A 112,171-nucleotide genomic window follows, 5' to 3' on the forward strand; every position below is an offset into this window, starting at 1 on the left:
GGGGTGATCTCTCCACACGGACAGTGCCCGTGGGGAGAGATCACCCCACCCCGTCTCACATTTCGCTGCGCTCCATGTGAGCCGACCCACGGGCGAGCTTCGCTCGTCCCGGACCCCTCCAGGGGAGGGTAAGAAAGCGCGCAGCGGAAGCCGCACTCTCGTCGCACTGGCGATTCGTCAGTACAGTTGTTACATTGCCTGCGCGAGGCTGCGACGTGCGTCAGGAGCCATATATCCCCGGGGCCTTATCGATCCTTTAGGGAACTGTCCCTGGCCGGGCCCGTGGGCTCGGACATATGGTGCCCACCTACTTTCGTAGGGAACTCCGGGATCGAGTGCTTCAACGGCGTTCGCGGCTTCGCACTTTCGTTTGCTTCGTTTGTGCTTGTTGAAACGACTGCGGCCAATTCAACAGGTGTCATTCCCCCCGAGTGCGCAATTGCGCACGGGGCGGGGAATCCAGTACGCCGCGGCCCTTGTGTGAATCACCACCGCCTCTGGAATACTGGATCACCCGCATTCGCGGGTGATGACGTGGGGACCAAAGCACATGTCCAACTCCAAAGCCGAGCTCCGTGCCAAAGCCCTCGCCAAGCGCGATGCGCTGAGCGAGAAGAAACGCATCGCGGCCGCCGCAAAGCTCGCCAAGCGCGGGCTACCGTTCAAGCTGCTGCCCGACAGCATCGTCTCCGGCTATTCGCCGATCCGCAGCGAGATCGATCCGATGCCGCTGCTCGCAAAGCTCGCGGAAGAGGGCGCCAGGCTGGCGCTGCCTTGCGTTACCGCGCGCGGCCAGTCGCTGATCTTCCGCATCTTCCATCCGAACGACCGCCTGATGCTCGGCCCGCTCGGCACTCCCGAACCTTCACCTGCTGCGGCCGAAGTCATTCCCGACATCATGCTGACGCCGCTCGCCGCCTTCGACCGCCTCGGCCATCGCATCGGCTATGGCGCCGGGCATTACGATTTCACCTTTGCGCATTTGCGCAAAGCCAAGCACATCGTCGGCATCGGCCTTGCGTTTGCAGTGCAGGAGATCGAGGCGGTTCCGGCACTATCCCACGACGTGGCGCTGGATTATGTGCTAACGGAATCGGACGTGTTCGATTTCCGGAGTTCTGAAGTTGCGCATTCTCTTCGTGGGTGACGTCGTCGGCCGTAGCGGGCGCGAGGCCGTCTCAGAATATCTCCCCGGCATGGTCAAGGATTGGTCGCTCGATCTCGTCGTCGTCAACGGCGAGAATTCGGCCGGCGGCTTCGGCATCACGGAAGCGATCTACCAGGAGTTTCTCGAGGCCGGCGCCGACGCGGTGACGCTCGGCAATCACTCCTGGGACCAGCGCGAGGCGCTGGTGTTCATCGAGCGCGCCGACCGCCTGGTGCGCCCCGCCAACTATCCGCGCGGCACGCCCGGCCGCGGCGCCGCCTTGGTCGAGACCAAGAACGGCAAGCACGCCCTCGTCGTCAACGCGCTCGGCCGCGTCTTCATGACCCCGTTCGACGATCCCTTCGCCGCGCTCGAGCGCGAGCTTGGCGCCTGTCCGCTCGGCGTCGCCGCCGACGCCATCGTCGTCGATTTCCATTGCGAGGCTTCAAGCGAGAAGCAGGGCATCGGCTTCTTCTGCGACGGCCGCGCCAGCCTCGTCGTCGGCACGCACACGCATGTGCCGACCGCCGACCACCAGATCCTGTCAGGCGGCACCGCCTACATGACCGACGCCGGCATGACCGGCGATTACGATTCCATCATCGGCATGCAGAAGGAAGAGCCGCTGCGGAGGTTCACATCAGGAATTCCGTCCGGCCGCTTCGAGCCGGCCGCAGGCGCCGCGACGCTCAGCGGCGTTGCCGTGGAAACGGACGATGCGACAGGGCTCGCGCTCAAGATCGCGCCGGTGCGCGTGGGTGGAAGGCTGGAGCCGACGACGCCGAAATTCTGGTTGAGCTGAAGCGCGAGCGAAATCACCCGGTGTCGTCCCCGGACGATTATATCAACTTTGCCCTCAGCAGCGGACATCGACGGGCAACAAGGGAACTCCGCTTTGGGCCACAAGCGGAAGTCAACAGTCATTGGCGGCTGCGAGCCCTTCTCTTCGACAGATTGGATTCCGTTCAAGAAGCTGTCCGCAACATTGGTGTCATCGTCGGCGAAGAACCATGTTGTATCTCGCCGATGATCTTGAAGCCGTGGCGTTCATAAAGGGAGATGTTTCGCGGATTCGAACTTTCGAGGTAGGCGGCGATGCCCTCCTCGTCGCATCGCCGAAGAGCGTGCTTCATCAACAATGTGCCGAGACCTTGGCCGATCCAGTTCGGATCGGAGGCAATGAGAGGCAGATACCAATGGGGCTCGTGGGGATGATGTTCGGCCATTCCCTGGAGCATGTGTCCAATATCATCGGCGATCTCCGGACGCAGGGATTGCGCCATGAGTGCGTCCATGGCCGTTTCATCGGGCTCGACGCCGGGCGGCAGCCACAGGGCGGCCGCGCGAGCCCCTTCTGTGATGTAAGCTGTGCCATGCTCGAATGCCCGTCCGCCAAATGCCTTGACGAATTGAGGCATAATCCTGAGATATTCGGATGAATCGGGCCAAACCCAACGCGCCATCGGATCGGCTGCAAAGCCAAGTACAATGGTGCTGATAGTGCTTGCCTGAATGTTGGCGCCCGCAGATTTGATTTCCGAGTCTGCGCTCATGATATCGTCTCCAAGTCGTCGATGGCGTCGGCCACATTCATTCTAAGATGCAGCACAGGATAGTGGCCGGGCGCTACGGCGTCGCGCGCAATCACGCGTCAATCTCAGGTGACCGCGCCCCGCGCCGCGACTGGCCAAAGTGCCTCCACGCGGGAATCCGGCGTGTTGAAGCCGCGCACGCCGACATACCAGTCGTAGAGATTGACGGTCGGGTCGCAATGGCCGGGGATCAGCGTCACCTTGTCGCCGATCGCCAGTCGCGACGAAGCGCTGTCGAAATCGAGCAAGCCATGCTCGTCAGAGGGCCGATGATAGCGCAGATCGGGCCGGCCGAGCACGACCGGAAATCCGCTGTCGTTCGACAGAGCCTTGTGGCCGGCATCGATGACCGCGTGTTCGCCGGCGCCTGTGCTCATCACCGTCGCGATCACGAACAGCGCATGCTCGAACGGATTGGCGTTGCGCGCCCCGTCGGCGAGGTTCTTGGCGTAGTCGGCGTCCATGAAGATATAGGAGCCCGCCTGCAATTCGTTCCAGATGCCGCTCGCGCCTTCGAGCTCGAATGTGCCGGTTCCCGCACCTCCAATCGTCCGGCACTGAAAGCCCGCGTCCTTGAGGACGCGCAGTGTCTCCGCGGTCGCGTTCGCGGCACCGGCGATGGCAGCGCGCCGCTCCTCCGGCGTGCGCAAATGCTGGGCAGAGCCGTGATAGGCCTGCAAGCCGCCGAACGATAGGAAGCGTGAAGCCGCCATCTGCCGCGCCAGGGTGGCCGCCGCCGGCCCCGGCCTGACGCCGCAGCGACCGGCGCCGACGTCGATTTCGACCAGGACTTCGATTTGCGATCCTGCCCGCTCCGCGGCGTGCGACAGTTGCTCGACCATGATCGCATCGTCCACGCAAACGCTGATGCGTGCGTGGCGAGCGAGGCCTGCGAGCCGTTCCAGCTTCCGCAGGCCCACCACCTCATTGCTGACGAGCACGTCACTCACCCCGCCCGCAACCAGGATCTCGGCCTCGGCGACCTTCTGGCAGCAGATGCCGATTGCGCCGCGCGCTATCTGCTTGGCCGCAATGATCGGTGATTTGTGGGTCTTCGCATGCGGACGCAAGCGAACGCCGAGCTTGCTCACCGCCGCCGCCATCGTGTCGAGATTGCGCTCGAAAGCGTCGAGGTCGATGATCAGCGCCGGTGTATCGATCTCGGAAAACGGCGCGCCGATTTGGGCGGGTGGACAGGCCATCGAAAAACCAGCTTGTTGTGTTCGGGTTCGCGCTCCGAATGCGCGGCGGCATTTCTACGGCAACGTCGGCCGCCGCGCCAGTGCAGGCGGCTTTTGGTGCTCGGCAGGCGGCGGTGAGAACCGCCCACAATTTCGGAATAATAGCATTCTACCCCTGTTTTGCCCGACGGGTCAACGCGCGCCACGGCCTGCCGGCGCAAGCCATTGATTCCACACGCCCCGGCTACTGTGCATGGGGTTGTTTTCGAGCTTTTGTTTTGAAGATGCCGGAGCGTCCTCGTCAGCCCTGGCGAAAGCCCATCCGGAAGGCGCCCCAGTGCTTGCCGCGGATCATGATTGGTGAGGACAGGTCCTTCATCAGCACGAACTGCCCGCCGCCCATGTCGCGGCGATAGGTCTGCAGCAGGAAGGGTTTTGTGTTGGCCGCGACCTTCTTCACCGCGCGGTCGGTGAACAGGCGGCGGTTGCGGCAATTGGCGTTGTTCCAGACCGGGTCCTTGCCCTGCGGCAGGCGGTAGTTCGGATTGTGGGTCGGAAGGTAGCCGCCCCGCGCCCAGGCGACGCAGAACACGATGCGCGGATCGGTCTTCTGGATCGGGTCCTGGATCGCGGGCAGCACGCGGTCGGTGAACTCGACGTAATTGGTGAGGTACTGCTTCGGATCGGTGCCTGATATCTCGCGGTAGGTCTCGTCCATGAGCTGGTCGAGCGTGATCTCGCCGCGGTCGATCGCAGCTTCGAACTCGGCCGAGATCCGCTTCGCGGTGTCGACGACGATGCGGATCAGCGGCGCGTCCGACGTCTCCACGCCGCTGTCGGCGATCAGCGCGATCAGGCCTTCGGAGGCGTCGAGCAGCTTTGCTACCCGCTCGTCGGCGCTTCGGAGGTCGCGCGAGGAGAGGTCGACGCCCTTGGCGAGCTCGTTGAGCTCGCTGATCACGGTGTCGCAGTGGCCGAGATTGGAGGTCGCCGCGCGCGCGACGCCGTCGATCTCGGCTTCGACCGAGGCGAAGCCCTGCTGGACCCGCGAGATGATGCCGGAGATCGCTTGCGCGCCTTCGCCGGCGGTCTTGGCGCGCTGCGAGGCGTCGCTGCTCTCGCCGATCAGGCCTTCGATCTGGCCGTCGAGATCGCGCACGGTGTCGGAGATCTCATGCGTGGCCTGGCGCGTGGCCTCCGCGAGGCTCTTGACCTCGCTTGCGACCACCGCGAAGCCGCGGCCGGCAGTGCCGGCGCGCGCCGCCTCGATGGTGGCGTTGAGCGCGAGCAGATTGGTCTGCTTGGCGATCGCCTCGATCGAGCCGGAGACCTTCGCCACCTGCGCCAGCGCCGCGCCGACCGCGGACAGGCGTGCCTCGATCCGCTCCACCGCGGCGACGAGCTCGGAGATGTGGCTGACCGCGGTGTCGACGGCGCCGCGAGACTGCGCGATCTCGCCGACCGCGGCCGACGTCGTGGTTTGCACCGCCTGCGAGGCGTTGGCGATGTCGTGGTTGGCAGAGACCATCCTCTCGGCCGTCTTCTGCAGATGGTGAAACCGTTCCGACTGGCTCGCGACGCGGTTGGCGACGTCCTGGACGTTGCCGGCGATGTCGGCGAGCTCGACGCCGAGACCGCCGATGCGGTCGGCGAGCTGGTCGATCAGGCGTTCGGCCAGCGTCCGGTTGGAGGCAGTGTCCAATACGGCAAGTTGTGCAGAGGACATGTACGGGTTCTCTCCAGTCGGAGCCGTTGATCGGCTCCTTGGCGGCATTCCGATTCCAGATCCGACCTTAGAGGATGATTCGCGCCCGGCGTCTTGCCCAGGAGTGCAGGTGCGTGCAGGTGCGTGCACGCGCGGGAGCGCTACAGCTTGTAGGCCGTGCGGAAGCCGCCCCAGTGCCGGCCCTGCACGCGGATCGGGACGTCGATCTCCCGCATCATCACCGTGTTCCCGTTGCCCATGTCGCGCGCATAGCTCTGGACCAGGTACGATCGCAGGTTGCGCGCGGCAGCTAACCCCGCCGGATCGTTGAAGATGCGCCGGTTGCGGCTGTTGGCCGTGTTCCAGGCGACGTCGCCCGGCCGCTGCGGATGCGAATAGATCTTATTGTGCACCGGCAAAAAGCCGTTGCGATCGACCATGGCGCAGAACGCCATCCGCGGCTCCCGCGCCAGGAAGGACTCCTGGAACGGCGGCAGGGCGCGGTCGGCCCAGTCGAGATATTTGGTGCGGTATTGCTGCGGATTGGTGCCGGCGATTTCCAAATAGTCCGTGTCGAAGAGGTCGTCGAGCTTGACCTCGCCGCGCGCAACCGCCTGCTCGAATATCTGCGTCAGCGCATTGCCGGCTTCCATGGCACGGGTGACGAACTCGGTGTTCTCCTCATGGATCGACCAGAGCTTGTCCTCGATCTTCTCGTTGAGAGCGGCGGTGGCGCCGACGAATTGCGCGCGGGCGCCGGCCTTGGATTGCTCGATCACGCGCAGGCGGCAGGCGCCGATGTCCTCTAAGCTGCCTTCGATCGTCGCTTGCGTTGCCAGCCGGCTTGCGTCCGCGCCGCCGATCAGCACGCCTTCCATCGCGATTTCATAGACCGGCATCACGGCGCGCGCGGTTTCGAATTTGAGGTGGCAGGGCAGCCGCTCGGTCTTGCGGCGGTCGTCGTGCTCGCTCTGGCGCAGCAGCACCGCGCAGCGCGATTTCAGCTTCTGGGCGAAGGTGGTGACGGCCTTGCCGGCGCTGGCGACGCTCTCGCCATGGGTCTCGGCCGCCTTGGTCGCCGCGTCGATCTCGGCCGCGCTCTCGCCGACCGAGATGATGAACTCCGAGGCGCTGGCGGCATTGCCGGAGACTTCGCTGGTCGTGGCATTCTGCTCGGCGACCGCGCCGTTGACGGTGTCGAACACCGGACGGATCGCCTCGATCGCCTGAGAGATGCGGTGCACGGCGTCCGCCGAACCGGCGGCATCGCGCTGCAATGCGTCGATCTTCTTCGTGATCTCCTCGGTCGCACTCTGGGTCTGCACCGCGAGCGCCTTGACCTCGGTGGCAACGACGGCAAAGCCTTTTCCGGCTGCGCCCGCGCGCGCGGCCTCGATCGTCGAGTTGAGCGCGAGCAGCGTGGTCTGCCGCGCGATCTGCGCGATCAAATTGACGACGTTGCCGATGGCGGCGGAGGATTCGCGCAGGCGGTCGACATTGGCGCGGGCTTCCTGCGCGGCGGCGCTGGCCTCGTCGGCGAGCTTGCCGGCTTCCCGGACCTGCGCGCCAATCCCTTGCGCGGACTGGGTGAACTTGTCGGCGGCATGGGCGAAGGTGGAGGCGGTGGATTGCGCCGCGTTGGTCCGGCCGGTCAGGGCGTCGGTGCGGTCGCGAATGGCAGCGAGGGTCGCCGCGGTCGCCTCGGCGCCGCCAGCCACCGAATTGGCGGCGCGCTCAAGCTGGCGGATCATGGCGCCGAGCTCGAGTTCCAGCAATTCCAGGATTTCCCGGGCCGAATCACTTTCGGCGGTCGGGGCGGGTGCGGCAGGGGCCGCCGGCTGCGCAGCCTCCGGGCCTGCCGCGGGCGCGGCCGTGTCCGGCAGACGCTTCCGAAATAATCCGAACGCCATCGGGTCTCTCTTGTCGGGGGACGGTCGGGCGCTATTTTCGCAGTCCGGAATGAAATCAGGGTTAACGGTGCCCATCTAGGCAGGCGCCGTTACGGCGGCTACCTTTACAGTGCTACCTCAGGCGCAGCCGAGCCCTTTGATTCCGGTGGGTTGGCGGCCTATAAGGCCGCGCTTCCCACGCTCATCTTTGGCTGACGATTTCTCAAGAGACCACGCATGGCCGGACATTCCCAATTCAAGAACATCATGCACCGCAAGGGGCGGCAGGATGCCCAGAAGTCGAAACTGTTCGGCAAGCTGGCGCGGGAAATCACCGTCGCTGCCAAGCTGGGCACCCCCGACCCCGCCATGAACCCGCGCCTGCGCGCCGCCGTGATCGCTGCGCGCCAGGAGAACATGCCGAAGGACAATATCGAGCGCGCCATCAAGAAGGCGCTCGGCAGCGACGGCGAGAACTATGACGAGATCCGCTACGAGGGCTACGGCCCCGGCGGCGTCGCCGTCATCGTCGAGGCGCTGACCGACAATCGCAACCGCGCCGCCTCCGACATCCGCTCCTTCTTCACCAAGTCCGGCGGCAATCTCGGCGAAACCGGCTCGGTCTCCTTCATGTTCGACCGCACCGGCATCATCGAATATGACCGCAGCGTCGCCTCCGACGATGCGGTGCTGGACGCCGCGATCGAGGCCGGCGCCGACGACGTCGTTTCCGGCGAGGGCGGCCACGAGATCTACGCCTCGACCGAAGGCTATCGCGACGTCGCCAAGGCGCTGGAAGCCAAGTTCGGCGAGCCGCGCAAGGCCGCACTGATCTGGAAGCCGCAGAACACGGTTGCGGTCGACGACGAGACCGGCGAGAAGCTCCTGAAGCTGATGGACCTGCTCAACGAGCACGACGACGTCCAGAACGTCTACGCCAATTTCGAGGTGTCGGACGCGCTTGTTGCGAAGATGGGCGGATAGGCTCGTGTCCCGGACGCGCTGCAGCGTGAAACGCTGCGGCGCTGGGCCGGGACCCATTCCCCTGTTACTTCCGTTCTGTTTCTGTTTCGCATCCCGCGGCCAGCCGCTATCACTGGCCCATGACTGCGCTCCCGATTCGTGGCCCCGTTCGCATCATCGGCATCGACCCCGGCCTGCGCCGCACCGGCTGGGGCGTGATCGAGGCCGAGGGCAACCGCCTGATCTATGTGGCCTGCGGCTCGGTGGAACCGCCGGACGATCTACCGCTGGCGAGCCGGCTGCTCGCGATCCATGAAGGGCTCGCTTCCGTCTTGTCCAATCACCAGCCGCTGGAAGCCGCGGTCGAGCAGACCTTCGTCAACAAGGACGGCGTTGCAACGCTGAAGCTTGGCCAGGCCCGCGGCGTTGCCATGCTGGCGCCCGCAATGTTCGGCATCTCTGTCGCAGAATACGCGCCGAACCAGGTCAAGAAGACGGTGGTCGGCGCCGGCCACGCCGACAAGCAACAGATCGCGATGATGCTGAAGATCCTGCTGCCGAAGGCCGAGCCGCCGTCCGCGGACGCCGCCGACGCGCTCGCCATCGCCATCACCCACGCCCATCACCGCCAGAGCACGGCGCTCCGGCTGAAGGTGGTGGGGATATGATCGGCAAGCTCAAGGGCTTGATCGATTCCTACGGCGAGGATTTCGTCATCCTCGACGTCGGCGGCGTCGGCTATCAGGTGCACTGCTCCTCGCGCACCTTGCAGCATCTGCCCTCGCCGGGTGAGGCCGCTGTGCTGTCGATCGAGACCTATGTCCGCGAGGACCAGATCAAGCTGTTCGGCTTCCGCACCGACCAGGAGCGCGAATGGTTTCGCCTGCTCCAGACCGTGCAGGGCGTCGGCGCCAAGGTCGCGCTGGCCGTGCTCGGCACGCTGTCGCCGGCCGATCTCGCCAATGCCATTGCGCTTCGCGACAAGGCCGCGGTGGCGCGCACGCCCGGCGTCGGCCCGAAGGTCGCCGAGCGGATCGTCACCGAATTGAAGGACAAGGCGCCGGCCTTTGCCAATGTCGATCCCGCCGTCGTGCATCTCGCCGGCGCCGTCGACGACCAGCGCGCGCCGCGCCCCGTCGCGGATGCGATCTCTGCGCTGGTCAATCTCGGCTACGGCCAGCCGCAGGCCGCCGCGGCGATTGCATCGGCCTCGCGCAGCGCGGGTGAGGGCGCCGAGACGGCGCAGCTGATTCGATTGGGTTTGAAGGAACTGGCCAAGTGAACAACGGCCAGCGCCTCTCCGAGTGGGGTCAAGGTGCGGCACGCCAGCATTTGCGGCGCCTCGGCCGTATGTTCGTCGTCGTCTTCTGCGGAACACTTTTTGCCGGGTATCTTGCAATGCTGGCGTTCTCGGCATCAGGTTGTTTTCTTAGTCGTGTCATTCGATGCTTTTCGGTCTCGCGCGACCTGATCGGGTTCAGCTGGTTTGCCGTGAAAGGCTTGTTCTTGCCTGCGGCCGTTGTGGCCTTGATGGTTGCAATCTTCCTGCAAATCCGAGGCTCCGTTGTCTGGTGGGACGTTCTCGTTGCAAGCTTGCTTTCGGCGCTGGTGATTGGCTCTGTTGGAAGAGCACTGAGTGAACCGGCTGAGGCATTTGTCTTGCTTGTGGTAAGTTTGATCTTCTTTGCAGGTGCTCAAGCTGCCCTTCTTATCGACAAGCGACTGTGCAGGACTTCCGCATGACCACTCCCCCCCGCATGGTCTCGCCGGAGCGCCGCAGCGACGATGTCGGCGACACCGCGCTGCGGCCGCAATCGCTGTCCGACTTCGTCGGTCAGGCGCAGGCGCGCAAGAATCTCTCGATCTTCATCGAAGCGGCGCGCAAGCGCGGCGAGGCGCTGGATCACGTGCTGTTCGTCGGTCCCCCCGGCCTCGGCAAGACCACGCTGGCGCAGATCGTGGCGAAGGAGCTCGGCGTCGGTTTCCGCGCCACCTCGGGGCCCGTGATCGCCAAGGCCGGCGATCTTGCCGCCCTCTTGACCAATCTCGAAGAGCGCGACGTGCTCTTCATCGACGAGATCCATCGCCTCAGCCCCGCGGTGGAAGAGGTGCTCTATCCCGCGATGGAGGACTTTCAGCTCGACCTCATCATCGGCGAGGGCCCGGCGGCGCGCTCGGTCAAGATCGAGCTGTCGAAATTCACGCTGGTCGGCGCCACCACGCGCGCCGGCCTTCTCACCAATCCCTTGCGCGACCGCTTTGGCATTCCGGTCCGGCTCAACTTCTACACGATCGAGGAGTTGGAGAGCATCGTCAGCCGCGGCGCGCGCGTGCTCAACGTCGGCATGAGCGCCGATGGCGCCAACGAGATCGCGCGCCGCGCCCGCGGCACGCCGCGCATCGCCGGCCGCCTGCTCCGCCGCGTGCGCGATTTCGCCTCGGCGGCCGATGCCGACAAGATTGACCGTAAGATTGCCGACCATGCGCTGAGCGCGCTCGAGGTCGATGCCGCAGGGCTGGACGCGATGGATCGGCGCTATCTCTCGACCATCGCGCTCAACTATGGCGGCGGACCGGTCGGCGTCGAGACCATGGCTGCGGCCTTGTCGGAGCCGCGCGACGCCATCGAGGACATCATCGAGCCCTATCTGATCCAGTGCGGCTATCTGCAGCGCACCCCGCGCGGCCGCCTGCTGACCTCGCACGCCTTCCGTCATCTCGGCATCGCCGAACCCTCGCGCGATGCGGCGGCGCAGTTCGGCCTGTTCGGCACGGATGATAGCGACGAGTGAGCTGCTGAACCTCGCGCCGTTCCGCCTATGATGAATTTCCGTTAACCTCGTGCAGACGATCTGCACGAACGCACCCCAATTCCGCTCCAATCGGATATCATCAAGGCGCCGCATCATCATCGGGCTTCCATGATCACGCGCCGTCATCTTATCCGTTCCATTGGCGGTCTGTCCGCCCTCGGCGTCTCGACCGCAGCCTACGGCGTCGGTGTCGAGCCGGTGCTGCGCCTTCGCGTCACGCGCTATCATCCGATGCCGCGGCAGTGGCCGGCGGATTTTCCGCTGAAGATTGCCGCCATCGCTGACATCCATGCCTGCGATCCCTGGATGTCGCTGGAGCGCATCGAGGGCATCGTCGACCGGACCAACGCGCTCAACGCCGATCTCATCGTGCTGCTCGGCGACTATGTCGCCGGCCTTCACCACGTCACGCGCTTCATTCCGTCGAGCGAATGGGCAAGGGTATTGGGGCGCCTGAAGGCGCCCCTCGGCGTTCATGCCGTTATGGGCAACCACGACTATTGGGATGACAGAACCGTGCAGCGGGCCGGGCACGGGACGACCATCGCACATCGGGCGCTGGAGACGGCCGGCATCCCCGTCTACGAGAACGATGCTGTGCGTCTTACCAAGGACGGCCGTCCGTTCTGGCTTGCCGGCCTCGGCGATCAACTGGCCTTCCTGCCGGCGCGGCGCTTCCGGAGCATGGCGCACTTCGGTGCCGACGATCTCAACGCCACGCTGGCCAAGATCACCGACGATGCGCCGGTCATCCTGCTCGCGCACGAGCCCAATATCGCGCCGCTCGTGCCCGCGCGCGTCGCGCTGCAATTGTCCGGCCATACCCATGGCGGCCAGGTCCGCCTGCTCGGCTGGTCGCCGGCCGTCGCGCCCAGGAACGGCCTGCGGCTCGCCTATGGCCATTTTCGCCTGAAATGCGATCTCATCGTCTCCGGCGGCCTCGGTTGCAGCATCATGCCGCTCCGCTTCGGCGTGCCGCCTGAGATCGTCGAGGTGACGCTGGGAAGGTCAGGACCGGTCGTGTCCTAACACGCTTGCGCGTCCGGCTGTTTTTGCGCAAAACGTGCCGGTTACCGACCAGCGAAGAGGCTCCGGACGTGACAGCTCATCTCGACGGCGAGATCCGCGACGGCCGCCACCACATGCAGGTCCGGGTCTATTACGAGGACACGGATTTTTCCGGCATCGTCTATCATGCCAATTACCTGCGCTACATGGAGCGCGGACGCACCAATCATCTCAGGCTGATGGGTGCCGAGCAGCAGGTGCTGTTCGAGCAGACCGAGACGGACGGCGCGGGCTTCGCCTTCGTGGTGCGCTCGATGCATCTGGACTTCCTGAAGCCCGCGCGAATGGACGACGTGCTCGACGTCGTGACCTGGCCGGTCGCGGTGAAAGGGGCGTCAATCATGCTGGCGCAGGAGGTGCGGCGCGGTGACGACGTGCTGGTGAAAGCCGAGGTCCGCGTCGCCTTCATCAGCGGCGGCCGGGCCCAGCCGATTCCGAAGTCGATCCGCCAGCTGATGAAGGCCGATCTGGTTACGTGATCGCTCGATAGCGGATCGCCTATCGACTCTGCCAATTGCGACGATACATTCGCGGTCCCGATCAACCGATGAGGCCACCATGTCGCGCCCGCCGCTTCCACCCTTCACCCGCGAGACCGCCGCGCAAAAGGCCCGCATGGCCGAGGACGCCTGGAATTCACGCGATCCGGTGCGGGTCTCGCTCGCCTATACCGAGGACAGCCGCTGGCGCAACCGTTCGGAAGTTTTTCAGGGCCGCGAAGCCATCGTCGCCTTCCTCACCCGCAAATGGGAGAAGGAGCAGGATTACCGCCTGATCAAGGACCTCTGGGCCTTCGACGGCAGCCGCATCGCGGTGCGCTTCCAGTACGAATGGCACGATGCAAGCGGCCAGTGGTACCGCTCCTACGGCAACGAGCAATGGGAGTTCGACGAGCACGGCCTGATGAAGCGGCGCGAGGCCTCGATCAACGACATCGCCATTGCGGAGAAGGATCGCCGGTTTCACTGGGCGGCGCCGGGCCCGCGGCCGGCCGATGTGCCGGGGCTGGGAAGCGAGCCGTTCTGAAATTAACAAAGCGACCGCTGCTTCACCCTCTCTCCTTGCGGGAGAGGGTGGCTCGCCGCATAGCGGCGAGACGGGTGAGGGGTCTCTCTCCTCACGAGCAGTCCGGCGAATGGATAGAACCCCTCATCCGGCGCTTCGCGCCACCATCTCCCGCAAGGGGAGAAGGGAAGACGAGTGCGTCTCGAGCTTCGTAGTCAGGTGCGCTTAGCCAGAAACCGCGTAATCGCCCCGCCGAGCTTCGCATTATCCATCGGCTCCGCCAGCGACGCCCTCGCCGTGGCAACGACATCCTCAGGTGCCTTGCCATCGCGCAGATCGCAGCACACTTGCGCGAACCCGACATCGAATTCCGGATGCGGCTGCACTGTCAGCGTCGCGCCATTGGCATAGAGCAGGCCGGCATGCGGGGTGAATTCGGAGGAGAGGATCGTCAGCGCATCGCTTGGCGGCTCGATCACCTGGTCCTGATGCGAGGCGGCGACCGCGACCGCTTCACCGTCGATGACGCCGTTCTCCGGCAGCACCTGATAGACATGCCGGCCGATGCCCCAGCCCTGTTCTGATTTGCGCACGGTGCCGCCGAGCGCCTGCGCGATCAGCTGGTGGCCAAAGCAGACACCGACCATCGGTGTCTTGTTGGCGTAAGCCGTTCGCACGAAATCTTCCAGCGGCGCGATCCAGTCGAGCCCGTCATAGACCCCGGCCGCCGCGCCGGTAATGAGGATGGCCTCGAGCTTGCTCGGATCGGGCAGCGCATCGCCGCTGGGGATGCTGACGACCTCGATCGTCGCGGCCGGCTCCTCGGCGCGGATCATGCGCGCGAACATGTCCGGAAATGAACCGTGGCGCTCGCGGTATTTTTGCGGCACCTCTCCGGTCTCGATGATGGTGATGCGTGCCATGGGCCTCCCGGTCAAAAGGTTGCGAAGCTCAGCCGCTTTCTGCCCCATGTTGCTGGTGCGGCGCTGCCCGCTCGAGCAGAGCGCTCTCCTTGCGGATCTCGTTGAGAAAGGCCTTGGCCAGACGCGACAGCGGCTCGGCTTCAGACCATAGCATATAGGCGATCGCCTGCGTCGTCGGCGAGAACGGACGGACGACGAGGCCGCTGCCGCCGTTCTGCCGCGGCGAGAAAGGATCGACCACCGCCGCGCCGACGCCGGCGGCGGCCAGCACGCAGGCCGTGTTGCAGTAGCGCACCTCGATCGTCGGCCGGAACGGCGCGCCGGCGCGGGCAAAGCTGTCGCGCACGGCTTCGCCGAGCCGCGTGCCGCGTTCGAGCCCGATGAAGGGTAGGCCGGAGAGATCGGAAGCGGAGATCATCGGCCGGTCGGCGAGTGGATGCTGTGGCGGCAGCACGCAGACCATCTCGCCGGTGTGCACCACCTCATGCGCGATGCCGGGATGATGCGTGAGGCCGAGCGCGAAGCCGAGCTCGGCGACGCGGCTCAGCACACCCTCGATGATGCCCTCGTAGCGCCGTACGTCGAAGAACACCCGCGTCTCCGGGCGGCGTCGCAGGAAGCCCGACAACGCGGACGGAATGATGCTGTAGGCGAGCGGCGGCGTCGCCACGATGGCGAGATGCCCGGACCGGTTCTCGCGCAAATCGCGCACGCGGTTCTCGAGCTTGGCGTGCAGCGCAAAGATCGCCTCGCTCTCCTTGTAGAGCGCCATCGCTTCGGCGGTTGGAAACAGCCGGTTGTTGACGCGCTCGAACAGCGCAAAGCCCGCCTGCGCCTCCATCGTCTTCAGCGCGTTGCTGACCGCCGGCTGCGACAGCGCCAGCTCGTCCGCCGCCGCCACCGTGGTGCGGTGGCGGATCACGGCGCGAAGGATCTCGAGCTGACGCAGGTTCATATCACTGCCGATTATAGTCAGGGCCAAAACATCATAGCAACGCGAATTGATTTTGCAGCACCGCTCGCCCGTAATGGCAGCGGATTTGCACGTCGCATCAAAGGGTTCGTTCGCCCATTGAGGCAGCACTGCGCACAGATTGGAGGCAATCTTGGTTCGTGTCCTTCGCGCCGCCGCCGCTCAGATGGGGCCGACGCAAAAAGCCGATACGCGCGAGCATACGTTGTCGCGGATGCTCGACATGCTCGATGAGGCGGCCGGTCGGGGTGCGAGCCTTGTGGTGTTTCCGGAGCTCGCCTTCACCACCTTCTTCCCGCGCTGGCTGCTCGAAGGCGAGGCGCTCGACCGGTATTTCGAGCGCGGCATGCCGAACCCCGCGGTGGCAAAGCTGTTCGACCGCGCACGTGCGCTCCGCGTCGGCTTTTATGTCGGCTATGCCGAGCTGACGCCGGAGGGCCGGCGCTACAATTGCTCCATCCTGCTCGACCGCGACGGCGAGGTTCTCGGCCGCTATCGCAAGGTGCACCTGCCGGGCTCGGTCGAGCCGCGTCCGGGCGCGCGCTACCAGCAACTCGAGAAGCGCTACTTCGAATATGGCGACCTCGGCTTTCCCGCCTTCCGCGCCGGCTCATCCTGGGCCCACGCCATCATGGGCATGATGATCTGCAACGATCGGCGCTGGCCGGAATCCTGGCGCGTGCTTGGTCTGCAAGGCGTCGAGCTCGTCTGCATCGGCTACAATTCGGCGGCCTACGATCCCAACGGCGGCACGACCGAAGACGGAGCCTTGCGCACCTTCCACTCGACGCTGGTGACCCAGGCCAACGCCTACATGAACGCGACCTGGGCGATTTCGGTGGCGAAGGCGGGCGAGGAGGACGGCTCCGGCCTGATCGGCGGCTCCTGCATCGTCGATCCCAATGGCCGCATCGTCGCGCAGGCGCAAACGCTGGCCGACGAGGTGATCGTCGCCGACATCGATCTCGACCTCTGCCGCCAGGGCAAGGACAAGATGTTCAACTTCGCCGCCCACCGGCGGCCCGAGCAATACAGGGTGATCACCGAGCGTGCCGGCATCATCGAGCCGGCCGTTCTCGACGCAGATTGACCAACGGCCGGTCGCGGCGTTGGCAAAAGGAGCTGACATGACACGCCTCTCGTATTTGCTTGCCTGCGCAGCGCTGGCTGCGGTGACGTCGGCGCGAGCCGCCGAGCTGCCGGCGGAGATCAAGCAGGCCGGCACGCTGAAGCTCACGGTCAATTCCACCTACGCGCCGATGGAATATCGCGACCCCGCAACCAACGAGCTGGTCGGGCTCGACATCGATCTGGCGAAGGAGCTCGCCAAGCGGCTCGGCGGGCTGAAGATCGTCTGGAGCGAGACGCCGTTCGCCGAGCTGATCCCTTCGCTCACGACCAAGCGGGCCGACTTCATCATTTCCGGCATCTCCGATCGTGCCTCGCGGCGCGAGACGGCGGATTTCGTCGATTACCTCGCAACCGGGCCGCAGTTCTTCGTGATGGCGGAGAGCGCGGCCAAGGACGCCACCGATCTCTGCGGCAAGAAGGTCGGCACGACCCGCAGCACCAGCTTCCCGGTCGAGATCGAGAAGTGGAGCAAGCAGAATTGCGAGCCGGCCGGCAAGCTCGCGATCCAGTACGTTCCGGGCGAGAATTCCATCGACGTCCGCAACCAGCTCAAGCAGGGCCGCATCGACGCCGCCGTGCAGGGTAGCGAGACGTTGCCTTATGCGCAGCAACAGGAGCCCGGCAAGTATCGCATCGTCGGCGAGCCCTTTGCCAGGGGCTATCAGGGCATCATGTTCCGCAAGGACGATGCCGCCTTGCGCGAAGTCGTGACCGAGAAACTCGCGGCGATGATCGCTGACGGCTCGTACAAGGCCATTCTCGACAAATGGGGCCTAGGGACAAATGCAGTCGCCCAGCCCATGCTGAACGCGGCGCCGCAATGAAGCAGGCGCCGGCACTCGCGCAAGGATTTCCCGATCTGTCGGGCATGCGGATCGCGCGCGAGCCGCACTGGTTTCGCTGGATCAGCGCGGCCCTGATCGTCCTCGTGCTGGCGGCGATCGCGCGCGCCTTTGCGAACGGCCAGATCGAATGGTCCTATGTCAGCCGCTTCCTGACCGCAAAGGTCATCCTCGAAGGCATCGTCAACACCATGGTGATGGCGGTGCTGGCGATGATGCTCGGCATCTTCCTCGGCATCGTCGTCGCGATCATGCGGCTGTCGCCCAATCCGGTGCTGAAGTCGGTCGCCGCCGGCTACACATGGCTGTTTCGCGGCACGCCACTGATCCTGCAGCTGCTGCTGTGGTTCAACCTCGCGCTGGTGTTTCCGACCATCGGTATCCCCGGCCTGTGGTCTGCACGCGCCGTCGATGTCATGACGCCGTTCCTTGCCGCGCTGCTCGGGCTCGGCATCAACCAGGGCGCCTACACCTCCGAAGTCATGCGCGCCGGCATGCTGTCGGTCGATATCGGGCAATATGAGGCGGCGCAGGCGATCGGCATGGGACGGCTGCGCGCGTTGCGCCGGATCGTGCTGCCGCAGGCGATGCGCGTGGTGATCCCGCCGCTCGGCAACGAGTTCATCGGCATGGTGAAGGCGACCTCGCTCGCCAGCGTGATCCAGTATCCGGAGCTGCTGCACAATGCCGAGAACATTTACTACGCCAACTCCCGCGTCATCGAGCTCCTGATCGTCGCCGGGCTCTGGTACCTGCTCGCGGTCTCGATCCTGACACCGCTCCAGATGTTGCTCGAACGCCGCTTTGCACGCGGCACATTGCGGCTGGCGCGATGACAAAGCCGCTCGTCGCGATCCGCTCCGTAGCCAAGAACTTTGGAGAGTTTCAGGCTCTCAAGAACGTCTCGCTCGACGTCTGGCCCGGCGAGGTGATGTGCCTGATCGGCGCCTCCGGCTCCGGCAAGACCACGCTGCTCCGCTGCATCAATCAGCTCGCCACGATCGATGCCGGCGGCATCTGGCTCGACGGCGAACTGCTCGGAGTGCGCGAGCAAGGCGGGAAACTCCATCGCCTGAGCGAGCGCGAAATCGGGCGGCAGCGGCTCAAGACCGGCATGGTATTCCAGCGCTTCAACCTGTTTCCGCACAAGACCGCGCTGGAGAACATCACGGAAGGCCCGACCCAGGTGCAGGGGCGCAAGCCGGATGAGGTGCGCGCCGAGGCGACCGAGCTGCTTCGGCGCGTCGGATTGTCGGCCAAGGCCGACTGGTATCCGGCGCAGCTCTCCGGCGGCCAGCAGCAGCGCGTCGCGATCGCGCGGGCGCTCGCCATGAAGCCGATGCTGATGTTGTTAGACGAGCCCACCAGCGCACTCGATCCCGAGCTGGTCGGCGAGGTGCTCGCGGTCATGAAGGAGCTGGCGCGAAGCGGCATGACCATGATGGTGGTGACGCACGAGCTCGGCTTCGCCCGCGAGGTCGCCGACCGCGTCGTCTACATGGATCAGGGCGCGATCGTCGAGCAAGGCCGCGCCTCCGACGTGTTGGGCGCGCCGCGCGAGGAGCGCACCAAGGCATTTCTTTCGGCAGTGATCTGACATTGGGGGTATGGTGATGAAGAGATTCTTGCTTGCGGCGGCGTTCCTGGGCGCCATGAGCGTGTCGGCAATGGCGGCCGAACTGCCGCCTGAGATCGTAAAGCGCGGCAGCATCAAGGTCGCGGTGGTGCCGAACTATCCGCCGATGGAGTTCCGCGATCCCGCCACCAACGCGCTCTCCGGCTTCGACGTCGATCTTGGCGAGGCGATCGGCCGCAAGCTCGGCGTCAAGATCGAATGGACCGAGACCAGCTTTGCCGAGTTCATGCCCTCGATCTCGACGGGGCGGGTGGATGCGATCCTGTCCGGTTTCACCGACTATGCGAGCCGGCACGAGGTCGCGACCTTCGTCGATTATTTGCGCAGCGGCCCGCAGTTCTTCGTGCAGGCGTCGCGCAAGGCGGAATTCAAGGATGCGACGTCGCTGTGCGGCAAGAAGGTCGGCGCCAGCCGCCGCACCATGTTCCCGGCCCAGATCGCGGCGTGGAGCGAGAAGAATTGCGGCGGCAATCCGATCCAGTTCGTCGGCACCGACGGCTCGGCCGATGCTCGCACCCAGCTGCGGCAGGGCCGCATCGATGCCGCCGCCCAGGGCAACGAGACGCTGCCCTACATCATGGACCTCGAGCCCAACACCTATGCGACCGTGGGCGCGCCCATCGCACAGCAATTCACCGGCATTGCTCTGCCGGTGAAGGAGAAGGCATTGCAGCAGGCAATGCTGGAGGCGGTCGACGCGCTGATCGCGGACGGCACCTACAAGACGCTGTTGGCGAAGTGGAAATTGAGCGACAACGCAATCGAGAAGGCGACCATCAATGCTGGACAGTAAGGCACTCCAGAGCATTCCGCTCGTTCCGGCCAACACCGCGGATCCCGCGCCCGAATATCCGTGGCCGAAGCCGTACACATCCGCGATGTTCCTGTCGTTCGACGTGGACGCCGAGAGTGCCTGGACCAGCAAGGACGCAGGTCATGCGCAGCGGCTCATCACCATGAGCTATGGCGGCTATGAGGCGCGCGTCGGCACGCCGAAACTCCTGGAGCTGCTCGACCAGCTCGATCTCAAGGCGACGTTCTTCGTCACGGGGTGGTCGGTCGATGCGCATCCGGCGATGGCGGAGTCCATCCTCAAGGCCGGTCACGAGATCGGCCATCACGGCTATCACCATCTGCTGCCAGATCCCGGCGATCCCTGGATCGAGGAGGAGCTGGAGCGCGGCTTCGAGGCGCTGAAGCGCCGGCTCGGCGTCAAGCCGACCGGCTATCGCGCGCCCTATGGCGAGTTCACCGAGGAGCTGCGCGTCGCGCTGGTGCGCCACGGCATCGTCTATACGTCATCGTTCCGCGACGACGTCAGGCCCTATCGTCATCGCCTCGCCGACGGCAAGCCCGGCACGATCGAGCTGCCGGTGACCGCGAGCTATGACGACTGGATGCACGGCCTGTCCGCGCGCTTCAGTCCGCGCTCGATCTTTCCGAAGGAGCACGTGCTCTCGATGTGGAAGGACGAGCTGGATGAGGTCCGCGACTGGGGCGCGATGGTGACAACCGTGCTGCATCCGCAATGCAGCGGCCGCCCGATGCGGCTGCGGCTGCTGCGCGAATTCCTGACCTACGCAAAATCGTGCCCGGATGTCTGGATCACCACCGGCGATAACATCGCGAAAAACTTCCTGCGTCACGAAGCGGGTCACCGATAATGTCGATCTCCCGCCGCTCGCTCCTCAAGGCTGGCGCAGCGCTGCCGGCGCTGTCCCTGCCGGGCATCGTCCGCGCTGAATCCCAGTCCACGCTGCGCTTCATCCCCGTCATCGATCTCGCCTTCGTCGATCCCATCTATTCGACCGCGCAGGTGTCGCGAAACCACGGCTTCATGGTTTACGATACGCTCTACGGCATGAGCTCCTCGCTCCAGGTCTCGCCGCAGATGCTGTCGGGCCACGCCATCTCCGCCGACCAGCTGCAGTGGGACCTCACGCTTCGCGACGGCCTGTTCTGGCACGACGGCGAGCGGGTGCTGGCGCGCGATTGCGTCGCCAGCATCCGTCGCTGGGCCGCGCGCGACGGCTTTGGCGGCGAGCTGATGGAGGCGACCGCCGAGCTCTCGGCTGCCGACGACCGCACCATCCGCTTCCGTCTGAAGCGTCCTTTTCCGCTGCTGCCGCAGGCGCTCGGCAAGGCAGCGATCAATGCCTGCTTCATGATGCCGGAGCGGCTGGCGAGCCAGGATCCGTTCAAGCCGCTCACCGAGGTGATCGGCAGCGGTCCGTTCCGCTATCTCGCCGACGAGCGCGTGCAGGGCGCGCGCAATGCCTATGCCAAGTTCGAGCGCTATCAGCCGCGCACCGACGGCAAGCCGGATTGGACTGCGGGGCCGAAGATCGTGCACTACGATCGCGTGGTCTGGACCACTACGCCCGATGCCGGCACCGGCGTCGCCGCGCTCCAGACCGGCGAGCAGGATTGGCAGGAGACTACGCCGCACGATCTGCTTCCGGTGATCAAGGCGGCCGGCGATATCGAGACGCGCATCCTCGATCCCCGAGGCTACGCCTGCATGCTGCGCCTCAACCACCTGCAGCCGCCGTTCGACAATCCCGCCATCCGCCGCGCGCTCCTGGGTGCGATCGACCAGTCCGCATTCATGACCGCCGTCGCCGGCACCGATCCGGCGTTCCAGGTCTCACCGGTCGGCTATTTCGCACCCGGCACCCCGATGGCAAATGAGGTCGGCCTCGACGTGTTCCGCGGCCCGCGCGACTACGCCAAGGTGAAGGCCGACCTGAAAGCCGCCGGCTATAACGGCGAGAAGATCGTGCTGCTCGTTCCGACCAACTCGCTGGCGCAGAAGCCGCTCGGCGAGATCGCGGTGGATTCGTTGCGCAAGGCCGGCATGAACGTCGAATATGCCGGCCTCGATTTCGCCGTGGTGCTGCAGCGCCAGCTGAAGAAGGATCCGCTGCCGCAGGGCGGCTGGAGCGCCGCGGTCGGCAACTGGCAGGGTATCGACTGGCTCAACCCGGCCGGCAACACCAACATTCGCGGCGAAGGCAAGGTTGCCGGCTGGTATGCGAGCGAGAAGATGGGACCCTTGCGCAGCCAATGGCTGGCGGCCTCCGAACTCGCCGAACAGCAGCGCATCTGCCGCGAAGTCCAGAGGGTGGCGTTCGAGGAAATCCCCTATATTCCGATCGGCCTGTACAAGCAGCCGACGGCCTACCGCAAGGCCATTACCGGCATTCTCGACGGCACCGCCGTGTTCTGGAACGTGCGCCCCGCATGAGCACCACAGCAATCTTCGGCAGCTATGTGCTGTCACGCAAAGACGGCGCGCAGGATGTCTTGCGCGACCACTGGGTTCTGGTCGAAGGCAAGAAGATTGCAGCGATCACACGCGACAAGCCGCGCGCCGATCGGGTCTATGATCGTCCGGGCCGCTTCGTCCTGCCGGGCCTGCTCAACCTGCACAATCATTGCTTCTCGGAAGCGGTGGCGCGCAGCCACACCGAGGACGGCAACGGCCGCAAGAACAACCAGAGCATCGTCTACACGGTGCTGCTGCCGCTGACCAAGCGCGGCGCCGATATCCTGTCGGCGGAAGAGCGCCTTGCGGTGGCGCGGCTCGGCATCCTCCAGCTGCTCAAGGGCGGCGCCACCACGGTGATGGAGCCGTTCCGCAACTCGATCCCCGAGATGTTCGACGCGGCGGAAGAGATGGGCATCCGCTTCTATGGTGCCCCCTATCTGTTCTCGACGTCCGACGCCAAGGCCGGGCCTGACGGTGTGGTCCAATATTCCGGCGATGACGGCGCTGCGGACATGGCGGCGTGGGACGCGCTCTATCAGCGCTGGAATAATCGCGGCGACGGCCGCATCAGTCTTGCGATGAGCCCGCACGCCACCGACACCTGCGGCCCCGATCTCTTGAAAGCCTGCGCCACGCGGGCGCGCGAGCTCGGCGTTCCCATCACCACGCACATGGCGCAGAGCCGCGCCGAGGTCAAGACCATCGGCAAGCGCTATGGCGGCCGCACGCCGGCAGAATATCTGGACTGGCTCGGCCTGCTCGCGCCGGATCTGATGGCGGCGCACTGCATGTTCAGCAGCGATGACGATCTCAAGCTGATGGCCGCGCGCGGCATGACCGTCTTGAACTGCCCGCGCGTGTTCGCGCGTGCCGGCATCACCGCGGCGTTCAGCCGCTTCGCCGCGCACGGCGTGCGCACCGTGGTCGGCACCGACGGCTACAACATGGATCTGCTCGGCGAGCTCAATGCGGCGTCGCTGATCTCCAAGATCATTTCGGCGCGCCCTGACGTCGCGAACTCACCCGAGCTGATCGAGGCGAACACGACGGTCGCCGCCGACGTCATCAAGCGGCCCGATCTCGGCCGCATCGAGCCGGGCGCGACCGCAGATCTCACCGTCGTCGATCTCACCCATCCGCATCTGCAGCCGCTGTTCGACCCGCGCCGCGCGCTGATCGCACTCGCCAACCGCGCCAATATCGATCAGGTCATGGTCGATGGCCGCGTGCTGGTCGATGAGGGGCGCTATCTCGGCGCGGATGAAGCTGCGATCATTGCGGCGGGCACCGCCGCGATCGGCAAGATCTGGGATCTGCCGGAGGCGCAGGCCGCGTTCAGTGGTTGAGTGCCGCTGGTGCCACGAAGACGGTGCGCTCCCTCTCCCCGCTTGCGGGAGAGGGCAGGGGAGAGGGCTCTCTCCAATCGGGGACACTCCCCGTGTTGAGAGAACCCTCTCCCGGCGCTACGCGCCGACCTCTCCCGCAAGCGGGAGAGGTTGAAGCGAGCCTGTAGCTGCACTGTTCGAACCGAAGCCCTAATCCTCGAACTCCACCAGCGCCTTGCGCATGGTCTCGACCAGGTCTAGTGCCACCGGCGACGGGCTGCGCTGCGCCGGAAACACCGCGGAGAATTCGAAGTCGATCCGCGGCAGGAAGCGGCGTACGACGACGCCGCGCGTTGCAAATTCCTGCGCCGTGAAGGGATCGCAGATCGCGACGCCGAGGCCCGACGACACCATGCCGCACATGATTTCCGACAGCGTGGTCTCGACGCGCAGCACGCGGCGGACATCGTGGCGGTGGAAGACCTGATCGACGAGATGCCGGCTCGAGGATCCCGCCGACAGCGAGATGAAGGTCTCACCCTCGAAATCGCGCGGCTCCAGCACGTCCTTCTCCGCGAGGTGATGACCGGTCGGCAGCACTGCGACGCGCGCCGGCGCCGGCAGTCTCTGGCTCGGCAGACCGGAATGCGCGATCGGCACCTCGGCAAAGCCGACGTCACATTGATTGTTCAGCACCCAGTCGACCACGATCGGCGAGATGACACCGAAGAAGGCGAGGTTGAGGTTTGGCCGCTCCTTCAGAAAGTGACCGGTGAGCCGCGGCAGATAGCCGTTCGACAGCGCCGGCAGTGCCGCGATGCGTAGCGAGCCGGTGCGGCGTCCCCGGATTTCTTCCGCTGCCGCAGTGATGCGTTCGAGGCCGACGAAGGAGCGCTCGACCTCGGTGTAGAGCGCCATCGCCGCGGCGGTCGGCACCAGGCCGGTGCCGCGCCGTTCGAACAGCTCCATCTTCAGCAGCGCCTGGAGGTCGCGCAGCAACCGGCTGACGGCCGGCTGCGTCACCTTCATCAGCGCCGCCGCCTCGGTCACGCTGCCGGTCAGCATCATCGCGCGGAAGGCCTCCACCTGCCGCGAATTGATACGCGCCATTCCAACCCCATCCATAACATTTCGGCATGCAGAGGGTGCCATTATTCATTGGACGATGGAAGTATAGGTCTGCGATCTTTTTCATCAGGACTGGAGACAGCCCGCTTTTTCGGCAGATTGGAGGGGTTCAAACCTCCAGATCGCGCCAAAACCCGCCGAATGGGGGCCGGAGCCCTGATCGGAAGCGGATTGGCGCGGAAGGGAATGCGGCAACGCGCTTCAGCCAGCGAGACTCGTCGGCACGTCACCTCATTCCGGTATTGGAGATCGGTCCACATGAAGACTTTTCGCCTTCTGACCGCGGTCAGCATCGCAGCGCTCATTGCCGTCCCCTCGGTCGCCTCGGCCCAGCAGAAAACGCTCTACGTCGCCGGCTATGGCGGCTCGTTCGAGAAGACCATCCGCGACGAGGTGATCCCGGCCTTCGAGAAGGAGAACGGCGTCAAGGTCGAATACGTCGCCGGCAATTCCACCGACACGCTGGCCAAGCTCCAGGCGCAGAAAGGCAACCAGCAGATCGACGTCGCCATCGTCGATGATGGCCCGATGTACCAGGCCATCCAGCTCGGCTTCTGCGGCAAGCTCGACGGCCTGCCCGCCGATCTCTACGACACTGCGCGCTTCAAGGACGATCGCGCGGTCGCGATCGGCATCGTCGCCACCGGGCTGATGTACAACACGAAGGTGTTCAAGGAGAAAGGCTGGGCGCCGCCGACCTCGTGGAACGACCTGAAGGACACGAAATACGCAAAACAGCTCGTGATTCCACCGATCAACAACACCTACGGTCTCGAAGCGCTGGTGATGCTGTCGAAGATGAACGGCGGCGGCGAGACCAACGTCGAGTCCGGCTTCAAGATCTTCAAGGAGCAGATCAATCCGAACGTGCTGGCCTATGAGCCGTCGCCGGGCAAGATGACCGAGCTGTTCCAGTCCGGCCAGGCCGTGATCGCGGTATGGGGCACCGGCCGCGTGCAGAGCTTCGCCAATACCGGCTTCCCCGTCGACTTCGTCTACCCGAAGGAAGGCGCAGCGACGCTGCTGACCACGGCGTGCCCGATCAATAAGCCCAATGCTTCGCCGCTGGCTGCGAGCTTCGTCAAGATGCTGCTCGATCCGAAAACCCAGCTCGTGATGCTGAAGGATTACGGCTACGGCCCGGTGCTGAAATCGCTGGTGATCCCGCCCGAGCTCGGCAAGATGGCGCCGATCGGCGAGCGCGCGGCCAAGCTCTACAATCCGGACTGGACCGTGATCAACGAGAAGCGCGAGGAGTGGACCAAGCGCTGGAATCGCGAGGTCGAACGCTGATCGGTCGCCGCGGAGACAGCGTCATGGCCTATCTCGAGCTCGATCGGGTCGCAAAGCAGTTCGGCACGCAGACTGTGGTCGATGACTTCAGCCTGTCGGTGGGGAAGGGGGAGTTCATCTCCTTCCTCGGCCCGTCCGGCTGCGGCAAGACCACGACGCTGCAGATGATCGCGGGCTTCCTCGATCCGACGCGCGGCGCGATCCGCCTTGAGGGCAAGGACCTGACCGTGATCCATCCGGCCAAGCGCGGCCTCGGCATCGTGTTCCAGAGCTACGCGCTGTTTCCGCACATGACCGCGGCGGAGAACGTTGCCTTTGGCCTGGAGATGCGTGGCGTGCCGCGCGCTGAAAGGTCCGAACGCGTCCGCGCCGCACTCGCGATGGTGGGCCTCGCCGGATACGAGGATCGCCATCCGCGTCGCATGTCCGGCGGCCAGCAGCAGCGCGTGGCACTGGCGCGTGCGCTGGTGATCAAGCCGAGCGTGCTGCTGCTCGACGAGCCGCTGTCGAACCTCGACGCCAAGCTGCGCGAGGAGATGCAGATCGAGCTGCGCCAGATCCAGCGCACCGTCGGCACCACCACGATCCTGGTCACGCATGACCAGAACGAGGCGATGTCGCTGTCGGATCGCATCGTGGTGATGAGTCAGGGCAAGATCGAGCAGATCGGCACGCCACAAGAGACCTATGAAAGGCCGGCCTCGGCCTTCGTCTCGCAATTCCTTGGCAAGACCAACGATTTTGCCGGAACGATCGACCGGACCGTCGCGCCGACGCAGTTGGTGGCCGGCTCCTGGCGCGCACCGGCGCCGGCTGGGCTCGGCGGTCCCGTCACCGTCAGCGTTCGCCCCGAAAGAATCGGCTTTGGCGATACAGGGCTCAGCGCAAAAATCATCACGCGCATCTTCCAGGGCAATCACTGGCTGTTCCAGTGCGACAGTGAATGCGGCCCGGCGATCGTGATCCGCCAGAACGACGGCAAAGCGCAGCCGGCCGAAGGGGACGCGGTTCGCCTCACCTGGCGGCCCGAAGACATGAGCGTTCGCGTGAGGGCCGGCGCATGAGCATGGCGGCCGAGGAGCGCAGCCTGCGCGCGCCGTGGGTGCTGACCGCACCCGCCTTGATGCTGTTCGTCGGCGTGCTGCTGATTCCGCTGGCAATGACGGTGATGCTGTCGTTCCACGATTGGGGCCAGTACAAGGGCATCGAGCCGGTCTTCATCCTCAAGAACTGGCACGAGATCGCGACCGATCCGTATTACGCCGAGATGTTCTGGCGGACGTTCCGCATCGCCATCCTGACCACACTGCTCACGGCGCTACTCGGGGCACCGGAAGCCTATATCCTCAACCGCATGAGCGGCCGCTGGAAGAGTTTTTTCCTCCTGGTCATTCCGGGGCCGCTTCTCATCTCCGTGGTGGCGCGCACGCTGGGCTGGGCCCTGCTGTTCGGTGGCAACAACGGCCTCGTCAACAAGCTGCTGATGTCGCTCGGGCTGATCGGCTCCCCCATTCCCTTCATGTTCACCGAAACAGGCGTGGTGATCGCGCTCGCGCATGTGATGATGCCGTTCATGGTGCTCTCGGTGTGGGCGGCGCTGCAGCGGCTCGATCCGCAGATCGAGAATGCTGCGATGTCGCTCGGCGCGGGCCCTGCGACCATCATCCGCCGCATCATCATGCCCCAGATCATGCCGGGCGTGCTGTCGGGCGCCATCATCGTGTTCTCGCTCTCGGCCAGCGCCTTCGCGACGCCGGCGATCATCGGCGGCCGCCGCCTCAAGGTCGCCGCGACGCTCGCCTATGACGAATTCCTCAACACGCTGAACTGGCCACTCGGTGCCGCCGTCGCAACGCTGCTGCTAGCCGCATTGGTGCTGATCGTCGTCGGCAGCAACGCACTGATCGAACGCCGCTATGCGGAGGTGTTCCGATGAGCCGGAACGGTCCGCTCGCGCTGATCTTCCACACCGTCTTCGTCATCATCATGGTGGCGCCGATCCTGGTGGTCTGCCTCGTCGCCTTCACGCCCGAAGGTTTTCTGTCGCTGCCGACCAACGGGTTTTCGCTGCGCTGGTTCAAGACGATCCTGAATTACCCCGAATTCATTCACGCCTTCTGGGTCAGCCTCGGCCTTGGCGCGTTGTCCTCCCTCGTGGCGCTGCTGTTCGCGGTGCCGGCGGCGCTGGCGATCGCGCGCTATCGCTTCCGTGGTCGTGATGTGCTGGCGGCGCTGTTCCTGTCGCCGCTGATGATCCCGCATGTGGTGCTCGGCATCGCCTTCCTGCGCTTCTTCACTTCGGCCGGTCTCGGCGGTAGCTTCGCGGCGCTGATCGTCGCGCATGTCATCATCGTGTTCCCGTTCGCGCTGCGGCTGACGCTGGCGGCGGCGACCGGCATGGACCGCACGGTCGAGATGGCGGCGGTCTCGCTCGGCGCCGGCGGCTGGACGCTGTTCCGCCGCGTGACCTTGCCGCTGATCCTGCCCGGCGTGATTAGCGGTTGGGCGCTCGCCTTCATCCAGTCCTTCGACGATCTCACCATGACCGTCTTCCTTGCTGCGCCCGGGACCGAGACGTTGCCGGTCCGCATGTTCCTTTACATCCAGGACAACATCGATCCGCTCGTGACGTCGGTCTCGGCCTGCGTGATCGCAATCACCATGGCCGCCCTCATTTTGCTCGACCGCTTCTACGGGCTCGACCGTGTGCTCGCTGGCAAGGGCGATACGGGACGATAGGAGAACTCATGTCAGGAGATTACGACGTCGCCGTCGTCGGCGGCGGACTGCTCGGCTCCGCCATTGCCTGGGGCCTCGGCCGGCTCGGCAAGAAGGTCGCCGTGCTCGACGAAGGCGACATCACCAAGCGCGCCTCGCGCGCGAACTTCGCATTGGTGTGGGTGCAGAGCAAAGGGCTCGGCATGCCGGCCTATACGCGGTGGACCGTGCAGGCCTCGCAGGCGTGGGGCCGGCTGGCCTCCGAGCTGAAGCAGCAGACCGGCCTCGACGTCGCCCTGCAGCAGAACGGCGGTTTTCATCTCACGCTCGGCGAGGACGAATTCGGCCAGCGCACCGAGCTCGTCAAGCGCATGCACAACCAGGTCGGCGCGGCCGACTACAAGATGGAGATGCTGCGGCCGTCCGAGGTGAAGGAGGCGCTGCCTCTGATCGGCCCCGAGGTCTCCGGCGGCAGCTATTGTCCGCTCGACGGCCACGTCAATTCGCTGCGCACCTTCCGCGCCTTCCACACCGGCTTCATTGCGTTCGGCATCGACTATTTTCCGGAGCGCCCGGTCTCGACGATCAGCAAGAGCGGCGGCGAATTTCGCCTGACCACGCCGCAGGGCGAGCTGCGTGCCGGCAAGATCGTGCTTGCCGCCGGCAATGCCAACCAGGCGTTAGCGCCGATGGTCGGCCTCTTTGCGCCGATGGGCCCGACGCGCGGCCAGGTCGTCGTGACCGAGCGCACCATGCCGTTCCTGCCGCATCCGCTGACCACGATCCGCCAGACCGACGAGGGCACGGTGATGATCGGCGACAGCAAGGAGGACGAGCTCGATGATCGCACGCTGAAGCCGTCGATCAGCGGCGTCATGGCCGATCGCGCGCAGCGCATGTTTCCGCATCTGGCGCGGCTCAACGTGGTCAGGAGCTGGTCCGGAATCCGCGTCATGCCGCAGGACGGCTTTCCGATCTACGATCAGTCGGAGACGCATCCCGGTGCCTTCGTCGCCTGCTGCCATTCCGGCGTGACGCTCGCCTCCAACCACGCCTTCGAGATCGCGCGCATGGTGGCGCAGGGCGCGCTCGAGCCGGAGCTGGTCGGCGCGTTCTCGGCCAGCCGTTTTGGTGGCGCAGGTGCTGCGAATAGCAGCGGCTACTAGAGATTCTGAGAAGGAGCCAAGAGGCATCCCCATGTTCAAGCGATCCGAACAGGACAAGCGGCCACAGGTGCAGATCTTCGTCGACGGCGTCGCGGTCGCAGCGCGCCAGGGCGACACCGTCTCCGCCGCACTGCTGGCCTCCGGCGTTGACGCACGGCGTTCCACCGCGGTGAGCGGCGCGCCGCGTCTGCCTTATTGCATGATGGGCGTCTGCTTCGACTGCCTCGTCACCATCGACGGCGTCGGCAACCGGCAAGGGTGCCTCGTGCCCGTCGCCGAGGGCATGCAGATCGAAATCCAGAAGGGCAAGCGGGAGATCGGAAAATGAGCGTGGCTCCCAAGCGCGAAAACTATGACGTCGTGGTGATCGGCGCCGGGCCCGCGGGCCTTGCTGCTGCCGCAACATCCGCCGAGGCCGGCCTCTCGACGCTGCTGCTCGACGAGAACATCGGCCCCGGTGGCCAGGTGTTTCGCGCCATCGCCTCGACGCCGGTTACCGAGCGCAATCAGCTCGGCGCCGATTATTGGGTCGGGGCCGATCTCGTGCAGTCGCTGCGCGCGAGCAATGCGGAGGTCATTCACCGCGCCACCGTCTGGAGCCTCGACCGCAATCTCGATATCGCCGTCTCGATCGGCGGCGCCTCGGCCTTCGTCAAGGCGAAACGCGTGATTCTCGCGACCGGTGCGCTGGAGCGGCCGTTCCCAATTCCCGGCTGGACGCTGCCGGGCGTGATGACCGCGGGCGCGGCGCAGACCATGCTGAAGTCCTCGGCGCTGGTGCCCGACGGACGCACCGTGATCGCAGGGCAGGGGCCGCTGCTCTGGCTGCTCGCCGCGCAGATACTGCGGCTTGGCGGCCGCATCGATCGCATCCTCGACACCACCCAGCGCGGTAATTATTTCGCTGCGCTCCCGCACGCTTTCGCCTTCCTCACCTCGCCCTATTTCGCCAAGGGCCTGTCGATGATGCGCGAGGTGAGGGCGAAGGTGCAGGTCGTCTCCGGCGTCACCGAGCTTGCGGCTTCCGGTGATGGCCAGCTTGCCAGCGTGAGCTACGTCGCCGGCGGCAAGCGCGAGACCATCGCTGCGGACCTGTTGCTGCTGCATCAGGGCGTCATGCCCAACGTCAATCTGGCGATGTCAGCCGGCATCGAGCATCGCTGGGATGATCTGCAATTGTGCTGGTCGCCAGTGCTCGACGCGAGCGGCAATTCGTCGGTCGCCGGCATCGCGATCGCCGGTGACGGGGCCGGCATCGGCGGCGCGAGTGCAGCCGTGGTGCGCGGTCGCATTGCCGCGCGCGCCGCCGTCGAAGCACTGGCGCCCGCTTCTGCCGCAAAACTTCCCGCAATGGCGACGCTCCGTTCCGACCTCGCCAAGGCTGAGCGTGGTCGCCTGTTCCTCGACACGCTGTTCCGCCCCGCGCCGCAGTTCCGGATTCCTTCAGGCGATACCATCGTCTGTCGTTGCGAAGAGGTCACGGCAAAGGACGTTCTCGATTCTGTCGCGATCGGCGCGACCGGGCCGAATCAGCTCAAGGCCTATCGCCGCACCGGCATGGGCCCGTGCCAGGGCCGGCTCTGCGGCCTCACCGTCACCGAGCTGATGGCGCGGGCGCGCGGCAAGACCCCGCAGGAGATCGGTTACTACCGGCTGCGCGCGCCGGTGAAGCCGATCACGCTGGCCGAACTCGCCGCCGTTCCCAAGAGCGAGGCCGACGTCAAGGCTGTGGTGCGCGGATGAGCACAAATGTGGATGCGATCGTCATTGGCGGCGGCATCCACGGGTGCTCGACCACGCTGCATCTGTGTCTCGCCGGCCTGAAGCCGGTGCTGATCGAGAAGGACTATGCCGGCCGTCACGCCTCGGGCGTCAATGCCGGCGGCGTCCGGCAGCTCGCGCGGCACATTCCCGAGATTCCGCTGTCGATCCGCTCGATGGACATCTGGGAGAAGATCACGGATCTCGTCGACGACGATTGCAGCTTCGAGAGCTACGGCCAGGTGCTGGTCGCCGAGAACGAGGAAGAACTCGCCCTCTGCCGCGCGCGCGTCGCCGAGCTCAATGCGCTGGGCTTCACCCACGAGGAGCTGATCGACGCCGCCGAACTGCGCCGGCTGGTGCCGGCGGTGGCCGAGACCTGTCCCGGCGGTGTGGTTTCTCGGCGTGACGGTGCGGCCAATCCGGCGCAGACGACGACGGCGTTCCGCCGCAAGGCCGAGCAATTGGGCGCAACTGTGCGCGAAGGCGTAGCTGCCGGCAGCATCCGGCACCGTGACGGCCTCTGGCACGTCGATGCCGGGTCGGAGAGCTTTGCCGCGCCGGTGCTGGTGAATGCTGCCGGCGCCTGGGCCGGCAGGATCGCGGCTCATCTCGGCGAGCCCGTCCCGGTCGAAACCGTGGCGCCGATGCTGATGATCACCTCGCGCGTGCCGCACTTCATCGACCCCGTCGTGATCCTGCGTGGTCGAAAGCTGTCCTTCAAGCAGTTCAAGAACGGCACCGTGCTGATCGGCGGCGGCCATCTGGCGACGCCCTATCAGGATCGCAACGAGACGGTGCTGGACTGGAAGAGCCTTGCGACCAGTGCGCAGACCGTGTTCGAGCTGTTTCCGGTGATGCGCAGCGCCAACATCGTCCGTGCCTGGGCCGGCATTGAAGCCAAGATGAAGGACGACATTCCCGTGTTCGGGCCGAGCTCGCGTCACAAGGGCCTCTATCACCAGTTCGGCTTCTCGCTGCACGGTTTCCAGCTCGGCCCTGGCGCCGGCGCCGTGATGGCGGAACTGATCGTCAACGGCGGCACCCAGACCCGTATCGGCGAACTCGGCATCGACCGCTTCCACCCTTCCACGCTCTAAACAAGAGGATATCATGAGCATCACCCGCAGCATCCGCACGCCCATCATGCACCGCGCCGTCGAAGCCAATGGCTTCGTCTTCCTCGGCGGCACGATCGCCGACGACACCTCGGTCTCGATGGGCGAGCAGACCCGCAGCATCCTCGGCAAGATCGCCGGCTATCTGAAAGAGGCGGGAACCGACAAGAGCCGCGTGGTCAGCGCCTCGATCTTCGTCACCGATCTCTCCAAGAAGAAAGAGATGGACGCGGCCTGGACCGAATTCTTCGGCGACAACCTGCCGACCCGCGCCACCGTCGGCGTCGCCGATCTCGGCGGCGGTGCGCTAATTGAGGTGGTGGTGACCGCGCTCAAGGGCTGATGGTGCACGGCGAGGAAGGACGACAGCGCCCATCACGCCTGTTGTCTCCTCGTGCCGCGCCTTGATCTCGCCCTTTGATGGGACTAGTTAGAGAGTTCCTCAATCAGGATCTTCGCAGCCATGGATTTCACCCCGACCGCAACGCCCATCCGCCTTGCTCACGGGGAATTCCATGCCTGCTTCAATCATCCTGTCGAACCTGTCGCTGTCCACGCCTGACGGGCGCTCTCTCTTCTCAAACCTCGATCTGACATTCGGCGCCGAGCGAACTGGTCTCGTCGGCCGTAACGGCGTTGGCAAGACGACGCTGCTTGCGTCGATGCTCGGCGAACATATTCCTCAGTCGGGACGCGTTCTGATCAACGGCACTATCGGCTTGTTACGCCAGGACGTGCAGGTTCTTGCCGGCGGGACCGTGGCGGATCTGTTCGGCGTGCGGCCGGCGCTCGAGTTGATGCGCCGTGCCGAGCGGGGCGACGCCTCCGCCGACGAGGTCGCTGCGGTCGACTGGACGCTCGAGACGCGGCTTGAGGCCGCGTTGGCGCGCCTCGGGTTCGATCCGTCTCCCGATACGGCGCTGTCGTGCCTGTCCGGTGGCCAGATCACGCGGGTTCGTCTCGCCGCGCTGGTGTTCGCTGCGCCTGACTTCCTGCTGCTGGACGAGCCCACCAACAATCTCGACCAGGACGGACGCAAGGCCGTCACCGATCTGCTGGCTGCCTGGCGCGGCGGCGCGATTATCGTCAGCCACGACCGGACACTGCTCGACACCATGGATGCGATCGTCGAGCTGACGTCGCTCGGCGCGACGCGATATGGTGGCAATTGGAGCAGCTTTCGAACGCAGAAGGCCATCGAGCTCGCGGCTGTGAGGCACGATCTCGCGCTTGCCGAGAACCGGCTGTCCGAGATCGACGGGAGGGCGCGGGAGGCCGCGGAGAAGAAAGCGCGCAAGGACAGCGGCGGCAGAAAGAAGCGCGCCAAGGGCGACATGCCGCGCATCCTGGCCGGCGCCCGCAAGGATCGCAGCGAGGACACCGGCGGCAAGAATGCGCAAATCGCCGAGCGGCAGCGCGCGGAAGCGCTTCAAGCCATCGACACGGCGCGCCGGCGCGTCGAGGTTCTTCAGCCGCTCTCGGTCAAATTGCCCGCAACCGACCTGCCGGCGGGGAGGGAGGTGCTTTGGCTTGACGGTGTCAGCGCTGGCTTTTGGCCGGAGCAGCCAGTCGTGCGCGACCTCTCATTTGCGGTGGTCGGGCCGGAGCGCGTCGCGCTGGTCGGGCCCAATGGCTCCGGCAAGACGACGCTGCTGAAGCTCATCGTGGGCGAGCTGCGTCCGCTTGCGGGCATCGTGCGGCTCAGGCCGGATTTCGCGTTGTTCGACCAGAAGGTCAGCCTGCTCGACCCGGCGCGCTCCATCCTGGACAATTTTCGGCGTCTCAATCCGAAGGCCGGTGCGAACGAGTGCCATGCCGCGCTGGCCCGGTTCATGTTTCGCGCCGATGCCGCCTTGCAAATCGCCGGGAGCCTGAGCGGCGGGCAAATCTTCCGCGCGGGCCTCGCTTGCGTTCTGGGCGGGCAGCCGCCGCCGTCGCTGCTGATCCTGGACGAGCCGACCAATCATCTCGACTTCGAGTCCATCGAAGCCGTCGAGGCCGGCTTGCGGGCCTATGACGGCGCACTGCTGGTCGTCAGCCATGACGAGGCGTTCCTGCAGGCGATCGGGATCACGCGGCGGATCGAACTTGCCGCCAATTTGCCGCGCATCGATGGCGGGATCGTCTGATCCCGCTTGGCGCTCTGGATCTGGCTGTGATTTTCAAAAGCCCGACGCCCTGCCCCCAGCGCGTCGGGCGGAAAAAAATGAGTATAAATCCGTGATCCCAACGCCATTGTTGTGACGCGGGCCGCATCGATTTTCTACTCCGGGAAACTACCGCATCGGAACCAGGCTTCGTCTGCCCACCGATTGCGCGGCCTAGGATGCCGCGCCTCCACCCGGCTCCAGCGCCTCGCCGATCTCCAGCGGATGCGCCATGGTCTCGTGCAGCGCGTCGCGGTCGAGCTCGCCTTCGGAGATGCTGATGACCACGCAGGCAACGCCATTGCCGATCAGGTTGGTGAGCGCGCGGCATTCACTCATGAACTTGTCGATGCCGACCAGGATCGCGATCGACTGGATCGGGATATCAGGCACGATCGACAGGGTCGCAGCGAGCGTGATGAAGCCGGCGCCGGTCACGCCCGAGGCCCCCTTGGAGGTGATCATGGCGATGCCCAAAATGCCGAGCTCCTGCCAGATGGTCAGATGGGTGTTGGTCGCCTGCGCCAGGAACAGCGTCGCCAGCGTCATGTAGATGTTGGTCCCGTCGAGGTTGAAGCTGTAGCCGGTCGGGATGACGAGGCCGACCACGGAGCGTGAGGCGCCGAGATGCTCCATCTTCTGGATCATCTGCGGCAGCACGGTCTCGGAGGACGAGGTGCCGAGCACGATCAAGAGTTCGTCCTTGATATAGGCGATGAAGCGCAGGATCGAGAAGCCGGCGAGCCGGGCGATCGAACCCAGCACGATCAGCACGAACAGGATACTGGTCAGATAGAACGTGCCGATCAGCGCGGCGAGATTGAGCAGCGAGCCGAGGCCGTAGGCGCCGACGGTGAACGCCATGGCGCCGAAGGCGCCGATCGGCGCGACGCGCACGATGATGCGGATGATGCCGAAGAACATCTTCGCCGCCTTGTCGATTGCGTCCGCGATGGGCTCGCCGGCCTTGCCGAGAAAGGCGATGGCGAAGCCGGAGAGAATCGAGATCAGCAGCACCTGCAAGAGGTCGCCGCGCGCGATGGCGCCGAGATAGCTGTCGGGAATGATCGCCATCAGGTGGGCGACGATTCCCTCTTCCTTGGCCTTGGTGACGTAGGTCGCCACCGAATTCGGGTCGATCGTGGCTGGATCGATGTTGAAGCCGTGCCCGGGCTGGAGAATCTCCCCGACCAGAAGGCCGACCGCGAGGGCCACGGTCGAGACCGTCTCGAAATAGATCAGCGATTTCAGCCCGACCCGGCCGACCCGCTTCAGATCGCCCATCGAGGAGATGCCGTGCACCACGGTGCAGAAGATCACGGGCGCGATCATCATCTTGATCAGCGCGATGAAGCCGTCGCCGAGCGGCTTCAAGGCCTTGCCGAGATCGGGATAGACATAGCCGATGAGCACGCCGAGTGCGATCGCGATCAGCACCTGGACGTAGAGGATCTTGTGCCGGCGCTGGATGGCTGACGGGATCGCAATCTGTGTCATAATGTAGGCTCGGGAACGGATTGATCGTGGATGATTTGCATCATGTGATGGGCGCCGCAGAAGCGACAATCACATTTTTGTCTGTTGGCACGACCATCGGTCGTTGCGTCGAACTTGGGTGGGAACATGACGATCGCAACAGGCTCGGACGAGCAGAGTTATTTTCCACGTTGGAAGCTCAAGACCTCGGGCGTGATTATGCCGGAGGAGCGGCTGTCCTGGGGCCAGACCATCGTCTCGGGTCTTCAACATTGCGTCGCGATGTCCGGTGCGACGATCATCGCGCCGCTGTTGATGGGGTTCGATCCCAACGTTGCAGTTCTGTTCTCCGGCGTCGGCACGCTGATCTTCTTCGTCATCGTCGCCGGGCGCGTGCCGAGCTATCTCGGCTCGAGCTTCGCCTTCATCGCCGTCGTCATCGCCGCCACCGGCTATGCCGGGCAGGGGCCGAACCCGAACCTGTCGGTTGCGCTCGGCGGCATCGTCGGCGCCGGAGTGCTGTATGGCCTGATTTCGCTGGTCGTGATGTGGTCCGGTGTCGGCTGGATCGAGCGGCTGCTGCCGCCGGCCGTTACCGGCGCCGTCGTCGCCGCGATCGGCCTCAATCTCGCGCCGGTGGCGGTCAAGGCAGTGAGCGCCAACGCATTCGACACCTGGATCGGCCTCGCCACCGTCTTGATCATCGGCGTGGTCGCCGTTGCAGCACCAGGCCTGTGGCGCCGCCTACCGATCATTCTCGGGGCGGTCGGCGGCTATTTCTTGTACCTGCTGTTCGCGAACGGCCTCGGCTTCGGCAGGCCGATCGACTTCACGCAATTGTCGGCCGCGCCGTGGCTCGGGCTGCCGAACTTCACTGCGCCGAGCTTCCATGCCGATGCGATCTTCCTCATCGCGCCGGTTGCCGTCATTCTCGTTGCCGAGAACCTCGGGCACATCAAGGCCGTTGGCGCCATGACCGGCCGAAGCCTCGATTCTTATCTTGGCCGCGCCCTGTTCGCCGACAGCTTAGCTACCATCGTGGCGGCGTGCGGCGGTGGTACCGGCGTCACCACCTACGCCGAGAACATCGGCGTGATGGCGGCGACCAAGGTCTATTCGACCCTGCTGTTTGCGTTCGCAGCCTTGGTGTCGATCCTGCTCGGCTTCTCGCCGAAATTCGGCGCGCTCATCCTGTCCATCCCGGGTCCCGTCATCGGGGGGCTTTCGATCGTGCTGTTCGGATTGATCGCGGCGATGGCCGGACGAATCTGGGTCGAGAACAAGGTCGACTTCGCTAATCCTGCGAACCTCATCACGGTCGCGGTGGCGCTGATCGCAGGGGCCGGCGATCTCACGCTCAAATTCGGTGCATTCACGATCGGCGGCATCGGCACCGCGACCTTCGGCGCGATCATCCTCTATCAGATCTTGACCTCGCCGCGCGCGCAGCGAGCTGACTAGATCCCGGCATCTGCGAGGGATGGAACAAAACGCCGGTTCCATCCATGATGATGCATCCCGGAGAAAACACATGCCGCAAACCGAACGCTCGACCCCGTTTCCCTCGCGCCTCGTCGGCCAGTACGCGCTGGTGACCGGCGCCTCACAAGGCATCGGCCGTGCCGTCGCCATCCGGCTCGCCCAGGAAGGCGCGACCGTCGCCATCAATTATTTCGGCAGTCCCGAGGGGGCGGACGAGACGCTCGCGCTCGCACGAACCGCATCGAGCGATCGCGGCCACGGCAGGCTCGACCATATCGTCGTCAAGGCCGATATCGGCAATGAGCAGGACATCGCCGCGATGTTCGAGACGGTCCTGGCGCGTTTCAAGCGCCTCGACTGTCTCGTCAACAATGCCGGCTTCCAGCGGGAATCGCCGAGCGAGGCGCTCGACGTCGAAACCTATCGCCGCATCATCGACGTCAACCTGAACGGCGCCGTGCTGTGTGCGCAGAAGGCGCTGGCGCATTTCGTCGCGCGCGGGGCAGGCGGCAGCATCATCAACTGCTCCAGCGTCCACCAGATCATCCCCAAACCCGGCTATCTCGCTTACTCGATCAGCAAGGGCGGCATGGCCAATCTGACGCGCACGCTGGCGCTGGAATTCGCCGGCCAGCGCATCCGCGTCAATGCGGTTGGTCCCGGCGCGATCGACACGCCGATCAATGCGGCGTGGACCGGCGATCCGGAGAAGCGCGGCGTCGTCACCTCCCACATTCCGATGGGGCGCGTCGGCACGCCGGAAGAGATCGCCGCGGTGTTCGCCTTCCTCGCCTCGGACGACGCCAGCTACATCACCGGCCAGACCATCTATGCCTGCGGGGGCCTGACGCTGTTTCCAGAGTTTCGGGAGAACTGGGCAAGCTGAAAACCGGCTTGGGGTTGCGCGCGCCTCGCGTGGGATAGAGGGGCGCGACCGGTTGGGGATCTGCGGCGCCGTGTGCTATCGACCGTGGATGGCGCTGCCGCTATTGGCGGGCGCCGACACGTGAAGGGCCCGTGACCACAACCATCAACATCAATGCCTATAGTGACGCGCTGGTGGTGCTCGGGACTGCCGGCGTGGTGGTGCCAATGGTCCGGCATTGGGGCATCAATCCCGTGCTGGGCTATCTCGGGGCCGGCGCCATTCTCGGTCCGCTCGGGCTCGGCTCGCTCGTCAAGGACGTCCCGGTCCTGTACTGGTTCACCGTGACGGACGCCCAGAACGTCGAGGGTATCGCCAATCTCGGCATCGTGTTCCTGCTATTCCTGATCGGGCTCGAGCTGTCTTTCAGACGGCTCATGACGATGCGGCGTCTGGTGTTCGGGCTCGGCGGCCTGCAAGTCCTCGCGACGTCGGCCATGATTTTCGGCGTGGCGCTTCTCTTCGGGCAGAGCTCCGATACGGCCGTGATCCTCGGCGCGAGCCTTGCGCTGTCCTCGACGGCGATCGTGCTCGAGCTCCTGTCCGCCGAGAGGCGGCTTTCCACCTCGGCCGGGCGCGCCAGCTTCTCGGTGCTGCTGGCTCAAGACCTCGCAGTCGTCCCCATTCTGGTTTTCGTCTCGGTGCTCGGCGCGGGAAGCGGTGGCTCGGTCGTGGCGCACATCTCCAGTGCGGTCCTGAAGGCTGTGCTGGCGGTAGCCTTCCTCACTCTGGTCGGACGGCTGCTGATCCGTCCGCTCTTCCAGATGGTCGCAGGCACCCATTCGACGGAGTTGTTCGTTGCCGCGACCTTGTTCGTCATCGTCGGCGCAGGCCTTGCCGCCCACCAGGCTGGCCTGTCGATGGCGCTCGGAGCCTTCGTTGCAGGACTGATGCTGGCGGAAACCGAATATGGCAAGGCCATCGAGGCCACCGTCGAGCCGTTCAAGGGCCTGCTGCTGGGCATCTTCTTCTTCACAGTCGGGATGGCGATCGACGTCCGTGTGTTCCTGCGCGAGCCCGGCTGGCTGCTGGCCGCCGTCGTCGGCATTCTCGTCGGCAAGGCGATCGTGCTGATCATCCTGGGGCGCCTCTTCAGGCTGTCATGGCCCGCGGCGATCGAGATCGGCTTCCTGCTGGGCCCCGTCGGCGAATTCGCCTTCGTCAGCATCGGAATGGCGGCGGCCGGAGGCATGATCGAGCCCCGCGTGTCGAGCTTTGCCGTCGCCGTCACCGCCGTGACGATGGCCCTGACGCCGCTTCTGGGCATGCTCGGGCGACGATTGGCCGCGAAGCTGAGCAGCGAACGCACGCCCGATCCCGAGCTCGCGGTCCGGCCGCCCGGCGACCGGGCGCAAGCCATCGTGGTCGGCTATGGCCGTGTTGGAAAGGTCGTCTGCTCCCTGCTGACCAGCCATGGCCTGAACTACATCGCGGTCGATCACGCGGCCGTCGACGTGGCGCGCGACCGCCGCGACGGTCACAAGGTCTATTTTGGCGATGCGACAGAGCCGGGTTTCCTCGAAGCCTGCGGCTTGATGCAGACGACCGGCGTGATCATCACCATCCAGTCGCGGCCGGCGATCGATGCCGTCGTCGAGCGGATCCGGGCGGTGCGGCCGGACGTGCTGATCGTCTCGCGTGCGCGGGACGCCGATCATGCCCGGCACCTTTACGCGATCGGCGCAACCGATGCGGTGCCGGAAACCATCGAGGCGAGCCTGCAGCTCTCCGAAGCCGCACTGGTCGGCCTCGGCGTTGCAGTCGGGCATGCGATCGCCTCGGTGCACGAGAAGCGGGACGAGTTCAGGCTGACGCTGCAGCAGGCCGCGCGGATCGCGGGACAAGAGAAAGCTCGTCCGCTCGATCTCACGGGACGGCGGTCGCCGCGATAGCGGCTATGCGGCCGCCATGCGCCGGGATTGTCGTCATCTGGCAAAACGGGCCGGCGCGAACTACATCATGCGCCATGACGAATGCCCCTCCGGCAAAACCTCCGCTCCAGGATTTCATCGGCCGGCACGAACGCCTGTTCGTGCTGACGGGCGCCGGCTGCAGCACCAATTCCGGGATTCCCGACTATCGCGACAGCCAGGGCAATTGGAAGCGGACCCAGCCCGTCAACTTCCAGGCCTTCATGTCGGACGAGCAGACCCGCCGGCGCTATTGGGCGCGCAGCCTGATCGGCTGGCGGCGGTTCGGCCGGGCGAGGCCCAACGATGCGCATCGCGCGCTGGCCCGGCTCGAGGCGAACGGCCGGTGCGGGATGCTGCTGACCCAGAACGTCGACCGGCTGCATCAGTCGGCCGGCCATCGGCAGGTGATCGACCTGCACGGCCGGCTCGATCTGGTCCGCTGCATGGGCTGCGGGGCGAAGACGCCGCGCGAGGAGTTTCAGCATGCGCTCGGCCGCGCCAATGCGGCATGGCTGACGCTCGATGCCGCCGATGCACCCGACGGCGACGCCGATCTGGAGCACGAGGATTTTTCCTCCTTCGAGGTGCCACCTTGCGAAGCCTGCGGCGGCATCCTCAAGCCCGACGTGGTGTTCTTCGGTGAGAACGTGCCGCGCGAGGTGGTGGCCACGGCGCAGGATCATCTGGCAGAAGCCGATGCCATGCTGATCGTCGGCTCGTCACTGATGGTCTATTCCGGCTTCCGCTTCGTCCAAGCCGCCGCGCGGCGCAATATCCCCATCGCCGCGGTCAATCTCGGCCGCACCCGCGCCGACGATCTCCTGACGCTGAAGGTCGAGGAGCGCTGTGAAGCGGCGCTTGCATTCCTGCTCTGATCGCTCAGGCGCGAACACGCCTTGCCTATTGCATAGGTGCCGCGCAAAATAGCCGGGCACAGCGTTGCAGGCATGCCTCATGGCACGGGAATTGCTGTGCTTTTGGACCCGAACTTGACGATCAGCACGGAGAAATTGGAATGCTCGAGGGAGCCGAGGTGCGGCTTGCCGTTGATATCGGTGGCACGTTCACCGACATCGTGCTGGACGTGGGACAAGACCGCAAAACCCGCAAGGTGCTGACGACGCCGCAGCGGCCCGAGCAGGCGGTGCTGGACGGCATGCGGCTCATTCTTGCCGATGCGCGCGCGCATATCAGCGATATCGACGTCTTCATCCACGGCACGACGCTTGCGACCAACGCTATCATCGAGCGGCGCGGCGCCAAGACGGCGCTGATCGCAACCGAAGGCTTTCGCGACGTGCTCGATATCGGCACCGAGAGCCGCTACGACCAGTACGATCTCAGCATCGACAAGCCGAAGCCGCTGGCGCCGCGCGGCCTCCGCTTCACCGTGCCCGAGCGCATCGACGCCCACGGCGCCGTCCGCCTCCCGCTCGACGAGACGGCTGTGCGCGCGCTCGCGCCGAAATTGCGTGAACTCGGCGTCGAGAGCGTCGCGGTCGCCTTCCTACACTCCTACGCCAATCCCGAGCACGAGCAACGCGCAGCGGCGATCATGGCCGAGGAGATGCCCGGCATCTCCGTCACATTGTCTTCCGCCGTCTGTCCCGAAATTCGCGAGTATGAGCGCACATCGACTGCGGTCGCGAACGCCTATGTGCAACCCCTGATCGACGGTTATCTCGCCCGCATGGCCGACGCCCTGCAGGTCGAGCAGTTCCGCGGCGCGATCTACCTCGTCACCTCAGGCGGCGGCGTCACCTCGATCGAGACCGCGCGGCGCTTTCCGGTGCGTCTCGTCGAATCCGGGCCGGCCGGCGGCGCGATCTTCGCGGCGCAGATCGCGGCGCGACTCGGGGAGAGCAAGGTGCTGTCCTTCGACATGGGCGGCACCACCGCGAAAATCTGCCTGATCGAGAAATACCAGCCCGAGACCTCGCGCGTGTTCGAGGTCGATCGCGCCGCGCGCTTCCTCAAGGGCTCCGGCCTGCCGGTGCGCATCCCCGTGATCGAGATGGTCGAGATCGGCGCCGGCGGCGGTTCGATCGCCCATGTCGACGCGATGAAGCGCGTCACCGTCGGCCCGGAGAGCGCCTCGTCGGAGCCGGGACCGGCCTGCTATGGCCGCGGCGGTCAGCGCCCCGCGGTGACGGATGCCGACGTTGCGCTCGGCATGATCGATCCTGACGCCTTTGCGGCCGGCACGATCAAGCTCGATCCGGAGCTGTCGAAACAGGCGCTGCTGCGCGATGTCGGTGCGCCGCTCGGCCTGTCGGCGGAAACAGCGGCTTATGCCGTGCACGAGGTGGTCTGCGAGAACATGGCGAGCGCCGCGCGCGTGCACGCTGTCGAGCGCGGCGCGGTGGTCGGCCAGCACACGCTGATCGCCTTCGGCGGCGCCGCGCCGCTGCATGCGGCGCGCGTTGCCGAGAAGATCGGCGTCTCCCGCGTGATCGTGCCCTCGAACGCCGGCGTCGGCTCGGCGGTCGGATTTCTGGCGGCTCCCATCGCGTATGAATTGGTGCGCAGCCGTCACGTCCGGCTCGATGATTTCGATACCGAGGCGGTCTCTGACTTGCTTCAGGACATGGTGACCGAAGCGCGCGCGCTGGTCGAGCCGGGCGCGGCCGGCGCGCCGGTGCGCGAGCGCCGCGCGGCTTTCATGCGCTATGTCGGCCAGGGCCACGAGATCACCGTCGAGCTGCCGAACCGTCCGCTGACGACGGCCGATCTCGCCGGTCTGCGGCAAAAGTTCGAGGCCGACTATTCGGCGATGTTCGAGCGACCGATCCCGGGCGCGGCGATCGAGGTGTTGAGCTGGTCGGTGCTCGCGACCACCGAGGCGCGCAATCCGTCCGCCGTCGCTTCCGTGGCGCGCCAGCCCGCGGCCAAGGCGTCCGGCAGCCGAAAATTCTTCGACGGCCGGGCCGGCGAAGTGATCGAGATCCCGCTCTATCGGCGCGAGGACATGGCGCCAGGGGCGACCATCGCAGGCCCCGCCGTGATCGCGGAAGACGAAACCTCGACCTTCGTCTCCACCAGTTTCGACGCCCATATCGACGGTGCCGGCAGCATCGTCATGGAACGAAAGGCGGCCTGATCATGAGCAAGGCAAATGGCGCGAGCCTGATCGACCTTCAGATCATGTGGCACCGGCTGATCGCCGTGGTCGAGGAGCAGGCGCAGGTGCTCTTGCGCACCGCCTTCAGCCCGATCGTGCGCGAATGCGGCGACCTCTCGGCCGGCGTGTTCGACCTCAGGGGGCGGATGCTGGCGCAGGCGGTGACCGGCACACCCGGCCACGTCAACTCGATGGCGGAATCGGTCAAGCACTTCATCGCTCACTTCCCGATCGAGACGATGAAGCAGGGCGATGCCTACATCACCAACGATCCCTGGATGGGGACCGGTCATCTCAACGATTTCGTCGTCACCACGCCCTGCTTCAAGGACGGCAAGGTCGTCGCACTGTTCTCCTGCACCAGCCATCTCATGGACATCGGCGGCATCGGCTTCGGGCCCGATGCCACCGACGTGTTCATGGAGGGGCTCTACATCCCCATGCTGAAGCTGATCGACCAGGGCGTCGTCAACGAGACGCTGATGGCGATGATCCGCACCAACACGCGGCTTCCGATCGACACCGAGGGCGACACCTATTCGCTCGCCGGCTGCAACGACGTTGGCTGCGAGCGCCTGGTCGAGATGATGAGCGAGTTCGGCATCGAGACGCTCGACGAGCTCGGCGACTACATCTGCGACCGCTCGCGCGAGGCCGTGCTGGCCGAGATTGCAAAGCTGCCGAAGGGCAGCTGGCGCAACACCATGGTGGTCGACGGATATGATGCCCCGGTGACGCTGGCGGCGACGCTGACCATCTCGGATACCGGCATCCACGTCGATTTCGACGGCACGTCCGCCGCGTCAAAATTCGGCATCAACGTGCCGCTGTCCTACACCACCGCCTACACCGTGTTCGGCCTCGGCTGCGTCGTCGCCTCGCAGATCCCGAATAATGCCGGCTCGCTCTCGCCGCTGACGGTGTCGGCGCCGGCTGGTGCCATCCTCAATGCGCCAAAGCCGGCGCCCGTGGCGTCGCGCCACGTGATCGGCCAGATGCTGCCGGACGTCGTGTTCGGCTGCCTGCGCCAGATCATACCCCAGCGCGTGCCCGCCGAAGGCACCTCCTGCCTGTGGAATCTCAACGTGCGCGGCCAGACCCGCTCCGGCGCCGGCGGCAATTACGGGTTCTCGATGGCAGTCACCTCCAACGGCGGCACCGGTGCGCGCTTCGGCAAGGACGGGCTGTCGGCGACCGCTTACCCAAGCGGCGTGCGCGGCACGCCGGTCGAGATCGCGGAGACGCAGACGCCGCTGATCTTCTGGCGCAAGGAGCTGCGCCCGGATTCCGGCGGGGCAGGGCGCACCCGCGGCGGCCTCGGCCAGATAATCGAAGTCGGCAGCGGGGTCGATGCGCCGTTCGACATCCTCGCCGCGTTCGACCGCATCGACCACCCGCCGCGCGGGCGGGACGGCGGCCAGAACGGCGAGGCCGGCTATGTCGGTCTCAAATCCGGCAAGAAGCTGCGCGGCAAGGGCTTTCAGCAGGTGCCGCCGGACGACCGGCTGGTCGTGCTGACGCCCGGCGGTGCCGGCATCGGCGATCCCAGGGAGCGCGATCGCGCGGCCGTCAACGACGACGTCGCAAGCGGTCTCGTGTCTTCGGAGAACGCAGTCAAGGTCTATGGGTACGCGCGTTGATGCATCAACACGCTCGGTAAACGGAGGGGAGCAATGATTACGCGACGGAACTTCACTGTGGGCGCAGCGACGCTGCTCGCCGCCGGCCACATCTCGACTCGCGCACGGGCGGCAACGAGCTGGGATATGTCGACGGTCTGGCCCGACGGCAATTTCCACACCCAGAACGCGATGGCGTTTGCGGAGGAGGTGAAGAAGCAGAGCAATGGTGCGGTCGCCATCACCGTGAAGGCCGGCGGCCAGCTCGGCTTCAAGGGGCCCGAGCACTTGCGGGCCGTGCGCGACGGCCTGGTGCCGCTCGCCGACGTCCTCAACATCCAGCAGGTCGGCGACGAGCCCTTCATGGGCGTCGAGAGCATCCCCTTCCTCTGCGGCTCCGTGGAGGAGCTCAAGGTGCTGCACAAATATGTGCGGCCTGAATACGAGAAGATCGCTGCGCGCAACAACCAGAAAATACTCTACATCGTGCCGTGGCCGACGCAATATCTGCATCTGAAGGCGAAGGTCGCCGACGTCGAGGGCCTCAAGAACATCAAGATCCGCGTGCCCGACAAGAATGCGGTCGAGATGCTCAATGCCATCGGTATGGCGGCGGTGATGATCCCTTGGGGCGAAACGATCCCCGCACTCGCCTCCGGCGCGGTGGCCGGGGTCTCCACCTCGTCGGTGTCCGGCGTCGACGGCAAGTTCTGGGAGTTCCTGAAATACGTCTACCCGACCAACCATGTCTGGTCGTCGCAGATGCTCACCGTCAATCTCGATGCCTGGAAGGCGCTCGGCGCCGATCAACAGAAGCTGGTCGCTGACATCGCGGCGAAGATGGAGCCCGGCTTCTGGGCCAATTCGCTCAAGGCCGATGTCGACAGCCTCAACCGCCTCAAGGAGGGCGGCATGGAGGTGGTGCCGGTCTCGGACGCCATGATGAAGGACATCCGGGCCAAGACCGCGCCGCAGTTGGATGCCTTCCTCAAGCGCGTGACGGCGGCCGACAAGCCGGTGCGGGCCTATCTCGCCGAAATTAAGCGCGGCTGAGGGCGAGGCGTGGTGAGCCTTTCGCCTGAAGCATCGCAAAGCCTCAACGCGGCGGCGCCTGCGCCGCTGCGCATCGTCCTCGACGGCATCGATCGCCTCGGCCGGCTCGATGGCTGGATCGGCGGCTTCTGTCTCCTGATGCTGACGCTGTTGATGCTGTGCGAGGTCGCGACCCGCTTCCTCTCGAACTTCCTACCGTTCTTCCCGCCGACCATCTCGATCGCGTGGGAATATTCCTCCTATCTGATGGCGGCGGCCTTCACTTTCGGTGCCGCCATGACGCTGCGCGTCGGCGGCCACATCCGCGTCGTGCTGCTCCTGAAGAACGCACCCGTGCCGGTGCAGCGCGCGCTCGAGATCCTCTCGGCGGCGGCCGGCTTCGCCTTCATGGCGTTCCTGACCATGGCCATGGTGAAATTCGCCTGGAGCGCCTTCGTGCGCGGCCAGGTCTCGACCTCGAGCGACACGCCGCTGTGGTTTCCGCAAGCGATCGTCACCTTCGGCATGTTGCTGCTGACGCTGCAGTTCCTCGCGCGTGCGATCCAGGCCGCGCTCGGCCTGCCGCTGGAGGACCATCGCATGAAGGCCTCGCCCGTCGAATGACCGCCTTGCCCGCATCCGGATCCAAGATCGCATGACCATCGAAGTCGTCGCCCTGTTCGCGATCCTGTTTGTGCTGCTAGCTTGCGGCGTCTGGATCGGCCTCACGCTTGCGCTGACCGCGACGCTGCTGCTCGCGATGTTCCGTTCGGTCCCGCTCGACAAGCTGCTGCCGCAATACGCCTGGAACATCCTGACCACGCAGGAGCTGCTGGCGCTGCCGTTGTTCATCCTGATGGGCGAGTTGCTATTCCGCACCCGTCTGTCACGCTCCCTGTTTCAGGGATTGGCGCCCTGGGCCGGGCTGCTGCCCGGGCGCCTGCTGCATGTGAACGTGATCGGCTGCACCATCTTCGCGGCGATCTCGGGCTCGTCGGCTGCGACAACGCAGGTGATCGGCCGCATGTCGCTCAGCGAGCTCACGCGCCGAGGTTATTCCCGTGACATCGCGATCGGCTCGCTCGCCGGCGCCGGCACGCTGGGCTTCCTGATCCCGCCCTCCAACATCATGATCATCTACGGCGTGCTTGGCGACGTCTCGATCCTGAAGCTGTTCACCGCCGGCGTGTTGCCGGGCTTCCTGCTGGCCGCGACGTTCATGGCCTGGGTGATGCTGCACACCACCCTCAAACCCGCGATGGTGCCCGAGACCGAAGCCAAGCTCTCGCAGGTGCAGTGGAGCGAGCGCTTTGCAGCACTGAAGGATCTCGCGCCGGCGCTGTTCCTGATCGCATGCGTGCTCGGCTCGATGTATGGCGGGCTCGCAACGCCCTCGGAAGCTGCCGCGGTCGGCGTGCTCGGCGCGGCCCTGGTTGCCTGGGCGCAAGGCGCAATGTCGCAGCAGGTGATCCGCGACGTCTTGATCGGCTCGGTCGTCACTTGCTCGATGATCGCGCTGATCGTGCTGGGGGCTTCGATCCTCGGCAATGCCGCGGCCTTCCTCGGCATCCCGCAGGCGGTGGCCGCGTTCGTCAAGAGCCTCGGCCTGTCGCCCTTCATGCTGATCGTGGCGCTGATCGTCTTCTATCTCGTGCTCGGCTGTTTCCTCGACGGCTTCTCGATGATCGTGATGACGCTGCCGATCGTGCTGCCGATCGTGAAGGGTGCCGGCTTCGACGAGGTCTGGTTCGGCGTCTTCCTTGTGCTCGCCGTGGAGATGGCGCAGATCACGCCGCCCGTCGGCTTCAACCTGTTCGTGATCCAGGGGCTGACCGATGACGGTCTCGGCTATATCGCCCGCGTCACGATGCCGTACCTCATGATCATGATCGGATTCGTGCTGCTGCTGACGCTGTGGCCGAGCATCGTCACGATTCTGCCGAAGGTGCTTTACGGATAAGACGACTTGTTCCGGGATCGGCGGATCGAAAGCAAAAACGGTCAGCGTCGCTGCCGTTTCAAGTCGCGCTGCATCGAATTGACTTCGGCGCGCATTCCATATTTGCACGCCCTGTGATCCGTCGTACAGTGTAACGGCAAGCAGAAGTACAACAGCAACCACTCCGGTGAACGTGGCTCCTCGGCGCGATGCGCCGAGAGAGGGGACGTCTGTTGACGATTCGGTCCGATGGAGGACGATCGACGCACACTGAACTGCAAATACCCCTCGCAAGCCGCATTCACGAGACGCAATCAACAAACACAAGAGCGGGAGGAAGTGCAAATGAGGAAACAGTGGCTCAGCTCGGCCTTGGCTGTCGTTGTCGTTGCGACACTTGCAGCGACGGCGGCATTGGCTCAGTCCGTGGATACGGCCCGGATCGAGGCCGCCGGCCAGAACGATTGGCTCACCTATCACGGTTCGTACAAATCCCATCACTACAGCCCGCTTACACAGATCAATACGAGCAATGTCGGCAATCTGGGCGTGGCATGGATGCACATTCCCGGGCGATCGACGCGCGGCCTGCAGTCGATGCCGCTCGTCGCCGACGGCGTGCTGTACTATTCGGGCTCTTACAGCCGGGTCTTCGCGCTGAACGGCGCCAGCGGCGAGGTGATCTGGTCGTTCTTTCCGGAGCTGGATGAAGCGCTGATCAGCCGCCAGACCCACTCGCCCTATAACCGCGGCGTCGCTCTCGGCGAAGGCAAGGTCTTCGTCGGCACCATGGACGGTCGTGTCTTCGGGCTGGACGCCAAGACCGGAAAGGTTCTCTGGGAGACCAGGCTGATCGACTCGCAGAAGCTGACGGTCGGCTTCACCGGCGCGCCGCTCTACGCCAAGGGCAGCGTGATCATCGGCGCGCAAGGCGGCGAATGGCCGGGCCGCGGCCCGATCTTCGCGCTCGATGCCGCAACCGGAAAGAAGAAGTGGGAGTTCCTCACGGTCGCAGGCACCGAAGAGGCGATGAAGACCTGGGGCAACGAGTCCTGGCGCACCGGCGGTGGTGGCGGCTGGATGCCGGGCACCTACGATTCCGAGACCAACACTGTCCTGTGGGGCACTGCGAATCCGGCGCCGCTCTACGATTGGTCGGGTCCAGACTACAAGACCCAGGGCGCGCGTCCCGGCGATAACCTCTATACGAGCTCGGTGATCGGCCTCGACATCGATACCGGCAAGCTGAAATTCTACCATCAGGAACTGCCGCACGATGCCTGGGACTTCGACAGCTCGGTCGGCGAATTCGTGATGCTCGAGCGTGATGGCCAGAAATACGTCGTCCATCCGAACAAGGGCGGCTTTGTCTTCGTCTACGACCGCAATCTCAAAGTGAAGAACGTCTGGCGGCTGGTCGAGAACATCAACTTCGTCAAGGATATCGATCCCAAGACCGGCGCGCTGATCGGCCGTCGCGATTTCCCGGTCGGCAAGGTCACCGAACCACCGCTGTGTCCGTTCATCGGCGGCGGCATCAGCTGGAACGCCGGCTCCTACAGCCCCAAGACCGGTCTCTATTACAAGATCGGACAGGAATGGTGCATGACGCTGGATATCCAGAAGACGACACCGGTCACCACGCCGCAGGTCCAGCTCAACATCGGTGCCGATTTCAAGATGGTGCCTCCTCCGGGTGGCGAGATCTACGGACATCTCGACGCGCGCGATCCCATCACGGGCGCGAAGAAATGGGAGGTTCGCTATCCCGAGCCTCCGCTCGGAAGCGTGCTGTCGACCGCAGGCAACCTCGTCTTCGTGCCTGATTCGCGTGGCGTGCTGCACGCCTATGATGCCGAAACCGGCGCCGAGCTATGGAGGCACAACAACGGCACCGGCCATCAGGGCGGCATCGTCAGCTACTCCGTCGGCGGCAAGCAATATATCGCGGTGACGGCGGGCTTCGGCGGGATGCTGGCGGACGAATATGCGCCGAACTTCGGCGGCGTCTACAAGAGCATGCCGCGTGACGACGGCGCCCTGGTCGTCTTCAGCCTGAAATAGTCTGCCGCAGATGTTCCGATCCTGGAGCGGGCGCAAGCCCGCTCCTCGATCGATGTCGCGGCGGTGCGCGGATCAGGAATGGAGCGTAGCTGTTGAGACTGTCTTGCAAGACGATTTTGGCGGGGCTGGGCGCCTCGTTGCTGTGGGCTGCGATGGCCCAGGCCCAATCCGCCACACCCGCGCCGGAGAACGCGGCGTTCGAGGTCGAGCAGGTGTTTGCGGGGACTTGCGGCTTCTGTCACTCCGACGGTGGCCGGGCCGCTGGGAAGGGGCCGCAACTGATGAATTCGCCGCGCGACGACGACTATATCCGCAGTCGCATCAAGCTCGGCAAGCAAGGAGCGATGCCAGCCTTTGACGGCGCCTTCACCGACGCCCAGATCGACCAGATGGTCAAGTACATCCGCGCCCTGAAACCGCGCGACGGCTGACTAGCATAGAGTGTGGAATGAAGACATTTGCCCCGGTCATCGTCGCTGCCGCCATCGTCCTGTCGGGGCAGGCGGCGGCGCGCCCCCTGGAGGCGATCCGCTCCAGCGGCGTGATCGGGCTCTGCGCACATCCCAATTCGCTTCCCTTCGCGCACAAGACCGGCGATCCGCCCGGCTTCCAGGTCGAACTCGGTCGGGTGCTGGCACGCGAGCTCGGTGTCTCGCTGCGGCTCGACTGGATCATCACGCAGTACCAGATGCGCAGCGCCGGCTGCGACATTCTCCTGGACGTCATCGCCGATCGCGAAGCGCAAGGCGAAACCCGTCTGAGAATCTCCAAGCCTTATTATCGCACAGGCGTCGCGCTCGCCGTGCCGTCATCCAGCACGCTCACGTCCTTCGCCAGCCTCAACGAATCGACCAAGGTGGGCGTGCAGGTTGGATCGATCGCAGCCATGATCATCGGTCAGCGGCGCGTGCCGATATCGACCTTCGGCTTCGAGAGCGACAGCCTGGAGGCCGTGTCGAACCGCGAGATCGACGCCGCCGCGGTCACGCCCACCGCCGCCAGCTATTTCAATCTGACCCACCCGGACAAACCGCTCCGGATCCTCGATCGCGACGAGAGCACGGCCGATCTGAACTGGAACGTCGGCGTCGGCATGGTCCGCCCGGACGATGCGTTGCGCGAAGCCATCGACGCAGCCGTGGAGCGGCTGCGCAGCGACGGCACGATAGACCGGATCTACCGCCGCTACGGCATCGCGCTGCAGGCGCCGAGATAGCGCGCTGCCGCGCGAATAAGGAGCTCGCGTGCGGCCTCAGGCCGCCGCCTTCTTCCGCGCGAGCTCGGCCTTGTACAGCTCGAACTCCTCCGCGATCGCCTTGGCAATCGAAGGTCGCTGACGCAGCCGCTCGTGATACGCCTTCAGGTTCGGCCATTTCGCAAGCTCGATCGGCGGCGTCGCCATGGTCCAGTTGATGACCGTGACGAGATAGGCATCGGCCACGCTGAAATGGTCGAGCAGGAACTCGCGTCCCTTCAGGTAATTGTCGAGATAGTCGAGCCGCGACAGGTTCTTTTCCAGGGCATAGGCCTTGACTTCCTGCGGCGCCTTGCGGTCGAGCATGGGGATGAAGAGACCCTTGTGCAGCTCGGCGCCGATGAAGCAGAGCCATTGATGCAGCCGCGTGCGCTCGATGCCGGCGCTCGCGCCGAGGCCGGCTTGCGGGTAACGGTCCGCGACATATTGCAGGATCGCAGCGTTCTCGGTCAGCACCATGCCTTCATCGGTGCGCAGCGTCGGCACGAGGCCGATCGGATTCACGGTGCGGAAGTCGGAGCCGTCGCTCAAGACCTTCTTGGTCGGCGGATCGACTTCGAGGTAGTTCGCCTCGGCGCCGGCTTCATACAGCGCGACGCGTGTCGCCATCGAGCAGGCAAGCGGCGAGAAATAGAGATCCATCTGTAGCCTCCTTGGGCAATTCCTCTTTGGGTGTCGCTCAACCTGGCCAGATTGATTTTTGTACCATCTTGCATAATATGGGTGAGGTCAAGGAATAACTTGCGGAATGGTACAAAAATCGAAGCCGCCAGCTGCTGCCAATCAGCCCGAGCGTCGCGGCGAGTCCGAGCGTCGCGGTGGGCCTAAGCGCCGCGGCCGTCCGCGCGCCTACGAGCCCGATATCGCGCTCGGCAAGGCGCTCGACCTGTTCCGCAAGCAGGGTTTCGCGGCCACCTCGCTCGACGATCTCAGCGCAGCCACCGGCATGAACCGGCCGAGCCTCTACGGCGCCTTCGGCGACAAGCGCGAGCTCTACATCAAGAGCTATCAGCGCTACCGCGACGAGGCGGGCGCGGCGATGGTCGCGATCTTCCGCGAGGAGATGCCGCTGCGCCAGCGGCTGGAGCGCATCTACGCAGCCGCGCTGGACATCTATCTGTCCGGCGACACCGGACCGCGCGGTTGCTTCACGGTCGTGACCGCGGCCTCCGAGGCGGTCGGCGATCCCGAGATCCGCGCCATGGTGCTGGACGGCCTCACCGGGCTCGACAAGGCCTTTGCCAGTTGCTTCCGCCGCGCCAAGGAGAAAGGCGAGCTGCCGGAGAGCGCCGATCCGTTCGCGCTGGCACAGATCGCATCGGCCACCATCCACACCATCGCCATCCGCTCCCGCGCCCGCGTGCCGCGCAAGGAGCTGGAGGCGATCGTCAAGTGCGCGATCGACGTGATGATCGGCGCCAAAGGATAAGCTGGAAGCGAAGCTTCAATATCCCCGCGTTCGGTCCACCACGTTCTCCAGCGCGCCGCCCGCCTCAAACCGGGCGATCTGCTCGGCGACATAGGCCGAGATCGCATCCGCGTCGGTGTCGGCGGCATTGTGCGGCGTCAACACCACCTTGGGGTGGGTCCAGAACCGGCTGTCCTTCGGCTGCGGCTCCTGCACGAAGACGTCGAGCGAGGCGGCGCCGAGCGTGCCGTCGTCGAGGCAGGCGAGAATATCGGCCTCGTTCTGCAGGCCGCCGCGGCCGGCATTGATCAGCACCGGCGCGCCGAGCGGGCTGGTGCGATTGAGCTTGGCGAAGACCTCGCGGTTGAGGATGCCGTGCGTGTCTGATGTCAGCGGCAGCAGGCAGACCAGGATATCGGTCTTGCGCAGGAACGCGTCCATTCCGGCGGCGCCATGGAAGCATTCGACGCCCTCGATCGTGCGCGGGCTGCGGCTCCAGCCGGCGACGCGGAAGCCGAGCCGCCGCAGCACGTCGGCCGCATCGGCGCCGAGCGTGCCCAGCCCCATGACGCCGACCGTGATCGCGCTCGCCGGCCACTGATATCTGGGCTCCCAGCGCTTCTCGCGCTGCGATTGCCGCAGGTAAAGCTCCTGGCGGTGATGCATCAGAACGTGCAGCACGACATATTCGGTCATGCGATTGGTGAGATCGGGCACGGCGACGCGCACCAGCGGCACCTCGGGCAGGCTCTTGTCCGCCATTAGCGCGTCAACGCCGGCGCCAAGGTTGAAGATCGCCCGCAGATTGGGGAACGCACCGAGATCGCCGGGCACCGGCTTCCACACCGCCGCATAATGCACCTCCGTCGGATCGAGCCCGGCGTCCGGCAGCAGCACCACGCGGCGTCCCCCGCAGACCGCGTCGAAGCGGGCCTTCCAGCGCTCCGGCAGCCAGTTCTGCTGCGTGCTGTTGATCAGGACGGCCAGTGTGCCCATGGTCATTCGAAGTGCCTCTTCAGGTTCCGCGCAAGAAGGCCCTCCTTGGCACGATCTGCCGGATTTTTCTTGCAAATTTTTTCCGCAGCGCTGTCGGGGCGGGGCATATTGGCGCGTCTTCAGAACAGACGAGGGAAGTGCTGCCCATGCTTTACGCCATTCTTTGCTATCACGATGAGGATTTCGTCGGCTCCTGGAGCAAGGAACAGGACGAGGCCGTGATGAAGAAGCTCACCGTGGTGCAGGAGAAGCTCACCAGGCAGGGTCGACTCGGGCCGGTGGCGCGGCTGTTGCCGACGACCGCGGCGGCGACGCTGCGCAAGGAGGATCCGCCGCTGGTGCTCGACGGTCCCTATGCCGAGACCAAGGAGCAGCTCCTCGGCTTCTACATCGTCGACTGCAAGAATCTCGACGACGCGCTCGACGTCGCACGCGAGCTGGGTGCCGTCAATCCCGGCGGCGCCTATGAGGTGCGTCCCGTCGGTGTGTTCCGGCCCGGAGGAAACCTGACGTGAGCGAGGCCGATACCGCCTGGATCGAGACTGCGCTGACTTCGGCGCGACCCCAGGCGGTCGGCGCGCTGCTGCGCTATTTCCGCGATCTCGACACCGCCGAGGAGGCGTTTCAGAACGCCTGCCTGCGCGCGCTCAAGACCTGGCCGCAGAATGGGCCGCCGCGCGATCCCGCGGCCTGGCTGATCATGGTCGGCCGCAACGTCGCGATCGACGAAGTGCGACGCGCGCGCAGGCAGCAGCCGCTGCCTGAGGACGACCAGGCGATCTCCGATCTCGACGACGCCGAGGGCGAACTCGCCGAGCGGCTCGACGGCTCGCACTATCGCGACGACATCTTGCGGCTGATGTTCATCTGCTGCCATCCGGGACTGCCGGCGACGCAGCAGATCGCGCTGGCGCTGCGCATCGTCTCGGGCCTCACGGTGAAGCAGATCGCCCGCGCGTTCCTGGTCTCGGAAGCGGCGATGGAGCAGCGCATCACGCGCGCCAAGGCAAAGGTGGCCGAGGCCGGGACGCCGTTCGAGGCGCCGGGCGCGGTCGAGCGCTCTGAGCGGCTCGCCGGCGTCGCGGCGATGATCTACCTGATCTTCAATGAAGGCTATTCGGCGAGCGGTGACACCGCGGAGATCAGGAAGCCGCTGTGCGAGGAGGCGATCCGGCTGGCGCGGCTGCTGCTGCGGCTGTTTCCGAGCGAGCCGGAGATCATGGGCCTGACCGCGCTGATCCTGTTGCAGCACGCGCGCAGCGCGGCGCGCTTTGCCGCGGACGGGTCGCTGATCCTGCTGGACGATCAGGATCGTTCGTTGTGGAACGGCACCATGATCGCGGAGGGCCTCGCGCTGATCGACAAGGCGATGCGCCACCGCCGCAGCGGGCCCTACCAGATCCAGGCCGCGATCGCCGCCCTGCATGCGCGCGCGGCGACGCCGGAGGAGACCGACTGGACGGAGATCGACCTGCTCTACGGCGCGCTCGAAGTGGTGCAGCCCTCGCCGGTGGTGACGCTCAATCGGGCGGTCGCGGTCTCCAAGGTGCGCGGGCCGCAGGCCGCGCTCGAGCTGATCGAGCCGCTGGCGCCGAAGCTCGCCAATTATTTCCATTTCTACGGCGTGCGCGGCGCCTTCCTGATGCAGCTCGGCCGCAACGACGAAGCCCGAATCGCCTTCGACCGCGCCATCGCGCTCGCCAACACCTCGGCCGAAGCCGCCCACATCCGCATGCATCTCGATCGCCTGATCCGGGACAGCCAGCCGAAGCGCAGCGATGGCAGCGTGAAGTTGGGTACGAAGGCAAAGTAGGCCCGTCTGCCTCCACATCGTCATGCCCGGGCTTGTCCCGAGCATCCACGGTCTTTCCATCTACGCCAAGAACGTGGATGGCCGGGATAAGCCCGGCCATGACGAGCGGTGGGCAGTGCGCCAAAGAAATTCTCTCCCATTGTCGGCCCCCGCCGTTCCCCTTCGTCTTAATCCCGTACCAGGGGAGCCATCCATGCTGAAAGCCATTGCCGTCATCGCCATCGTTCTCGCCGCCGGCCTTGCCGCGGTCCTCGTCTTCGCCCTGACGAAACCCGACACGTTCCGTGTGGAACGCTCGCTCGCCGTCAAGGCACCGGCCGCTGTGATCTATCCGCTGGTTGCCGATTTCCATCGCTGGACCGCCTGGTCGCCGTATGAGACCCGCGATCCCGCCATGAAGCGGACGTTCGGCGGAACCGCGGCAGGGAAGGGTGCGACCTATGCCTGGGAAGGCAACAACAAGGTCGGCGCCGGCCATATGGAGATCCTGGAGGCGAACGGCCCCTCCAAGCTCCGCATCAAGCTTGATTTCGAGCGGCCGTTCGAAGGCCACAACACCGCCGAGTTCACCTTTGTGCCGCAAGGCGATGCCACACTCGTCACATGGGTAATGTACGGTCCGGCCCCGTTCCTGTCCAAGCTGATGCAGGTGTTCTTCAACATGGACAGCATGATCGGCAAGGATTTCGAGACCGGCCTCGCCGGCCTGAAGAAGCTCACCGAGAAGCAATAAGCCTCACTGCAAACGAAGAGGAGAGAAACGATGCTCAATCCCTATCTGTTCTACCAGGACAATTGCGAAGCAGCGTTCAACTATTACGCCAAGGTTCTCGGCGGCAAGATCGACGCGATGATGCGCGCATCGGATGCTCCGCCGGAGGTGCCGGCTACGCCCGGCCGCGAGAAGATGATCATGCATGCGCGGATGTCACTGCCGGACGGCACGGTATTGATGGCCTCCGACTCGCCGGCCGAGCATTTCCAGAAGCCGCAGGGCTTTGCAATCTCGATTACAGTCAAGGACCCCGCGGATGGTGAGCGCAAGTTCAACGCGCTTGCCGACGGCGGCAGCGTCACCATGCCCTTCAGCAAGACGTTCTGGGCCAAGGGCTTCGGCATGTGTGTCGACAAGTTCGGCATTCCCTGGATGGTGAATTGCCCGGCCGAGGGCATGTGATAGGAGCATGATCCGGAAAAGTGTGAAGCGGTTTTCCGAAAAGATCATGCTCAAACAACAACCTAAAGCGCGATGACGATTTATCCTATCGCATCGCGCTTTGGGCGCGACCGTCACGTTGCGATCCCCTCTCTCCAATGCTGCGGGAGAGGGGACGTACGTTTCGTTACGTCAGGCGCCGATCAGCCGTTGTCCTTTCACCGGATTGATCCGGTGACGTCCTCGGGCGGCGGCGACGATTCCACGCAGCGAGGACAGATCACGAGCTTGGCGCCCAGCTTCCTGTCGTTCTCCGCCTGTATCTCGTCCTGGACCGCCCACCACGCCTCGGAATAGGGGCGCAATGTGCCGAGCACTTTTTCGCGCTCCTGATTGGGATCACTTGCAGCCGGCGCGCCGGTCGTGACGCGCCGCTTGGCCACATGCGGACGGTTCGGATCCTTGCCGAGGCCATCCCATGCAATGGCGCGGCGTTCCTGCGCTGGCGCCTCTGCGCATCCGATCAGCGCTGTGCAAAAAGTGAGCACGATCAAGCCGTGTCGAATCATGCCGGGCTTTTGCCTCCACAATCGGCGCGCAGAATCTGCGTGAGACACGCGCATCGTCGGTTCAATGGAACTCAAGGCAAAACAAACTTGCCGGCATGGCCGAATATGAGTCGTGCTTTCGCATCACTTTGCGGACGCAGTGAGGCCGCTTCGTGAAGCGAGCTGCATCGCACAACAATTGGCGCAAGATTGGGCTGTGCTCTGCACGTCAGAATCGTTATTGGTGAGTCATAAAAGCTACAAACTGGGATGGACGTCACTTGCAAGGGGAGCGACCGATGGCGGCGGCGCTACAGATCAACTTTGCTCTTTGGGGAATGCTCATTTGCGCCAGCGCGAAGCTGGCGCCAGTGATCCAGACGCTGTTTTGAAAGCGGTGGCGGCTGCCGGCTGTATCAGCGGCAACGCGGATAGATCGCGGCGAGATCGCGCCCCTTCAACAGCAGCAACCGCGAGGTCAGACCGCCACGTCGGCTGATCCAGTCGCGCACCGGACCGGGATAGGCGGCAAGCACCGCGACCGATGCTTCCGGCTCGGCATAGAAGCGGCCGCGCCGGTCAACCGAGCGTGCGGCATGGAAGCCGAGCACGGCGCGCTTGGTGACGCAGATGCGCTCGCCCGGCACGATGCTCAGCACCAGCGTGCAGGCGGACAGGCAGGGGCCGTCGATCACCACGCGCTCGCCACTGTCGCGGACCTTTTCGAACAGATCGAGGAACGGCCCGACCTGTCCGCCCGGGGACTGGATGATGCGGATCTCGGCCGCCGCAGGCGCGGCGGCGAGCAGCGCGGATGCAAGCATCAGAGCTTTGAGAAAGGTGATGCGTTGCATGAACTCTCCACCAACTCGCTTTCGTAGGGTGGGCAAAGCGTAGCGTGCCCACCATCCGCACCGCAAATTTGGGATCGGCGCGTTGCGCCTTTGCCCACCCTACAAATCCTGCGCCTACCCGTTGCGCCTTTGCCCGCGCAGCGTCGGCAGGCCGATGCCCGCCGCATCGAAGCCGCCGTCCACGGCCAAAATTTGGCCGGTGATGTAGCTCGCGCGGTCCGAGCACAGGAAATAGATCGCTTCCGCGAGTTCCTCTTCCAGGCCGTAGCGGTTGAGCGGAATGGCGTCGTGATAGTCGGCGCGGATCTCCTTGGTGTGCACCTGCTTCGCCATCGCGGTGTCGACCGGCCCCGGTGCGACCGCGTTGACGCGGATGTTGAGGGAGGCGAGCTCGACCGCGAGCTGCTTGGTAAGGTGTGCAAGGCCTGCTTTGCTGGTGCCGTAGGCCGAGCGCAGTGTCGAAGCGCGCACGGCTGAGATCGAGGTGATGTTGACGATGGCGCCGCCACCACCGTCGCGCATCAGGGGCACCGCGGCCTTGGTGCAGAGGAACGGTCCGGTGAGGTTGACCTCGAGCACGCGGCGCCAGTCGGCATCCGACGTCTCCATCAGCGGCGCGAACACCGCGATGCCGGCATTGTTGACCAGCGCGTCCAGCCGGCCGAACCGCCGCTCGTTCGTCGTCATTGCGGTGCTGACTGCGGCCGCGTCGGCGACATCGCAGGTCAGCGCCAGCGTCGCCTCGCTCTGGCCGATGTCCGCGACCGCGCGGCCGAGCAGTTCGTGCTCGATGTCGAGCAGGGCCACGCGCCAGCCCTCGGCCAAGAATTTCTTCGCGGTCGCAAGCCCGATGCCGCGGGCGGCACCGGTGACGAGGGCGACTTTTTGCGGGGCCTGCGGCATTGGCTGATCTGTCCTGTGTCCGGGAGCAGCGCGCGAAGCGCCGGTTCCTTTTACTGCGCTTTCGTTCCGGCATGAAAGGCCTCGCCGAGCCGATCGAGCCCGATCCGGTCCCAGAATGCGCCAGCCGGCTGCACTCCGGCCTCTAAATAATTTCTGTCCCGCTGTCGGCCCGGCAGAAGGCCGTTCGTCTTGGAGGGGAGCGCGGGCCAGCCGTTTCCGCCCGCAGGACATATCGGAGTGACTGAGAGCAGCGAGGAAATCCCATGCGATTCATGATGCTGATGATCCCGCTCGGCTACGAGAACGCGCCGCCGGAGCTGCAGCTCGATCCCGAGCGCGTCGCCGCGATGATGCGCTACAACGAGGCGCTGAAGGACGCAGGCGTGCTGATCACGCTCGATGGGCTGCACCCGCCGTCGACCGGGGCACGCGTCTCGTTTGCGACCGGCCAGCCCATCGTCACCGACGGGCCCTTCGCGGAAGCCAAGGAAGTCCTGGGTGGCTATTGGATGATCGAGGTCGCCTCGCGCGCCGAGGCGATCGCATGGGCCAAGAAATGTCCCGCTTCAGCCAACGAGATCATCGAGGTCCGCCAGGTGCAGGAGATGGCCGACTACTCGCCCGAAGTGCAGGAGATCGTCGCCGGGTTTGGCGACCTGAAGACGTAGACGAGACGGCGGCTGCGCGATTCCCAATCAACCCTGAGGAGAAAACCCATGAGCACCGAACACAAATTTCTCGCCGTCTATCTCGGCAGCACGAGCGGATCGAAAATGGCGGCGTGGCGCGCGATGCCCGAGGCCGAGCGGAAGGCGAAGGAGCAGGAGGGCATGGCCGCCTGGCACGGCTGGGTCGAGAAGCACAAGTCCGTGATCGTCGAGATGGGCGGCCCGCTCGGCAAGACCCGCAGGATCGACGGGAGCGGAATCACCGAGGTCAGCAACGCGCTGACCGGTTTCACGGTGGTGCGTGCCGCCTCGCAGGAGGACGCTGCAAAGCTGTTCGAGAACCATCCGCATTTTGCGGTCTTCCCGGGCGAGGCGATCGAAGTCATGCCCGTGCTGCCGATTCCGGAGATGTAGCCCTGAGCGAATAGGTATCCGGGCGGCCAAGTGGGCGTCATTCCGGGGCGGTCCGCAGGACCGAACCCGGAATCTCGACATTCTCAGGTGCGCAAGCGCGCACCATAGTTCGGCTCTATGAGCCGCCCGGAATGACTGCGGAGAATACGGGTTAATCACGAGCGATTCCCGCTAGTGACCTTCACGCCCGGCTCATGTAAAGCTCGTTCACATGAGCTGGCGCAAGGAGCAGCGCCGCGCCGAGCGCGGCTATCACCACGGCAATCTGAAGGAAGCCCTGTTGCAGGCGGCCCTCGGGCTGATCGCCGAGAAGGGGGCGGCCGGCTTCACCTTCGCCGACGCCGCGCGCATGGCCGGAGTCAGTGCGGCGGCGCCCTACCGGCATTTCCGCGACCGTGACGAGCTGCTGTCCTCTATCGCCCAGCGCGGTTTCGAGCAGTTCGAGGCGCGCCTGTCGGCGGCCTGGGACGACGGGCGGCCCGACACCGTCACCGCCTTCGAGCGCGTCGGCAAGGCCTATCTCGCCTTTGCCCGCGCGGAGCCGGCCTTCTACAACGCGATGTTCGAATCGGGCGTGCCGGTCGATGCCAATCCCGCACTTCAGGCGGCCAGCGAACGCGCCTTCAACATCATTCGAGCCGCAGCCGAGCGGCTCGCCGCACTGACGCCGCCCGGCACACCCCGCCCGCCGGCGATGATGATGGCGCTGCACATCTGGTCGATGTCGCATGGCGTGGCCTCGCTGTTTTCCCGCGGCGATGCTGCGCGACGCAAGCTGCCGATGTCGCCGGACGAGCTGCTGGAGGCCGAGGTGCTGATCTATCTGCGCGGCCTCGGCTTCCCGATCGACCGCCGTCCTCCGGCCAGGGGCGCCGAGCCGCCGCCGGTGCCGCCGGAGGCTCCCTCCGGTTCGAGCCTGCCGCCCGGCAGCCCCTGGGGCAAGCCGAAATAAGATTGCGATAGTAATCACGCGGCCGTGTCTTGCTGCCAGCTTGACAAAATCGCGGGATGGTCTAGCTATGTAAATGTTATTTACATTCACAACGGCGCTGGTGCCGTGATGGAGAAGGGAAATGGCCTACACCGCTGATGTCAATCGCTGGCGCGGCCCGTCGAACCAACAGCAATATTACGAGCGCCCCCGCATGCTGGACACGCCCTGGCATCCCGGCTGGATCGCCGTGACCATTCTCGGCTTCATCATCTGGTGGCCGATCGGACTTGCCCTTCTCTTTTTCACACTCGGGAGCAGAAGAATGTCGTGCTGGAGCAATCAGGATCGCTGGCAGAACAAGATGGAAAAGATGCAGTACAAGATGGATCGCATGCGCGACCGCATGGAGCGCCGCGGCTTCGGTTTTGGCTTCGGCCCGCAGTCCTCCGGCAACCGCGCCTTCGACGAGTATCGCAGTGAGACGCTGCGCCGGCTCGAGGAAGAGCAGGTCGAGTTCAAGAACTTCCTCGACCGCCTGCGTCACGCCAAGGACAAGGAAGAGTTCGACCAGTTCATGGCGCAGCACAAGACGCGTCCGACCCCGCCGCCGACCGATCAGCAGCAGGGCTGATCCGAAGAATTGCACCTCTCAAAGCCTTCAGGCGCATGCCCCCAAAGTCCTGATGGCCCCGAGCCGCCCGTCTGCGCAACCCGCAGGCGGGCGGTTTGGCTTATGTCACACTTCGATGGTCGTCCTGGCGATGCGAAGCGCCTGCGAGGGCTTTGCGAGGCCCATCACGCAGATGTGCAGGATCGATAGAACCCGGACCGCGCGAGCACCGACCAAGCCTTGACTGCGCCTCCGCGGCGCCGACGGGCACGATCATGACCTACATTGAACGCAAACAAATCAGCCAGCGCCTCGCATTGTTCGAGCGCGCGGCCGTGTTGTTCGAGCGCTTCGGCCCTGTGGTGCCGGTGGCGATCGCGTTCCTCAATGGGTGGCCCACGGAAGTTCAGCTCTACCCGGAATGGCAGCTCGGCGAGTCCTGGCGGTTGTTTCTCAGCGCCAATCTATATTGGGGCGCATCGTACGCACTCAGCCGCGCTGTGTCGTTCGCGCAGGGAAGTATCGTCCCATGATCCTGCTCCGCGATTTCGCGCTTTTCGTCCTGCCGGTGCTGATCGCCGCAGGCGGCTGGCTCTATGCGCTCAGCCTCCGCAAGCAAGCTGACCCCGGCCGCGCCCGCGATGGACGCGCCCCGGCAGCATGACCGCTGCCGGCCGGTGTCGCATGGCGTGAAGCTTCAGCGCGCCGTGGCGAGTTGCGCGTGAACCGAGGCCAGGAAGTATTCGTAGGCGTGGTCGACGATCTCGTTGAGCGATCGCGTGCGCGCGAACATCGCCTTGGCTTCCGCGAGAAACTCCTCGCGGGTCGGAATCTTCGGCAGATGCAGATGCGTCAGCGCGTCGACACCTTCGTGCGCGCGATTGAGAATGTCGTGCAGCGACGGCAGCTGCAACTGGGCGAGATCGGCCCGGCGGCGTGCCGACGAGATCGCATGCGCCAGGGTTTGCGCATCGAACCGTCCGGCGAGCTCGCGGGCCGCCCGCTGGATGACCCGCGCGCCGAGCGGCTGCTCGTTGCGCAGCACCTGTTCGGGCGGCGCCTTCATGTTCCAGACGACGCCGATCCACGACAGCAGCGTCAGGATGTAATAGGTCACGTCGACCTCCCACCAGCGAAAGCCCTGTCGCACGCTGCTCTGATAGGCGTGGTGATTGTTGTGCCAGCCTTCACCGAGCGTGACCAATGCCAGCAGCCAGTTGTTACGGGAATCATCGCCGGTCACGTAGCGCTTGCGCCCGTGCACATGGGCAAGCGAATTGATGCAGAAGGTCGCGTGATAGACCAGCACCGTGCTCCAGAGGAAGCCGACCACCAGACCCGACCATCCTGCGACCAGGAAGCAGAGCCCTGCCAGCACGAAGGCCGGCAGCAGCTCCAGCCGATGCAGCCACATCAGCTCGGGATAGGCGGCGAGATCGCCGACCTTCACGAGGTCGGTTGCGTCGTGCTGCCGGTAAAAGATCCAGCCGAGATGGCTATAGAGGAAGCCGCGGTGACGCGGTGAATGCACGTCGTTTTCAGTGTCGGAATGCAGGTGATGGTGGCGATGCTTGGCGGCCCACCACAACACGCTCTTCTGGGCGCTGCTTTGCGCAAGGCAGGCCAGGATGAACTGAAACACCCGGCTGGTCGCAAACGCCCGATGCGAGAAATAGCGATGGTAGCCGGCTCCGATCGCGAACATCCGCAAGCAATAGAGTGAGACGCAGATCGCGACCGCCTCCCAGGTGACGCCCGACCAGATTGCCGCAAGGCAGCCGAGATGGACCAGCAGGAACGGCAGGGCGGATGGATACATGATGTCGTCGTGCTGGTCGTCGGCGGGGGCGTTGAGCGGCATATTTGAGCGTGACCTCGGATGACGTGGATTCGGAACTGGCCGGCAGCTTGGCGTCCGGCGGGTACCAAAACCCGCGGATGCCACCGCGGGCTTCGGCCGAAGGCTGGCCGCAGCTCTCTGGCAAGCAAGCCCGTAGCCTTACGGGGAGCATGGCGCACAGGTGGCCGCGCGTGTTGCCGACGCCAATTGGCGCGCAGGCGGCCTGCGTCCTATATTCGACAGCGAGAAGCAAGCGTCAAAACACCGCAGGCGGCAATGCGGACGGAGACTGCGATCGTGGCGAGCGACATCCTCTGGCAGGAGATACGCGGCGAGGCGCGGCGCGCCGCAGCGGCGGATCCCGTCTTCGGCAAGGCTGTCGCCGATGCCATCCTTGCCCATGACGATTTTACCGCTGCCTTGGCCGATCTGATCGGGCGTCGGCTGGGCGGCAGCGCCGCCGATCGCGAGCGCTTCACGACGTTTTCCCGCGATGCCTTTCGCGGCCAACCGGATCTGGTCGAAGCGGCCGGCCGCGATCTGCGCGCCATCGTGCTCCGTGATCCCGCCATCGCCGGATTGTTGCCGCCGCTGCTGCACTTCAAGGGCTATGTCGCCCTGCAGTCCTGGCGCGTCTCGCACTGGCTATGGCGTCATGACCATCGTGATGCGGCGCTGCTGTTGCAGAACGAGGCTTCGAACGTCCTGCAGGTCAGCATTCATCCGGCCGCGAGCCTCGGCTCGTCGGTTTATCTCGACCATGCCACCGGCATCGTGATCGGTGCCAATGTCGTCATCGGCGACGAGGTGACCATCCTTCAGAATGTCAGCATCGGACGCCATGGCGACCTGCCGATGCGCTCGCCTCGCATCGGTCGCGGCGTGTTCATCGGCTCCGGCGCGACCATCCTCGGCGACATCGAGATCGGCGACTTCGCCAAGATCGGCGCCGGGACTGTCGTGACCGGTGACGTGCCTGGCGGCTGCACCGCAATCGGCAATCCCGCGCGGCTCACCAATTGCCTTGCGGCCGCTTCGTCCGCTTGACTGTCGCTCAGGCGGCGCGGCGGTGGCTTTCGCCGCCATGATGCGGGTTGACCGGCTCCGAGCTGGTCTGGCCCGGCGCATCCAGCACCGCGACGTGGTGGCGATAGACCATTTCCCAGCCCTTCCATCCCGTGAACAGGAGGATGCCGACCACGACCAGGGACAGCACGACGCCCCAGGGCTTGATCGCCGCCTCCGCGCCTTGGGCGTAGCGGAGATAGAAATTGACCAGGGCCAGCACCACCGCCGCGAGATTGCCGACCATGTGGTACCAGGCATCGTTCAGGCGGCGGATGCGTGGCTCGCTGAAGAAGTCGGTGAAGCCGGCTGCGGCGGCAACCAGCGCCATGACGATGCCGGCGCCGATCAGCCACATCGCGGCGCGTGCCCAAAAACCGTCGCCGGTTCCGATGAAGGCCAGATCGGCGATGGGAGCGCCGACCAGGAACGCGACGGGGAACGGAATCAGCATGGGGTGGAGCGGGTGATCGCCGATCGCGGCGGTCGTCTTGGGGTTGATGGACATGGCAGGACCTCGCTGAGAGTGATTTTCCGGACAATTTTTGGCACGAGAGCAGGTTCCTCCGGCCGGTGCGTCTGGAACACGGGATCCGGGGTCCATCCCCCTGCACGGACTGTCTTTCCTGCAGCCAAATGCGCCGCCGGTAACCCCGCATTAACCATCGGCGGGCTCTGGTATGTGCGGACAGGCGTGCCCGGAGCCCGACGTCAAGGCCTGGGGTCGAGGCCCCTTAGTTTTGACATCTTGGCGGGGAATGCAGGCGGCCGGCTTTTGACGAGCCTTTGGACGAGCCCTGCACCCCAGAAAGACAAGGCTTTGAGCGGGCTTGCCCGCCGCGCGGGTCCAGCGCGGCTGTTGGGGAACACCGGCCGCGATTTGCTGGCCGAAGGACATTAGGTAACGATCGCCTTGAGAGGATACTGCTTATGAATCCGGCCGAATTGGCTCAGTCAGCCCTTCCGGTTGCTGCCTCCGCCGACGTGTCGCTGATCGCGCTGTTCTGGCAGGCTCACTGGATCGTGAAAGCGGTGATGCTGGGGCTTCTGGCCTGCTCGGTCTGGGTCTGGGCGATCGCCATCGACAAGATCTTTCTCTACGCGCGCACCCGCCGCTCGATGGACCGGTTCGAGCAGGCGTTCTGGTCCGGCGAGTCGATCGAGGAGCTCTATCGCACGCTGTCGGCCAAGCCGACGCATTCCATGGCGGCCTGCTTCGTGGCGGCGATGCGCGAGTGGAAGCGCTCGTTCGAGAGCCATGCCCGCTCGGTCGCAGGGCTTCAGATGCGCATCGACAAGGTGATGAACGTCTCGATTGCACGCGAGGTCGAGCGGCTGGAACGGCGCCTTCTGGTGCTGGCGACCGTCGGCTCCGCCGGCCCCTTCGTCGGCCTGTTCGGCACGGTCTGGGGCATCATGTCGAGCTTCCAGTCGATCGCGGCCTCGAAAAATACCTCTCTGGCGGTGGTCGCCCCCGGTATCGCCGAGGCGCTGTTTGCGACCGCCGTCGGCCTTATCGCCGCCATTCCTGCCACTATTTTCTACAATAAGTTCACCTCCGAGGTGAACCGGCAGGCCCAGCGACTCGAGGGCTTTGCTGATGAATTTTCAGCCATTCTGTCTCGTCAGATCGACGAGCGGGGCTGACGGACGGCATGTATAGTGTGAAGGGCAATCTGGGCACGCGATCATGGCCATGAACGTTGCGAGTTCGTCCGGCGGCGGCGGGCGCCGCGGCCGGCGCAAGCCGGTCGTGGCCGAGATCAACGTCACGCCGATGGTCGACGTCATGCTGGTGCTGCTCATCATCTTCATGGTGTCGGCACCGATGTTGACGGTCGGCGTCCCGCTCGACCTGCCCCAGACCAGTGCCAAGAGCCTCGAAAACAACGACCAGAAGCCGATCCAGATGTCGGTCGACATCAAGGGCAAGGTGTTCATCAACGACACCGAGATTGCGCTGAACGAGCTGATCCCGAAGCTGAAGGCGATCACCGATGCGCGCGGCGGCCTCGAGGAACGCATCTATCTGCGCGCCGACAAGAAGGCGGATTACGGCACCGTGGCCAAGGTGATGGGCCAGCTCTCGGGCGCCGGATTCAAGAAGCTGGCGCTCGTCACGGAAGCGGATCAGGGGTCTTGAGGCCGTGAAGGTGAACGTCGACAAGACACTCGTTGCGTCGATTGCCCTGCATGTCCTCGTGCTGGGATGGGGGCTCGTCACCTTCAGCAGCAAGGCCTACATCGCTACGCAGGAATCGCTTCCGATCGACATCATCTCCTCCGATCAGCTCGCCAAGATGATGGCGGGGCAGAAGACCGGCAAGAAGGAAGAGCCGAAGCCGAAGGTCGAGAAGATCGCGGAGCCCAAGCCCGAGGAAGACGCCGTCGGCAAGGTCACCGAGAAGAAAGAGCTGATCAAGACCAACTCCCAGCCGGAGCCGCCGCCGAAGCCGGTCGAGAAGCCGGTGGAGAAGAAGCCGGAGCCGCCGAAGCCCGTGGCGGAGGCCAAGCCGAAGGAAGAGCCGAAGCCGCAGGAAAAGAAGCCTGATCCGGCCAAGGAAGATCCGATCGCCGAGCTGCAGAAGAAGATGGAGGCCAAGAAGCCGCCGCCCAAGCCCGTGGAGCAGAAGGTCGCGGCGGTGCAGCCGCAGCAGCAGCCCAAGCCCAAGGAGCGCACCTTCGACCCCGCGCAGATCCAGCGCGACCTCGACAAGCGCGCCGCGACCCGGCACGAGCAGACCGGCTCGGCGTTGAATGCATCAGCGTCGCTGGGAGCAGCAACCGGGACGGCCGCCAACAATGTTGCGACCTGGCAGGGCGCGTTCATGTCGGCGGTCAGGCGCTGCTTCACGCCCACCTACAACGGGCAGGATGCCGACCAATACGAAGTCGACATCGATATTTTTATGAAGATCGATGGAACACTGGCATCCGAGCCGGTTGTCGTTGCAGCGCGTGGGCCGTCCAGGTCGATCGCTCAGGCCGTGGCGGAGAGTGGCAAGCGTGCCATCGTCCAGTGTCAAGTCTATTCGTTCCTGCCGAAGCAGCAGTATGACACTTGGAAAACCATTCCGATGCGCTTCGGCCTGAAGGATATGTTGTGATCCGAACAAAAGAATTTTGCGATGAATGACATTCGATCGATGAACCGCCGCCGCTTCATGACGCTGACCGGATCCGCGCTTGCGACGCTTGGGGCTGGACATGCGCTCGCCCAACCGCAAAAGCGGCTTGAAATCAATCCCACCGAATTCCAGCCGATCCCGATCGCGATCAGCAACTTCCTGCCCGGCTCGCCCTCCGACGGCGACGTCGGCAACGGCGTCACGCAGGTCATCACCAACAATCTGAAGCGCTCGGGCCTGTTCGCGCCGATCGATCAGGCCGCCTTCATCGAGCGCATCAACAACATGGATGTCGCGCCGCAATTCCAGAACTGGAAGACCATCAACGCGCAGGCGCTCGTCACCGGCCGCATGACGCGGCAGCCGGACGGGCGGCTCAAGGCCGAATTCCGTCTGTGGGACGTCATCTCCGGCCAGCAGCTCGCCGGCCAACAATATTTCACCTCGCCGGAATATTGGCGCCGCATCGCCCACATCATCTCCGACCAGATCTACGAGCGCATGACCGGCGAGAAGGGCTATTTCGACAGCCGCGTCGTGTTCGTGGACGAGACCGGGCCGAAGGAGCGCCGCGTCAAGCGGCTCGCGATCATGGATCAGGACGGCGCCAATGTGCGCTATCTGACCCGCGGCTCCGATCTCGTGCTGACCCCGCGCTTCTCGCCGAACTCGCAAGAGATCACCTACATGGAGTTCGGCCAGGGCGATCCGAAGGTCTATCTCTACAACATCGAGACCGGCCAGCGCGAGATCGTCGGCAACTTCCCCGGCATGACCTTCGCGCCGCGCTTCTCGCCGGACGGCCAGCGCGTCATCATGAGCCTGCAGCAGGGCGGCAATTCCAACCTGTTCGTGATGGATCTGCGTTCGCGTTCGACTACGCGTCTCACCGACACGCCGGCGATCGACACCTCGCCGTCCTATTCGCCCGACGGCAGCCGCATCTGCTTCGAGTCCGATCGTGGCGGCAGGTCGCAGATCTACGTGATGAGTGCGGGCGGCGGACAGGCGCAGCGCATCTCCTTCTCCAAGGACGACACCAACGCCAGCTATTCGACGCCGGTGTGGTCGCCGAAGGGCGACTACATCGCCTTCACCCGGCAGGGCGGCGGGCAGTTCGCGATCGGCGTCATGAAGCCCGACGGCTCGGGCGAGCGGCTGCTCACCTCCGGCTTTCACAACGAAGGCCCGACCTTCTCGCCGAACGGCCGCGTGCTGATGTTCTTCCGCGATCCCGGCGGCAATGGCGGGCCGTCGCTGTACTCGGTCGACATCTCCGGCCGCAACGAATTGAAGGTGCCGACGCCGGGCTTTGCCTCGGACCCGGCATGGTCGCCGCTGTTGTCCTCGACCTCGGGCTGACAACGGCGCAGTTGAAACATCGCGCGTTCAGACGCGCGATGTTTTCGAAAAACCGCGCCGATTTTTTCCGAGTTTGCCGTGACCGGCAACACTTCCTTCACCTTGCGCCCGGCAAGGCTTGCCTACCTGCTTGATATTCCAGCGGAAATCATTTCGCTATTGCCGAAAAACAACCCGACTTTAACGATGTTCCCTCAGAAAAGCTTCATCTCGGCTGGGTAAGACTACGCGCTGAACAGGACGCGCGTACAAACCAAAATGCAGTTCGCAAGCCAGAGCGGAGAGCAGGGGCAGCCGCCGCCGGTCAATCCGGCGGCGCAGATCGATTCGCTCTTTGAAGCGCCCGGACCGCTGCTGGCCGGTCTCATCTTCGTGTCGATCGGTGCTGCGCTGACTGCGCTGAAGACAGGTGAGCCCCTGATTTGGGCGTGCGTGGCGCTGCTCGTCTTGGCCGGAACGGTGCGGGCGATCGATTTGCGTCGCTATCAGGGACGCAAGTCGAGCGTGACCGCCGAGGCGGCCAAACGCTGGCAGGCGCGGTATCAGATCGGCGCGAAGATCCAAGCTGCAGCGATCGGCATCTGGTGCGGCACGACTCTGCTCGCCACCGACGACGCGGTCGCGCATATGATTGCCCTGTCGGTCACGACAGGCATTGCCGCAGGGGGAGCGGGAAGGGCGTACGGACGACCGTCGATCTTCCATCTGCAGGCGCTGCTCATTTTCGCCCCGGCGGTGCTGGCATTGGCGTGGCGCGGCACGCCCTACTACATCGCGATGGCCGTTGTGAGCGCGGCCTTCCTGCTGGCGATCATGCAGCTCTCGGTCAACTTGCACCGGATCTTCATGGGCGCCGTGGTGGCGCGCGAGCGCGAAGCCGCACTTGCGGGCCAGTTCGATACCGCCCTCAACAACATGCCGCACGGTCTTTGCATGTTCCATCGCGATGGCCAGCTCGCGGTGATGAATCACCGCTTCGCGGCGATGATGAACCTGCCCGACCAACTGCCTCGGAGCGGCGCCAGTGCGCGCGACATCATCGCGGCGTGCGTGCAGGCAAGATCCATCTCGAGCGCGGACGGCGAGCATATCGTCGCCGGCATCGAAAGTTCGCGGGAGAAGGAGATCATCACCGCCGAGGCGAACCTGGAGCGAAATCGGTCGCTGTGCTGGACCGTTCAGCCGATGGCGGACGGAGGGGCGGTGCTGCTGCTCGAGGACATCACCGAGCGGCGCAACGCCGAGGCCAAGATCACCCATCTTGCGCGATACGACGACCTGACGGCGTTGCCGAACAGGGTCAACTTCCGCGACCAGATCGAGCACCTGCTGGCTGTCTCCCACGATGCGGCGCAGCTCTCCGCGCTGCTGTTCATCGACCTCGACCAGTTCAAGCAGGTCAACGACACGCTGGGCCATCCCTGCGGCGACCAGCTCCTGTGCGCCGTCGCCAACCGCCTGCGCGAGATGCTGCGCCCCGAGGATTTCGTCGCCCGGTTCGGCGGCGACGAGTTCGTCGTGTTCCAGCAGAACCTCACGTCGCCCGAGGATGCCGCGGCACTCGCCCGCCGCATCGTCGAGCGGTTGAGCGAGCGGTACCGCATCGACAATCATCTGGTCGAGATCGGCGCCAGCGTCGGCATCGCGCTGACCTCGCCGGAGGGCACCAGCGCCGACACGCTGCTCAAGAACGCCGACATGGCGCTGTACCGCGCCAAAGCCGACGGCCGCGGCACCTATTGTTTCTTCCGCGACGAGATGGCCGCGACCGTCGAGGCGCGCCGCATCCTCGAGCTCGATCTGCGCAAGGCGCTCGCCAACGAGGAATTCGAGCTGTTCTTCCAGCCGCTGGTCAATCTGAGGTCCGGCAAGATCACCACCTGCGAAGCGCTGCTGCGCTGGAATCATCCGGTGCGCGGCACGGTCTCGCCGGTCGACATCATCCCGGTCGCCGAGGACATGGGCCTGATCGTCGATCTCGGCCGCTGGATCCTGCGCCGCGCCTGCATGGAATGCATGAAGTGGCCGGAGGGTGTCAGCGTCGCCGTTAATTTCTCGCCGCAACAATTCCACCAGCGCGACGTCCTGAGCGAAATCCGCTACGCGCTCGAAGTGTCGGGCCTGCCGGCGCATCGTCTGGAGATCGAGATCACCGAGTCCTCGCTGCTGCGCAACACCCAGCTCACCCACGACATCCTGTCGCAATTGCATGCGCTCGGCGTGCGCATCTCGCTCGACGATTTCGGCACCGGCTACTCCAGCCTCAGCTACCTGCACAATTTCCCGATGCAGAAGGTGAAGATCGATCGCTCCTTCCTCGAAGGCATCGATTCCGACCGGCCGCTGACGCTGCTGCGCGGTGTCGCGCGGCTGTCCGCCGACCTCGGCATGGCCGTCGTGGTGGAAGGCATCGAGACCAACGAGCAGCTCGAGCTGATCAGCGCCGACGGCACCGTGACCGAAGGGCAGGGCTACCTGTTCAGCCGGCCCGTACCGGCGGTGCGGATCCGGCAATTGCTCAACGCCTCGCATGGTCGTCGCGTGCCCGACGACCAGCTCGCCCTTGTGTCGTCGCGATAGGCCCGATCCCTTCCCGGCAGCTCCACTCTCGCAATCGGCTCCCGTGTGCACCGTAGTCTTGCGGGCTCGCAAAGGTTAACCCTAACGATTCTATAGCTTTGCAATTCCGTTAAGGAACCATTAAGGTCTGGCTACTCGTGGAAGTTGCTTGGAGTCAGAGGTTGCAGATGAAGTCCGGAGCCGAACCGAACACGGCGCTCCTTCCACGAGGCGCCGCGTTGTTTGACCGCATCGATTATCGGCTCATCGAAACGCCCGAGGACAAGGACAACCTGTATCTGATGCGCTACCGCGCCTATCTGCAGGCCGGTCTGATCGAGCCATCACCTTCGCTGCGCGTCAGCGATCGTTTCGACGAAACGCCCAACACCTGGAATTTCGGGGTCTATGTTGACGGAGAGCTTTGCAGCTCCGTCCGCATCCATCTGCTGACGTCGGAATGGCGGATGTCCTATACCACCGAGGTGTTCGGCGACATCCTGCATCCCCGCCTCGATCGCGGCGAGGTTTTTGTCGATCCATGCCGGCTCGTTGCAGATCCCGACAAGCACCACCGTTTTCCCGAGCTGCCCTATTTGACCGTCCGCCTCGCCTTTGTCGCGTGCGATCATTTCAACGCCGACACCGGCCTTGCCATGATCCGGACCGATCATCAGGCGTTCTACCGCCGCATCTTCCTGCACGAGACCATTTCGCCGGAGCCGCGGGGCTTTCCGGGCTGGCCCACCAAGAAGGCGGTCCTGATGGCCACCGACGTCCGGCGGCAGCGGGACAAGGTGCTGGCGCGCTTTCCGATCATGCGCTCCAGCGCGTTCGAGCGGCGCATGCTGTTTGAACGCAGCATCCCCCGGCAGGCCGCCACGCGGCCGATTCTGCTCACCACGCCGCGGACCCTGGACGTGGCCTCTCAAGCGCTCGGTTCGGTCTAGGCGGGCGCTCCCCGGTCATTTCGGCCCAAAATTCCAGCAAGTGCCGGCTCTTTTGCCGGCCGACGCGGCTTGCCTTCACCCTCGCGCCACATTTACAACCCATTAACCATGACGTTTGCTTTTCGCTGGTTGGGGGCATTTGACCGGCTGAGGCAAGGTTCCGTCAAGGTTGACGGAACGTTCGCTTAACCAACCCCCTGTAGACCGGACAGCAGTGGACTAACGTGAGCGTGGAGGCTCCGGAATGAGACATCCTATGCGTATCCTCCAGGGATTGAAGCTGGCCGCGGTGCTCGCCGTCGCGCTGTCGATGGGCGCCTGCGCCAACAAGAATGCCGCGACGGATGCGATGGCCAATGCGGCGACGCCCGGCAGCCAGCAGGACTTCGTCGTCAACGTCGGCGACCGCGTGTTCTTCGAAAGCGACCAGACCGATCTGACCCCGCAGGCGATCGTGACCCTGGAGAAGCAGGCGCAGTGGCTGCAGACCTATCCGCGCTACTCCTTCACCATCGAAGGTCATGCCGACGAGCGCGGCACCCGCGAATACAACATCGCGCTCGGCGCCCGCCGTGCCCAGTCGGTCCGTTCGTTCCTCGCCTCGCGCGGCATCGACCCGAACCGCATGCGCACGATCTCCTACGGCAAGGAACGGCCGGTCGCCGTCTGTAACGACATCTCCTGCTGGTCGCAGAACCGCCGCGCCGTCACTGTCCTGAACGCCAGCTCCTGACGCTCGGTCAGGTCCCCGGTGGTCAGTCAGGCCCCGTTCAGCTTTGCAATTGGATGATGCCGGCGCCCTCTCGGGCGCCGGTTTCGTTTCAGCATTCTGTGACTGAAAACCCCTTGGTATCAGTCACATTTTTGGCGTACTCCACTTCGATGTGTGGCGCGTCGAGGGTTCCGTCGCAGGCCATTTCGCTTTCGTCGTCAGGGCAAGATGTCATCCAGATTTAAGGCTTTTACCGGTACCGCGGCGACCGCCGCGCTGCTCTCTTTGTGCTCGCCCGCGCTTGCGCAATCGGTCTACGGGCAGTCGGATGATGTCGACCCTGAGATGCGGATCGAGCGGCTGGAGAACCGGCTGCGCCAGCTCACCGGCCAGAACGAGGAGCTGCAATATCGCAACCGCCAGCTCGAAGAGCGCCTGCGGGCGCTCGAGGGCGGCGCGCAAGGGGCGCCCGGGCAGGCACCCAACGTCGCGGCGATGCCGCCCGCGCAGATCGCACCCAGCCAGATTGCACCAGGTCAGGTCGCGCCCGGCTATCGCCAGCCGCCGCCGCAACAGCAAGCCGCGCAGCCGAGCTACGAGCAGCCGCAGATCGCCGCGCCCGCGCCGATCGTTCAGGAGCAGCCGGCGCCCGGCGCTCCCGGCACACGCCGCCGCGGCGATGCCTTCGACCCCAACCAGAACCCGAATGCACCCGGCGCGCCGCGCGCACTCGGCGGCGGGCAGCAGCCGATGCCGGCGGTCACGCCTGGCGGCGGCCGCAATGCGGGCGAGCCGCTCGATCTCGCCAACACCAGCCCGCGCTACCAACAAGGTGTGCCGCCGGCAGCGCAGCCCGGCTATCCGCCGGCACAATCGGGTTATCCCGCACCGGCCGGTGGCGCTGCTTTGGCCACCCTGCCGCCGTCGGCGACGCCCCGCGACGAGTTCGACCTCGGCATCGGCTACATGCAGCGCAAGGACTACGCGCTGGCCGAGCAGACCATGAAGAACTTCACGCAGAAATTTCCGAGCGACCCGCTGGTCGGCGACGCGCAATACTGGCTAGGCGAGAGCTATTTCCAGCGCCAGCAATATCGCGATTCCGCCGAAGCGTTCCTCGCCGTCACCACCAAATACGAGAAATCGGCCAAGGCGCCGGATGCGCTGCTGCGGCTCGGCCAGTCGCTCGCCGCGCTGAAGGAGAAGGAGGCCGCCTGCGCCGCCTTCGGCGAGATCGGCCGCAAATATCCCCGCGCCTCCGCCGGCGTCAAAGCCGCCGTCGATCGCGAGCAGAAGCGGGTGAAGTGCTGATCCGCTGACAAAGCGGATGGCGTTGCGCTAAACATTCGGTCAATCCGCGGATGATTGCAGCGTCATGTCAGACGACGACGATTCACCGATCTCGGCGCGCGAGGCGAGGCGGCTCTTCGCGGGCCTGAGAGATGCCCCGGCGCTGGTGCTCGCGGTCTCCGGCGGGCCCGACTCGGTTGCGCTGATGTGGCTTGCAGCGCGCTGGCAGCGCAGCCTCGCGCGAGGCCCGCAAATCACGGTCGTCACGATTGATCACGGCCTGCGCCCGGAGGCCGCCCGTGAGGCGCGCGAGGTCAAGCGGCTCGCCGCGGCGCTCGGATTGCCGCACCGGACCTTGCGCTGGCGCGGTGAAAAGCCGAAGACGGGGCTGCCTGCCGCCGCGCGCGAGGCCCGTTACCGCCTGCTCGCACAGGCCGCCCGTGCCGCCGGCGCGAGCCATGTGCTGACGGCACACACCCGCGACGACCAGGCCGAGACCCTGTTGATGCGCCTGTTCCGCGGCAGCGGACTTGCCGGACTCTCGGCCATGGCTCCATTCACCGAGCGCGACGGAATCGTGCTGGCGCGTCCGTTGCTCGACGTTCCGAAATCGCAGCTGATCGCGACATTGCGGCGGGCGAGGATCGGCTTTGCCGAGGATCCCACCAACCGGGACACCGCCTACACACGGCCGCGGCTGCGCGCGCTGCTGCCGCTCCTCGCGGCCGAGGGCGGCGACGCCAGAAATCTGGCGCGGCTCGCGGCAAGGCTGGCGCGGGCCAATGCGGCGGTCGAGGTGCTTGCCGACGGCGCCGAGCGCTTCCTCCGCCTGCGGGATCGCGGCGATGCGCCGCAGGCGAGTGTCAGGAGCTTCGAGGCCGCGACCTTTGCCGCCCTGCCGGAGGAGGTGCGGCTGCGGCTCCTGCTGCGGGCCATCAACGCGCTCGGCCATGAAGGGCCGGCGGAACTCGGCAAGGTCGAAACCCTGATGTCGGTGCTTGATCGGGCGATCGCCGGCCCCGGTGCAGCCGCAAATGGCCGGCCGGTTCTGAAGCAGACCCTCGCGGGAGCCTTGATCAGCCTTGCCGGCGGGCGTATCCAGATCGCGCCGGCGCCGGCCCGGCGGCGCAAGGGCAGATGAGCGCGACGAGAGCGGATCATGACACCGGTCAATTCGCGTCCGTGCCGTCAGGCCACCTTAACCAGGCAGGAAAAACCCGGGTTCGGACGCCATGATTTCAGCGGGAATCGCGCTAAGATGGGATAAATAGTCCCATCTCGTTCCCTTGGCAGCGACCGGGGCGGCACCTAAATTGTATCCGTCTAACGATGAGGATTCCTTGGGATTTCCTCGCATTGACCAAATCAACTGCCCAAGGATCACGGCCGCGATCCGCGCGACCACGAAGGAAGATCGATGAACGCCAATCTGCGCAATTTCGCCCTCTGGGTCATCATTGTCTTGCTGCTGTTGGCGTTGTTCACGCTCTTCCAGAATCCGGGTCAGCGGGCCTCCTCGCAGGACATCGCCTTCTCGCAGCTGCTGAGCGAAGTTGACCGCGGCAATGTGCGCGACGTCGTGATCCAGGGGCCGGACATCCACGGCACCTTCACCAACGGCTCCAGCTTCCAGACTTACGCGCCGAACGACCCGACGCTGGTGAAGCGCCTCTATGACAGCAAGGTGCAGATCACCGCGAAGCCGCCCGGCGACAACGTGCCGTGGTTCGTCTCGCTCTTGGTCTCCTGGCTGCCCTTCATCGCGCTGATCGGCGTCTGGATTTTCCTGTCGCGGCAGATGCAGGGCGGCGCCGGCAAGGCGATGGGCTTCGGCAAGTCGCGTGCGAAGATGCTGACGGAGGCCCATGGCCGCGTCACCTTCGAAGACGTCGCCGGCGTCGACGAAGCCAAGCAGGACCTGCAGGAGATCGTCGAGTTCCTGCGCGACCCCGGCAAATTCCAGCGCCTCGGCGGCCGCATTCCGCGCGGCGTGCTGCTGGTCGGCCCGCCCGGCACCGGTAAGACCCTGATCGCGCGTGCGGTCGCGGGCGAAGCCAACGTGCCGTTCTTCACCATCTCCGGTTCCGACTTCGTCGAGATGTTCGTCGGCGTCGGCGCGAGCCGCGTCCGCGACATGTTCGAGCAGGCCAAGAAGAATGCGCCCTGCATCATCTTCATCGACGAAATCGATGCCGTCGGTCGTCACCGCGGCGCCGGTCTCGGCGGCGGCAATGACGAGCGCGAGCAGACGCTGAACCAGCTGCTGGTCGAGATGGACGGCTTCGAGGCCAACGAGGGCGTGATCCTGATCGCCGCCACCAACCGCCCCGACGTGCTCGATCCCGCGCTGCTGCGTCCGGGCCGCTTCGACCGTCAGGTCGTGGTGCCGAACCCCGACGTCGTCGGCCGCGAGCAGATCCTGAAGGTGCATGTTCGCAAGGTTCCGCTGGCGCCCGATATCAACCTCAAGACCATTGCGCGCGGCACCCCGGGCTTCTCCGGCGCCGACCTGATGAACCTCGTCAACGAGGCCGCTTTGACCGCCGCCCGCCGCAACAAGCGGATGGTGACGCAGGCCGAGTTCGAGGAGGCCAAGGACAAGGTGATGATGGGCGCCGAGCGCAAGTCGCTCGTCATGACCGAGGAAGAGAAGTTGCTCACGGCCTACCACGAGGGCGGCCACGCCATCGTCGGCCTCAACGTGCCCGCGACCGATCCGATCCACAAGGCGACCATCATCCCGCGCGGCCGTGCGCTCGGCATGGTCATGCAGCTGCCCGAGCGCGACAAGCTGTCGATGTCGCTGGAGCAGATGACCTCGCGCCTCGCCATCATGATGGGCGGCCGCGTCGCCGAAGAGCTGATCTTCGGCCGCGAGAAGGTGACCTCGGGCGCGGCGTCCGACATCGAGCAGGCCACGCGCCTGGCCCGCATGATGGTGACGCGCTGGGGCCTGTCGGAAGAGCTCGGCACCGTCTCCTATGGCGAGAACCAGGACGAGGTCTTCCTCGGCATGTCGGTGTCGCGCACGCAGAACGCCTCCGAAGCCACCGTCCAGAAGATCGATTCCGAGATCAAGCGTCTGGTCGAGGAAGGCTACAAGGAGGCGACGCGCATCCTCACCGAGAAGCGCGCCGATCTCGAGACGCTGGCCAAGGGCCTGCTCGAGTTCGAGACGCTGACCGGCGACGAGATCGTCGACCTGCTCAAGGGCAAGAAGCCGAACCGCGAGTCCGTGCTCGAGCCGACCACACCGCGCGCCTCCGCCGTGCCCCCGGCCGGCAAGCCGCGCCCGCGTCCCGATCCGGATCCCGGCCTGGAGCCGCAGCCGCAGGCGTAATTCCAAGCGGCAGTTGAGAATCGAAAAACGCGGCGGTAACGCCGCGTTTTTTATTGTCCGAGCGCGCCTTCGCGAGCTCGCATTGCGCTGGCCCTCCCGCAAGGCAGGCGCCGCCGAACCAGAGCGTTCTGTTCCGGCGCCATCGTTCGAGCCTGGGCCGTTTTGCCACAGCCATCCGGTTTGAATCGGTTGCGGTGGGTCAAGAAGGAGCATCTCGACGGCGTTAGGTTCCGACTCGTCAAAGGAGGCACACATGGCTTTCAAGGATGTTCTGTTGACCCTGGCGAGCTACCCGGAGCCGACGCCGGTTTCAGTGATCGACGATGCCGTCTCGGTGGCCGCCACCCTGGGGGCGCACCTCGCAGCCATTTCCTGCGAGGTCCATGCGGAGGTGCGCGCAAGCCTGCTCGGGGATGTCATCCTGGACATACCCGCGCTTATTGCGCGCGAGGCCGCCAAGAGCCGCGAGAATGCGAAAGCCCTGCTTGCCGCATTCGAAGCCTCCGCCGACAAATCCGGCGTCCGGCATGAGACCATCTTCGAGCACTGTGCAACCGCCAGCGAGGCCGCGCTGCTGGTTGACTATGCAAGGCTTCGGGATCTCACGATCATGGCGGTGCCGGACTCCCATGATCTGGGGTACGCCGAGGAGGTGATCTTCGAATCCGGCAGGCCGACGCTGATCCTGCCCACCGGCCCGCGGTCGCGTCCGTTGCGGCTCGATGCCATCTGCGTGGCTTGGGACTTCAGCCGCACCGCTGCGCGAGCGGTTTCCGACGCACTTCCTTTGCTTGAAAGCGCAAGAAGTGTACGCGTCGTGACTGTCACCAACGAAAAGCCCCTGGATTCCAGACATTCCGGCCGAGAACTGGCGAAGAACCTGGCTCGTCACGGCATCGAGGTCGTGCTGGATGAGATCGATGCCGAGAGCAAGCCGATCGACGAGGTCCTCACATCTTACGTGCTGTCCCACGGCATCGACGTCCTCGTGATGGGCGCGTACGGAACGCCGAGGTGGCGGGAATTCGTGCTCGGCGGCGCGACCAGGGGCCTGCTGTCCAAGCCGCCGGTGCCGATCCTGTTTTCGCATTGACGCTTGGTGATGCAGGAGGTGGCGCCGCTCGGGTCTACGAAACTGGTCAGATCGCTGACGCTCACGCACGCGGTCCTCTATGGGCTCGGCGTGACGATCGGCGCCGGCATCTACGTCCTGGTGGGCGCGGCCGCTGCCCGGAGCGGAATGCATGCACCTCTGGCGTTCCTCGTTGCCGCGGTCGTGATGGGCGTGACGGCCGGGAGCTTTGCCGAACTGGGCACGCGACTGCCGGTCGCGGCGAGCGAGGCCGCCTATGTCCAGGCCGCGTTTCATCGAAAATGGCTCAGCGGTGCCACAGGGTTGCTCGTGGTGGCTGCAGCGACGATTTCGGGCGCGACCATCACTGTGGGGAGCGCCGGCTACATCAGCGTGTTCCTGCCGCTGCCTGCCAGCTGGATCATCGCGGGCGTCGTGCTCGCGATGGGAGCGATCGCCTGCCTCTCCGCGGTTCAGTCCATCAGCTTCGCCGGCTTGATGACGGTCGTGGAGATCGGAGGATTGGTCCTCATTGTCGGAGCCGGGCTGTTTGAGGGCGACGCCCTGGTCTCCCGGCTGCCCGAACTGTTGGCTCCCCTGAACGATAAAGCAGCGTGGACCGGGATCGCACAGACATCGCTGCTCGCCGTGTTTGCATTCATCGGGTTCGAGCACCTCGTGAACATCTCCGAGGAAATGAAAAATCCGTCCCAAACGCTGCCTTGGGCGCTCTTCATCACCCTCGGCGTGACGGCGCTCCTCTACATGATTGTCGTCTGGGTTGCGGTGGTCGCGGTGCACCCGGCCGAGCTCGCGCACGCCTCGGCTCCGCTTGCTTTGGTCTTTCAGCGGTTGACTGGTCTTCCCCTCTCGGTATTGAGCGTCATCGCGATCGTTGCGACGGTCAACGGGATCATCGTTCACATGCTGATGATCGGACGTGTGCTGTACGGGCTTGCGGACCAAGGCAGCCTTCCGGCCTTTCTGGCCGGGGTGAACGCCAGAAGCGGAGCGCCGGTGGTTGCAACCCTCTTCGGCGTGGGCGCCATCCTGATCCTCGCGCTCGGCATTCCCTTGACCGGATTGGCCGAATGGACCTCACGCCTGACGCTCGGGATCTTCGTCCTGGTCAACCTGGCGCTTCTTCGCATCAAGACGAGAGAATCCAAGCCTCCCGCCGGCGTGTTCTTCGTGCCCATTTGGGTGCCGATCGCAGGACTGTTCACAAGCGCCGCGTTGCTCCTGATCGATCTCGTGCGATAGCGCCCGCGTGGCGTTTTGGCGGAGGGCCCGGGCGTTGCGATGGCGGTTCTCTCGCTTCCGCACGCGCGATCGGTGAAACATTAAAGAACACCTTAACAATTAAGGCCTAGCTTGGCCCGCCATGACTGATCAGGTCGTCTCCAGCGCGGTTCAACCGTTTTCGGCGCGTGCAGTGCTCCCTTGGGCTGTGGGGCTCGCCGTCTACGCTGTATTGCTGGCTGTCGGCCCGAAGCTGCTCGGAGATCCCGACAGCTATTCTCACGTCGAGCTCGGGCGCTGGATCATGGCGCATGGGGCCCTGCCGACGAGTGATCCATTTTCGTTTTCGAAGCATGGCGCGCCCTGGATCACGTTCGAATGGCTGTCGGAAGTCATCTATGCCGGAGCCTACGTCCTGTCCGGCTGGTCCGGCGTCGTCGTCGTCGCGGCCGCGGCGATCGCACTCGCCTTTGGTCTGCTCACATACTTCCTGCTGCGCGAGCTGTCGCCGACCCAGACGCTGATCATGGTGATCGCGGCCGTCATCCTGACGGCGCCGCACATGTTGGCGCGGCCACACGTGCTCGTGATGCCCATCATGGTGATCTGGGCGGCTGCCCTGGTGCGTTGCATGGATCATGGCAGGCCGCCACCATACTGGGCCCTGCCGCTGCTGGTCGTGTGGGGCAATCTGCACGGCAGCGGAGTGCTGGCGCTTGGCTTGATTGGACCCGTGGTGCTCGAGGCGCTGCTGCGCGAGGAGCGAAGCCGATGGCCACGCGTGCTGCTGCGCTGGGTGCCATTCACACTGCTTGCCGTCGCCGCATCCTGCCTGACGCCGCACGGGCCGGAACCGCTGCTGATGCCGATCACGACACTCGGCCTCGGTCCCGCGCTCGCCTGGATCGCGGAATGGCGGCCGCAGGATTTCAGCCGCATCGGCGGCTTCGAGCTGCTGTTGCTGGGGGGCATCTTCGCGCTCTCGCGCGGCGTCACGCTGCCGGTCGTGCGGACCCTGGTGGTGATCGGCTTGCTCCATTTCGCGCTGGCGCAGATGCGCAATGCGGATCTGCTGGCCATGCTGGCGCCGCTCTACCTCGCGGCCCCGCTGGCCCGGAGGTTCGGCGGGCCGAGCGGGAACGAGACCGACCGCTCCTCGCGCGGCTTGAACCTGGCGGCATTCGGCATCTTGGCCGCGATGAGTGGATTGGCGCTGGCGCGCGACATCCGGCCGGCTCACCTCATCACCCCCGAGGCGGCCGTCGCCCGTGCCGATCTCGCCAAGGCGGGGCCGCTGCTCAACGATTATTCCTTCGGCGGCTATTTGGTCTTTGCCGGCATTCCAACCTTCATCGACGGCCGCGCGGAACTCTTCGGCGGACCGTTCATCGACCGCTACAATCGCGCCCTGGCGCTGATTGACCTCGGAGATTTTCTCAAGCTGCTCGACGACTACAAGATCCGCGCGACGCTGCTCGCACCGAATACGCCCGCCACAGCGATGCTTGATCGGTTGCCGCACTGGCAGCGCGTGTACAGCGACGATGTGGCGGTCGTCCACAAGCGTCGGGAGATGCAGTAAAGCCCGCTCGGCAGCAGCATCGAAGACCAGGTGTTGGCCTCACGTCCGAGATGATTGCGGCGGATCACTCGTTGATTGCGTGCTTGGCGGGTACGGTCGCCGCCTCGTTGCGATCGAAGCCGGCTCGCTTCTGGACCACGTACAGTGGACGGCGCTTTACTTCGGCATGGATGCGGCCGACGTAAAGGCCCACGATCCCCGTCATCAGCATGTTCATTCCACACAACAGCGAGAGGAGGACGATGGTCGAGGACCAGCCGGTCACGAGATGAGCGTCGTTGCTCAGCCACATCACGACGACCCAGCCGCCGTAGAGCAGAGCGAATGCCGAGACGGTCAATCCGCACCAGATCGCCAGGCGCAAGGGCAGATCAGAAAAGCCGAGCGCGGCGTTCACCGCTAGGCGGATCATCTTGAACAGGGGGTACTTGGTCTCGCCCGCGGCGCGCTCGAGACGATGGAAGGTGACCTCGGCCTGGCGGAAGCCGAGCCAGGCGATCATGCCGCGTACGAAGCGATCCTGCTCCGGCATCTGCCTGAGCGCGTCCAGCACCTTGCGATCGATCAGGCGGAAGTCACCGACGTCGGCGGGGATGCCGACGGAGGACATCTTGCCGAGCAGCCGGTAGAACAGGTGTGCGGTCGCGCGCTTGAATCGGCTCTCTCCCTCGCGCGACAGGCGGCGGGCGTGGACGACGTCGTTGCCTTCCTGCCATTTTGCGATCAATTGCTCGATCACTTCGGGCGGATCCTGCAGATCGGCGTCCATGACGATGATCGCGTCACCCTGCGCGGCGTCCATGCCGGCGGTGATGGCGACTTGATGGCCGAAATTCCGCGACAGGCCGATATAGCGAAAGCGGGCGTCGCGCACAGCGAGTGCCTGTAGCACGATCGAGCTGGAATCGCTGCTGCCGTCGTCGACGAAAATCGCCTCTGCCGGCCCGTCGAGCCGGGACAGCAGGAAGTCGAGCCGGCGTAACAATATCGGCAGTACGGCTTCCTCGTTGAAGACGGGAATGACGAGGCTGTAGCGGATCGGTCCGGAATTGGCCGCCATGCGAAGGAGTCCAGCTGGGTTGCAGGGACGGAAGTCTACGGGCAGGTGGTTAAGGTCGCCTTTCTCAGGACTTGCGGCGAATCCTGTAGAGCACGAACCGATCCGAGGTCTCCAATAGTTCCAGCAGATCCGGCAGCGGGTTTGCGGCCCGCGGTCCCAGCACATAGAGGTAGTCGAAATCCCGGTACCAGGTGCGGACAAAGCGCGGCGAGTCCGCCGGCGGGTGGCCCGCTGCTATCGCGGTGAGCAGGCCTGAGGACACCAGTCCGCCATCCGGAGTGGCAAGATGGCGCACGGCCTCGACGGCCCGAACAGGCTGCTTGCCCGCCTCCGTGAAGAGATTGGGCACGAACGCATTGGCATAGTGCACCGCCAGCGTTGGCGCATAATACATCGGATACGCGGTGAGATCGGCGAAGGGCGGGTCGCCAGCTTCGTCCGCATTGCTGACGAGGACGCGCGAGCCGCGTTCGAGCTTGCGGAACGACTCGACAATGGCCGCGTAGTCAGCGCGGTAGGGCAGCCATACCGTGAAGACAACGGCGAGATTGATCAGCGTGATGCTGCTGATCGCAGCGAGTGCAGCCATCCGCCAAGCCCGGCTTGGCAGCGACAGCGAGCAGAACGCCGGCAGGATCAGCGCCGCAGCAGGAAACACGCGGAGGTCGGCGAAAGAGGTCCCGAACAGTCTCGAGGGAATGGCCACGTACAGGAGCGCAAGACCGAGCGCGATCCAGATCCCGGCGGGCTCGAGCCTGAGCAAGCCGCGCCTTGCGGCGAACAGCAACGCGGTCATGAGGGTCAGCCCCGTCACCGCCGCGGCCGTCAGATTGTAACCGTTCATGATGCGGAGCGGCCAGACCGGCTTGAATGCGAGGAACCAATCGTTGCCTTGGCTTCCGATCGCGCCTGCCGTGACATGCATGATCGCAAGCAGCGCAAGCGCCGGTAGGGCTAGCGCGCCAAGCCGCGCGGCCGCGACGGGATAAGCGACCCGCCCTTGGCGGATGCGCGACAGCTCGAAAAGGCCGAGCGTTGCGCCATAGATGCCGAGCGAAAAGAAATGCGCCACATAGAGCGCGGCGACGAAGATCAGATTGGCCATGAAGCGCAGCGGCCAGGGGCCTTCGGCCAGCATCAGATAGACGGCGATGCCCCAGAGCGCGAGGCCGAGCCCGAACTCGAAGTTCACGAAACCCCAGCTGAACGGCAGGCAATAGAGGAAAGCAAGCGCGGCGAAACCGGCGAGATGGATGCGTCCCTTCCGGACCCATTCGAGCAGAAGCGCACCGGTGACGATCAGGCATTGGCTCAGCAACAGAAACAGCCGCGTCGCGTTCTCGACGCTCATCAGCCGCGCCAGCTGCGGGACCAGCAGGTCCATTCCGAGGTTGGGATAGAAGGCCCACCTCACCTCGTAATACGGATTTGCACCCGCGGTGCCGTTCTGGCTCAGAACAGACATGCGGGCGAGGTGATTGGGATAATCGACCATCGCCGGAATGGGCGTCAGCAGCACCGGAACAAACGAGACCACAGCCAGCATCGCAAGCACGATCATCGCCACGGCTCGGTCCGGGGCGGAACGCGCCGGATCTGTCAGGATCGGCTTGCTGGAAACCATCTGATGAAGTCGCTGAGGCCGAACACGCGCGCTGGAGCGGGTCGTCACTTCGAAGGCGCCGCGGTCGCGCCGTCTGCGGCGTCGCGCACGTGGATCACGGCGATGTCGTCCGCATAGATCCGCTTCCAGCCTTTGAGCTGGTCGAGGATCTGCGGGCCCGGCGCATCCGCGCCCAGCAGCGTCGCATCGATCTTGTGCTCGTCGAGCAGGCGTGGCAGCAGCTCGGGCTTCTTGCCCTCGGTCGCCTTGAAGAAGTCCATGATGAATTTCTCGCCGTAGAGCTCGGCGCGGCCGTCGACGAAAACAGGGATATCGCGCGAGATCAGATAGCCGCCGAACTGGTAGGCGTTGAAGACGCGCTGCACCTTGCGTTGCTCGAGCAGGTCGACCGCGGCAACCGGCGTCTGCGTCATCGTGAAGGTGAAGCGGTGGTGCCCCAGATAGAGCGAGGTCGAGGTCCAGCTTGCCGCCACGATCATCAGCGCGCCGAGCGCCGTGACATAGCGGCCCGGCCAGCTGTCGGCACCGGCGGGCTCAAGCGCCGGCTGCGGGAACATCTCGCCGAGCGGCTTTGCCAGCACCAGCGGCACCAGGAATGCAAATGCGTCGATGCTCCTGACGTGGCTCAGCGCGCTCCAGGTCAGGAACAGGATCAGGAAGATCCGGGGTGCTGACAGCACCAGGCCGCGATAATAACCGAATGCGATCAGGGCGAGCAGGGCGCCTTCGAACGGGGTGAACGTGGCGAAGTTCGCCGGCATCCATTCGACGATCAGTGTCAGCAACTCGCCGAGGCTGAGAATGTTGGTCGCGCCCTGCAGCGTTCGCCAGCCGTACGGCGTGCAGCAGCTCGCGATCAGCGCCCCGATTCCGAACAGCACCCAGCGCATGAACAGGGCGAGCCGCCGTCCCTTCTCGGCATGCTCGACCACTTCGAGCGAGATCGGGCCGATCAGCGCGAGCCCGAGCACGAAGCCGCCGTGCAGGTTCGCCCACAGCGCCATCAGCGGCAGCCAGGTCCAGGACGGCGCGCTCCGGCGGCTCGCAGCCGCCATCAGCAAGCCGACCCACGCCACCATCACCGGCAGCGCCAGAATATGCGGCCGCGCCAGCACGTGATGGATCGACAGCAGCAGCGCCAGCATCGCAAACAGCACCGCGCGCGGAGCTCCGATATGCGCCTCGAGCAGATACACGAGGATCGCGAGTGCGAGCGCGATGGCGGCCGCGGTGAGGATGACGGGGCCTGCCCAGCCCCATTGTGCATGCGAGAAGGAGAACGCGACCTGCGACAGCCAGGACGTCGAGATCCACGGCGCGCCCGTCCGCGTGAAGGAATAGAAATCGATCATGGGCATGGCGCGGTGATCGAGGATCCATTGCCCGATCTTGATCTGCCAGAACGAGTCGGAATCCTGAAGCAGCGTATCGCCCAGGAACAGGAAGAACAGATAGGCGCCGGCGCCGACGCACAACGGCACCAGGGCACGCGCGCGGCCCTGCACCGCGATGCTGTTGGCGAAAGAAAGGGACATGCCGTCTCGTCGTCCTGGTTGTTCTTGCCGGCCCGAGCGGGCGGCATTGGACCACGCCGGTCATAACTTCGGGTAAACCGGCCGCGCCAGGCCGGCGTCAGATGCTTACAATTTAACGGATTGTTTCGAACTTGGATTTACCATGGGCCGATACACGCAATCCGCTCGGTGTTTACGCAGCCAAATTAACTGCGGTGCAATTCTTTGCCTCTACGTTCCGTTGCCATGGTCGGGCGGCGCTGGGAAGCCGAAGAGACCAGATCAGTTGTAGCCTCGTGTACTCATTTGGAGCACTCTATGAAGAACCTCGTTGCGCGTTTCATGAAGGATGAATCCGGCGCCACCGCCATTGAATACGGCCTGATCGCTGCCGGCATCGCGCTGGCGATCATCACCGTCGTCAACAACCTCGGCACCACGCTGAACACGAAGTTCAGCTCGATCTCGACCAGCCTCAAGTAAGGCCGGACGACCAGCGGAATAGCGAAGGGCCCCGTCATCGACGGGGCTCTTTTGCGTTGTCCAGGAATCGGCGCGGGGCGTTCGACGATCAGGCTTAAGCCTCCTTCAAGCCACTCGGGTGTATGGCTTGGGCGCATCCGCCTCACATCATCGCGCAAGGAAGCCGCATGGCCGAAGCCTCCTCCGTTCCGCCTGCAATCGGCCGTCACGGTGCGGTCCCAGCGATCCTCGTCAACATCTCCTTCGTGCTGGCGATCGTCACGCTGGCGTATTTTCCGACGGCCTATCTCGCCCATCTCTGGATCTTTGACGCCGACGGGCGCGGCATCCCCACTGATTTCGTCAACGTCTGGGCGGCCGGAAGACTGGCGCTCGAGGGGCATCCCGCGCAGGCCTGGGATTGGGACATTCAGAAGCAGGTCGAGCTTGCGCTGCTCAAGCAGGATTTCGTCGGCCATTTCGCCTGGCACTATCCGCCGCCCTTCCTGTTCGTCGCGTCCTTCCTCGCGCAATTTCCCTATGCGATCGCCTTCATCGGCTGGGCCGCCTTCAGCATGGTGCCTTATCTCGCCGTGATGCGCGCGATCATCGGACGCAATGCGGGCCTTGTGATTGCGGTTGGATTTCCGGCAGCCTTCCTCAACATCCTGGTCGGGCAGAACGGTTTCCTCACGGCCTCGCTGATCGGCGGCATGCTCTATCTGCTGCCGACGCGGCCGGTGCTGGCCGGCATCTGTCTCGGCCTTCTCAGCTACAAGCCGCAATACGGTCTCTTGTTTCCGCTGGTTCTCTTCGCCGCCGCCGAATGGACCGTGCTGTTCACCGCCGCGATCGTCACCGTCGCGATCGCCGCGATGTCCTGGCTCGCCTTCGGCACCGAAAGCTGGCAGGCGTTCTTCCACTGGATTCCGATGTTCTCCCAGGCCTTCCTGACCGAAGGCAGGGCGCCCTGGTTCAAGATGCAGAGCATCTTCGCGCTGGTGCGCTATGTCGGCGGCACCGAGCAGTTCGCATGGATCTTCCAGTGGGTGTTGACCGCTTCTGTGGCCGTGGCGCTGGTCGTGGTGTGGCGGAGCCGGCTGCCCTACGCCCTCAAGGCGGCGATGCTCGCCACGGCGACGCTGCTCACGACGCCCTATCTTTTCATGTACGATCTGGTCGTGCTGGGCATCGCGGTGGCGTTCCTCATCCGCGCCGGGCTCGATGAAGGTTTCGCACGCCACGAGGTGATGGCGCTGGCGCTCGTCTTCGCGCTGCTTGCGAGCTTCCTGTTTCTCGGGCAACCGGTCGGCTTCCCGGCGATCCTGATCGTGTTCGGGCTGATCCTCGGACGCTGCGCAGCCTGGCGGAGTGCCGAGGCCGCATCGGCGCAGCTCGCTCTCACGCGAACGAGCTGAGGAGTTCAGTCATGCTCGGTCTCCGGGTGAGACGTTGGGGCGTGAGGCGTTCGCCGTCAGCGCAGTGATCGAGGCTGCACCATTAGGCGGCGGAACAGTTGATATTCCTCAACTGCTGCGATGGGCCCGTTCCGGACACCGCGTTATCGCTTCCTTTCCCGCTCGGCGATAATTCGAGCCATCGAGGAAAACTCCTCCTCATGTGCAGCAACGGCCTGCTCAACGGTGGCGAACCATCGACTGCGTTTCTTCGGCTCCACTTCGATAAAGAGCTCGATGAATTGGCGGTCGAGCTCGCGACGGGCGTCGACCGTCACCGGCAAGGCATAGAAGTCGGCGCTTTGGACGCAGAAAAGGTGCGACGCAACATCCTCAAAGCATCTGAAGTGAACTGCTCTTTTGGCGTCAATTCGTTTCCAGATGGAGAGTTCTCGATACATCCGCGTCCACCGACTAGCTCATAATCTTCGCGCAATAGGTTTTCCGTCCTGCTGCTTAGATGCAGCGTATAGCACGAAGCGGAAAGTTCGCTTAGGTCAAAGGCGCCGGTTTGGCGAGCGCCAACAGCCAAGGCTCCCCTTTTTCGCCTGCGAGGTTCCCGTGCGAACCGTTGACGTCTCGCCCGCAATTGAACGGGCACTCGATGTCTTCATCGAACTCGATGGCGTCGCGCAACAGGAGATGTCGCCACTCAAGCTAACGCTGGCGACGTCACTGACGAGGCTTGCTTTGATCTATCATTGGACAACCGCCACAGCAGACGAGCGGCGAACAAGGGGAGGATCAGTAGAGCAATCGGTATTTGCGCGAAGCCGAATGGAAACATCAGAATAGGCAGCATCCACAACGCAAGCGAAAGAATTTGATCGGCGAATGCTTCGTTTCCGCGCTGACGCAGAAGCGCGACAATCCATCCGAATACGACCATGTCGTAGTTCATGATCCAGGGTGAAAACAAGAAGGTGGCGGTAACGAAGAGCGCTAGTGAGAGGACCGGATCGCGCTTGCGCCAGAACGTCCAAACCACCGCACCGACGGCGCATACCGACGCCGCTCCTTGCACTACCCAGGCCAAATCAGCCGGAAGACCCGCAAGGCGGGCGTTGATCAAGGCTGAGGCAACGATCGGCCAGCCCATGATACCTGCCACGTCGAGCAGTTCGTGCTGTTGCGGCAAAACTTTATGCCAATATGCGATCCAGATTTCTGGCCCAAACCATGCTGCAGTCGCGGCGACAAGCGACACCGTCATGACGACGGCTGAACCAATGACTCGCCAGTGCCCTCCCAGCACCAGCACGATCGGAAGCAGGAGTCCGAGTTGCGGCTTGATAGTCAGCATACCAAACAAAATTCCAGCGAGTATCGGCCGCCGCTCGAGCTTTGCCAGACCGCCGATCAAGAGCGCAGCGGTCAAGAAGCCATTTTGGCCGAGGAATACGTTAACCGTGACGGCAGGTGCGACGGCCAGAAACACCCAGTATTTTCGTTCGACACCACATGATGTTGCCGCCCAAACATACAGGGCAAGCCCGGTGATGCACCACACAATGTACGACGGCAGAAAACCGAGCAAACCAAAGGGCCAAATGAAGAACAGAAGATGCGGCGGATACGACCAATACAGAGGTGCCAAATCGGGAATGCCGGTCACTTTCGCTATCGCAGCCATGTAGGCGCTGGAATCAAACCAGTCCGCAGGGCCGCCGGAAAAAGCCGATCGGCCGCCTATCCAAGTGTTCAGAAAATCTCGACCAACCGGAAAGCCGCCTGGGTCAAGTACGAACGATGGGAACGACTGGGCTGCTGCCAGTTGGAAGTCAAATATGACAACCGCCAGCAGAATGGCCGCAGCGACCACGGTGAGGGACGCGTAGATCCTTACTGATGCTGGATTGTCTGTGCCGAGCTTGCCATGACTCATTGTACGCTCAAAGGGTAAGGCCTCTGTTCGAGAGGCGCGATGGTTCTCAAGTTTGAGTTCCGCGCGGACGGCGACTAATGCGCAGTCCGCGCGATCAGCGGGCAACTTTCGATCACCGTGCCGGGGCGGGCGCCCTCAATGGTGACGCAGGGCCGGGAGCGATCGATGGTGAGCTCGTAGCGATCCAGCAGCGCGCTGCGGTCCGGATCGCCGCGCATGTGCAATTCGCGGACGCCGCCGGGCAGCGGCGTCTTCAGCCCGGCGCGAATGCGCTGGTCGAAGATGCCGCCGGGGACGATCGGCACGGCGATATCGGCGAGCAGGTAGAAGCGCGATTGGGAGGGCAGCTGCGGCGCGATATAGCCCAGTGGCTTGCCGAGGATGAAATAGGTCGCGGGCTGATCGAGCTCGTGGGCGATCTTCGGCCGGTAGACGTCGGACCAGGGGCGGTGCCACCAGTCCGCCGGCTGCGACCACGCTGCGATCGCGACTGCGAGCGTCAACGTCAACACGGCGAGCGGACGAGGGGACGCCGTCAGCGATGACGGTCCGGTGCTCGCGGCGAGGCGCGTGAGCAGGAGAACGATCAGCGGACCGCACAGGAGCTCCAGAACCACCACATAGCGCTGGATCGAGAACAGGCCGAGCCATGCGAGGTAAGAGGCCGCAAACAGCACCACCAGCTGCACGTCACCCCGGGTGAGGATCGCGCTCTTGCGCCTCGCGCGGACCCACAGGCCGAGCACGAGCAGGACCATCACCACCGCGAAGCGCGCGTCGCGGAACGGATGCTCCGCGCCTCGGTGGTCGCCGATCAGCCAGTAGAAGGGGTAGGCCAGTGCGTCGAGCACGCCATGAGGCATGAACTGCGCATCCATCAGGTTGACGCCGGCCACCTCGCTCGACTGGAATAGTGCATTGAACAGCGGGAAGATCGGATTGCCGGTGTCGCGCCACGTGATCAGGCACCATACCCCGCCGGTGAGCGCCGCGCCGGCCATTCCGCCGATGCCAAGAAGCGTGATCGCCCGCAGCGGACGCGCGGAGACGATCAGCGCCGCGGCAGCGCCGATCGCGTAGACGACATTGGTCAGCTTCAGCCCGACGGCGGCACCGATCAGCAATCCCGCGAGCAGGACGCAGATCGCCGGTCGGCGATCCGCCACCAGGATCAGAAGGCAGCCGCCGATCACGGGCAAGGCCAGCAGCACGTCGGAAAAGCTCGTGCCGACTTCCGAGAGCGTCATCGGACCCGAGGCAGCGATGACGACCACTGCTGCGACCGACGCGATGGTTGCGGCCTGGCGCAGCACCAGACGCGCGAACAGGCAGATCAGCGCAAGGTTGAGGCCGTGAACAGCGCCGATGATCATCAGCCCATAGGGCGCCGGCAGCACGTGGCGGAGATAGTAGACGGGGAAATAGACGAGCGGATTGAAGTAGGTCTGAAAGCCCGGCGGGACCACATCGACGCCATAGCGGCCGTTGAGAACGGCCCAGACATTGTATTCGTGGTAGTTCTGCCAATCCCAGTTGACGTCCTCTCCCATGGCCAGGGTGTAGAGCGCGCCTGCCAGCATCGAGCAGACGACAACGGCGATCGCTGCAAGCGCATTGCCGCGCTGCTTCGCCCTCCAGGACCGCCGCAGCCTGTCGGCCGCGGGAAGGGACATGACCTCTCGCGGATCGGAAGAAATCGCCGCGCGTTCCAGCATCAAGGCGCCATATGCGCCGGGAACATCACGAGCAGAGCCGGGTCGCTGAACCGCAGAAAGCCCGCTCGTGAAACGCATTGCCGAATTCCAATTTACAACCGTATGACTATGGATAGCCGTTAAAGTTGTATGAATCGATGCGGGAACTTTGCGTGATTGCACGTCAAAGTCGCGAGTAGTCGAGGGCTCGAATCGGTCCTCCGGGTCGACCTGCAGCGTTTAGGGCCTGATGCCCATGCGCTCGCGCTCATCGTTCCAGAATTTCTCTTCCCAACTCCGATACTCTGCCTCGCTCATCGGAAATCCGGCCAAATGCCAATGACCGCCATCGTCCGCGTACACGACGACAAAATAATCCCTCTCCAGCTCGGACTTGGTACGCGGCACCGGAATTAGGGAATGGGTTTGATCAGTTACTCCGAACGTCGCGTCGAAGACCGAGTCGACCGATGCATTTCCCTCTGGACTTCGAGAACCCTGAGGCTGACCGCGAGACGCTCCCTGAGAGAATCGTTCCCACGGCCTCCCGGTGGAAATCCGCCCACCCAGGCCGGCCGCAGTCCCCAGTAGCCGCACTCTCGCCAGCAGTACTTCCTTGGCCGTCGTGGGTAATGTTGACGTGCGAATATCGCTCGGAGGCTTATCGAGAAAGTACATAACGGGCAGCTCGGATCCGGCTGTGAGCAGCATCTTTCGTTCTCCTCTCCAAGATGAGCTTGCCGGGACCAAATGTGCCGCGAATCGGACTTGGAGGGTTTGGTTCTTGGTCGGCTGCTCGGCCGAAAAGATGGCTGTGGGCAACGCCAGAGCGAGAATGGCGCAGCTTGCTCCGCGTGCAGCGAGTTTGCGTCTCATGACGACGCACCATCAACGTTCATGTCGTCGGCACGGTCGCCCAGTCTTTCGTTTTCTTTGATTGTTGCTGCCGTGGAGAGGCGTCTCTTACCGCTGCGACTCTCTATGGAATTCCATCATTGTTCGAGGCGGGACTTCTTGACATTGCACGACAGTGCGAGGTCGCGCTGCATCGCCATCGATGCCTTCAATCGTGATGGTCTGGCGGCTTCTGCTCCATACGACCCGGCGGGGGACCTCGAAATTCATCGAGAGCGTGACGTCATCCTGGCCGGCATCGGTGACTTCACCGCGAAACCCTCTTCCCTCCTTGCCACGCTCGAAGAGTGCTTGTTTCGAAGCTGCATCCATCGTGAAGTACACAGCGCCCGTGTGTTCACAGCGTACAGAGATCGGATTCAGAATGGGATCGCGAACCCCGAAGCTCAAAATGCTTCTCGGGGGCGTGACAGTGCACGGATGGGTTAATGTCGGCCGAAAGGTGGGGTCGTCGAGTCCCGGCCAAGTCATCGTCTTCTTGTTGCTATCAAAGATCAGGCCGATCCGACCTGGACGAACGCGCAGCATGAATTCGATCTTTCCATCGTTTTTGGAAATGATTTCTCCAGAACGTGTAGTGATGCCGAAATTTGTTTCGAGGTCTATCGGCGGCGTCTCAAACACGACAGCTTTGGCATCGACGTCGAACGTCGCGAAGTAGAGGCGGGCGGGAATGCCGCCTTCACACCGCACCGAAAATAATTCACCGGCTGCCGCGCGGTCTGGCGTCGGCATCAGAAAGAGAATGAGCGCGAGGCCCAAGAGCCGCTTCATGACGCACGCTCCGTTCGTCCATGAGACTGTCCACCGCAGCTTGAGAGCGCCGAGTCTTTCGAGGCTTCGAAAACTGCCTGGCAGTGAAGATCGATGCCATCAGCACACTGCACCAGGCGCGCGTCAACGTCTGGCTGCGAACAGGATAAATGAACCTATAAGTATATGATCGTAGCGCAATCCAGCCGGAACACTCACAGGCGAAACACCGACCACTGAATTCACATTGTGCGATCCAAGCCCTCCAAGAATACTCGTTCAGTCTCTCGATCGGTTCGTTTGACGCCCCCGTCCGCCCACCATGACGCCCCACGCATTTGCATCTTGTCATTCACCCTGAATAGTTGTTCAGTCCTTGCGGGGCGATTTGCATCTATTGCGTGAGAAGCGTTCGGCCGCAGGGCGTGCGGCCGGCGTGTGGGACAGGAAGCGCGCCATGGTTTATCGGCGGACGCATCAAGTGGTAAAGCGCCTTGCGGCGCGGCGCAGCGCCATACTGGCGGCGGCGCGGGAGGCGGCGGCGGAAGGCGGGATGGCGGCGGTGCAGATCGCGCCGGTCGCGGTCCGGGCCAATGTCGCGGCCGGCACCGTCTACCGCTATTTCCCCTCCAAGGCCGAGCTGATCTCCGAGCTCATTGCCGAGGTCTCCCGCGACGAGCTCGCGGCGATCCGAAGGGCGGCCGATGCCGCGCCGGGGCCGTCCTCGGCGCTGGCGGCCGCCGTGACCACGGTGGCGGTGCATACGTTGTCGCAGCGCAGGCTGGCCTGGGGCATCCTGGCCGAGCGGGTCGATGTCGATGTCAGCGCCTCGCGCCTTGCCAGCCGGCGCGAGATCGCCGGCGAGATCGCCTCCCGGATCGACGCCGCCGTGCGTGCCGGCCATCTGCCGGCGCAGGACACCGCGCTTGCGGCCACCGCCTTGCTCGGCGCGCTGCATGAGGCGCTCGTCGGCCCGCTCGCGCCCGACAATCTCGATGATCCCGTCAAGATGCGCGATGCGGTGCAGACCGTGACCCTGCTGGCGCTGCGCGCCGTCGGCGTCATGGACGCTCGTGCCCGCGGCCTCGTGGTGCAGCAGACGCTGCTGCCGACGACCAAGGCACTGGTCGGCGCCTGAGCCGACCCGCCACCGGGATCGCCCGGGCTCGCTGTTATCCTGCTACATCAGCATTTTCCCGGCCGGACTGATCAACCCCGGTGGGACGCTTCAGAAGAATGAGCCCGGCGGTCACAATGAGGACGGCTCCGGCGATCGTGGAGCCTTGCGGGATATCCTTGAAGACAAGATAGCCGATGGCTGTGGAACCGAGCAGTTCGAGATAGACCAGCGGCGACAGGGTGGACGCTTCGGCGAAGCGAAATGCCGCGATGGACAGGACATGAGTGACAGCAGAGAGCGCACCCAAAGCCAGAAAGAACATGACAGCGTCCCAAGCCGGTGTGGTCCAGGTCAAGATGGCTTGTGGCGTCAGGAGCACCATGCCGACGACACACTGGAAGGCGAGCGTCTTGACGGGATCGCTGACCAGAGAAGCCTGCCGCGTTGCGATCAGATAGAGCGCGAACGTTAGCCCGGCGCCGAGCGCCAGCAGGATGCCGGGCTCGATGTCGCCGTCCGGGCGCAGAATGACGATGGCGCCGGTGAAGCCCAGCGCCAGGCTCGCGATCTTTCGTTGCGTCAAACGCTCCTTCAGGACCATGGCGGCGAGCGCGACCGCGATGACCGGCCCCACGAAATAGGCGCTGACGGCTGTAGCCAGCGGAACGGTCGCGATGGACAGGAAGTAAAGTGTCATCCCGGTGACGAGGAACACCGTCCGCAGCATATGGGAGGCGCGCCGTTCGGCGGGAAAGATCTCTCCTTTGTACCTGATCGCGGCCACCGGAAGAACGACGGCGCATGCCACGGCGTAGCGCGCCCAGGCGATGAAGAACGGCGAATGATCGGCGCTCAGATATTTGGCGATGCCATCGACCAGCGGAATCGAAAGCATCGCGGCCGCCATGAGCACGATGCCCAGCGTCGGGCGGGCGCGGGCTTCGGATTCTACGGTGGTGGCCATATAACCGGTTCCTAGCGATAGCGGCCTGGTGCAGCAGACGCTGCTGCCTGCGAACACGGCGCTGGTCGGGACCTGAAGAAATCGCGCCGCGAGCCAAAAGGCGACCTGATCGCGCTCAGGCCATTGCCCGAGCGTGCCTTTTCGCAAAACCCCGGCAAGACCGGCCAGAGTGGCCGGCTACTGTGCATGGGGTTGTTTTTCGACTTTTTGTTTGGCCGCCCCCGGCGGGCCTCACATGTTGGCGTCGCCCTCGGGGCCGACCGAGGCGATGCGCACCATGTTGGTGGTGCCGGGGATGCCGAGCGGCACGCCGGCGACGATGATGACGCGCTGGCCGGCGCGGACGAAACCGTCGCGGAAGGCGATCTGGCCGGCGCGGCTCACCATGTCGTCCTGGTCGCGCGCGTCCTCCGCCACCACGCAATGCACGCCCCAGGCGACCGCGAGCCGGCGGCCGGCGGTGATGTTCGGCGTGATCGCCACGATCGGCGGCTTCGGCCGCTCGCGCGCCACGCGCACGGCGGTCGAGCCCGATGAGGTCCAGCAGATCAAGGCCGGCAGGTCGAGCGTCTCGGCGATCTGCCGCGCGGCGTCGGCGATGGCATCGCCCGCGGTGGATTCCGGCGCCGGACGTTGGGCCATGATCACCGAACGGTAGGTCGGATCGCGCTCGACCTCCTCGCCGATGCGGTTCATGGTCGAGACCGCCTCGACCGGGAATTTGCCGGCCGCCGATTCCGCCGACAGCATGATGGCGTCGGCGCCCTCATAGACCGCGGTGGCGACGTCGGAGACTTCGGCGCGGGTCGGCACCGGCGACTGGATCATCGATTCCAGCATCTGGGTCGCGATCACCACCGGCTTGCCGGCGCGGCGCGCCATCCGCGTCATCTGCTTCTGCAGGCTCGGCACCCGCTCCAGCGGCAGCTCGACGCCGAGGTCGCCGCGCGCCACCATCAGCGCATCGGAAGCCTCGATGATGTCGGCGAGGCGGTCGATCGCCTGCGGCTTCTCGATCTTGGCCATCACGGCGGCCCGGCCGCGGATCATCTTCTTGGCTTCGATGACGTCGTCGGCGCGCTGCACGAAGGACAGCGCGATCCAGTCGACGCCGGTGACGAGGGCGGCCTCGAGGTCGGCGCGGTCCTTGGGCGTCATCGCCGAGACCGGCAGGTCGGTGTCGGGCAGGCTGACGCCCTTGCGGTCGCTCATCTTGCCGCCGACCACGACACGCGTCACCGCATGCTCCTTCGAGGTCTCCTCCGCGATCAGCCGCACCTTGCCGTCGTCGAGCAGCAGCGCATGGCCGGGCCTGAGCGCCGCCAGGATCTCCGGATGCGGGAGCTGGACGCGCGTGGCATCGCCGGGCGTCTTGTCGGAATCCAGCGTGAAGGTCTGTCCGTTCTGGAGCTGGATCGCCCCTTCGGCAAAGGAGCCCAGTCTCAGCTTCGGGCCCTGCAGGTCGACCAGGATGCCGATCGGCCGGCCGTAGCTGCTCTCGACGTTGCGGATCGTCGCCACCAGCTCCCGCATCTTGTCATGCGGGGTGTGGCTCATGTTGATGCGGAACAGGTCGGCGCCGGCCTCGAACAGGCGGCGGATCATCGCGAGGTCTGAAGAGGCTGGTCCCAGGGTCGCGAGAATCTTGATACGGCGAAGGCGCCTCATGGCTTATTTCCAGACGGGGGTGGCAGGCCGGGCGAGCCCGGGGGCGTAGCACCGGGCGGGCTATTGGGCAAACCCGGAACGCCGCCCGGGCCCACCGGGCCGGGCAGGCCAGGCACGCGCTGCTGCGCCGGCTGTTCGTTGGCGTCGGTCAGCTGCACCGTCCAGGCGCGCTGCTCGCCGGTGTCGACCTCGAAATAGCCGGTGCGGTCATAGCCGCGGGCCAGGCAATCCTCGGTGCCGCGGATGGTGAACTCCTTGTCGCGGGAGCACATGAAGGCTTGGCCCGACCATTCGCCGCCGCGGTCGTAGTCGATGGCGTAGATGTAGTAGTACCGGGCGACCAGCGTGCCGCGCAGCAGCGTCTCGCAGGAACGGGACGAGATGTTCCACCAGCCCTCGGTGGTCCAGCCCTCGGCGTCCTTGTAGCCGAGCGCGATCCCGACCCGGCTCGACGTGTTGTTGCAGAGGCGGAAATCGGCGGAGGCCGGGCCGGCGTAGAGGCACGCCAGGGCGACCACCAGCACCGGGACCAACCGGGCGAGCAGGTAAAGCGGGGAGCGGGGAGATTCGGCAGTCATTGTCGCGGAAGCTATACCAGATCATTGACGATTTGGCGTTGGGCCGGGGGCAGCCGGGCAGTGGCCCCTTTGCGCCGCGATATGGCAAAATCTGTGACAAGACCCACCTGATCCCGTAACCCTGCCCCGGAACGGACCTTGAGGAAGACAGCCATGGCAATCGACGACAAAACCAGAACGGAGCTCGAGGCGGCCGCTTTTCGGCGCTTGGTCGAGCATCTGCGGAGCCGCACCGACGTCCAGAACATCGACCTGATGAATCTGGCCGGCTTCTGCCGCAATTGCCTGTCCAACTGGCTCAAGGACGCCGCGGACGCGCAGGGCGTCGCCTTGAGCAAGGACGAGAGCCGGGAGGCCGTCTACGGCATGCCCTATGAGACCTGGAAGGCGAAGCACCAGGGCACGGCCACGCCCGAGCAGCTCGAGGCGATGAAGAAGGTCCATCCCCACGGGCATTGAACGGCCCATCGCCGAGCCCTGAGTCGCACCACACAACAGCTTTCTATGCGTCGGCGCAGGAAGGTGTGGGCGCGCTGTGGACGAGCGTGATGCTTGCTTGAACGCTGGGAGCGCCGACCCTAAGGGTCTACCCAGCACGCGCGGTGAGGGATGCCGGCGTCACCTCGTTTTGCCAGTTCCATTGGGAGTACCAAGATGGCCACCTCCGCCGCCGTCCGCGACGACGAGCCCGCGACGAAATTCGCCAAGGACCAGCTCAAATCCATCATCGAGCGCATCGAGCGGCTGGAGGAAGAGAAGAAGGCGATCTCCGACGACATCCGCGACGTCTATGCCGAAAGCAAGGGCAACGGCTACGACGTCAAGGCGCTGCGCACCATCGTGCGCCTGCGCAAGCAGGACCCCAACGAGCGCGCCGAGGCAGAGACCATCCTCGAGACCTACATGCAGGCGCTGGGGATGCTCTGAGGCGCCCCGCCCGGTCGGCGTTGCAGCGCACCAAGCTTGGGCAAAATCTCGGCATCTGCTAGGTTGCTCGGTGAAGGGACCGAGCGATGGATGTGCCGGGACCAGAGCGCAGGCTTGCCGCGGTTCTCGCTGCCGACATGGTCGGCTTCAGCCGGCTGATGGAGGTCGACGAGGCCGGCACTCTTGCGCGCCTCAAGACCCATCGTGTCGAGCTCATCGATCCTGCCATTGCCAAGAATCGCGGCCGTATCATCAAGACGACCGGCGACGGCATGCTCGCGGAATTCCACAGCGTCGTCGATGCCGTGCTATGTGCGGCCGAGGTTCAGCGCCGCATGGCGCGGCGCAATGCCGACGTCCCGCCGCCGCGGTGGATCCAATTCCGCATCGGCATCAATCTCGGCGACGTCATCGTCGATCAGAACGACATATTCGGCGATGGCGTCAACGTCGCGGCGCGGCTGGAGACGCTGGCCGAGCCCGGAGGAATCTGCGTCTCCGGCGCGGTGCGCGATCAGGTCGGCGACCGGCTCGACGGCGTTCAGTTCGACGATCTCGGTGAACAGAGCGTCAAGAACATCGCCCGTCCAATCCGCATCTTCCGCATTCGGCTGGCGGAGGGGCCCGCAAGCCTGCCTGACGGGTCCAATCGTGCTCTGACGCCGCCGGGTGTTTCGAAGAAGCCGTCCATCGCCGTGCTGCCGTTCGCCAATATGAGCGGCGATCCGGAGCAGGAGTTCTTCGCTGACGGTCTCACCGAGGACATCATCACCGAGCTTTCGCGCTTCCACGACCTGCTCGTCATCTCCCGCAACTCGACGTTCGTCTACAAGGGAAAGGCCGTAAAGGTCCAGGACATCGGCCGTGAGTTCGGAGTCGACTATGTCATCGAGGGCAGCGTTCGCAAGGCCGGCGAGCGCGTCCGCGTCACCGTGCAGCTGATCGATGCAGAGACCGACCGCCATATCTGGGCCGAACGTTACGACCGCGAGCTCCGGGATATCTTCGCCATCCAGGACGAGATGACCCGCGCGATCGTGGCGACGTTGCCGGGGCGAGTAGAAGCCGCAACGCACGACCGCACCAAGCGCAAGCCGACCGACAACATGCCCGCTTACGAATGCGTGCTGGCTGCAAAGCTCCTGCATCATCGATCAACCCGCGACGACAACGCTCAGGCGCAGACGCTGCTCAACCGTGCGCTGGCGATGGATCCGAACTATGCCCACGCTCATGCCTGGAAGGCATGCGTGCTCGGTCAGTGCTGGATCTATGGCTGGTGCGCCGACCGCGAGGCGACCTTCGAGCAGGTTGCTTCGGAGCTGGAAATTGCGTTGGCGCTCGACGACAACGACGCGGACGTACACCGAATTCTCGCCGCGCTGAATCTGACGCGACACGACTACGAAAAGGCCACCTATCACCAGGAGCGTGCACTCGCCCTCAATCCGAACTACGACCTCGTCGTCGTGCAACAGGGAGAGCTTCTGACCTGGCTGGGCCTGCCGGAGGAAGGCATCGACTGGATCAGGAAAGCGATGCGTCTCAACCCCTATCATCCCGAGCGCTTCTGGAGCCATCTGGGCCGCGCCTATTATTGCGCGGAGAAATACGCCGAGGCCGCCGAGGCGTTTTCAAGGATCACGCGCCCCGACTATACCCATCATGCGTTCCTGGCGGCGACATTCGCGCAGATGAAGAACGCGATCGCGGCCGGCGCTCACGCGGCCGAGGTCTTGAAGCGCGAACCGGGATTCTCGGTGGCAGCTTATCTTGCGACGCTGCACTACAAGCGCGAGCCCGACCGGCAGCGTCACGAGGCCGGCCTCATCGCGGCCGGCTTGCCGGCTTGATCAACCCCGGGCAAGGACGAACAGAGAGAGCTTTGCTGGTACAGAGGACTCAGCGCAGCGCGGCGGTGCGCACGACGAACGACGTCGTCTCGAGCTTTGCGGTCGCGCTGCCCGAGAAATTGTCGCAGGACAGGCCCTGCATCGGGTCGTCGGAGAAGCCCATCGCGATCACGGAGCGCGGCTTGACGAAATAGCCGCGCAGCGCCGCGGTATCGAGCTCGCCCATCAGCGTCACCGACATCGCGTGGCTGGCGCTCGGCGACAGCATCACGATCTTGAGCCAGATGCTCTCGCCCTTGGCCGCAGACAGGCGGGTCGCGGTTGCGACCCTGCCGTCGACGCTCTTGCCGACCACGCTGTTGATCTCCGGCGCCTGAGCCACGCTACGGGGGCGGGTGGTGCGCGGGATCGGCGCCGAGGCGGCGACGACATTGCCGCGGTCGACCGGGGACGCCGCCGGCGCGTAAGCCAGGGCTTGCAGGGCCGCGTTGGACACGCTCGCGGTCGGTTGCGGATCGGTGGCCGCGGCCAGCGCCTGGCGCGCCTTCAGCGCGGCGACCTGCGCCGGCGTCGCCTGCTGCGGCGTGGCCGGAACGTCATCCCAGAAGCCGCGCGCATTGATGATGTCGGCCGGGGTCTCCGGCTTTCCGTCAACAGGCTTGCCGGAAGCGGGCTTGTCAGCCACGGGCGCGGGCTTCGGCTTGGGCGGCGCGACGATCTGCGCATCGGCCGACGCGAGCTGGATCGCGGCGGCGATCTGCGGCTTGGCGCGCGGCGTCGGCACCGGCTCGGCGGGCTTGGCGGCGGCTGCGACGACGGTCGGTGCCGCCGGCTTCGCGGCCGGGGCGGGCGCGCCCTCGTCATCCTCGTCGCTGGCGGCCGGAGCTGCCGGCTTGCTCCTGAACAAGGCTGCGAAGAAATTCGGCTTGCTGCCGGCATCATCGCCGTTGCCGCGCCGCTCGATCTCGGCCTTGGCGAGCTCATAGTTCTTCAGCGGCACGCCATCGGTCGGCAGATGCACCGTCTTGCCGTCCGGGAAGACGCGGGCGAGCTGGTCATGCGTCATCCGCGGCCAGTGCCGGACGCTGCCGGTGTCGAGGTGCACGAAAGGCGAGCCGGATGTCGGATAGAAGCCGACCCCGCCGCGCTGCAGGCGCAGGCCGGCGAAGCGGATCTGCTCCAGCGGTACGCCGGGGATGAAGAAGTCTATCGCATGGCCCAGCATGTGCTGGCTGGCGCGCGCCACGCCGGAGGAGCGGCGGCGGAGCATGGCGTTGGTGGCGGGGGAGCGATAGGAGGAGATGATCTGAATCGGCTGCTTGCCGTCGACGTCCCGATAGACTTCCCAGAGGATGTCGAACAGGCGACGGTCCATGACCGTCTGTTCCTGGGTACGCCAGTCGCGCAGGAAGTGGTTGAGCTGCTTCAGCGCCGCCTCGTCGTAGCGCCCGTCGCGCTTGAAGGTGACGGTGAGGTCTTCGCCGGAATGGGTGTGGTGGAACGAGAGCGTCTTGGTCTCGTTCAGCGCGGCGGCGTCATGAACCGAACCGGCGGCCGCAAGCAGCAATGCAGCCGCAAGGCCGATCCGGGACCCGGCCTTCACGCCCGCATGGGACAACGACAGCACAGCAAGTTGGCGTGCGAGACCAGTCAGCACGTATGAGCCCACCCAGTCGACGAGCGTTCAAATGGACTCTCCCGCCAACCCCGTTAGCAGCGCGAAAGAGGATGAACGCTTTCTTAAAGCGAGAAGGTTAATTTAAGGTTGACCTTCCCGCCCCCAAACCAAGTCAGATTACGATCCTAACCGGTTGACTGTGGCAAAAAAACGCCCGCCGCCCCATCGCAGGTCGCAGCATGGTTAACGTCAACGACCCCATCCTGGGGACGGGGTCGCTGATTTCCTTGCAGAATTTCAGGAAAACGAGTGCGGGACGGGCGTCAGCGGGTAAACACCCGCTGCTGTTGCGGACGGCGGCCGACCGGTGCCGGCGGCACGGCCTGGGTGGGCGCCCCGAACAGCCGCTCGAAGAAGTTCGGCCCGGACGAGCCGAAGCCGCTGCCGTTGTTGGCCACGGCCACTCCGGAGGGCAGCGTCGTTGCCGGACGCGAATAGCTCGGCTGGGAATGCGCCACGACGGCCTCGAGGTCCTTGCCGCGGTTGTTCTTCAGGACGTTGATCATGGCCGCGTCGCGGCCATAGACGTCCTTGCGGAACTGCAGCTTGCCGGCCTCATCCACGAACGCGGTCTGATAGGTGATGTTGACCGGGATTGGGGTCGGGAATTTCAGGTCGATCTCGCTTTTGCCGTACATGCTGCGGATGCGCTCCGGCGTGTACTTCTCGTTCGGCATGACGATGTTGAGCAGAACGGAGGCGTACTGATCCGGATTCTGCACGCGCATGCAGCCATGGCTGAAGGCGCGCTCTTCCTTGGCGAACAAATGCTTGTCCGGCGTGTCGTGTTGATAGACGAGGAACTTGTTCGGGAAGTTGAAGCGGATGCGGCCGAGCGCGTTGGCTTCGCCCGGCGGCTGCGAAATGTGCACCGAGCCGTCGCGGTTTTGCTCAAGCCTCAGGCCCATGCGTTGAAGCACGGTCGGGTCCTGCTGCAATGCCGGCAGGTACTCGTTGTAAACGATGGATGGCGGCACATTCCAGGTCGGGTTCACCGTGATGTACTTCATCGTCTCGGTGAGGAGCGGGGTGGCTTGCTTGCCCGGCTTGCCGGTGACGACGCGTGTGGTCCAGACCTGCTGGCCGCGTTGCATCACTTTCAAAGTGAAATCGGGAATGTTGAGGATGACATAGGCGTCACCCAGCGCCGGCGCGCCGAGATCGCGCGGCAGCCAGCGCCAGCGCTCCATGTTCACCAGCACCACGTCGATCTGCTTGTCGCGCTTGGGGGTGTTGAGCGCCTTGACCGTCTTGTCGTCTAGGATGCCGGTCGGCTTCAGCTCGGCGCCGGTCTGGAACTTGCGCACGGCTTCGGCGACCGCAGCGTCGTAGCGGGTGTCGCTGGCATTCTCGGCGAGGCCGAGCTTGGCGCGCAGTTGCGGCACGCGCGGATCTTCCACGACGATCTCAGCCTGCTTCTTGCCGGCAGGGGTGTATTTCAGCGCAGGGCCGTCGGCGATCTCGATCACCGGACCGCTGCCCTGGCCGCGCAGCTCGGCGAGCTTGGCCTTCAGCTCCTTGTAGAGCTTGTGCGGCGGGTTGTAACTCTCGAGCGCCGCGGAGGCGTCCGCCGCCGTCGTGATCTTGGCGAGCACTTCGCCGGGATCGACCGGATGCTCGGGATAGAGAATGTCGCCGCCGGCCTGCGACCAATGCATGCGGCCGCTCTGGGCGTGGCGGGCATAGTCGAACATGCTGGCGGTGAGCTTGAGCTCGGCATCAGCCAGCGCATCGGGGGTCGTGGCGGCGAAATCCGGCACCGGATAGTCGGCGGGATTGAGACCGTCGGACGCCGCGTCCTTGAGCCGTGCGATCACGCCCTTGGCCGCAGCAGTCAGGTTGCCGCCTTGCGTCCAGACCGGCGCGAAGTCGCGCGCGCCATAGAACTTCTCAATCGCTGCACGCTCGTTCTTGCGGTCGAAATGGCGCGAGGTCTTAGCGCCGATGATGTCCTTGAGCTTGTCCGCGACCGGTTGGTCGGCGGTGGGCACGTTGCTTGCGGCCTTCACCGGTTCGGCGGCCGGTGCTGCGGGAGCCGCCGGCGTGGCCGTTGCGGTGTCGGCCTTGGCCGGCTCGGTTTTCGCAGTCTCGCTCTTCGGCGCTTCCGGCGCGGGTGTGGTGGCAACGTCGGAGGGCTTGGTCTCCACCTTGTCCGCCGTGGGCGCGACGTTCACCTTGGCGGAATCCCTTGCGACGTCCTTCGTGGAATCCTGCACCGTGGCGGTGGTGTCGAGCTTGATGTCGGCTGCAGTCGGGGGCGGGACGTTTGCCGGTTCGGGGCGCGGGATCGCGGCTTCGATCGCGAGTTCCGCGGCGCTGCTGCGCGGCAGATCCTGCGCCAGGGCCGAGCTGGCCGACACCGTGAGGAAGGTCGCCGCGACCGTCATCAAGGCACGGTCAAAGCCCACACGGTGGTTCAAACAGTCACGCATTGTGTCGCACCCCTCGGGTGAACTGTTCCTTCATGGAACAGCTCGTTATCGCTTATTGATGTTTCGGCTAAACCGCGCCGGCCTCTCGAAAGTTGCACGCCTGCACGCAACGATTCTGACGCAGACGATATACAGGCCCCGATTTTGCGGCCAGCGCTGCCCGGGGCAACTCACGACAAACTGACTTCAAGGGAGCCTCTTGGCAACGGATTGTACGCTTCTGCCACGCGCTTTTCCCTCTGGCTGTCACTTCCAAGTCACGGTTCAAATCGCAGACGAATTCCGTCGTCACGCGAACGGCTTAGAGCGATCTCGCACCGCCGCGCGAAGCTTCGTTCGCACTGGGCTCAATGCGTCTCCTCGCCGCTTTTGCCGCCATGCCCGGGAACCCCGGCCTCGTCGAGTTTGCGGTAGAGCGTCGAGCGGCCGATTTTGAGTCGGCGAGCCACTTCGGACATCTGGCCGCGATAATGCGAGATCGCGAAACGGATGATCTCGTTCTCCATGTCCTCCAGCGGGCGGACATCCCCGGTCGCAGTGAGCATAGACAGCGTTCCCACCGCGGGGAGCGGGGCGATTGGTATTTCATTACCCGACACTACGGAGGGCGTCGCCGCCGGCTCGAGCAGCAACGGAGCGGTCGGAATATCCGTGACGGGATGCGCCTGCGAGGCGAGCAGAGGGAAGTCGCCGAGACCAAGCTGGTCCCCGTCGCTCATCACCACGGCGCGATAGACCGCGTTCTCGAGCTGGCGGATGTTGCCGGGCCAGTCGAGCTGGGCAAGATGGGCCACCGCCTCGCCGCTGATCCCGGTGATCGGGCGGCTCTCCTCGGCGGCAAAGCGCGCGATGAAATGCCTGAGCAGGTGCGGGATATCCTCACGCCGCGCGCGCAGCGAGGGGATCGTCAGCGGCAGCACGTGCAGCCGGTAGAACAGGTCTTCCCGGAATTGTCCCTGCTTCACCCGCTCCAGCAGCTTGCGATTGGTGGCCGAGATGATGCGGACGTCGACCTTGAGCGGCTTGCGGCCGCCGACCGATTCCACGGCGCCTTCCTGGAGCGCACGCAGCAGCTTTACCTGCGCCGTCAGCGGCAGCTCGCTGACCTCGTCCAGAAACAGCGTGCCGCCATGAGCCTCGACGAACTTGCCCGTGTGCCGCTCGGTGGCCCCGGTGAAGGCGCCCTTCTCATGGCCGAACAGGATGGACTCGACGAGGTTGTCGGGAATTGCGCCGCAATTGACCGCAACGAACGGCTTGGCCTTGCGCTCGCCGCTGCCATGGATGGCGCGCGCGAACATCTCCTTGCCGACGCCGGACTCGCCCTCGATCAGCACGGGGATCGCGGAGTTTGCCGCCTTCTGGGCGGCGCGCATCACGCCCGTCATCGCTTCGGAGCGGGTGATGATGTCGGAGAAGGTGAGCCGTCCTTCGCGGCTGTGACGGATGCGCTGCAATTCCCCCTTGAGCGCGGACGTGTTGAGCGCGTTGCGAAGCGAGACCTGGAGCCGCTCGACGCCGACCGGCTTGACGACGAAATCGGCCGCGCCCGCGCGCATCGCGGAGATCACGTTGTCGATACCGCCATGAGCGGTCTGCACGATGACGGGGACGCTCAGGCCGGCTTCGCGGATCTTCGCCAATACGCCCATGCCGTCGAGGCCGGGCATGACGAGGTCGAGGATGACGGCGTCGATGGCCGGTCCGTCGGGGGCAGTGAGGGCGGCAATTGCGGCGTCACCGGAGTCCACGACGACCGTCTCATAGCCGCATTTCTGCACCATGTTCTCGACCAGCCGGCGGGCTACAGCGTCGTCGTCGGCGATCAAAATACTGGCAGCCATGGTGTTCCCCGCACGCTACTACTATCTGTCTCGAATCGGGGCACTCTGGCCGAAGCCGATTAACGCACGCTTAAACCTTGATGCCCCCGCCTGCCGCCGCGATTGTTGAACACAGGTTTCCCACACAATGAATTCGCGCTCCAAGTCCGCCTTGAACAAATCTGCCTTGAACAAGTCCGCTCTCAAGAAGTCCGCTCCCGGCAAGCCCGCTCTCCGCAAGCCAAGCACCAAAAAATCCGCCCCCAAGGCAAGGCCCTCCAAAGCTGCACCCTCCAAAGCTGCGAGCAAGACCGGCAAGCTTCCGGAGTGGAACCTGGCCGACCTCTATTCCGGGATCGAGGCGCCGGAGGTGGCGCGCGACCTCGAGAGAATGGATGCCGACTGCGTCGCCTTCGAGACGGACTACAGGGGCAAGCTGGCGACAGGGACAGCAAACGAAGATGGCGGAAAGTGGCTCGCCGAGGCGGTGCGACGCTATGAGGCGATCGACGATCTCGCCGGCCGTCTCGGCTCCTATGCCGGGCTCGTCCATGCCGGCGACAGTGTGGACCCTGCGATTTCAAAGTTTTACGGCGACGTGTCCGAGCGGCTGACGGCGGCGTCCACGCATCTGTTGTTCTTCGCGCTCGAGCTCAATCGGATCGATGACGATATTTTGAATCGCGCGATGCAGGCCGCCGAGCTCGCGCACTACCGTCCCTGGATCGAGGATCTGCGCAAGGAGAAGCCGTACCAGCTCGACGACAAGCTCGAGCAGCTTTTCCTGGAGAAGGCGCAGACCGGCTATTCAGCCTTCAACCGGCTGTTCGATCAGACCATCTCCAGCCTCCGCTTCAAGGTCGGCGCCAAGGAGCTCGCGATCGAGCCGACGCTGAATCTGCTGCAGGATCGCGACGGCGCCAAGCGCAAGAGCGCGGCGCAGGCACTGGCGAAGACCTTCAAGGCCAATGAGCGCACCTTTGCGCTGATCACCAACACGTTGGCCAAGGACAAGGACATCTCCGACCGCTGGCGCGGCTTCAAGGACGTGGCCGATTCCCGCCATCTGAACAATCGTGTCGAGCGCGAGGTCGTCGATGCGCTGGTCGCCTCGGTGCGCGCAGCCTATCCGAAACTGTCGCATCGCTATTATGCGCTGAAAGCGAAATGGTTCGGCAAGAAGCGGCTGGCCTATTGGGACCGCAACGCGCCGCTGCCTTTCGCGGCGACCGATGTCATCGCCTGGCCGGAGGCGCGCAGCATGGTGCTGACGGCCTATCGCGGCTTCTCGCCCAAAATGGCCGATATCGCCGAGCGCTTCTTCACCGACCGCTGGATCGACGCGCCGGTCCGGCCGGGCAAGGTGCCCGGGGCGTTCTCGCATCCGACCACGCCGTCAGCGCACCCTTACGTTCTCATGAACTACCAGGGCAAGCCGCGCGACGTGATGACGCTCGCGCATGAGCTCGGCCATGGCGTCCATCAGGTGCTCGCGGCAAAGAACGGCGCGCTGATGGCGCCGACGCCGCTGACCCTGGCGGAGACCGCGAGCGTGTTCGGCGAAATGCTCACCTTCAAGCGGCTGCTGGCCCAGACCAAGAGCGCGAAGCAGCGCCAGGCGCTGCTCGCCGGCAAGGTCGAGGACATGATCAACACCGTGGTGCGGCAGATCGCGTTCTATTCCTTCGAGCGTGCGGTCCACACCGAGCGCAAGAACGGCGAGCTCACCGCGACGCGGCTCGGCGAGATCTGGCTGTCGGTGCAGGGCGAGAGCCTCGGGCCGGCGATCGAGATCAAGGCGGGTTACGAGAACTACTGGATGTACATCCCGCACTTCATCCATTCGCCGTTCTACGTCTACGCCTATGCGTTCGGCGATTGTCTCGTGAACTCGCTCTATGCGGTCTATGAGCACGCCACCGAGGGCTTTGCCGAACGCTATCTCGACATGCTCGCCGCCGGCGGCACGAAGCACTATTCGGAGCTGCTGCGGCCGTTCGGACTCGATGCCAAGGACCCCGAGTTCTGGGACGGCGGGCTTAGCGTGATCGCTGGGATGATAGACGAGCTGGAGGCAATGGGCTGAGGCCGTTCGCGCTTGCCGGTGCGTAAAACATCTGTTGAACTCGCTCTGTGGCGATGTTATACATGTGTATAACGCGCTAAAGATCGGCCGGCCATGAAGATCGAGATCAAGAAGATCGGCAATTCGGACGGGCTGTTGCTTCCGCGCGAGCTGATGCAGCGGCTCGATCTCAAGCGCGGACAGCAATTGCATATTGTCGAACTGCCCGGGGGTGGCTTCCAGGCGCTGCCCTATGATCCGGACTTCGAACGGACGATGGAGATCGCCGACGAGGTCATGGACAAGTATCGCGACACGCTCGCCGCGCTCGCAAAATAGTGGCGTCGCGCCGTGAGCGAGCATCGAGAGCCGCTGCGGATCACCTACGAGCAGGCTGTCGCAATTCACAGCCGACAGCTTCGCCGATTTGGTGGTGCACCGGGGCTGCGTGATGAAGGCATGCTGCGGTCGGCCCTGGAGCGGCCGATCAACAAGCGGCGCTACGAGCAGGCGACGCTTGATGAACTTGCCGCGGCTTACGCGTTCGGGCTGGCGAAGAACCGTGCATTCGCTGACCGCAACAAGCGCATCGCCTTCATGGCGATGATGGTCTTTCTCCACAAGAATGGCGTTGGCTTTAGTCCCGATCCTGCGGAAGCGACCATTATCTTTCTGTCCCTTGCCGCTGGCGAAGTCAGCGAGCAAAGCCTCACGCGCTGGATCAAGGACAATCGGAATTCCAAATGACCCCATTTGCGGAAAACCGCGCCCGGGTGCCGTTGCCCTGCCTGGAAGTTTGCGGTATCCCAGCCCGAGAATTCGACTTTCGACTGGGGACAATCGATGGCTGACCATAGCGAAGTGGCGTACACGACCGCCGACGGCAACGACTACGCTGCCCACGAGCAGACCTACGAGGGCTTCATCAAGCTGGTTAAGTGGGGCACGGTCTCGGTCGCGCTCATCGTGATCCTGATGGCGATCTTCCTCACCTGATCGATCAGCAGCTGCACATGCCAGCGGCAGCAGCTGCCCAGAATATTTGCATCCAAGCCGGTAACAAAACCGGTATCGAACGCTGCGGGAAGTAACGCTTAGTTTGCGCGCGCGCTGTCCTGCGTCGCCGGAGGCCTCATGAAAATTGCCGTTGCCAAGGAAATCGATCCGTCGGAGCCGCGGGTCGCCGCTTCGCCTGATACGGTGAAGAAGTTCAAGGCGTTAGGCGCCGAGATCGCCATCGAGCCGGGCGCCGGCCTCAAATCGGGCCTGCCGGATTCAGAATTCACCGCCGTGGGCGCCACCGTCAGCCCTGACGCGCTGAAGGACGCCGACATCGTCATCAAGGTGAAGCGTCCCGAGGCTTCCGAGGTTAGTCAATACAAGCGCGGCGCGCTCGTCATCGCCATCATGGATCCCTATGGCAACGAGGCCGCGCTGAAGACGATCGCCGAGGCCGGCGTCTCCGCTTTCGCGATGGAATTGATGCCGCGCATCACGCGCGCCCAGGTGATGGACGTGTTGTCCTCGCAGGCGAACCTTGCCGGCTACCGCGCCGTGATCGAGGGTGCCGAGGCTTTCGGCCGCGCCTTCCCGATGATGATGACGGCGGCCGGCACCGTGCCCGCCGCGAAGGTGTTCGTGATGGGCGTCGGCGTCGCCGGCCTTCAGGCGATCGCGACCGCGCGCCGTCTCGGCGCCGTCGTGACCGCGACCGACGTGCGGCCCGCCACCAAGGAGCAGGTGGAATCCCTCGGCGCGAAATTCCTCGCCGTCGAGGACGAGGAGTTCAAGAACGCGCAGACCGCCGGCGGCTACGCCAAGGAAATGTCGAAAGAATACCAGGCCAAGCAGGCCGCGCTCACCGCCGAGCACATCAAGAAGCAGGACATCGTCATCACCACCGCGCTGATTCCGGGCCGCCCGGCGCCGAAGCTCGTCAGTGCCGACATGGTCAAGTCGATGAAGCCCGGCTCGGTGCTGGTCGATCTCGCCGTCGAACGCGGCGGCAATGTCGAGGGCGCCAAGGCCGGCGAAGTCGTCGACCTCGATGGCATCAAGATCGTCGGCTACACCAACGTTGCGGGTCGCGTTGCGGCCTCGGCCTCCAGCCTCTACGCGCGCAACCTGTTCTCCTTCATCGAGACCATGGTCGACAAGAAAGAGAAGAAGCTCGCCGTCAACTGGGACGACGAACTCGTCAAGGCTACCGCGCTGACGAAGGACGGCGCCGTGATCCACCCGAACTTCCAGCCGAAAGCTTAAGGAGAGATTGCCATGGAGCACGCTGCACAGGTCGTCGACCCCTTCATCTTCCGGCTGTCGATCTTCGTCCTCGCCGTCTTCGTCGGCTATTTCGTGGTGTGGTCGGTGACGCCGGCGCTGCACACGCCGCTGATGAGCGTGACCAACGCGATCTCCTCGGTGATCGTGGTCGGCGCGCTGCTCGCGGTCGGCGTCGGCATGGTTTCGAGCGGCTCGGGCTGGGCGCGCGGCTTCGGCTTCGTCGCGCTCGTCTTCGCCTGCGTGAACATTTTCGGCGGCTTCCTTGTCACCCAGCGCATGCTGGCGATGTACAAGAAGAAGTCGAAGTAAGCGGCCACCTCGGGCTGAAGGGATCAATGGGGACCTGAGATGAGCGCCAATCTCTCTGCATTCTTGTATCTCGTGGCGGGGGTGCTGTTCATCCTGTCGCTGCGCGGGCTGTCGAGCCCGGCAACCTCGCGCCAGGGCAATCTGTTCGGCATGATCGGCATGGCGATCGCGGTCGCCACCACGCTGGCGAGCCATCCGCCGGCGGATGGCGTGGCCTGGGTCCTCGTGATCCTCGCGGTCGCGATCGGCGGCGGCATCGGCGCGGTGATCGCCCGCCGCGTGCCGATGACCTCGATGCCGGAACTGGTCGCCGCCTTCCACTCGCTGGTCGGCATGGCCGCGGTGCTGGTCGCTGCCGGCGCGTTCTACGCGCCTGAGGCCTTCGACATCGGCAAGCCTGGCGCCATTCATGCATCAAGTCTGGTCGAAATGTCGCTCGGTGTCGCCATCGGCGCGCTGACCTTCACCGGCTCGGTGATCGCCTTCCTGAAGCTGTCCGCGCGCATGAGCGGCGCGCCGATCATCCTGCCGGCCCGCCACATCATCAACATCGCGCTGGCCGTCGCGCTGGTGTTCTTTATCGTCCGTCTCGTCCTCACCGGCGGCGCGTTCGACTTCTGGATGATCACCATCATCGCGCTGGCGCTCGGCGTGCTCATGATCATCCCGATCGGCGGCGCCGACATGCCGGTCGTGATCTCGATGCTGAACTCCTATTCGGGTTGGGCGGCCGCCGGCATCGGCTTCACGCTCGGCAATTCCGCGCTGATCATCACCGGCGCGCTGGTCGGTTCCTCGGGCGCGATCCTGTCCTACATCATGTGCCACGCGATGAACCGGTCCTTCATCTCGGTCATCCTCGGCGGCTTCGGCGGTGAGACCGCGGCAGCCGGCGGCGCCACGGGCGAGCAGAAGCCCGCCAAGCTCGGCTCGGCGGACGATGCGGCCTTCATCATGAAGAACGCCTCCAAGGTCATCATCGTGCCCGGCTACGGCATGGCGGTGGCGCAGGCCCAGCACGCGCTGCGCGAGATGGCGGA

The 112,171-nt window shown here is 64.8% G+C and carries 109 protein-coding genes and 1 other RNA gene (1 of these 110 cut by a window edge); 80 read left to right on the forward strand and 30 right to left on the reverse strand.

Translation table 11 applies throughout. The features are described 5' to 3' along the window. The first annotated feature begins 202 nt into the window (after window positions 1-202). The 3 genes from ssrS to I6F21_RS23080 all read left to right on the forward strand — a co-directional run bounded on the left by ssrS (window position 203) and on the right by I6F21_RS23080 (window position 1,949). A non-coding RNA gene (ssrS, locus tag I6F21_RS23070) (6S RNA) lies at window positions 203-363 on the forward strand. Window positions 364-550: 187 nt separating this feature from the next. Continuing rightward, on the forward strand, window positions 551-1,147 hold the full coding sequence (locus I6F21_RS23075) for a 5-formyltetrahydrofolate cyclo-ligase (protein ID WP_225183456.1): 597 nt from the start codon (window positions 551-553) through the stop codon (window positions 1,145-1,147). After that, window positions 1,125-1,949 (forward strand): TIGR00282 family metallophosphoesterase, encoded by an 825-nt coding sequence (locus tag I6F21_RS23080; protein WP_035998346.1) that lies wholly within the window; start codon window positions 1,125-1,127, stop codon window positions 1,947-1,949. The genes I6F21_RS23075 and I6F21_RS23080 overlap by 23 nt, the downstream gene beginning before the upstream one ends. Window positions 1,950-2,112: 163 nt before the next feature. Here I6F21_RS23080 and I6F21_RS23085 read toward each other — a convergent pair whose 3' ends face one another. From I6F21_RS23085 to I6F21_RS23100, 4 genes are all read right to left on the reverse strand, one after another. Continuing rightward, window positions 2,113-2,700: an N-acetyltransferase gene (locus I6F21_RS23085; RefSeq protein ID WP_085971997.1), complete on the reverse strand. Its 588-nt coding sequence runs from the start codon at window positions 2,698-2,700 to the stop codon at window positions 2,113-2,115. A gap of 104 nt (window positions 2,701-2,804) precedes the next feature. Further along, entirely contained in the window at window positions 2,805-3,941 is a 1,137-nt protein-coding gene (locus tag I6F21_RS23090) for a DSD1 family PLP-dependent enzyme (protein ID WP_225156779.1), read from the reverse strand. 280 nt (window positions 3,942-4,221) lie between these two features. Next, a complete protein-coding gene (locus I6F21_RS23095) occupies window positions 4,222-5,646 on the reverse strand; it encodes a methyl-accepting chemotaxis protein (RefSeq protein WP_225183457.1) in 1,425 nt (474 codons plus the stop codon). A 140-nt stretch (window positions 5,647-5,786) separates the two neighbouring features. Then, window positions 5,787-7,535: a methyl-accepting chemotaxis protein gene (locus I6F21_RS23100; protein WP_225183458.1), complete on the reverse strand. Its 1,749-nt coding sequence runs from the start codon at window positions 7,533-7,535 to the stop codon at window positions 5,787-5,789. Window positions 7,536-7,751: 216 nt separating this feature from the next. On the opposite strand from I6F21_RS23100, the gene I6F21_RS23105 reads away from it, so the two are divergent. From I6F21_RS23105 to I6F21_RS23140, 8 genes are all read left to right on the forward strand, one after another. After that, window positions 7,752-8,498, forward strand: coding sequence for a YebC/PmpR family DNA-binding transcriptional regulator (locus tag I6F21_RS23105; protein ID WP_225149260.1), 747 nt, complete (start codon window positions 7,752-7,754; stop codon window positions 8,496-8,498). 119 nt (window positions 8,499-8,617) lie between these two features. Continuing rightward, complete coding sequence (ruvC, locus tag I6F21_RS23110; RefSeq protein ID WP_225126363.1) at window positions 8,618-9,145, forward strand: crossover junction endodeoxyribonuclease RuvC; 528 nt, start codon at window positions 8,618-8,620, stop codon at window positions 9,143-9,145. After that, window positions 9,142-9,759, forward strand: a complete 618-nt coding sequence (ruvA, locus tag I6F21_RS23115; RefSeq protein WP_035998377.1) for a Holliday junction branch migration protein RuvA — start codon at window positions 9,142-9,144, stop codon at window positions 9,757-9,759. The genes ruvC and ruvA overlap by 4 nt, the downstream gene beginning before the upstream one ends. Then, window positions 9,756-10,220, forward strand: coding sequence for a hypothetical protein (locus tag I6F21_RS23120; RefSeq protein WP_035998380.1), 465 nt, complete (start codon window positions 9,756-9,758; stop codon window positions 10,218-10,220). The genes ruvA and I6F21_RS23120 overlap by 4 nt, the downstream gene beginning before the upstream one ends. Further along, on the forward strand, window positions 10,217-11,269 hold the full coding sequence (gene ruvB / locus I6F21_RS23125; protein WP_225183459.1) for a Holliday junction branch migration DNA helicase RuvB: 1,053 nt from the start codon (window positions 10,217-10,219) through the stop codon (window positions 11,267-11,269). The genes I6F21_RS23120 and ruvB overlap by 4 nt, the downstream gene beginning before the upstream one ends. A 129-nt stretch (window positions 11,270-11,398) precedes the next feature. Next, window positions 11,399-12,319: a metallophosphoesterase gene (locus tag I6F21_RS23130; protein WP_225183460.1), complete on the forward strand. Its 921-nt coding sequence runs from the start codon at window positions 11,399-11,401 to the stop codon at window positions 12,317-12,319. Window positions 12,320-12,387: 68 nt separating this feature from the next. Continuing rightward, the gene (gene ybgC / locus I6F21_RS23135) at window positions 12,388-12,837 is read left to right on the forward strand and encodes a tol-pal system-associated acyl-CoA thioesterase (protein WP_036021745.1); all 450 of its coding nucleotides are present in this window, start codon (window positions 12,388-12,390) and stop codon (window positions 12,835-12,837) included. Between the two features lie 79 nt (window positions 12,838-12,916). Next, window positions 12,917-13,384 carry a nuclear transport factor 2 family protein gene (locus I6F21_RS23140; protein ID WP_036021747.1) on the forward strand — a complete coding sequence of 156 codons (468 nt, stop codon included), beginning with the start codon at window positions 12,917-12,919 and terminating at the stop codon, window positions 13,382-13,384. Window positions 13,385-13,578: 194 nt separating this feature from the next. On the opposite strand, the gene I6F21_RS23145 is transcribed toward I6F21_RS23140, so the two are convergent. Continuing rightward, complete coding sequence (locus I6F21_RS23145) at window positions 13,579-14,286, reverse strand: type 1 glutamine amidotransferase (protein WP_225146417.1); 708 nt, start codon at window positions 14,284-14,286, stop codon at window positions 13,579-13,581. 28 nt (window positions 14,287-14,314) lie between these two features. After that, window positions 14,315-15,241, reverse strand: a complete 927-nt coding sequence (locus I6F21_RS23150) for a LysR family transcriptional regulator (protein ID WP_225183461.1) — start codon at window positions 15,239-15,241, stop codon at window positions 14,315-14,317. Window positions 15,242-15,392: 151 nt separating this feature from the next. Between I6F21_RS23150 and I6F21_RS23155 the strand changes: the two genes are divergently transcribed. Genes I6F21_RS23155 through I6F21_RS23190 form a run of 8 tightly spaced genes read left to right on the forward strand, consistent with a single transcriptional unit; the run spans window position 15,393 to window position 23,485 of the window. Then, a complete protein-coding gene (locus tag I6F21_RS23155; RefSeq protein ID WP_225127258.1) occupies window positions 15,393-16,349 on the forward strand; it encodes an N-carbamoyl-D-amino-acid hydrolase in 957 nt (318 codons plus the stop codon). A 37-nt stretch (window positions 16,350-16,386) separates the two neighbouring features. Next, complete coding sequence (locus I6F21_RS23160; protein ID WP_225136341.1) at window positions 16,387-17,214, forward strand: ABC transporter substrate-binding protein; 828 nt, start codon at window positions 16,387-16,389, stop codon at window positions 17,212-17,214. Next, window positions 17,211-18,068 carry an amino acid ABC transporter permease gene (locus I6F21_RS23165; protein ID WP_036021759.1) on the forward strand — a complete coding sequence of 286 codons (858 nt, stop codon included), beginning with the start codon at window positions 17,211-17,213 and terminating at the stop codon, window positions 18,066-18,068. Before I6F21_RS23160 ends, I6F21_RS23165 begins: the two co-directional genes overlap by 4 nt. Beyond that, a complete protein-coding gene (locus I6F21_RS23170) occupies window positions 18,065-18,829 on the forward strand; it encodes an amino acid ABC transporter ATP-binding protein (RefSeq protein WP_225183462.1) in 765 nt (254 codons plus the stop codon). The genes I6F21_RS23165 and I6F21_RS23170 overlap by 4 nt, the downstream gene beginning before the upstream one ends. A 16-nt stretch (window positions 18,830-18,845) precedes the next feature. Continuing rightward, window positions 18,846-19,661 (forward strand): ABC transporter substrate-binding protein, encoded by an 816-nt coding sequence (locus tag I6F21_RS23175; RefSeq protein ID WP_225112976.1) that lies wholly within the window; start codon window positions 18,846-18,848, stop codon window positions 19,659-19,661. Beyond that, window positions 19,648-20,532 (forward strand): polysaccharide deacetylase, encoded by an 885-nt coding sequence (locus I6F21_RS23180; RefSeq protein WP_225183463.1) that lies wholly within the window; start codon window positions 19,648-19,650, stop codon window positions 20,530-20,532. Before I6F21_RS23175 ends, I6F21_RS23180 begins: the two co-directional genes overlap by 14 nt. Beyond that, window positions 20,532-22,115 carry an ABC transporter substrate-binding protein gene (locus tag I6F21_RS23185; protein WP_225151196.1) on the forward strand — a complete coding sequence of 528 codons (1,584 nt, stop codon included), beginning with the start codon at window positions 20,532-20,534 and terminating at the stop codon, window positions 22,113-22,115. The genes I6F21_RS23180 and I6F21_RS23185 overlap by 1 nt, the downstream gene beginning before the upstream one ends. Next, window positions 22,112-23,485, forward strand: a complete 1,374-nt coding sequence (locus I6F21_RS23190; protein WP_225183464.1) for an amidohydrolase family protein — start codon at window positions 22,112-22,114, stop codon at window positions 23,483-23,485. Before I6F21_RS23185 ends, I6F21_RS23190 begins: the two co-directional genes overlap by 4 nt. Window positions 23,486-23,674: 189 nt before the next feature. Here I6F21_RS23190 and I6F21_RS23195 read toward each other — a convergent pair whose 3' ends face one another. Further along, a complete protein-coding gene (locus tag I6F21_RS23195) occupies window positions 23,675-24,574 on the reverse strand; it encodes a LysR substrate-binding domain-containing protein (RefSeq protein ID WP_225183465.1) in 900 nt (299 codons plus the stop codon). 276 nt (window positions 24,575-24,850) lie between these two features. Here I6F21_RS23195 and I6F21_RS23200 point away from each other — a divergent pair, with 276 nt between their 5' ends. The 10 genes from I6F21_RS23200 to I6F21_RS23245 all read left to right on the forward strand — a co-directional run bounded on the left by I6F21_RS23200 (window position 24,851) and on the right by I6F21_RS23245 (window position 34,777). Next, on the forward strand, window positions 24,851-25,885 hold the full coding sequence (locus I6F21_RS23200; protein WP_035998434.1) for an ABC transporter substrate-binding protein: 1,035 nt from the start codon (window positions 24,851-24,853) through the stop codon (window positions 25,883-25,885). 23 nt (window positions 25,886-25,908) lie between these two features. Then, window positions 25,909-26,949 (forward strand): ABC transporter ATP-binding protein, encoded by a 1,041-nt coding sequence (locus tag I6F21_RS23205; protein ID WP_225146426.1) that lies wholly within the window; start codon window positions 25,909-25,911, stop codon window positions 26,947-26,949. Continuing rightward, entirely contained in the window at window positions 26,946-27,821 is an 876-nt protein-coding gene (locus tag I6F21_RS23210; RefSeq protein WP_225183466.1) for an ABC transporter permease, read from the forward strand. Before I6F21_RS23205 ends, I6F21_RS23210 begins: the two co-directional genes overlap by 4 nt. Beyond that, entirely contained in the window at window positions 27,818-28,624 is an 807-nt protein-coding gene (locus I6F21_RS23215; RefSeq protein WP_225146428.1) for an ABC transporter permease, read from the forward strand. Before I6F21_RS23210 ends, I6F21_RS23215 begins: the two co-directional genes overlap by 4 nt. 8 nt (window positions 28,625-28,632) lie before the next feature. Beyond that, the gene (locus I6F21_RS23220) at window positions 28,633-29,769 is read left to right on the forward strand and encodes an FAD-dependent oxidoreductase (RefSeq protein WP_128264214.1); all 1,137 of its coding nucleotides are present in this window, start codon (window positions 28,633-28,635) and stop codon (window positions 29,767-29,769) included. A 31-nt stretch (window positions 29,770-29,800) separates the two neighbouring features. Continuing rightward, window positions 29,801-30,097: a (2Fe-2S)-binding protein gene (locus tag I6F21_RS23225; RefSeq protein WP_025034065.1), complete on the forward strand. Its 297-nt coding sequence runs from the start codon at window positions 29,801-29,803 to the stop codon at window positions 30,095-30,097. Then, entirely contained in the window at window positions 30,094-31,512 is a 1,419-nt protein-coding gene (locus I6F21_RS23230; RefSeq protein WP_225183467.1) for a (2Fe-2S)-binding protein, read from the forward strand. Before I6F21_RS23225 ends, I6F21_RS23230 begins: the two co-directional genes overlap by 4 nt. Beyond that, complete coding sequence (locus I6F21_RS23235; RefSeq protein WP_036021805.1) at window positions 31,509-32,630, forward strand: FAD-dependent oxidoreductase; 1,122 nt, start codon at window positions 31,509-31,511, stop codon at window positions 32,628-32,630. The genes I6F21_RS23230 and I6F21_RS23235 overlap by 4 nt, the downstream gene beginning before the upstream one ends. Before the next feature lie 13 nt (window positions 32,631-32,643). After that, a complete protein-coding gene (locus tag I6F21_RS23240) occupies window positions 32,644-32,991 on the forward strand; it encodes a RidA family protein (protein WP_225183468.1) in 348 nt (115 codons plus the stop codon). A 172-nt stretch (window positions 32,992-33,163) separates the two neighbouring features. Further along, the gene (locus I6F21_RS23245) at window positions 33,164-34,777 is read left to right on the forward strand and encodes an ABC-F family ATP-binding cassette domain-containing protein (protein ID WP_225183469.1); all 1,614 of its coding nucleotides are present in this window, start codon (window positions 33,164-33,166) and stop codon (window positions 34,775-34,777) included. 192 nt (window positions 34,778-34,969) lie between these two features. Here I6F21_RS23245 and I6F21_RS23250 read toward each other — a convergent pair whose 3' ends face one another. Continuing rightward, window positions 34,970-36,292: a dicarboxylate/amino acid:cation symporter gene (locus I6F21_RS23250; protein WP_225183470.1), complete on the reverse strand. Its 1,323-nt coding sequence runs from the start codon at window positions 36,290-36,292 to the stop codon at window positions 34,970-34,972. Window positions 36,293-36,418: 126 nt separating this feature from the next. Here I6F21_RS23250 and I6F21_RS23255 point away from each other — a divergent pair, with 126 nt between their 5' ends. From I6F21_RS23255 to I6F21_RS23310, 12 genes are all read left to right on the forward strand, one after another. Next, on the forward strand, window positions 36,419-37,732 hold the full coding sequence (locus tag I6F21_RS23255; RefSeq protein ID WP_225183471.1) for a solute carrier family 23 protein: 1,314 nt from the start codon (window positions 36,419-36,421) through the stop codon (window positions 37,730-37,732). Between the two features lie 70 nt (window positions 37,733-37,802). Then, complete coding sequence (locus I6F21_RS23260; RefSeq protein ID WP_035998460.1) at window positions 37,803-38,639, forward strand: glucose 1-dehydrogenase; 837 nt, start codon at window positions 37,803-37,805, stop codon at window positions 38,637-38,639. A gap of 131 nt (window positions 38,640-38,770) precedes the next feature. Further along, complete coding sequence (locus tag I6F21_RS23265) at window positions 38,771-40,570, forward strand: cation:proton antiporter (protein ID WP_225139275.1); 1,800 nt, start codon at window positions 38,771-38,773, stop codon at window positions 40,568-40,570. 74 nt (window positions 40,571-40,644) lie between these two features. Further along, window positions 40,645-41,466: an NAD-dependent protein deacetylase gene (locus I6F21_RS23270; protein WP_225183472.1), complete on the forward strand. Its 822-nt coding sequence runs from the start codon at window positions 40,645-40,647 to the stop codon at window positions 41,464-41,466. Between the two features lie 140 nt (window positions 41,467-41,606). Next, window positions 41,607-43,691, forward strand: a complete 2,085-nt coding sequence (locus I6F21_RS23275) for a hydantoinase/oxoprolinase family protein (RefSeq protein WP_225183473.1) — start codon at window positions 41,607-41,609, stop codon at window positions 43,689-43,691. A gap of 2 nt (window positions 43,692-43,693) precedes the next feature. Continuing rightward, window positions 43,694-45,352, forward strand: coding sequence for a hydantoinase B/oxoprolinase family protein (locus I6F21_RS23280; protein WP_225183474.1), 1,659 nt, complete (start codon window positions 43,694-43,696; stop codon window positions 45,350-45,352). A 33-nt stretch (window positions 45,353-45,385) separates the two neighbouring features. Next, the gene (locus I6F21_RS23285) at window positions 45,386-46,384 is read left to right on the forward strand and encodes a TRAP transporter substrate-binding protein (RefSeq protein ID WP_225183475.1); all 999 of its coding nucleotides are present in this window, start codon (window positions 45,386-45,388) and stop codon (window positions 46,382-46,384) included. A 9-nt stretch (window positions 46,385-46,393) separates the two neighbouring features. Further along, entirely contained in the window at window positions 46,394-46,987 is a 594-nt protein-coding gene (locus I6F21_RS23290; RefSeq protein WP_225183476.1) for a TRAP transporter small permease, read from the forward strand. A 31-nt stretch (window positions 46,988-47,018) separates the two neighbouring features. After that, window positions 47,019-48,323 carry a TRAP transporter large permease subunit gene (locus tag I6F21_RS23295; protein ID WP_225183477.1) on the forward strand — a complete coding sequence of 435 codons (1,305 nt, stop codon included), beginning with the start codon at window positions 47,019-47,021 and terminating at the stop codon, window positions 48,321-48,323. 324 nt (window positions 48,324-48,647) lie between these two features. Continuing rightward, window positions 48,648-50,366, forward strand: coding sequence for a PQQ-binding-like beta-propeller repeat protein (locus tag I6F21_RS23300; RefSeq protein WP_035998486.1), 1,719 nt, complete (start codon window positions 48,648-48,650; stop codon window positions 50,364-50,366). Window positions 50,367-50,482: 116 nt separating this feature from the next. Then, window positions 50,483-50,797: a cytochrome c gene (locus I6F21_RS23305; protein ID WP_225112963.1), complete on the forward strand. Its 315-nt coding sequence runs from the start codon at window positions 50,483-50,485 to the stop codon at window positions 50,795-50,797. A gap of 17 nt (window positions 50,798-50,814) precedes the next feature. Then, window positions 50,815-51,582: a transporter substrate-binding domain-containing protein gene (locus tag I6F21_RS23310; RefSeq protein ID WP_035998489.1), complete on the forward strand. Its 768-nt coding sequence runs from the start codon at window positions 50,815-50,817 to the stop codon at window positions 51,580-51,582. A gap of 36 nt (window positions 51,583-51,618) precedes the next feature. Here the strand turns inward: I6F21_RS23310 and I6F21_RS23315 are convergent, their stop codons facing one another. Next, a complete protein-coding gene (locus I6F21_RS23315) occupies window positions 51,619-52,263 on the reverse strand; it encodes a glutathione binding-like protein (RefSeq protein WP_225183478.1) in 645 nt (214 codons plus the stop codon). A gap of 106 nt (window positions 52,264-52,369) precedes the next feature. Here I6F21_RS23315 and I6F21_RS23320 point away from each other — a divergent pair, with 106 nt between their 5' ends. Further along, window positions 52,370-53,050, forward strand: coding sequence for a TetR/AcrR family transcriptional regulator (locus I6F21_RS23320; protein ID WP_225156802.1), 681 nt, complete (start codon window positions 52,370-52,372; stop codon window positions 53,048-53,050). Window positions 53,051-53,065: 15 nt separating this feature from the next. Here the strand turns inward: I6F21_RS23320 and I6F21_RS23325 are convergent, their stop codons facing one another. Continuing rightward, window positions 53,066-54,031 (reverse strand): glyoxylate/hydroxypyruvate reductase A, encoded by a 966-nt coding sequence (locus I6F21_RS23325; protein WP_225183479.1) that lies wholly within the window; start codon window positions 54,029-54,031, stop codon window positions 53,066-53,068. Between the two features lie 140 nt (window positions 54,032-54,171). Here I6F21_RS23325 and I6F21_RS23330 point away from each other — a divergent pair, with 140 nt between their 5' ends. The 4 genes from I6F21_RS23330 to I6F21_RS23345 all read left to right on the forward strand — a co-directional run bounded on the left by I6F21_RS23330 (window position 54,172) and on the right by I6F21_RS23345 (window position 57,015). Beyond that, window positions 54,172-54,540: a YciI family protein gene (locus tag I6F21_RS23330; protein WP_225183480.1), complete on the forward strand. Its 369-nt coding sequence runs from the start codon at window positions 54,172-54,174 to the stop codon at window positions 54,538-54,540. Next, window positions 54,537-55,838: an RNA polymerase sigma factor gene (locus I6F21_RS23335; RefSeq protein WP_036041341.1), complete on the forward strand. Its 1,302-nt coding sequence runs from the start codon at window positions 54,537-54,539 to the stop codon at window positions 55,836-55,838. Before I6F21_RS23330 ends, I6F21_RS23335 begins: the two co-directional genes overlap by 4 nt. Window positions 55,839-56,031: 193 nt before the next feature. Further along, a complete protein-coding gene (kdpF, locus tag I6F21_RS23340; RefSeq protein WP_225126328.1) occupies window positions 56,032-56,571 on the forward strand; it encodes a K(+)-transporting ATPase subunit F in 540 nt (179 codons plus the stop codon). Window positions 56,572-56,601: 30 nt separating this feature from the next. After that, on the forward strand, window positions 56,602-57,015 hold the full coding sequence (locus tag I6F21_RS23345; protein ID WP_109142498.1) for a VOC family protein: 414 nt from the start codon (window positions 56,602-56,604) through the stop codon (window positions 57,013-57,015). Between the two features lie 197 nt (window positions 57,016-57,212). Here I6F21_RS23345 and I6F21_RS23350 read toward each other — a convergent pair whose 3' ends face one another. From I6F21_RS23350 to I6F21_RS23360, 3 genes are all read right to left on the reverse strand, one after another. Continuing rightward, the gene (locus I6F21_RS23350) at window positions 57,213-57,563 is read right to left on the reverse strand and encodes a hypothetical protein (RefSeq protein ID WP_036041329.1); all 351 of its coding nucleotides are present in this window, start codon (window positions 57,561-57,563) and stop codon (window positions 57,213-57,215) included. A gap of 395 nt (window positions 57,564-57,958) precedes the next feature. After that, window positions 57,959-58,396: a hypothetical protein gene (locus I6F21_RS23355; RefSeq protein ID WP_035998510.1), complete on the reverse strand. Its 438-nt coding sequence runs from the start codon at window positions 58,394-58,396 to the stop codon at window positions 57,959-57,961. Between the two features lie 114 nt (window positions 58,397-58,510). Beyond that, window positions 58,511-59,299, reverse strand: a complete 789-nt coding sequence (locus I6F21_RS23360; RefSeq protein WP_225183481.1) for an SDR family oxidoreductase — start codon at window positions 59,297-59,299, stop codon at window positions 58,511-58,513. A 263-nt stretch (window positions 59,300-59,562) separates the two neighbouring features. On the opposite strand from I6F21_RS23360, the gene I6F21_RS23365 reads away from it, so the two are divergent. The 6 genes from I6F21_RS23365 (at window position 59,563) to I6F21_RS38870 (ending at window position 62,589) form a co-directional block, all read left to right on the forward strand. After that, window positions 59,563-59,967, forward strand: a complete 405-nt coding sequence (locus I6F21_RS23365; protein ID WP_035998515.1) for a YciI family protein — start codon at window positions 59,563-59,565, stop codon at window positions 59,965-59,967. A gap of 48 nt (window positions 59,968-60,015) precedes the next feature. Continuing rightward, entirely contained in the window at window positions 60,016-60,381 is a 366-nt protein-coding gene (locus tag I6F21_RS23370) for a YciI family protein (RefSeq protein WP_035998517.1), read from the forward strand. A gap of 211 nt (window positions 60,382-60,592) precedes the next feature. Continuing rightward, on the forward strand, window positions 60,593-61,333 hold the full coding sequence (locus I6F21_RS23375) for a TetR/AcrR family transcriptional regulator (protein ID WP_225149241.1): 741 nt from the start codon (window positions 60,593-60,595) through the stop codon (window positions 61,331-61,333). A gap of 121 nt (window positions 61,334-61,454) precedes the next feature. Continuing rightward, window positions 61,455-61,946, forward strand: a complete 492-nt coding sequence (locus I6F21_RS23380) for a DUF2852 domain-containing protein (RefSeq protein ID WP_225183482.1) — start codon at window positions 61,455-61,457, stop codon at window positions 61,944-61,946. A gap of 254 nt (window positions 61,947-62,200) precedes the next feature. Continuing rightward, on the forward strand, window positions 62,201-62,458 hold the full coding sequence (locus I6F21_RS23385; RefSeq protein ID WP_225183483.1) for a hypothetical protein: 258 nt from the start codon (window positions 62,201-62,203) through the stop codon (window positions 62,456-62,458). Next, window positions 62,455-62,589: a hypothetical protein gene (locus I6F21_RS38870; protein ID WP_271542926.1), complete on the forward strand. Its 135-nt coding sequence runs from the start codon at window positions 62,455-62,457 to the stop codon at window positions 62,587-62,589. The genes I6F21_RS23385 and I6F21_RS38870 overlap by 4 nt, the downstream gene beginning before the upstream one ends. Window positions 62,590-62,622: 33 nt before the next feature. On the opposite strand, the gene I6F21_RS23390 is transcribed toward I6F21_RS38870, so the two are convergent. Next, window positions 62,623-63,786, reverse strand: coding sequence for a fatty acid desaturase (locus I6F21_RS23390; protein WP_225183484.1), 1,164 nt, complete (start codon window positions 63,784-63,786; stop codon window positions 62,623-62,625). A gap of 255 nt (window positions 63,787-64,041) precedes the next feature. On the opposite strand from I6F21_RS23390, the gene I6F21_RS23395 reads away from it, so the two are divergent. Then, window positions 64,042-64,812 (forward strand): DapH/DapD/GlmU-related protein, encoded by a 771-nt coding sequence (locus I6F21_RS23395; RefSeq protein WP_225126320.1) that lies wholly within the window; start codon window positions 64,042-64,044, stop codon window positions 64,810-64,812. 7 nt (window positions 64,813-64,819) lie between these two features. On the opposite strand, the gene I6F21_RS23400 is transcribed toward I6F21_RS23395, so the two are convergent. After that, the gene (locus I6F21_RS23400; protein WP_035998550.1) at window positions 64,820-65,338 is read right to left on the reverse strand and encodes a DUF2231 domain-containing protein; all 519 of its coding nucleotides are present in this window, start codon (window positions 65,336-65,338) and stop codon (window positions 64,820-64,822) included. Between the two features lie 422 nt (window positions 65,339-65,760). Between I6F21_RS23400 and tolQ the strand changes: the two genes are divergently transcribed. The 14 genes from tolQ to I6F21_RS23470 all read left to right on the forward strand — a co-directional run bounded on the left by tolQ (window position 65,761) and on the right by I6F21_RS23470 (window position 82,067). Further along, window positions 65,761-66,477, forward strand: coding sequence for a protein TolQ (tolQ, locus tag I6F21_RS23405; protein WP_008546343.1), 717 nt, complete (start codon window positions 65,761-65,763; stop codon window positions 66,475-66,477). Between the two features lie 43 nt (window positions 66,478-66,520). Then, a complete protein-coding gene (gene tolR, locus I6F21_RS23410; protein WP_036021864.1) occupies window positions 66,521-66,973 on the forward strand; it encodes a protein TolR in 453 nt (150 codons plus the stop codon). A gap of 4 nt (window positions 66,974-66,977) precedes the next feature. Beyond that, window positions 66,978-67,937: a protein TolA gene (locus I6F21_RS23415; RefSeq protein WP_081494442.1), complete on the forward strand. Its 960-nt coding sequence runs from the start codon at window positions 66,978-66,980 to the stop codon at window positions 67,935-67,937. Between the two features lie 39 nt (window positions 67,938-67,976). Next, the gene (gene tolB, locus I6F21_RS23420; protein ID WP_035998559.1) at window positions 67,977-69,320 is read left to right on the forward strand and encodes a Tol-Pal system beta propeller repeat protein TolB; all 1,344 of its coding nucleotides are present in this window, start codon (window positions 67,977-67,979) and stop codon (window positions 69,318-69,320) included. A gap of 78 nt (window positions 69,321-69,398) precedes the next feature. Further along, entirely contained in the window at window positions 69,399-69,542 is a 144-nt protein-coding gene (locus I6F21_RS23425; RefSeq protein ID WP_225183485.1) for a hypothetical protein, read from the forward strand. A 36-nt stretch (window positions 69,543-69,578) separates the two neighbouring features. Continuing rightward, window positions 69,579-71,900, forward strand: coding sequence for an EAL domain-containing protein (locus I6F21_RS23430; RefSeq protein ID WP_225183486.1), 2,322 nt, complete (start codon window positions 69,579-69,581; stop codon window positions 71,898-71,900). A 167-nt stretch (window positions 71,901-72,067) separates the two neighbouring features. Then, window positions 72,068-72,829, forward strand: coding sequence for a hypothetical protein (locus tag I6F21_RS23435; RefSeq protein WP_035998571.1), 762 nt, complete (start codon window positions 72,068-72,070; stop codon window positions 72,827-72,829). A gap of 244 nt (window positions 72,830-73,073) precedes the next feature. Continuing rightward, window positions 73,074-73,562, forward strand: coding sequence for a peptidoglycan-associated lipoprotein Pal (gene pal, locus I6F21_RS23440; protein WP_035998574.1), 489 nt, complete (start codon window positions 73,074-73,076; stop codon window positions 73,560-73,562). A 207-nt stretch (window positions 73,563-73,769) separates the two neighbouring features. Beyond that, window positions 73,770-74,852, forward strand: coding sequence for a tol-pal system protein YbgF (ybgF, locus tag I6F21_RS23445; RefSeq protein WP_109142503.1), 1,083 nt, complete (start codon window positions 73,770-73,772; stop codon window positions 74,850-74,852). A 64-nt stretch (window positions 74,853-74,916) separates the two neighbouring features. Continuing rightward, window positions 74,917-75,972 carry a tRNA lysidine(34) synthetase TilS gene (gene tilS, locus I6F21_RS23450; RefSeq protein ID WP_035998583.1) on the forward strand — a complete coding sequence of 352 codons (1,056 nt, stop codon included), beginning with the start codon at window positions 74,917-74,919 and terminating at the stop codon, window positions 75,970-75,972. 276 nt (window positions 75,973-76,248) lie between these two features. Continuing rightward, window positions 76,249-78,171: an ATP-dependent zinc metalloprotease FtsH gene (gene ftsH / locus I6F21_RS23455; protein WP_035998585.1), complete on the forward strand. Its 1,923-nt coding sequence runs from the start codon at window positions 76,249-76,251 to the stop codon at window positions 78,169-78,171. 253 nt (window positions 78,172-78,424) lie between these two features. Next, a complete protein-coding gene (locus I6F21_RS23460; RefSeq protein WP_225126311.1) occupies window positions 78,425-79,264 on the forward strand; it encodes a universal stress protein in 840 nt (279 codons plus the stop codon). A 9-nt stretch (window positions 79,265-79,273) separates the two neighbouring features. Further along, window positions 79,274-80,506 carry an APC family permease gene (locus I6F21_RS23465; RefSeq protein WP_225183487.1) on the forward strand — a complete coding sequence of 411 codons (1,233 nt, stop codon included), beginning with the start codon at window positions 79,274-79,276 and terminating at the stop codon, window positions 80,504-80,506. A gap of 121 nt (window positions 80,507-80,627) precedes the next feature. Further along, entirely contained in the window at window positions 80,628-82,067 is a 1,440-nt protein-coding gene (locus tag I6F21_RS23470; RefSeq protein ID WP_225183488.1) for a hypothetical protein, read from the forward strand. Between the two features lie 64 nt (window positions 82,068-82,131). On the opposite strand, the gene I6F21_RS23475 is transcribed toward I6F21_RS23470, so the two are convergent. The 3 genes from I6F21_RS23475 to I6F21_RS23485 form a co-directional block, all read right to left on the reverse strand. Next, window positions 82,132-83,127 (reverse strand): glycosyltransferase family 2 protein, encoded by a 996-nt coding sequence (locus I6F21_RS23475; RefSeq protein ID WP_225139262.1) that lies wholly within the window; start codon window positions 83,125-83,127, stop codon window positions 82,132-82,134. A gap of 64 nt (window positions 83,128-83,191) precedes the next feature. After that, the gene (locus I6F21_RS23480; protein ID WP_225183525.1) at window positions 83,192-84,688 is read right to left on the reverse strand and encodes a hypothetical protein; all 1,497 of its coding nucleotides are present in this window, start codon (window positions 84,686-84,688) and stop codon (window positions 83,192-83,194) included. 107 nt (window positions 84,689-84,795) lie between these two features. Beyond that, a complete protein-coding gene (locus tag I6F21_RS23485) occupies window positions 84,796-86,286 on the reverse strand; it encodes a hypothetical protein (protein WP_225183489.1) in 1,491 nt (496 codons plus the stop codon). Between the two features lie 297 nt (window positions 86,287-86,583). Between I6F21_RS23485 and I6F21_RS23490 the strand changes: the two genes are divergently transcribed. Further along, complete coding sequence (locus tag I6F21_RS23490; protein WP_035998610.1) at window positions 86,584-86,748, forward strand: Flp family type IVb pilin; 165 nt, start codon at window positions 86,584-86,586, stop codon at window positions 86,746-86,748. Between the two features lie 167 nt (window positions 86,749-86,915). Then, window positions 86,916-88,145, forward strand: a complete 1,230-nt coding sequence (locus I6F21_RS23495; RefSeq protein ID WP_225183490.1) for a glycosyltransferase family 87 protein — start codon at window positions 86,916-86,918, stop codon at window positions 88,143-88,145. Window positions 88,146-88,288: 143 nt separating this feature from the next. Here the strand turns inward: I6F21_RS23495 and I6F21_RS23500 are convergent, their stop codons facing one another. The 6 genes from I6F21_RS23500 to I6F21_RS23525 all read right to left on the reverse strand — a co-directional run bounded on the left by I6F21_RS23500 (window position 88,289) and on the right by I6F21_RS23525 (window position 93,452). Next, window positions 88,289-88,585, reverse strand: coding sequence for a hypothetical protein (locus I6F21_RS23500; protein ID WP_035998615.1), 297 nt, complete (start codon window positions 88,583-88,585; stop codon window positions 88,289-88,291). A 91-nt stretch (window positions 88,586-88,676) separates the two neighbouring features. Continuing rightward, window positions 88,677-88,820 carry a hypothetical protein gene (locus tag I6F21_RS23505; protein ID WP_156447004.1) on the reverse strand — a complete coding sequence of 48 codons (144 nt, stop codon included), beginning with the start codon at window positions 88,818-88,820 and terminating at the stop codon, window positions 88,677-88,679. Between the two features lie 16 nt (window positions 88,821-88,836). Beyond that, complete coding sequence (locus I6F21_RS23510; RefSeq protein WP_225183491.1) at window positions 88,837-90,069, reverse strand: glycosyltransferase family 87 protein; 1,233 nt, start codon at window positions 90,067-90,069, stop codon at window positions 88,837-88,839. Between the two features lie 74 nt (window positions 90,070-90,143). After that, a complete protein-coding gene (locus I6F21_RS23515) occupies window positions 90,144-91,742 on the reverse strand; it encodes a glycosyltransferase 87 family protein (protein ID WP_225183492.1) in 1,599 nt (532 codons plus the stop codon). Between the two features lie 261 nt (window positions 91,743-92,003). Further along, on the reverse strand, window positions 92,004-92,474 hold the full coding sequence (locus I6F21_RS23520) for a hypothetical protein (protein WP_225183493.1): 471 nt from the start codon (window positions 92,472-92,474) through the stop codon (window positions 92,004-92,006). A gap of 252 nt (window positions 92,475-92,726) precedes the next feature. Next, window positions 92,727-93,452, reverse strand: coding sequence for a hypothetical protein (locus tag I6F21_RS23525; protein ID WP_157783956.1), 726 nt, complete (start codon window positions 93,450-93,452; stop codon window positions 92,727-92,729). A gap of 436 nt (window positions 93,453-93,888) precedes the next feature. Here I6F21_RS23525 and I6F21_RS23530 point away from each other — a divergent pair, with 436 nt between their 5' ends. Further along, window positions 93,889-94,569: a TetR/AcrR family transcriptional regulator gene (locus I6F21_RS23530; protein WP_225183494.1), complete on the forward strand. Its 681-nt coding sequence runs from the start codon at window positions 93,889-93,891 to the stop codon at window positions 94,567-94,569. A gap of 34 nt (window positions 94,570-94,603) precedes the next feature. Here the strand turns inward: I6F21_RS23530 and I6F21_RS23535 are convergent, their stop codons facing one another. The 3 genes from I6F21_RS23535 to I6F21_RS23545 all read right to left on the reverse strand — a co-directional run bounded on the left by I6F21_RS23535 (window position 94,604) and on the right by I6F21_RS23545 (window position 97,761). After that, on the reverse strand, window positions 94,604-95,515 hold the full coding sequence (locus I6F21_RS23535) for a DMT family transporter (RefSeq protein ID WP_225183495.1): 912 nt from the start codon (window positions 95,513-95,515) through the stop codon (window positions 94,604-94,606). Window positions 95,516-95,746: 231 nt separating this feature from the next. Then, the gene (gene pyk / locus I6F21_RS23540; RefSeq protein WP_036021924.1) at window positions 95,747-97,183 is read right to left on the reverse strand and encodes a pyruvate kinase; all 1,437 of its coding nucleotides are present in this window, start codon (window positions 97,181-97,183) and stop codon (window positions 95,747-95,749) included. After that, window positions 97,180-97,761: a DUF1036 domain-containing protein gene (locus I6F21_RS23545; protein WP_035998649.1), complete on the reverse strand. Its 582-nt coding sequence runs from the start codon at window positions 97,759-97,761 to the stop codon at window positions 97,180-97,182. The genes pyk and I6F21_RS23545 overlap by 4 nt, the downstream gene beginning before the upstream one ends. A gap of 153 nt (window positions 97,762-97,914) precedes the next feature. Here I6F21_RS23545 and I6F21_RS23550 point away from each other — a divergent pair, with 153 nt between their 5' ends. From I6F21_RS23550 to I6F21_RS23560, 3 genes are all read left to right on the forward strand, one after another. After that, window positions 97,915-98,220 carry a DUF1244 domain-containing protein gene (locus I6F21_RS23550; protein WP_035998652.1) on the forward strand — a complete coding sequence of 102 codons (306 nt, stop codon included), beginning with the start codon at window positions 97,915-97,917 and terminating at the stop codon, window positions 98,218-98,220. A gap of 195 nt (window positions 98,221-98,415) precedes the next feature. Next, complete coding sequence (locus I6F21_RS23555; protein ID WP_018641571.1) at window positions 98,416-98,688, forward strand: DUF2312 domain-containing protein; 273 nt, start codon at window positions 98,416-98,418, stop codon at window positions 98,686-98,688. A gap of 86 nt (window positions 98,689-98,774) precedes the next feature. Beyond that, entirely contained in the window at window positions 98,775-100,541 is a 1,767-nt protein-coding gene (locus I6F21_RS23560) for an adenylate/guanylate cyclase domain-containing protein (protein ID WP_035998656.1), read from the forward strand. Between the two features lie 49 nt (window positions 100,542-100,590). Here the strand turns inward: I6F21_RS23560 and I6F21_RS23565 are convergent, their stop codons facing one another. From I6F21_RS23565 to I6F21_RS23575, 3 genes are all read right to left on the reverse strand, one after another. Then, window positions 100,591-102,198: a DUF882 domain-containing protein gene (locus I6F21_RS23565; protein ID WP_225183496.1), complete on the reverse strand. Its 1,608-nt coding sequence runs from the start codon at window positions 102,196-102,198 to the stop codon at window positions 100,591-100,593. A gap of 284 nt (window positions 102,199-102,482) precedes the next feature. Next, the gene (locus tag I6F21_RS23570; RefSeq protein ID WP_225183497.1) at window positions 102,483-104,651 is read right to left on the reverse strand and encodes a L,D-transpeptidase family protein; all 2,169 of its coding nucleotides are present in this window, start codon (window positions 104,649-104,651) and stop codon (window positions 102,483-102,485) included. 347 nt (window positions 104,652-104,998) lie between these two features. Beyond that, the gene (locus tag I6F21_RS23575) at window positions 104,999-106,495 is read right to left on the reverse strand and encodes a sigma-54 dependent transcriptional regulator (protein ID WP_036021934.1); all 1,497 of its coding nucleotides are present in this window, start codon (window positions 106,493-106,495) and stop codon (window positions 104,999-105,001) included. A gap of 127 nt (window positions 106,496-106,622) precedes the next feature. Here I6F21_RS23575 and I6F21_RS23585 point away from each other — a divergent pair, with 127 nt between their 5' ends. The 7 genes from I6F21_RS23585 to I6F21_RS23615 form a co-directional block, all read left to right on the forward strand. Continuing rightward, complete coding sequence (locus I6F21_RS23585) at window positions 106,623-108,560, forward strand: M3 family oligoendopeptidase (protein ID WP_225183498.1); 1,938 nt, start codon at window positions 106,623-106,625, stop codon at window positions 108,558-108,560. 93 nt (window positions 108,561-108,653) lie between these two features. Beyond that, complete coding sequence (locus I6F21_RS23590; protein ID WP_027545558.1) at window positions 108,654-108,878, forward strand: AbrB family transcriptional regulator; 225 nt, start codon at window positions 108,654-108,656, stop codon at window positions 108,876-108,878. Window positions 108,879-108,890: 12 nt separating this feature from the next. Then, window positions 108,891-109,286, forward strand: coding sequence for a type II toxin-antitoxin system death-on-curing family toxin (locus I6F21_RS23595; RefSeq protein ID WP_225183499.1), 396 nt, complete (start codon window positions 108,891-108,893; stop codon window positions 109,284-109,286). Window positions 109,287-109,382: 96 nt separating this feature from the next. Then, entirely contained in the window at window positions 109,383-109,535 is a 153-nt protein-coding gene (locus I6F21_RS23600) for an aa3-type cytochrome c oxidase subunit IV (RefSeq protein ID WP_109142517.1), read from the forward strand. Window positions 109,536-109,673: 138 nt separating this feature from the next. Beyond that, window positions 109,674-110,801 (forward strand): Re/Si-specific NAD(P)(+) transhydrogenase subunit alpha, encoded by a 1,128-nt coding sequence (locus tag I6F21_RS23605; RefSeq protein ID WP_225183500.1) that lies wholly within the window; start codon window positions 109,674-109,676, stop codon window positions 110,799-110,801. A gap of 12 nt (window positions 110,802-110,813) precedes the next feature. Next, window positions 110,814-111,131, forward strand: a complete 318-nt coding sequence (locus I6F21_RS23610) for a proton-translocating transhydrogenase family protein (protein ID WP_035998681.1) — start codon at window positions 110,814-110,816, stop codon at window positions 111,129-111,131. A gap of 39 nt (window positions 111,132-111,170) precedes the next feature. Continuing rightward, window positions 111,171-112,171: the 5' portion of an NAD(P)(+) transhydrogenase (Re/Si-specific) subunit beta gene (locus tag I6F21_RS23615; protein ID WP_057028050.1), read on the forward strand. Its footprint extends 397 nt past the window's final position; only the first 1,001 of its 1,398 coding nucleotides appear in the window; the start codon lies at window positions 111,171-111,173; the stop codon falls past the right edge of the window.

This window comes from Bradyrhizobium sp. NBAIM03, from assembly GCF_020194055.1.
Classification (GTDB): Bacteria; Pseudomonadota; Alphaproteobacteria; order Rhizobiales; family Xanthobacteraceae; genus Bradyrhizobium; species Bradyrhizobium yuanmingense.

Excerpts from the sequence above, each read along its gene's own strand:
- I6F21_RS23575 (WP_036021934.1), bottom strand. The coding sequence starts at position 106,495 with ATGGCTGCCAGTATTTTGATCGCCGACGACGACGCTGTAGCCCGCCGG.
- I6F21_RS23555 (WP_018641571.1), top strand. The coding sequence starts at position 98,416 with ATGGCCACCTCCGCCGCCGTCCGCGACGACGAGCCCGCGACGAAATTC.
- I6F21_RS23105 (WP_225149260.1), top strand. The coding sequence starts at position 7,752 with ATGGCCGGACATTCCCAATTCAAGAACATCATGCACCGCAAGGGGCGG.
- I6F21_RS23330 (WP_225183480.1), top strand. The coding sequence starts at position 54,172 with ATGCTTTACGCCATTCTTTGCTATCACGATGAGGATTTCGTCGGCTCC.
- I6F21_RS23355 (WP_035998510.1), bottom strand. The coding sequence starts at position 58,396 with ATGCAACGCATCACCTTTCTCAAAGCTCTGATGCTTGCATCCGCGCTG.
- I6F21_RS23535 (WP_225183495.1), bottom strand. The coding sequence starts at position 95,515 with ATGGCCACCACCGTAGAATCCGAAGCCCGCGCCCGCCCGACGCTGGGC.
- tolB (WP_035998559.1), top strand. The coding sequence starts at position 67,977 with ATGAACCGCCGCCGCTTCATGACGCTGACCGGATCCGCGCTTGCGACG.
- I6F21_RS23545 (WP_035998649.1), bottom strand. The coding sequence starts at position 97,761 with ATGACTGCCGAATCTCCCCGCTCCCCGCTTTACCTGCTCGCCCGGTTG.
- I6F21_RS23570 (WP_225183497.1), bottom strand. The coding sequence starts at position 104,651 with ATGCGTGACTGTTTGAACCACCGTGTGGGCTTTGACCGTGCCTTGATG.
- I6F21_RS23185 (WP_225151196.1), top strand. The coding sequence starts at position 20,532 with ATGTCGATCTCCCGCCGCTCGCTCCTCAAGGCTGGCGCAGCGCTGCCG.
- I6F21_RS23085 (WP_085971997.1), bottom strand. The coding sequence starts at position 2,700 with ATGAGCGCAGACTCGGAAATCAAATCTGCGGGCGCCAACATTCAGGCA.
- I6F21_RS23230 (WP_225183467.1), top strand. The coding sequence starts at position 30,094 with ATGAGCGTGGCTCCCAAGCGCGAAAACTATGACGTCGTGGTGATCGGC.
- I6F21_RS23375 (WP_225149241.1), top strand. The coding sequence starts at position 60,593 with ATGAGCTGGCGCAAGGAGCAGCGCCGCGCCGAGCGCGGCTATCACCAC.
- ruvB (WP_225183459.1), top strand. The coding sequence starts at position 10,217 with ATGACCACTCCCCCCCGCATGGTCTCGCCGGAGCGCCGCAGCGACGAT.
- I6F21_RS23270 (WP_225183472.1), top strand. The coding sequence starts at position 40,645 with ATGACGAATGCCCCTCCGGCAAAACCTCCGCTCCAGGATTTCATCGGC.
- I6F21_RS23360 (WP_225183481.1), bottom strand. The coding sequence starts at position 59,299 with ATGCCGCAGGCCCCGCAAAAAGTCGCCCTCGTCACCGGTGCCGCCCGC.
- I6F21_RS23585 (WP_225183498.1), top strand. The coding sequence starts at position 106,623 with ATGAATTCGCGCTCCAAGTCCGCCTTGAACAAATCTGCCTTGAACAAG.
- I6F21_RS23245 (WP_225183469.1), top strand. The coding sequence starts at position 33,164 with ATGCCTGCTTCAATCATCCTGTCGAACCTGTCGCTGTCCACGCCTGAC.
- I6F21_RS23390 (WP_225183484.1), bottom strand. The coding sequence starts at position 63,786 with ATGCCGCTCAACGCCCCCGCCGACGACCAGCACGACGACATCATGTAT.
- I6F21_RS23225 (WP_025034065.1), top strand. The coding sequence starts at position 29,801 with ATGTTCAAGCGATCCGAACAGGACAAGCGGCCACAGGTGCAGATCTTC.
- I6F21_RS23520 (WP_225183493.1), bottom strand. The coding sequence starts at position 92,474 with ATGCTGCTCACAGCCGGATCCGAGCTGCCCGTTATGTACTTTCTCGAT.
- I6F21_RS23170 (WP_225183462.1), top strand. The coding sequence starts at position 18,065 with ATGACAAAGCCGCTCGTCGCGATCCGCTCCGTAGCCAAGAACTTTGGA.
- ruvC (WP_225126363.1), top strand. The coding sequence starts at position 8,618 with ATGACTGCGCTCCCGATTCGTGGCCCCGTTCGCATCATCGGCATCGAC.
- ybgF (WP_109142503.1), top strand. The coding sequence starts at position 73,770 with ATGTCATCCAGATTTAAGGCTTTTACCGGTACCGCGGCGACCGCCGCG.
- I6F21_RS23380 (WP_225183482.1), top strand. The coding sequence starts at position 61,455 with ATGGCCTACACCGCTGATGTCAATCGCTGGCGCGGCCCGTCGAACCAA.
- I6F21_RS23095 (WP_225183457.1), bottom strand. The coding sequence starts at position 5,646 with ATGTCCTCTGCACAACTTGCCGTATTGGACACTGCCTCCAACCGGACG.
- I6F21_RS23395 (WP_225126320.1), top strand. The coding sequence starts at position 64,042 with ATGCGGACGGAGACTGCGATCGTGGCGAGCGACATCCTCTGGCAGGAG.
- I6F21_RS23100 (WP_225183458.1), bottom strand. The coding sequence starts at position 7,535 with ATGGCGTTCGGATTATTTCGGAAGCGTCTGCCGGACACGGCCGCGCCC.
- I6F21_RS23195 (WP_225183465.1), bottom strand. The coding sequence starts at position 24,574 with ATGGCGCGTATCAATTCGCGGCAGGTGGAGGCCTTCCGCGCGATGATG.
- I6F21_RS23250 (WP_225183470.1), bottom strand. The coding sequence starts at position 36,292 with ATGACACAGATTGCGATCCCGTCAGCCATCCAGCGCCGGCACAAGATC.
- I6F21_RS23310 (WP_035998489.1), top strand. The coding sequence starts at position 50,815 with ATGAAGACATTTGCCCCGGTCATCGTCGCTGCCGCCATCGTCCTGTCG.
- I6F21_RS23550 (WP_035998652.1), top strand. The coding sequence starts at position 97,915 with ATGGCAATCGACGACAAAACCAGAACGGAGCTCGAGGCGGCCGCTTTT.
- I6F21_RS23215 (WP_225146428.1), top strand. The coding sequence starts at position 27,818 with ATGAGCCGGAACGGTCCGCTCGCGCTGATCTTCCACACCGTCTTCGTC.
- I6F21_RS23385 (WP_225183483.1), top strand. The coding sequence starts at position 62,201 with ATGACCTACATTGAACGCAAACAAATCAGCCAGCGCCTCGCATTGTTC.
- tilS (WP_035998583.1), top strand. The coding sequence starts at position 74,917 with ATGTCAGACGACGACGATTCACCGATCTCGGCGCGCGAGGCGAGGCGG.
- I6F21_RS23515 (WP_225183492.1), bottom strand. The coding sequence starts at position 91,742 with ATGTCCCTTCCCGCGGCCGACAGGCTGCGGCGGTCCTGGAGGGCGAAG.
- I6F21_RS23365 (WP_035998515.1), top strand. The coding sequence starts at position 59,563 with ATGCGATTCATGATGCTGATGATCCCGCTCGGCTACGAGAACGCGCCG.
- I6F21_RS23600 (WP_109142517.1), top strand. The coding sequence starts at position 109,383 with ATGGCTGACCATAGCGAAGTGGCGTACACGACCGCCGACGGCAACGAC.
- I6F21_RS23500 (WP_035998615.1), bottom strand. The coding sequence starts at position 88,585 with ATGTATCGAGAACTCTCCATCTGGAAACGAATTGACGCCAAAAGAGCA.
- I6F21_RS23220 (WP_128264214.1), top strand. The coding sequence starts at position 28,633 with ATGTCAGGAGATTACGACGTCGCCGTCGTCGGCGGCGGACTGCTCGGC.
- tolQ (WP_008546343.1), top strand. The coding sequence starts at position 65,761 with ATGAATCCGGCCGAATTGGCTCAGTCAGCCCTTCCGGTTGCTGCCTCC.
- I6F21_RS23175 (WP_225112976.1), top strand. The coding sequence starts at position 18,846 with ATGAAGAGATTCTTGCTTGCGGCGGCGTTCCTGGGCGCCATGAGCGTG.
- I6F21_RS23460 (WP_225126311.1), top strand. The coding sequence starts at position 78,425 with ATGGCTTTCAAGGATGTTCTGTTGACCCTGGCGAGCTACCCGGAGCCG.
- I6F21_RS23610 (WP_035998681.1), top strand. The coding sequence starts at position 110,814 with ATGGAGCACGCTGCACAGGTCGTCGACCCCTTCATCTTCCGGCTGTCG.
- I6F21_RS23325 (WP_225183479.1), bottom strand. The coding sequence starts at position 54,031 with ATGACCATGGGCACACTGGCCGTCCTGATCAACAGCACGCAGCAGAAC.
- I6F21_RS23180 (WP_225183463.1), top strand. The coding sequence starts at position 19,648 with ATGCTGGACAGTAAGGCACTCCAGAGCATTCCGCTCGTTCCGGCCAAC.
- I6F21_RS23480 (WP_225183525.1), bottom strand. The coding sequence starts at position 84,688 with ATGATCGTGCTTGCGATGCTGGCTGTGGTCTCGTTTGTTCCGGTGCTG.
- I6F21_RS23200 (WP_035998434.1), top strand. The coding sequence starts at position 24,851 with ATGAAGACTTTTCGCCTTCTGACCGCGGTCAGCATCGCAGCGCTCATT.
- ruvA (WP_035998377.1), top strand. The coding sequence starts at position 9,142 with ATGATCGGCAAGCTCAAGGGCTTGATCGATTCCTACGGCGAGGATTTC.
- I6F21_RS23210 (WP_225183466.1), top strand. The coding sequence starts at position 26,946 with ATGAGCATGGCGGCCGAGGAGCGCAGCCTGCGCGCGCCGTGGGTGCTG.
- I6F21_RS23470 (WP_225183488.1), top strand. The coding sequence starts at position 80,628 with ATGACTGATCAGGTCGTCTCCAGCGCGGTTCAACCGTTTTCGGCGCGT.
- I6F21_RS23345 (WP_109142498.1), top strand. The coding sequence starts at position 56,602 with ATGCTCAATCCCTATCTGTTCTACCAGGACAATTGCGAAGCAGCGTTC.
- I6F21_RS23430 (WP_225183486.1), top strand. The coding sequence starts at position 69,579 with ATGCAGTTCGCAAGCCAGAGCGGAGAGCAGGGGCAGCCGCCGCCGGTC.
- I6F21_RS23285 (WP_225183475.1), top strand. The coding sequence starts at position 45,386 with ATGATTACGCGACGGAACTTCACTGTGGGCGCAGCGACGCTGCTCGCC.
- I6F21_RS23280 (WP_225183474.1), top strand. The coding sequence starts at position 43,694 with ATGAGCAAGGCAAATGGCGCGAGCCTGATCGACCTTCAGATCATGTGG.
- I6F21_RS23235 (WP_036021805.1), top strand. The coding sequence starts at position 31,509 with ATGAGCACAAATGTGGATGCGATCGTCATTGGCGGCGGCATCCACGGG.
- I6F21_RS23495 (WP_225183490.1), top strand. The coding sequence starts at position 86,916 with ATGGCCGAAGCCTCCTCCGTTCCGCCTGCAATCGGCCGTCACGGTGCG.
- I6F21_RS23145 (WP_225146417.1), bottom strand. The coding sequence starts at position 14,286 with ATGGCACGCATCACCATCATCGAGACCGGAGAGGTGCCGCAAAAATAC.
- pal (WP_035998574.1), top strand. The coding sequence starts at position 73,074 with ATGAGACATCCTATGCGTATCCTCCAGGGATTGAAGCTGGCCGCGGTG.
- I6F21_RS38870 (WP_271542926.1), top strand. The coding sequence starts at position 62,455 with ATGATCCTGCTCCGCGATTTCGCGCTTTTCGTCCTGCCGGTGCTGATC.
- I6F21_RS23205 (WP_225146426.1), top strand. The coding sequence starts at position 25,909 with ATGGCCTATCTCGAGCTCGATCGGGTCGCAAAGCAGTTCGGCACGCAG.
- I6F21_RS23530 (WP_225183494.1), top strand. The coding sequence starts at position 93,889 with ATGGTTTATCGGCGGACGCATCAAGTGGTAAAGCGCCTTGCGGCGCGG.
- I6F21_RS23525 (WP_157783956.1), bottom strand. The coding sequence starts at position 93,452 with ATGAAGCGGCTCTTGGGCCTCGCGCTCATTCTCTTTCTGATGCCGACG.
- I6F21_RS23090 (WP_225156779.1), bottom strand. The coding sequence starts at position 3,941 with ATGGCCTGTCCACCCGCCCAAATCGGCGCGCCGTTTTCCGAGATCGAT.
- I6F21_RS23130 (WP_225183460.1), top strand. The coding sequence starts at position 11,399 with ATGATCACGCGCCGTCATCTTATCCGTTCCATTGGCGGTCTGTCCGCC.
- I6F21_RS23190 (WP_225183464.1), top strand. The coding sequence starts at position 22,112 with ATGAGCACCACAGCAATCTTCGGCAGCTATGTGCTGTCACGCAAAGAC.
- I6F21_RS23590 (WP_027545558.1), top strand. The coding sequence starts at position 108,654 with ATGAAGATCGAGATCAAGAAGATCGGCAATTCGGACGGGCTGTTGCTT.
- I6F21_RS23490 (WP_035998610.1), top strand. The coding sequence starts at position 86,584 with ATGAAGAACCTCGTTGCGCGTTTCATGAAGGATGAATCCGGCGCCACC.
- I6F21_RS23160 (WP_225136341.1), top strand. The coding sequence starts at position 16,387 with ATGACACGCCTCTCGTATTTGCTTGCCTGCGCAGCGCTGGCTGCGGTG.
- I6F21_RS23275 (WP_225183473.1), top strand. The coding sequence starts at position 41,607 with ATGCTCGAGGGAGCCGAGGTGCGGCTTGCCGTTGATATCGGTGGCACG.
- I6F21_RS23560 (WP_035998656.1), top strand. The coding sequence starts at position 98,775 with ATGGATGTGCCGGGACCAGAGCGCAGGCTTGCCGCGGTTCTCGCTGCC.
- I6F21_RS23300 (WP_035998486.1), top strand. The coding sequence starts at position 48,648 with ATGAGGAAACAGTGGCTCAGCTCGGCCTTGGCTGTCGTTGTCGTTGCG.
- I6F21_RS23260 (WP_035998460.1), top strand. The coding sequence starts at position 37,803 with ATGCCGCAAACCGAACGCTCGACCCCGTTTCCCTCGCGCCTCGTCGGC.
- I6F21_RS23140 (WP_036021747.1), top strand. The coding sequence starts at position 12,917 with ATGTCGCGCCCGCCGCTTCCACCCTTCACCCGCGAGACCGCCGCGCAA.
- I6F21_RS23605 (WP_225183500.1), top strand. The coding sequence starts at position 109,674 with ATGAAAATTGCCGTTGCCAAGGAAATCGATCCGTCGGAGCCGCGGGTC.
- tolR (WP_036021864.1), top strand. The coding sequence starts at position 66,521 with ATGGCCATGAACGTTGCGAGTTCGTCCGGCGGCGGCGGGCGCCGCGGC.
- I6F21_RS23475 (WP_225139262.1), bottom strand. The coding sequence starts at position 83,127 with ATGGCGGCCAATTCCGGACCGATCCGCTACAGCCTCGTCATTCCCGTC.
- I6F21_RS23295 (WP_225183477.1), top strand. The coding sequence starts at position 47,019 with ATGACCATCGAAGTCGTCGCCCTGTTCGCGATCCTGTTTGTGCTGCTA.
- I6F21_RS23255 (WP_225183471.1), top strand. The coding sequence starts at position 36,419 with ATGACGATCGCAACAGGCTCGGACGAGCAGAGTTATTTTCCACGTTGG.
- ftsH (WP_035998585.1), top strand. The coding sequence starts at position 76,249 with ATGAACGCCAATCTGCGCAATTTCGCCCTCTGGGTCATCATTGTCTTG.
- kdpF (WP_225126328.1), top strand. The coding sequence starts at position 56,032 with ATGCTGAAAGCCATTGCCGTCATCGCCATCGTTCTCGCCGCCGGCCTT.
- pyk (WP_036021924.1), bottom strand. The coding sequence starts at position 97,183 with ATGAGGCGCCTTCGCCGTATCAAGATTCTCGCGACCCTGGGACCAGCC.
- I6F21_RS23075 (WP_225183456.1), top strand. The coding sequence starts at position 551 with ATGTCCAACTCCAAAGCCGAGCTCCGTGCCAAAGCCCTCGCCAAGCGC.
- I6F21_RS23400 (WP_035998550.1), bottom strand. The coding sequence starts at position 65,338 with ATGTCCATCAACCCCAAGACGACCGCCGCGATCGGCGATCACCCGCTC.
- I6F21_RS23150 (WP_225183461.1), bottom strand. The coding sequence starts at position 15,241 with ATGAACCTGCGTCAGCTCGAGATCCTTCGCGCCGTGATCCGCCACCGC.
- I6F21_RS23320 (WP_225156802.1), top strand. The coding sequence starts at position 52,370 with ATGGTACAAAAATCGAAGCCGCCAGCTGCTGCCAATCAGCCCGAGCGT.
- I6F21_RS23435 (WP_035998571.1), top strand. The coding sequence starts at position 72,068 with ATGAAGTCCGGAGCCGAACCGAACACGGCGCTCCTTCCACGAGGCGCC.
- I6F21_RS23240 (WP_225183468.1), top strand. The coding sequence starts at position 32,644 with ATGAGCATCACCCGCAGCATCCGCACGCCCATCATGCACCGCGCCGTC.
- I6F21_RS23465 (WP_225183487.1), top strand. The coding sequence starts at position 79,274 with ATGCAGGAGGTGGCGCCGCTCGGGTCTACGAAACTGGTCAGATCGCTG.
- I6F21_RS23350 (WP_036041329.1), bottom strand. The coding sequence starts at position 57,563 with ATGATTCGACACGGCTTGATCGTGCTCACTTTTTGCACAGCGCTGATC.
- I6F21_RS23165 (WP_036021759.1), top strand. The coding sequence starts at position 17,211 with ATGAAGCAGGCGCCGGCACTCGCGCAAGGATTTCCCGATCTGTCGGGC.
- I6F21_RS23485 (WP_225183489.1), bottom strand. The coding sequence starts at position 86,286 with ATGTCCCTTTCTTTCGCCAACAGCATCGCGGTGCAGGGCCGCGCGCGT.
- I6F21_RS23510 (WP_225183491.1), bottom strand. The coding sequence starts at position 90,069 with ATGAGTCATGGCAAGCTCGGCACAGACAATCCAGCATCAGTAAGGATC.
- I6F21_RS23315 (WP_225183478.1), bottom strand. The coding sequence starts at position 52,263 with ATGGATCTCTATTTCTCGCCGCTTGCCTGCTCGATGGCGACACGCGTC.
- I6F21_RS23370 (WP_035998517.1), top strand. The coding sequence starts at position 60,016 with ATGAGCACCGAACACAAATTTCTCGCCGTCTATCTCGGCAGCACGAGC.